This window comes from Streptomyces sp. iso_384 (assembly GCF_056172905.1).
Genome location: NZ_JBWBTT010000001.1, coordinates 7,428,230 through 7,533,713, shown reverse-complemented (window position 1 = coordinate 7,533,713; position 105,484 = coordinate 7,428,230). Strand labels below are relative to the sequence as shown.

Sequence of the window (105,484 nt, the reverse complement as noted above, 5' to 3'; positions counted from 1 at the left end):
GAGTTCCTGGACCGGCGCGGCCTGGTGCTGCGCTCGGACCTGCTGGGCGCCTGGGCGCGCTGGATCACCCCGGAGTTCGAGCCGCGCCGCTACGACACCTGGTTCTTCGTCGCCGCGCTCCCCGAGGGGCAGCGCACCCGGGACGTCTCCACCGAGGCCGACCGCACGGTGTGGATCGCCCCCGCCGACGCGGCCCGCCGCTACGACGCGGGCGAGCTGCTGATGATGCCGCCCACCGTGACCACGCTGCGGGCCCTCGCGCCGTACAGGACGGCCGCGGAGGCCCTGGAGGCCGCCGACGTGCAGGACATGGCCCCGGTGCTCGCGCAGGCCCGCCTGGAGGGCGACGAGCTGGTGCTGAGCTGGCCGGGGCACCACGAGTTCACCAAACACGTGCCCACGGCGGGCGACGGGGGCGGTGCCGCGTGAGCGACGCAGCCGCCCTGCCCGGACAGCCGCGCGGAACCGTGGTCTCCGGACCCTCGACCGCCCGTACGGTCAACGTCCTCGCGCCCAACCCGTCCGCGATGACGCTCGACGGCACCAACACCTGGATCGTGGCCGAGCCCGGCTCCGACCTCGCGGTCGTCATCGATCCCGGGCCGCTCGACGACGTACACCTGCGGGCCGTGATCGAGGCGGTGGAGCGGTCCGGACGGCGCGTGGGCCTGACGCTGCTCACTCATGGGCACCCCGACCACGCGGAGGGCGCGGGCCGGTTCGCGGAGCTGACGCGGACGAAGGTACGGGCCCTGGACGCGGCGCTGCGGCTGGGCGACGAGGGTCTCGGGGCGGGCGACGTGATCACCACCGGCGGCCTGGAGCTGCGCGTGGTGCCGACGCCGGGGCACACCGCGGACTCGCTCTCGTTCCATCTGCCCGCCGACCGGGCGGTGCTGACGGGCGACACGATCCTCGGCCGCGGTACGACGGTGGTCGCGTATCCGGACGGGCGGCTCGGCGACTACCTCGACTCGCTCAGGCGGCTGCGGTCGCTGACGGTCGACGACGGCGTCCACACGGTGCTGCCGGGCCACGGTCCGGTGCTGGAGGACGCGCAGGGGGCGGTGGAGTTCTACCTCGCCCATCGCGCGCACCGGCTCGCCCAGGTGGAGACGGCGGTGGAGGCCGGGCACCGTACGCCGTCGGAGGTGGTGGCGAAGGTGTACGCCGACGTGGACCGCTCCCTGTGGCCGGCCGCCGAGCTGTCGGTGCGGGCGCAGCTGGAATACCTCACCGGGCACGGGCTGATCTAGCACGTGTCCGGCGCATCGTGACCGGGAAGGCCCCGCCGACCGGTACGCACACCGGTCGGCGGGGCCCTTCACACCACGTCGGGCGGGACATCGGTCCCGTACGGGGCGGGGTCAGCGCGAGCGCTTCGCCAGCCGCTCGACGTCCAGCAGGATGACCGCACGGGCCTCCAGGCGCAGCCAGCCGCGGCCCGCGAAGTCCGCGAGCGCCTTGTTGACCGTCTCGCGGGAGGCGCCGACCAGCTGGGCCAGCTCCTCCTGGGTGAGGTCGTGCACGACGTGGATGCCTTCCTCGGACTGGACGCCGAAGCGGCGCGACAGGTCCAGGAGGGCGCGGGCGACACGGCCCGGCACATCGGAGAAGACCAGGTCGGACATCTGGTCGTTGGTCTTGCGCAGCCGTCGGGCGACCGCGCGCAGCAGCGCGGTGGCCACCTCGGGCCGGGCGTTCAGCCAGGGCTGCAGGTCGCCGTGGCCGAGGCCGAGGAGCTTGACCTCGGTCAGCGCGGAGGCGGTCGCCGTACGCGGGCCCGGGTCGAAGAGCGAGAGCTCACCGATCAGCTCGCCGGGGCCGAGCACGGCCAGCATGTTCTCGCGCCCGTCGGGCGAGGTGCGGTGGAGCTTCACCTTGCCCTCGGTGACCACGTACAGGCGGTCACCCTGGTCGCCCTCGTGGAACAGCGCGTCTCCGCGCGCGAGGGTCACCTCACTCATCGAGGCGCGGAGCTCCGCGGCCTGCTCATCATCGAGCGCCGCGAAAAGCGGGGCGCGCCGCAGAACGTCGTCCACGAGTTCTCTCCTTGTCGGCCTGTTCAGGGAACCGTGGTCCCCATCATGCCGGACGGTAAAACAGTGCGATCAATCACAAACCAGTTTGACGCACGGGCGTGCCGGACCCTACGGCAGGGGGCCGATCGGGGGTGGATATGCCGTGACAGGGGTGGTTGTCGGTGCCTGGCTCTAGGCTGGCCGGGTGTCCAGAACGCCGGGGAGAGCACAGGCCAAGGGGGCCGACGGGGCGCTGAAGGGCGGCGATTCCGCTGTGGGCGAACAACCCCGGCCGCGCCCGAGGATTGCCGCGAACGGCTCCCTCGGAGGGGCACACGGTTCGCCCGGAGAGCCGGGGAAGCCGCTCCGGAAGTCGGCCAGGAGGTCCGCAGTGTCATCGTCCACGCCCGCCGAGCCCGCGAAATCCGCGAAACCCGTCAAGCGAGCCACATCGCCCGCACCGTCCAAGGCGGCCAAGGCGCCGAAGCCGGAGTCGCATCTGGCGATGGTCCGCCGGGCGCGCCGGATCAACCGCGAGCTCGCCGAGGTCTATCCGTACGCCCACCCCGAGCTCGACTTCCGTAACCCCTTCGAGCTCCTCGTGGCCACGGTCCTCTCCGCCCAGACCACCGACCTGAGGGTGAACCAGACCACCCCCGCGCTCTTCGCCGCCTACCCCACCCCCGAGGACATGGCGGCGGCCGTGCCGGAGGAGATGGAGGAGATCATCCGGCCGACCGGGTTCTTCCGGGCCAAGACCAAGTCGCTGATAGGCCTCTCCGCCGCCCTGCGGGACGAGTTCGGCGGCGAGGTCCCGGGGCGCCTGGAAGACCTCGTGAAGCTGCCCGGGGTCGGCCGCAAGACCGCCAACGTCGTCCTGGGCAACGCGTTCGGGGTTCCCGGCATCACCGTCGACACGCACTTCGGGCGGCTGGTGCGGCGCTGGAAGTGGACCGACGAGGAGGATCCGGTGAAGGTCGAGGCGGTGGTGGCCGGGATCTTCCCGAAGAGCGAGTGGACGATGCTCTCGCACCGTGTGGTGTTCCACGGCCGCCGGATCTGTCACGCCCGCAAGCCCGCCTGCGGGGCCTGCCCGATCGCCCCGCTCTGCCCTTCGTACGGGGAGGGCGAGACCGACCCGGAGAAGGCCAGGAAGCTCCTGAAGTACGAGATGGGCGGCTATCCGGGCCAGCGGCTCAGCCCGCCCGCCGACTACCCGGGCAAGCCCGCACCCGCGCTGGGGGCCGGGTGAGGGCAGCCCTCGGTACGGTGCGGCCCCGTACGACCGGCTCGGTACGGCCGGAAGCGGAACGGCCGGGAACGGACCCGTCAGGAACGAATCGGCCGACGACAGGCGTTGTGAAACGACGGGGGTGCCCATGATGCACGCGCACACACACGGCACGACGCACACGCACGCCAGGAACGACCCCGCCGAAGGGCCGTCGCACACCGGCGGTGATGGCGGCCGCGTTCCCGACCCGGCCGTCGTCGTCACCACCGACGGCCTGCCCGCATGGCTCGACCCGGTCGCCCGCGCCGCGCGCAGCGTCCAGCCGCAGCAGCTCAGCCGCTTCCTGCCGCCCGAGAGCGGGGCGGGCCGGCAGTCGGCCGTCCTGGTCCTGTTCGGCGAGGGGGAGCGCGGGCCCGAGCTGCTGCTGATGGAGCGCGCCGGAACGCTGCGCTCCCACGCCGGGCAGCCGTCCTTCCCCGGCGGAGCACTGGATCCCGAGGACGGCGACCAGGCCACCACCGGGCCCCTGCGCGCGGCGCTGCGCGAGGCCGAGGAGGAGACCGGCCTCGACCCCGGGGGCGTACAGCTCTTCGGCGTACTGCCCCGGCTCTACATCCCGGTCAGCAGCTTCGTCGTGACGCCGGTGCTCGGCTGGTGGCGCGCGCCCAGTCCGGTCGGGGTGGTCGATCCGGGCGAGACGGCCCGGGTCTTCACGGTTCCCGTGGCGGATCTCACGGATCCCGCCAACCGGGCCACGGCCGTCCACCCGAGTGGGCACGCCGGCCCGGCATTTCTGGTCGAATCGGCTCTGGTCTGGGGCTTCACGGCCGGAGTGATCGACCGGATTGTGCACTACGCGGGATGGGAACGCCCCTGGGACAGGGCCAGACAGGTGCCGCTCGACTGGCGCGCATGACACGCTGGCCCTCCTGCTGCGCTGCTCCGGGTCCGGCCCGGACCCCGTCACCACCGACGGGCCAGGTGACGAAACTGCGAGGCTATAGACGGTGAACGTGCTCGACATCCTGCTGCTGCTCGCCGCCGTGTGGTTCGCGGTCATCGGCTACCGCCAGGGTTTCGTCGTCGGCATCCTGTCGGTGATCGGCTTCCTCGGGGGCGGGCTCGTCGCCGTCTACCTGCTGCCGGTCATCTGGGACCGGGTGACCGAGGATGCCGAGGTCTCCACCGCGGTCGCCATCGGCGCGGTCGTCATCGTGATCATCTGCGCCTCGATCGGCCAGGCCTTCACCACCCACCTGGGCAACAAACTCCGCCGGTACATCACGTGGTCGCCCGCGCGCGCCCTGGACGCCACCGGCGGCGCCCTGGTCAATGTGGTGGCCATGCTGCTGGTGGCCTGGATGATCGGCCTGCTGCTGGCGGGCACCTCGCTGCCGACGCTCGGCAAGGAGGTCCGTAACTCCTCGGTCCTGCTCGGCGTCGACCGGGTGATGCCCGAGCAGGCGCCCAGCTGGTTCCAGGACTTCTCCTCCGTCCTCGCGCAGAACGGCTTCCCGCAGGTCTTCAGCCCGTTCGCCAACGAACCGATCACCGAGGTCAAGGCGCCGGATCCGGCCCTGGTGGGCAGCCCGGTCGCCGCCCGCGCCAAGAAGTCGATCGTCAAGGTCGTGGGGACGGCCCCGAGCTGCGGCAAGGTCCTCGAAGGGACCGGCTTCGTCTTCGCCGAGCGCCGGGTGATGACCAACGCCCATGTGGTCGGCGGCGTGGACGAGCCCACCGTCCAGATCGGCGGCGAGGGCCGGCTGTACGACGCGAAGGTCGTCCTCTACGACTGGCAGCGCGACATCGCGGTCCTGGACGTCCCCGATCTCCGGGCCACGCCGCTGCGGTTCACCGGCCCGGACGACGACGCGCGGACCGGCGACAGCGCGATCGTCGCGGGCTTCCCCGAGAACGGCGCGTACGACGTCCGCTCGGCCCGCGTCCGCGCCCGGATCAACCCCGACGGCCCGGACATCTACCACCGGGGCACGGTGCGCCGCGATGTGTACTCGCTCTACGCGACGGTCCGTCAGGGCAACTCGGGCGGCCCGCTGCTCACCCCGGACGGAAAGGTGTACGGAGTGGTGTTCGCCAAGTCGCTCGACGACCCGGACACCGGCTACGCGCTGACGGCCGACGAGATCCGCGAGGACATCGAGATCGGCCGCACGGCCAACCAGCAGGTCGACAGCCAGGGCTGCGCCCTCTAGCGGGCCTTGCGGCGCGCCCTCCAGGGGAGCGCCGGAAGGGTCGGTCGAGGGTCAGTTACGGGGATGGCGGAGCCGCGCCGAGACCCAGCGTGCCCGACGGCGGAGGATACGCGGAATCCCGAGACGGGAACGGTGAAGGTCATGCACTTCGTGCACCCGGCCGCGAGGGCCGCCCCCCTCATGAGTGCTCACACCGGTTGACGCGGTGGAGCGGCGGTTGCGTGCTTCGTCAGTGAAGTCGTGCGTCCAGCCCATACCCCGACGTCTGCCCGTGACCCATGGTCGGTAACCGTCGGCGAGTCAGCCAATTGGCCTATGCGGAAGGCAATTGGCTGTTCGTCGGACAGCTGTGCGCGAACGGGTGACCGGCCTACCGGTCGGGCTCGGGGTCCTTGAGCCAGTTGATGAGTTCGGTGGAGAAGCCGATCGGATCCTCCTCCTGCGGGAAGTGCCCGACACCGTCGAAAAGTCGCCACCGGTAGGGCGCCTCGACGTACTCGCCCGACCCGGCCGAACTCCGCGTACGGACCGCCGGATCGAGCGAACCGTGCAGGTGCAGCGTGGGCACCCGGACCGGACGCTTCATCCGCCGGTTGAACTGGATGCCGTCCGGACGCGCCATCGAGCGGACCATCCAGCGGTACGGCTCGATCGAGCAGTGGGCGGTGGAGGGGATGCTCATGGCCCGGCGGTAGACGTCCAGGGTCTCCTCGTCGGGGAAGTCCGGGGTGCGCGGGCCCGCCCAGTCCTGGATGAGGCCCCCCACCAGGGCGGAGTCGTCCGCGAGGAGCTGCCGCTCCGGCAGCCACGGGCGCTGGAAGCCCCAGACGTACGAACCGGCCCGCGACTGGGCGAAGTCGGAGAGCATCGAGGAGCGCCAGCGGCGCGGGTGCGGCATGGAGGAGACGACGAGCCGGCGGACCAGCTTGGGCCGCATCACGGCGGCCGTCCAGGCGAGGTAGCCGCCGAGGTCGTGGCCGACCAGGGCCGCGTCGGGCTCGCCGAGGGAGCGGATCACGCCGGTGACGTCGAGGGCCAGGTTGGCGGGGTCGTAACCGCGGGGTGTGCGGTCGCTGCCGCCCACCCCGCGCAGGTCCATCGCGACCGCCCGGAAGCCCGCGTCGGCGAGCGCGGGCAGCTGGTGACGCCAGGTCCACCAGAACTGCGGGAAGCCGTGCAGCAGGAGCACCAGCGGCCCCTCGCCCATCTCCGCGATGTGGAACCGCGCACCGTTGGCCGCCACGTCGCGGTGGGTCCAGGGGCCGTCGAGGCGCACCGGCCCCCCGGTGGCGGCGGTCCGGCCCGCCGGGGCCGGCGGGGCGGCCGAACCCTCCGGGTCCACCGGACCCGCCGGGCCGAATGCGCTGGAATCGGGAACCGTCATGTGGACGAGCGTGCCACAGCGGCGGCCTCGTCCTTACCGGAGCCGACACCGGAGCCGCCCTCGACGCTCTTCTTCGCCAGGCTGCTGCCGGAGCGCTCGATGATCGCGTCGGCCGCGATGGACGCGCGCGGGTGCGGCTTGGCGTTCTGCAGAACGGCGGCGGTCTGCTTGGCGGAGGCGATGGACTTCTCCGGCGGCTTGACCTTCTTGAACTTCCGGATGCCCAGGAACGCCAGCAGCAGGCCCAGCGCGATGAACGCCCCGCCCACGATCAGGAACGACCAGGCCAGCCCCAGGCCCAGGTTGTGGATGCCGTACGCCGCGGCGAAGCTCAGCACCGGGATCGAGAAGAGCACCAGCACGCCCGCGACGACGAACGCGATGCTGCCGATCACCCCGCGCTTGACGTCCTGCCGCACCTCCGCCTTGGCCAGGGCGATCTCGTCGTGCACCAGTGCGGACATCTCGGCCGTCGCCGAGGCGACCAGCTGCCCGATGCTGCGGTCCGCACTGCCCACGTAGTTGCCGGGGTCGCTCATCCCTGACTCCCTCTCCGTCTTCGACACATCCGATGTCAGATCATGCCGGACTGTTCGGCTCGTTGCGCGCTGCCCCCGCCCGCTCTTCGGCGATACGGCGGTGTTCGGCCGCCTTGTTCTCGTGGATGGCGGCCATCCGCAGGTGATACTCCGGATCGTCCTGCTCGTAGATGTCGGGTACCCCGGATCCGTCCTCGTCCAGCTCCTCGGCCTCGTACAACTCCTTGTACTTGCGTACCCGGAGCTTGAGCAGGACGCAGGCAAGCAGGGCAGCCGTCAGTGAGCCGAGCAGCACGGCGGCCTTGATCTCGTTGATCATTTCCGGATCGCCCTCGAAGGCGAGCTCGCCGATGAGCAGTGAGACGGTGAACCCGATACCGGCGAGCGAGGCGAGTGCCAGGACATCGGCCCAGGCCAGATCCTTGTTCAGCTCCGCCTTCGTGAAGCGGGCGGCGAGGTAGGTGCCGCCGAAGATGCCGACGGTCTTGCCGACGACGAGGCCGAGGACGACGCCGAGCGTCTCGGGCCGGGTGAAGACGCCGGCCAGCGCCTCCCCGTTCAGTGCGACCCCGGCCGAGAACAGGGCGAACAGCGGTACGGCGACCCCGGCCGAAAGCGGGCGGACCAGGTGCTCGATGTGCTCGCCGGGGGAGTGCTTCTCGCCCTCGCGCCGGGTGCAGCGCAGCATCAGGCCCATCGTGACACCGGCGATGGTGGCGTGGATGCCGCTGTTGTACATCAGGCCCCAGATGACCAGGGCGAGCGGAACGTAGATGTACCAGCCCCGGACGTCGAAGCGGAGCAGCAGGTAGAAGACGGCGAGACCGATGACGGCTCCGCCGAGCGCCGGGAAGTTGAGGTCCGAGGTGAAGAACACCGCGATGATCAGGATCGCGAAAAGGTCGTCGACGACGGCCAGGGTGAGCAGGAAGGCCCGCAGCGCGGAGGGCAGCGAGGTGCCGATCACCGCGAGGACGGCGAGCGCGAAGGCGATGTCGGTGGCCGTCGGGACCGCCCAGCCGTCCGTCGAGCCGCCGCCGACGACCACGGTGAGGTAGTAGACGAGGGCGGGCACGGCCATGCCGCACAGGGCTGCCACCACGGGGAGGGCCGCGGCCTTCGGATCGCGGAGTTCGCCCGCGACCAGTTCGCGCTTGAGTTCGACACCGGCGACGAAGAAGAAGACGGCGAGCAGTCCGTCAGCCGCCCAGTGCGCGACGGAGAGGTCCAGGCCGAGGGCGCCAGGGCCGAAGTGGAAGTGGCTGACCGTCTCGTACGAGCCGCCGAAGGTGTTGGCCCAGACGAGTGCGGCGACCGCCGCCACCAGCAGGAGCACACCGCCGACCGTCTCGGTACGGAGCGCCTCCGCCACGTAGTTCCGCTCGGGGAGCGAGAGCCTGCCGAGCAGTGGGCGGCGCGGCGGGGTGGGGGTGGGCGTGTTGGGCGGTGCCACGAGAGGGACCTCCAGGTCGGGGCGGCGTGAGGGCATGACTGACCGATGTGCCGACCAGACTTCCCGGCGCCCCTGTGGAGATGTCCTCTGGAGTTGTTGATGAGGCTCCTACTCTACCGGGGGCATGAAGAGCGGGATCTTAATAGGTGATCTTCAGACTAAATGTCCGATGGGCATCCGGCGCGTTGCCGGATGCCCATCGGAGCCGTACTCATGCGTCTGTTCTGTGCTGTCGGCCCTCGCCGCGGTCCGTCCTCGTAACCGTCAGTCCTCGGACGAGGAGGACGGCAGCTGGGTGGTGATCAGGTCCATCACCGAGGAGTCGGTCAGCGTCGTGACATCGCCCAGCTCGCGGTTCTCGGCGACATCGCGCAGCAGCCGGCGCATGATCTTGCCGGAGCGGGTCTTCGGCAGCTCGGCGACCGGCAGCACCCGCTTGGGCTTCGCGATCGGGCCGAGCGTCGCGCCGACGTGGTTGCGCAGCTCCGCGACCAGCTCGTCGGAGGCGGTCGCCGTACCGCGCAGGATCACGAACGCCACGATGGCCTGGCCGGTCGTCTCGTCGGTGGCGCCGACCACGGCGGCCTCGGCGACCGACGGGTGGGAGACGAGGGCGGACTCGACCTCGGTGGTCGAGATGTTGTGCCCGGAGACGAGCATGACGTCGTCGACCCGGCCGAGCAGCCAGATGTCGCCTTCCTCGTCCTTCTTGGCGCCGTCGCCCGCGAAGTACTTGCCCTCGAAGCGCGACCAGTAGGTGTCGATGAAGCGCTGGTCGTCGCCCCAGACGGTGCGGAGCATGGACGGCCACGGCTCGGTGAGGACGAGGTAGCCGCCCCCGCCGTCCGGCACCTCGTTGGCCTCGTCGTCCACGACGGTGGCGGAGATGCCCGGCAGTGCGCGCTGGGCGCTTCCCGGCTTCGTCTCCGTCACACCGGGCAGCGGCGAGATCATCATCGCGCCGGTCTCGGTCTGCCACCAGGTGTCCACGATCGGGCACTTGTCGGCGCCGATGTTCTTCCGATACCACATCCACGCCTCGGGGTTGATCGGCTCACCGACCGAACCGAGGACCCGGAGGCTGCTCAGGTCGAACTTCGCGGGGATGTCGTCGCCCCACTTCATGAACGTACGGATCGCCGTCGGCGCGGTGTAGAGGATCGTGACGCCGTACTTCTGCACGATCTCCCAGAACCGGCCCTGGTGCGGGGTGTCGGGCGTGCCCTCGTACATGACCTGCGTCGCGCCGTTGGCCAGCGGCCCGTAGACGATGTACGAGTGCCCGGTCACCCAGCCGATGTCGGCGGTGCACCAGTAGACGTCGGTCTCCGGTTTGAGGTCGAAGACCGCGTGGTGCGTGTACGAGGCCTGCGTGAGGTAGCCGCCGGAGGTGTGCAGGATGCCCTTCGGCTTACCCGTGGTGCCCGAGGTGTAGAGGATGAAGAGCGGCTGCTCCGCCTCGAAGGCCTCGGGGGTGTGCTCGGCCGACTGGCGGGCGGTGATCTCGTGCCACCAGACGTCGCGGCCCTCGGTCCACGCGGTGTCCTGACCCGTGCGGCGGACGACGAGGACGTGCTCGACGTTCTCGAAGCGGGAGACGGCGTCGTCGACGGCGGGCTTGAGCGCGGACGGCTTGCCGCGGCGGTAGCCGCCGTCGGCCGTGATGACGACCTTGGCGTCCGCGTCCTTGATCCGGGCGGCGATGGCGTCGGCCGAGAAGCCGCCGAAGACCACGGAGTGCGCGGCGCCGATCCGGGCGCAGGCCAGCATCGCGACGGCGGCCTCGGGGATCATCGGCAGGTAGACGGCGACCCGGTCGCCCTTGCCGACGCCCAGCTCGGTCAGCGCGTTGGCGGCCCGGGAGACCTCGTCCTTCAGCTCCGCGTAGGTGATGGCCCGGCTGTCGCCCGGCTCGCCCTCGAAGTGGATGGCGACCCGGTCGCCGTTGCCCGCCTCGACGTGGCGGTCCACGCAGTTGTACGCGACGTTCAGCTTGCCGTCCGCGAACCACTTCGCGAAGGGCGGGTTGCTCCAGTCGAGGGTCTCGGTCGGCTCGGTGGCCCACGTCAGGCGGCGGGCCTGCTCGGCCCAGAAGCCCAGCCGGTCCGTCGCGGCCTGCTCGTACGCCTCTGCGGTGACGTTGGCGTTGGCGGCCAGCTCGGCGGGCGGAGCGAATTTCCGCTCTTCCCGAAGCAGGTTGGCCAGGCTCTCGTTGCTCACGACTTCTCCCAGTCCCAGGGTGTCCGTTGTGTCCCGGGGCATAGCTCATCAGGCGCGAGGCCGGGTGACAAGTGTCTGCCGGGAATTGGTTTAGACCTGTGTCTTCGTGTATGGAGCCATGATCGCGTTCCGCGGTCGAGGGCCGCCGTACGACGCGTGGCGCACGGCAGTTGCGTCCCCGCGGTGCGTGCCGGGGCGCGATGCGGAACGGGGTCACCTTGTTGCACGGGCCCGGGGCTCGCCCGGTTCAGGCCGGAGTCGTTCGGGTCGTTCGGGTCGTTCGGGCTAATTGATAACTCTTATCGGTGAATAAAAAGCTTTTCATTCGGTATGTCGCCCTTTCCTGTGCGGGACCGCGTGCGAATTTGGCCGCGCCGTGTCGGCACTTCAACGCAAATAACCTGCAAGGAAGAGGGTGGGCGGATGATGGCCGCCACGAAGAGGATCGCCTTGGGCGTCATGACCACGGCCTTGGTCGCCGTTCTCGCGGGCTGTTCCGGAGCCGGCTCCGGCTCCGGAGGTGCCGCCGCGTCCGGGGGGCCGGGAGCCGACGCGGAGAAGGGCGCCCACGGCGCCAAGGAGAACCCTCCGGCCGCCGCCCCGAAGAACGCGGTCAAGCTCATCGGGGACGGATCCACCGCCTTCACCGGGGCCCAGCCGAAGATCCCGGCCGCCAAGCGACTTGCGCCCGGCGAGAAGCCGCCGCAGTTCGTGGTGTTCTCCTGGGACGGCGCCGGAGAGGACAGCCAGAAGCTCTTCTCGCACTTCCGCGGTGTGGCCAAGAAGTACAACGCCAACATGACGTACTTCCTCAGCGGCGTGTACCTGCTGCCGGAGGACAAGAAGGACCTCTACAACCCGCCCCAGCATGCGCCGGGCCGTTCCGACATCGGCTTCAACGACACCGAGGGCATCCGCGACACCCTCGCCGAGGTTCGTGCCGCCTGGCAGGACGGCAACGAGATCGGCACCCACTTCAACGGCCACTTCTGCGGCGCGGACGGCGGCGTCGGGACCTGGTCCGTCGATGAGTGGAAGAGCGAGATCAGCCAGGCGAAAGCTTTCGTCAAGAGCTGGAAGACCAACACCCCGGAGTTGAAGGACGAGGCCCCGCTGCCCTTCGACTACGACAAGGAACTGATCGGCGCCCGCACCCCCTGCCTCGAAGGCCAGAAGAACATGGTCGCCGCCGCCCGGACCATGGGCTTCCGTTACGACTCCAGCGGCGTCGGCAACCAGGTCTGGCCCCAGAAGAAGGACGGGGTCTGGGACATTCCGCTCCAGCTCGTCCCGATGCCCGGCCGCGCCTTCGAGACGCTCTCGATGGACTACAACTTCATGGTCAACCAGTCCGGCACGGCCACCCAGGGCGACCCCTCCCAGCACGAGTACTGGGGCAACCAGATGCGGGACGGGCTGCTTCAGGCTTTCGACCGCTCGTACAACGGCAACCGGGCGCCGCTGATCATCGGCAACCACTTCGAGTCCTGGAACGGCGGCACCTATATGCGCGCCATCGAGGAGACCATCGCGAAGGTGTGCCCCCAGGAGGGCGTGCGCTGCGTGTCGTTCCGGCAGCTCGCCGACTGGCTGGACGCACAGGACCCGAAGACGCTGGCCAAGCTGACCACGCTCGGCGTCGGCGAGGCGCCCAAGACGGGCTGGTCCTCCTACCTCGGCACCCAGGCGGCCGCCGCCCCGCCCGCGGGCAAGGGCACGGACAATGGCACGGACAAGGACACGGGCAAGGGCACGGACTAGGACGCCGCAGGTTCGGGTCCGGCGGGAGCCGCCGGCCCGAACAACGGCTGAATCACGCCCCAGCGTTCGCCGGCCACTTTCCTCAGTGGCCGGCGAACGCGTCGAACCGAGCACCGAACCCGGAGGCCGGTCGAACGGCGGCCGGTCGAACGGCGGCCGAGGAGCACGAGCCTGCCGAGCGCGGGGCGGTGCACGGGAGGCAGTGGACGAGGGCGGTGAGTGAGGGGCGGTGAACGAGGGGCGCTGATCCGGGTGGTCCCCGCGTGACGTGTCAGGCGGGTGCCGTGACGCCCGCTCCCGCGTATCGCTCGTCGAGCACGAAGGCCGGGTCGACCTGGGCGGCCAGGTCGGCGCCGGTCTTCTCGTTGCCCCAGCTCTCGGCGTTCTTCAGGTGGAAGTGCACCATCTGGCGCGTGTAGCGCTCCCAGTCGCGCAGCCCGTACGAGTCCTCGGCGGCGTCCTGCAGCGCCTGCAGGGCCATCCGGTTGTCGGCCTCCAGCAGCTCGAACCTGGACGGCCGGCCCTTCTCCATCGACCGGACCCAGTCGGAGTGACCGACCCCGATCAACAGGTCGTCGCCGACCTCCGCACGCAGGAACTCCAGGTCGTCCGGGCCCTGCACCTTGTTCCCGACGACCTTCAGGGTGACGCCGAAGTCGCGCGCGTACTCCTTGTACTGGCGGTACACCGACACCCCCTTACGGGTCGGCTCCGCGACCAGGAACGTCATGTCGAAGCGCGTGAACATGCCCGACGCGAACGAGTCCGAGCCTGCCGTCATATCGACCACGACGTAGTCGTCGGGACCGTCGACCAGGTGGTTGAGGCAGAGCTCCACGGCCCCGACCTTGGAGTGGTAGCAGGCCACACCGAGATCGGACTCGGTGAAGGGGCCCGTCGCCATCAGCCGGACATGCCCGTCGTCGAGCCGCACCATACGCGCGCAGGCCTCGAAGATCGGGTTGTCCTCGTGGACCCGCAGCAGCCGGGAGCCGTCGCCGGGCGGAGTCGTCTTGATCATCGTCTCGGCGGAAGCGATACGAGGGTTGGAGCCCCGCAGATAGTCCTTGATGAGCGGGAGGTGCGCGCCCATGGCGGGCAGCGCGGCGGCCTCCGCTTCGTCCAGGCCGAGAGCGGCCCCCAGATGCTGGTTGATATCGGCGTCCACGGCGATGACGTGGGCTTCGTTGGCGGCGAGGTGGCGGATGAAGAGCGAGGACAGCGTGGTCTTTCCGCTGCCGCCCTTCCCGACGAAAGCGATCTTCATGTTCACCTAGGGTAGCGGTTCCGTTGCGGTGTGCTGTCATCGTTCGTGAAGAAGGCCACTTGAGGGTGGACCGGGTGGGGTGGGCGCGTAGCCTCGCTACTTATGAGTACGACTGCCTCAGACCCGCTTGCCGCGCTCGGTTCCCTGCCCGGCGTGCCCGATGCCGTGGACTCCGTGCGGAAGGCCGTCGACCGGGTCTACGGTCACCGCGTCATGCGACGCCGGAGCAATGAGGTCACGGCCGAGGCCGCACTGCGGGGTTCCCGTGGTTCGGCCGCACTGGCCGGTGCCGACTGGAACCTCGAAGAGGTGCGTCGGCGCACCGACTTCAGTGGCGAGGACGAGGCGCGCGTGGTCGGCGCCGCGCTGCGCCTCACCGCGGAGGCGGGGCAACTCCTTTCCATCTGGCGGCAGTCGCCGCTGCGGGTGCTGGCTCGGTTGCATCTGGTGGCGGCCGGTGGGGCCGCCCCCGACGACACGGTGGGGCGTCCGCGCCTGGCGGGTGAATCCGTCGACGAGCCGCTGATCGAGGCGCCGCTGCCCGGGGCCGAGGAGGCCGCCGGGCGACTCGAAGGGCTCTCGCAGCTGATCATCGCGGGTGGCAGTGCCCCCGCCCTGGTCACGGCGGCCGTGGTGCACGGTGAACTGCTGGCACTGCGCCCGTTCGGTTCGCACAACGGTCTGGTGGCCCGGACCGCCGAGCGCATCGTGCTGATCGGCAGCGGACTGGATCCGAAGTCGATCTGCCCGGCCGAGGTGGGGCACGCGGAACAGGGCCGGGCGGCCTATGTCGCGGCGTTCGAGGGCTACACGGCCGGAACCCCGGAGGGCATGGCCGCCTGGATCGCCCACTGCGGGCGCTCGGTCGAACTGGGTGTGCGCGAATCGACCGCGGTGTGCGAGGCGCTCCAGCGCGGCGCGGCCTGAGGGCGCGAAGCGGCGCGGGACAGGGCGGGCGTCGCGGGAAGTCGATTCCCGGGCGGTCGGCATGGCCGACGAGTGAAAGCCCGGAGCAAGGGTTGCGGCGGTATCGGTGTGCGATACCGCCGCTGGCACGTCCGCCCAGTTACCAAGCGTCCTCGTAAATTGCCCATCAGGTCGGGTGCTTTGCCCGTCACCTGGTGCGGCTGGCCCGTAATCGACGGGTCGACGTCGCGTGGGTGCTCGACTTTCGTGCGCGGTCCGTGGGGCCGTACTGCGTTACAGGTCATCCTCACGGATGTCCTTGGTCTCGCGGGCCGTTAACCCCTTTGTACTCCAGGTCCAGGGGAAGGGAAAGCCCTGGCCTCGCTTCTTTACTTTTAGGTTCAATCACGGGCGAATCGGGTGCCCGGTGCGAGTACCTGGTTCAGGCACCTGGTGCGGGTGCCTGAACCGGTCCAGGTGATTGGTCGAGGGAATCCAGGAAGGGACCGGTCGGGGTGCTCGGTCGATGGGATCGGCCGAGGCCGCCCCGGTGGGAGCGTCTTGCTCCACCGGGCCCTGCTCCACCCTGGTCTGGCCCACCCCGATCGGGTTCACCCCGGCAGAGCGGCGCCGGCGGTGGTGCGCCGACGGCTGGCGTACCAGACCAGCCCCGCGGTGACGGCTGCCGCGCCGACCGCGGCCGCCGCCACGAGGGCGGGGCGGGGCGGCATCGAGAATGCGGGCAGGCGCTGCTTGAGTCGGACCGGGCGGTTGAAGACGAGAATCGGCCACTCGCGAAGGGTCGCTTCGCGGCGCAGCGCGCGGTCGGGGTTGACCGCGTGCGGGTGGCCGACCGACTCCAGCATCGGTACATCGGTCGCCGAGTCGCTGTAGGCGTAGCAGCGCGAAAGGTCGTACCCCTCCGAGACCGCGAGCGCCTTCACGGCCTCGGCCTTGGTCGGTCCGTAGGCGTAGTACTCGACCTCGCCCGTGAAGCAGCCGTCGTCGCCGACGACCATGCGCGTGGCGACGACACGGTCGGCTCCCAGCAACTCGCCGATGGGTTCGACTACTTCGGCGCCCGAGGTCGAGACGATGACCACATCGCGACCTGCTGCGTGGTGTTCTTCGATGAGGGTGGCGGCCTCGTCGTAGATGATCGGGTCGATCAGGTCGTGCAGGGTCTCGGCGACGATCTCCTTGACCTGCTGGACGTTCCACCCCTTGCAGAGGGCGGAGAGATATTCACGCATCCGCTCCATCTGGTCGTGATCGGCGCCCCCGGCGAGGAACACGAACTGTGCGTACGCAGTGCGCAGTACAGCGCGGCGGTTGATCAGTCCGCCTTGGTAGAAGGACTTGCTGAAGGTCAGCGTCGAAGACTTCGCAATGACCGTCTTGTCCAGGTCAAAGAAGGCTGCTGTGCGCGGCGAGAAGCAGTTTTCCACAACGCTGAGCATAGGGGCCCACCATTCGGCGTAAACTCCGGCGCGTGGGTTTGCCTGAGAAGGCCCTCGGGTACACCATGGAAGTCACGGATCGTTCGCGACCGTGCTAACCCGGTCCGACTCCTCCCCCCCCCGAGTCGGCCGTGGGGACGACCCCCGCTCTCCCCCCCGGCGGGGGTCGTCGCATGTCCGGACGCGTTATAGGGGCGGCAATCACCTGAGTCTCCTGTCTGGCCGGCATCGGCCCGATCGTGCGAGCCGGGTGTCGCGCGACTCGTCTCGTCACAGTGTGTAGCCAAGGGGCTGCACTCCGGAAGTCGCTGGTTTGGGTTACGGAGTTATTCACAACCCCGGGGTTGTCCACAGCTTTCCACCAAGATCCACATGTTTTTCCGCGGTGCTGCACGTTGATTCCACCCGCGAAGTCCGCGGGTGCCGGAATCGCGCATCTCGGAAACGCTCCGAGAACGCCGCGAACCGCACTGAAGGGGCAGTGGGAAGGGGGCGGAGATCGTGACTGGATCCCTCGCAGGAGAAGGAGCGGCAGTCACCGAGGGGCGGCGGGGAGGCCCGCTGATCGTGACGGAGGACGTGGAGCTGCTCGACGATCTGCTGCGGCTGTGCGCGGCGGCCGGAGCCGAGCCGGAGGTTCATCACGGGCCGCCCGGACGTCGTGGCGGCTGGGAGCGAGCTCCGATGGTGCTGGTGGGAGATGACGCCGCCGCGCGATGTCGGGGCGCCGGCCGCAGGAAGGGGGTGATGCTGGTCGGTCGGGACCAGGACGACCCTGACGTGTGGCGCCGGGCGGTGGAGATCGGGGCCGAATATGTGCTGCGACTGCCCGATTCCGAAGGCTGGCTCGTCGATCAGATCGCCAACGCGGCCGAAGGCGTGGGGCGGCCCGCGCTCACCGTCGGCGTGATGGGCGGACGGGGCGGCTCCGGCGCATCGACGCTGGCCTGTGCCCTCGCCGTGAGTGCGGCGAGGTCCGGTCGACGGACGATGCTGATCGACGCCGACCCCTTGGGCGGTGGGATCGACGTCCTGCTCGGCGGTGAACGGGCCGAAGGCATGCGGTGGCCGGATTTCGCGCAGTCGAAAGGGCGACTCGGCGGCGGAGCCCTTGAGGACTCGCTGCCCGCGCTTCACGGGCTGCGAGTGCTGAGCTGGGGGCGGGACGACGAAGTGGTGATCCCGCCGCAGGCGATGCGAGCCGTGCTCGCCGCCGCGCGCCGACTCGGCGGAGTGGTGGTCGTGGACCTCCCACGCCGGGTCGACGAGGGGGTTGCGGAGGCCTTGGCCCAACTCGACCTCGGCCTGCTCGTGGTGCCGGGTGAACTGCGCGCGGTCGCGGCGGCCAAGCGCGTCGCGTCCACGGCCGGAATGGTCCTGGACGACCTGCGGGTGGTGCCCCGGGGCCCGTATGCGTCAGGTCTGGACGGGCAGTGGGTGGCCCAGGCCATCGGCCTCCCGCTCGTCGGTGAACTCCCTTGGGAATCAGGCCTTCTGGTCTCCCAGGACGACGGCACTCCGCCCGGCGGCAGTGCCCGGGGCCCGCTGGCCCGGTTCTGTTCGGCCTTCTGGGAACAGGTGGCTGCGGTCGGCGGAACGAGCCCCCTGGCTGGCCCGCCCGGGGGAGGCACGGCATGACGGACGAGCTGCTCGACGCCGTACGCCAGCGGCTGGCACGCAGTGGCGTTGCTCCCACCCCGGCCGGAGTGGCCGCCGCTCTACGGGCCCAGGGGCGTCTGCTGGGGGACGCCGAGGTGCTCGGAGCCGCGGCAGAGCTGCGGGGTGAACTCGTCGGCACGGGAGTGCTGGAGCCGTTGCTCGCGGATCCGGAGGTGACCGATGTGCTGGTGTCCGCACCGGACCGCGTGTGGGTGGACCGGGGCGGTGGCCTCCAGCTGACCGGCGTCACCTTCTCGGACGCGGCGGCGATCCGGCGGCTGGCCCAGCGTCTCGCCGCGGTGGCCGGCAGAAGGCTGGACGACGCACGGCCATGGGTGGACGCCCGACTGCCCGACGGCACCCGGATGCACGCCGTGCTGCCCCCGGTGGCGGTCGGCTCGACCTGTCTCTCCCTTCGTGTGGTGCGACCACGGGCCTTCTCGCTGGCGGAGTTGGTGGACGCGGGCACGGTGCCGCCCGGCGGTGACCGGATCCTGCGGGCCCTCGTGGAAGCGCGGATCTCCTATGTGATCAGTGGCGGCACGGGGGCGGGCAACCCGGAACATGGGGTAAGACACCGCTACTGGAAACCGTGCCGAGATGGACGGGCGAGACGCGCTTTCATCGCTCTGACCTGCATGTTTGTGGCTCTGATTGCAGCCCCTCGTGCGCGCCTTCGATTCCAAGGTTGGGGTACGAAGCGGACACGAAGCAGCCCCCGCCTCGGGTGAGGCAGGGGCTGCGGTTCCGCCGTGGGCTACCCCTGGGCGCGAACGAGCAGGGTGCCGATCTTCCTCGGCCCAGGCGGGGCGGGGATCACGCGGGCGGACACGTCGGTGAAGCCGTGCTCCTCAAGGAGGCCAGCCCACCGGTCAGGCTCGTAGTCCCACCGCTTCACGACCAAGGGGTCCTCATCCTCGGACCGGGTGATGTACGAGGCCTGACACCCGTAGCAGCCCTCGACCGGCGGGCGCTGCGAGAACGCGAACACCCCGCCAGGGCGCAGCCGGCCGCGCACGGCGGGGAGGAGGGCGGCCGGGTCGGTGAACCAGGCGGCGCCGAACACGGAGAACACCGCGTCGAACTGCTCCTCGCCCTCGGTGAGGAAGCGGGTGGCCTCCGCCTGGTGCAGCTCCAGCTTGACGTCGGGCCAGCGGGCCTCGGCAGCCTTGATCTGGGCCATGGACATGTCGACGCCGACGGGGCGCGCGCCAAGCGTGGCGACGTGGGCGAGGTTGCCGCCCTTACCGCACCCCAGGTCGAGGACGTTGGCGCCCGGGGTGATGCTCAGGACTTCCGCGCCGGGCCCGTGGTCGGGGTACTGCGTCCAGTTGAACCAGGTTGTCTCACCCGCCGCGTTCACCGGGCGTCGCTCCGGCTTCTGCTTCGAGTACGTGTCCCACGCCGCGGTCTCGGTCACTGATGCTCCGTTCCTGGGGCCGGCCGCCCGGGGGTCCGGGCGGCCGGCTGAGGGGGTTGCTACTTCTTGCCGCTGTTCGGGCTGTCTGTGCAGCCCGCGTGGCACTGGCTGCAGTCACCCATCTTGGCGGCGTCGGGCCACAGTTCGTGGTCGATTCGGTATCCCGCCGCGGTGATCGCGTCGAGGGTGCGCTGCCGGGCGGCGCCGCTGTCCTCTCCGGTCTGGTTTTCCTCGGTGGGGACGTGGTGGATGAACCGGCCGGCGACGCGCTCGCAGAACTCGGCGTAGTCGACGGTGTGGAGGATGAAGGTGTGCCAGCCGACGTCGACCGCCTTGCTCGGGGAGAGCTCGGCCCCGGGCAGTGCGGCACTGGCGGCGAGGAACGCGGCGGCCTGGCCGATGATGCGGCGCGCGGTGGGCAGGTCAGTGTCGGGGTGGTCCTTGGTGATACGGGCGGCGAGCCGCTCCATCACCTCGGGGGTGACGAGGGTCGCCGGGTCGGTGGTGCCCACGGGTCGCTCTAACGCGATGGTCATGTGCTTCCTCCTGTGGTGGACGGGTGCCCTGTGTGAGGGCGGGCCCGCCCCGGTCGAACGGGGTCCGTGCCGGGGCGGGAGTCTGTGGTGCCGGGCAGGCAGTGGCCGTCGTCGTGGACGACGATCCGTATGTCGGGCATCGTCATGCGGGGGATCCACTGGACGGGGCCGTCGTCGACGACGTGGGAGCACGCCGCGCAGATGCCGCTGCCGCGCGCCGGCTCGTCGTCCCACATGGGGCTCACCGGCATCGGGGGCAGGTGCAGGGCGGGAAGATGTGCGTCTTCTCGACGGTGGTGCTGGGGACGGTCTCGTACTGTTTGACCGGTGTGCGGGTGCCGGTCTCGGTGTCAACGCGGTAGACGTTGATGGTGAGCCCGGGCCGTGGGGTGCCGCTGCCTGTGGTGGTCACGGATTCAAGATGCGCCCGCCACGGAGAGTCGCGCGGCGTCTGTGCAGGTGTCAAACCGGCGTCATACGGGGTGTCATTTCGGTGTCATCCAGCGCGGGTTGGGGCTACCGTGCAGATATGGCCACACCGAACAGCACACTTCGGGCCGTCCGACTCGGCCTGCTCATGTCCCTCGACGACTTCGCCCGCGCGATCCGCGACGCCGGAACCCGCGCAGGCCAGCCCAACGAAGCGAACAAGCGGCTCATCCAGCGGTGGGAATCCGGCGAGACCGCCGCACCCCGCCCCGTGTACGCCCGCGCCCTGGAATCCGTGACCGGGCTGCCCATCGAATCCCTCGGCTTCAACTCGGTGCCCGTCGCCCGGATCTCCGGGGACGGCCACGGCGGGCACGACATGCAGCCCACCGCGTCCCTCGTCCCCGCAGCCCCGCAGAGCGAGCCGCAGCCCGGCCGGCGCAACCACTCGGGGGTGTGGCTGTCCCGCTACGAGTACTTCTCCAGCGGGCGCGACAGCGCGTTCGTCGGGCAGCACTACGTAGTGATCCTCCAGCACGGCAACCGGCTCACCGCCCGTTCCCTGCCCGGCTCGTCAGACAGCCCGCTCACGATGGACCTGGAGATAGACAGTCACGTCGCGACGGGCACCTGGACCGAGCAGACCGCCACCGACGGCTACTACCGGGGCGCCCGCTACCACGGGGCGATCCAGCTCCTCGTTGAGCCGACCGGGCGGCGCATGACCGGCAAATGGGTGGGCTTCGGGAAGGAGTTCGACGTGAACACCGGGCCATGGCAGCTCGTGTTCCAGGACGCGTCGACGAACAAGTCCACCCTGGCCGCGTACAACAAGCGGCCCGGGGCATGACGAAAGGCCCCCACCGCCGAAGCAGTGGGGGCCGAGGTCGTTCATGGGTACTGGCGGCGGGTCGGATCCAGCGCCACCGCGAGCGGACTCGATCCCGCCGGGTCCTCCGGCTGTGACGGTGCGGTCCGCCGGCACATCAGCCCGTCGGGGTCTCCCGGCGGCGGCTGGAGGCTGTACCCGTCGGGGCAGGCGGGGCCCGGCGCACCGTCGCGCCCGTCAGCCCCGTCCTTCCCATTCGCCCCGTCCTTGCCCGCGGGCCCGGCCGGTCCGGCAGGGCCCTGTGGCCCGGCTGGTCCTTGCGGTCCGGGGACGGTGGAGTCCGCGCCCGCGCGCCCGGCAGCACCGGCCGGGCCGGGAGACGGTGTTGCCGCCGCCCCGTCCTCTCCGGCAGGGCCCTGCTCGCCGCGGGCGCCGGGCGGCCCCGGCGGACCGGGGATCGGCACGGGGACTTCAGCCCGGGCGGGCAGATCATCGACCGCTTGCGCCGGGTCCGGGGCGGCCGGGGTCTCGCCGCGCGCCCGGATCTGGGCGCGCAGGGTACGGACGTCCCCGGCCAGCGTGCTGACCGCGTCGCCGCGCCGATCCGCCTCCGTGGCCAGGACCCCGGCCCGGTCCTCGGCCTGGTCGATCTGAAGGAACGCGATCGCGAGGCCGCCGCCGAGCGCGAGGAGCGCCGCCGTAATCCATAGCAGGTACCGGCGCCGGTAGAAGAGGTGCTGTGTCCGTGTCACGGCGTCCCCCCGAGCTGGGTCACCAGCAGCCGCAGCCGCGCGACTTCCAGCTCCAGGGTCGCCGCCCGTGCTTCAGCGGTGGCTTGGTCGGCCTCGGCCTTGTCCCGCTCGGCTGCGAGCCGCGCGGTGAGCGTGTCGTAGCCGGTCATCAAGGTGCCCTCCCGGGACGCTCGTGTGGCGCCCCGGGATCCGTAGATGGCGGCTGCGGCTGCCACCGGCGAGGCCAGCAGTGCACCCAGCGCGGTGAGCATCGCAGCATCCACACGGTCCTCCAGGACGTTCGACGGGCAGGTCAGAGCCCTTGGCCGGGGGTGACCCGGTCAGGCTCGGACGGCCGGTTCGGTACGGCGTAGGTGACACCGAGGGCGCCGAGGACGGCGAGCACCGTGGTGACGGTCTCCCCAGCGGTGAACGTCCCGTCCTGCACGGCGGTGGCCGCGACGCTCGCACCCGCGGCGAGACCGGCGACGAACGCCTTGGCGGCGCTGCTGATCTTCATGGTTACTCCGTTTCCAGGCGCACGGTGACGCCCTCGATGGCGGCCGTGATCCGGGCGATCAGGGCCTCGACGTCGACCGCGTCATCCCGCGAGGCGAGTGCCTGGGCCAGGGTGCGGACCGTCGCGTTGGTCGCGTCGAGCGAGGCCTGCACGGCGCGGATGCGGGCGTGGATGTCGCGGACGTAGCTGTCCGCGGTCCAGTGGGTGTTGCCCTTCGCGGCCGTGGACGGGGACGGCAGGATGCCGTCGGTGGTCCAGATCTTCTTGACGTCGTCGGTGCTCAGCGGCACGTCGGCCTCCTTCGGTGGGTTGGTCTTGCCGGTGGCGCGGGCGACGATCCCCGGGAACACCACCTCGCGGAACTGCTTGATCCGGGCCGGGCCAGGGCACGCGGTGCCCGACGTCGACCACGCGGCGAACATGCTGTGGTAGCCGAACCCGGGGTCACCCGACGTCCGGCAAATCCGCAGCGGGATGCCGTGGTGCCGGTGCGCCCACACTCCGAGCTCGATCAGCTCCTCGACCTGCGACGCGTTCCACGGGTCCGACGCCTTCGAGTTCGACGCGGTCTCCACGGAGATCGCCCCGGTGCCGTCCGACCGCCGGTTCGCCTGCGCGTTGGCGTCGGCCCGTGTCTCGGTGCCGATGTACTGGGCGATGTCCCGCGCCCCGTACCCGATCCCGAAGTGCGATTCGAGGTTGGTGGAGTCGCGCCAGAACTCATAGGTCCTGCGCGCGGTCCAGTTCGCGACGATGCTGTGGACGATGAGCTGCGTCGGCCGGATCGCCTGCTGCTGATCCGACTCGGGTTGCAGCTCCAGTTTCTTGGCACCGGAGTACCAGGCCATCGGACCTCCAGACATGACGAAGCCCCGGCCAGACGGCGCGGGGCGGTGGTGGGTGAGCGGGGTCAGGTGGGCGGCAACTCCAGGAACCCAGTGATCCACAGATTCCCCGACGAGGCCACCAGCGTCGCCGGGTCTACCGGGGTGGTCGACGGGCCGGAGTACAGGTAGATCCGGCTGAGCGCGAGCCCGACCGACGCACCACACCGCAGCCCGGCAGCGGCGTAGTACTCGTCCGGTGTGACCTGCATGCTCGACACCTTCACCGCACCGACCGGGTGCTTGATCTCTAGGTGATCCGGGTGCTGCACCACGGCCGTCACCCCGGAGGGCTCGTGCGCGCTGTCGGCGATCAACTCCCAGCCCGCGCCCTTGTTCCGGATGGCGCAGGAGATCAGCGCCAGCCGGGCACCTGCCGGAGTGAGGACGTGCGTTGCCATTCAGACCACCTCGTGGACGGTTGCGACCAGCGACGTGTACGCGCCGATCAGGTTCATGTTCGTGGGCACCGTCGCGACGAGCTTGAGTGTGTGGGACCCGGCGGCTCCGAGGACAACCCGGTAGTTCTGCCCGGCCGTGACACGGTCAGCGCTGGACCCCGGCCCCTGCTGGAACAGGGCGTACCTGCTCTCGCCGACGCCGTCGACGTTCAGGCGGCCGGACCCCAGCGTGGTCGTGCCCCCGCTGAAATCGAAGTCGAACGACGTCTCGACCACGACGGTGGCGCCCGCCGTCTCGGTCGTGATCGTGATCGTCGCGCCGGGGACGTCGACGTCCGCGGTCCCGGCCCCGATGATGTTGCCGGTGCCGGCCACGTCGTAGGTCTTGGGCTGGAGCCGGTTGAGCTGCCCGGCCGTGACGACCTGGCCCGCGAGGATCGGCATGGTGCCCCCTTTCTAGAGTGCGGCGCGCATCGGGTAGGTGAGGGACAGCGGCGTCCCGGCCGCGTGGCCCTTGGTGATGCCGTTGACAGACCGGGTCACGGTCATGACCTGCGGGGAGAGCACGACGAAGTTGTCGTACCTGATGCTGGGGTTGACGTTGGTGTTGCCGCCGATGCTGATCGACCGGCATCCGATCGACGCAGCCCCCGCCAGGTCGCTGTCGGTGGCCGTGGCCTGCCAACTGGGGGGCTCCGCACCGGCCGGGGCCCACGCGCGCGCCCGCAAGTTGCTGCCCGCCACCTGGAACCGCAACCGCAGACTGGTGCCCGCCACGTGCGTCAGGCTCGTCCGGAACGACGCCAGGCCCGTCTCCGTGCCCGCAACGCGTTTCCGGATCTCCACGTCCACCGTCTGGTCCACGTTGAACGACAGCCTGGCCAGGTACAGATTGTTGCCGTCTCCGTACCGGGCCATCAGAGCCCCAGTCAGCGCAGCTCCGGTCGCCAGGGCCGACGTCTGAATGTCGACCTGGACGTCCACGTCGACCAAGCCGACGTCGATCGACGACCGGCGGGACGACGCGGCAGCAGCGATGAGGTGCACGCCCCGGCCGGACGCCACGCTGTAGTCGGACGAAGAGCCGCCCTCGTTCAGCCAGGTCTGCCCGGTGTCCGCCGACCCCCACCCGGACGCCACCGTCCGCCCGAACTGGTCCTCAACCAGGCCGGTGATCGCGGTCACCGTGGCCTGCTCCCCGCCGGCCGTCACATCGAACGGGAACTCGGACGGGTGGGTGGCGGTGGTAATCCAGTGCGGGCCGCCCGTCACCGCGACCGGCCACGACGTCGCCGACGAACTCACCGTGTCCGCCAACTCAGTGCCGTCCGTGTCCGCCCGGCCCAGCACCGGATCCTCCACCACACCCACCTGCCACGGGCCGGCCGGGGCGCAGTTCATCGCCAGGGCCCAGTCGTACAGGCCGAGACGCTCGGTGTAGCCGTGCATGTGCTGGTCGATCACCCCGGGCGGCAGCCACGGCGGCGGGTTGGCGATGGTGAGCCGGTCCCCGATGTCCATGCCGAGGACGGCGTCGACGAGGTGCGGGGCGGCGTGGAGCCACACGGTGATCGTCGGGTAGCGGGCTTCGTCCCACGTGCCGAGGTGGAGCCGCCACTGGGCGATCCGGGCGGGCTGGTCGTCGGTCGCCAGGCTCAGCGTCACCGACTCGTCATAGATCCCGACCCCGTCCGGAGGCGGCAGTACGGACAGCGGCCCCGTCTCGGCGACCGCACGCCCCGACGACCCGCCGGACCTCGTCACCGTGACGTCGTTGCGCAGGCGCTGGTCGTCCTCGATCGGCTCCAGTGGCGGCGGCACCTCCCCGCGCGCCGTGTAGTCGAGCGCCAGGGCGACGGGCTGGTTGTACAGGGAGGCCCGGTCCCGGTAGACGAGGCCGAGCCGGTCGGCCGGCTCGTACAGGATCCCGCCGTCAGTGTCCGCGGCCTCCTGGATCAGGGACAGAAGCGTGTCCGGGCGCTGCGGGCCGAGCCGCTCAGTGTCCGCAGCGGTGTCACCGTCGATCCACGACAGGTCGATCTGCGCAGCCTCCTCGTTCGCGAGACGCCGCATCCTCGCGATCGCCGACTCCCCGGAGAACCCATGATCCGCACTGGTGTAGGCGGCGGTCGACGCCACCGGCATGACCGCGATGTGCCCGACCTTCAGCCCGGTGATTGACGCACCGAACTGCGTCTCGATCATGGAGACCCGCCCGGTCGTCCCGCTGTACGTGGAGCCGATGCCGCCAGCCGCGCCGCCGATGTTGTACCAGTCGAGCCGCCACGTGACCGTGCCCCCGGACTGGGACACCCAGAAGTAGAACCGCTGCCACCCCTCGAACACGTCGTCACCGATGACCACGCCCTGGTCGACGATGAGGTCACCGGCCGAGTTGTAACCCTGGATGTCGGCGTGGTCCTCACGCTGAACGATGCGCCACCGGCGCACCGTGCCGGTGGTCCGCCACGACAGGAACACCCCGTCCGTCGCGGGCGGGGAGTCGACGGCGTACACCATGTGCACCGACCACTGGGAGGACGACACGGCCGGGGCTGGCACCACGCCGACCATGCGGCCGCCGCCCTCCACCGCCGGGAGCGCGGACGACCCGGCCAGGGTGCTGTCCTGCCCGAACCGAAACCCCGTCACCGTGAGCGGGCCGACCCCCTCGATTGGGGAGTACGCCTGCGTCGCCCCGTCCTCGTCCTCGCACGGCCAGTACGCCAACGGGGAGAACGCCGGGATCCGCCGCCGCAGCGTGGACGACAGGGCTTTCTGCCCCTGGCCGAGGCGGCGGCGGATCCCCGCAGCCTCGATCGGCACCCACACGTCCGCCCCGGACACATCCCACCGGGACGGCCAGGCGCTGATCTCCCCGGTGAACCGGACCTGCCGGTCGGTGATGGCCGCGTCGGGCCCGAGCGTCCACGTGCGGCCCACGGAGTCCACCCACCCGGTGGTCCCCTCCGGCAGGTTGCGCACGTCAAGGTCCGCGACCACGGTCCCGTCGATACCGTCACGTACCTCGGCACGATGGACCCGGCCCTCCACGGGCAGCCACGGCGGGGTGGCCGTGAAAGCGGTGGGTGCCAGGCTCAGCGGAGCTGTGCTGTTGAAGATAGCGATGGGCCCGTCGGCGTCGTAGGAGAACGGGTCCATCATCGGAGTCCACGGCCCGTCCAGGGACTCGGCCCAGTACATGGTCACGGTCCAGCCGCCGGCCCCGTTGTCCACGTCGATCGTGGCCCGGACGGCGGCCCGCCTGGGCAGCGACGGCAGGAGCGCGTTGACGTTGTACCCGTAGACGCCGTCAACGGTGACCTGGAGCTGCAGCCGCCCGTTGATGAGGGTCAGCATGTAGCTGCGCTGGGCGATGGACGAGTCCCACTTCCCCAGCAGGATCTGCGGGGCGACCGTCCACCAGTCGGTGGTCACCTCCACCCGCAGATCCAGGTCCCCCGTGATGTCCAGCGGATCCGCATCCGGGGTGGAAACGTAGGACGAGGTGATGCCCTCCAGCCGGAGGTACGACTCCGGGCCCTGGACGCTGACCCTGATCGGGGTGTTGCGGCCGATCAGCCCGAAGTACGGCGACATCGGATTCCGCGGGGAGTACTTGCCGTGCCGGTTGTTGAGCCTCAGGGTGCACTTGGACGGGCCGGCCTTCGCCGCCTCGTTCTTCGCACCCCGCTCGATCGTGATGGGCTCGCTCTCCCGGACGTCGCCGGTGACGTCGGTCCACGTGCCGCCGATCTGGAACTCTGTGCGCCGGTCCAGAGGGAACACGTGGGTCTCCTTACTGGCCGAAGGCCTCTTGGACGTCGCCGCCCGCCTCGATGCGGACGAGCTCCTGGAGCGCGGTGCGCAGGGCCGAGCTGCCACCGGTGGCGTCGTAGCTGATGCGCACGTGGGCGGCGGCGCCGCTGGTCTTGCTGACGGACGGGGCGCGCACGTCCTGCTGGGTGTTGAGCATCTGTTCCAGGCGGGACAGGGGCAGGACGACTTCGTCCTCCGGGCCTTCGCCGATCATCGCCAGGGTGGCCCCGGTGGTGATGCCCCCGTCGGCGAGCATCGGGATGTTCGGTGTGGACAGGGTCAGCGACGGGATGGAGACGCCCATGATGGAGCCGCCGCCGATGGTGAAGGACAGGTTGTTCCAGCCGCTGATCAGGGAGTTGACCATGCTGCGGAACGACGAGCTGATGCCGTCCCACATGCCCGACGCGGCGGACCGGATCTTCCCCGGGAGGCCACCGATCCAGGACACGACCTGACCGAACCACCCGGCCACCCGGCCAGGAATCGCAGCCAGCCAGCCCACGATTCCCATGACGTCCGAGATGGCCTTGCTGATGTCGGCGACGATCCAGTCCCACGCTGCGGTGGTCTTCTGCACCACCCAGTTCCACACCGCGGCGACAGCGTCTTTGATCCACTGCCAGGCGGCGCCGAGCTTGCCCACAATCCAGTCCCACGCGGCGGCGGTCGCGGCGGCGACCTCGTCCCACTTGAGGATGATCAGGACGATCACGGCAATCAGAGCGATGATCCCGAGGACGATCCACGTCACCGGCGAGGCGAGCATGGCCATGTTCGCGATCCAGACGGCGGCCGCGAACACGCCGAGGGCGAGCGCCAGGCCGAGAACCACGGGGACCAGGAATTCCATCAGCCCCTTGTTCTCCTTCATGAACTCGCTGGCTTTCAGCAGGAGTGGGAGAAGAGCCTCCCCCAGCCCCATGGACAGGGTCCGCATCGCCTGGTCGAGCTGCTGGGCCGGGTCATCCTCCATCGCGCCCTTCAGCGCCTTGGACGAGCCCGCCGCTTTGTCCAGCCCGGACGCTGCTGCGGCTGACGCGGGATCGAGCGCGAACAATGCCTCGCCCATGACGTTCGCCGGATCGCCGAACAGGGCCGCGGCCGCGTTCAGCTTGGTCTGCTCGTCGGATGTGCCGCGCAGGGCGTCCATCGTCATCTGGAGCGCTTCTTCGGCCGAGGCGCCGCCCTTGCCGATCTTCTTGGCGATGGTGTCGGCGGACAGGCCGATGCTGTCGAACGCCTCCTCTACCGGTTTTCCGCCGGCCAGGGCCCGCTCACCGAACTGGCCGATCGCGTCGGCGACCTGGTCCAGGTCCCGGGCGCCTGCGGCGACTGCCTGGCTGATGAGCCCGAAGGATGTCGCACCGTCCAGGCCCACCCGGCGGAACTGGGTGGAGTACTCCTGCACCGTGGGCAGCAGGTCGTCCCGCAGTTCCTTCGGCACGGTACTCATGGCCTTGGTGACGAGGTCGAAGCCTTCAGTGGCATCGGCCACCAGACCGGTCTTGATGAACTTGCCGACGGCGCCGGCCGCGTCGGCGACATCGACGTCGAACCGTTTCGCCAGCGCCAGGGCCGACTTCGACATCTCCTGGACCTCGGTGTCGGTGAGGTCGCCGAGGTCGCTGATGGAGGAGCCCACCGCGGCGACCGAGTCGGTGACGTCCTCCAGCGACCCGCCGAATCCGGCGGCGTAGACGTCCCCGGCAAGGTCACCGGCACGTTCTGCCTCGCCCGCGGTCAGCCCGAGCTGGTCGCGCAGACTGCTGCGGGCTTCACTGATGTCCATGGCGGCGCTCAGCCCCAGGGCCAGAGCACCCCCGGCGGCGGCCCCGGCCAGGGCTGCTGGGCCCTGCATCTTGCCGAGCCGGGACTCAACTTGGCTGGCGCCCTCGTCGACAGCCGAGGCGTCCATACCGATGCGCACGAGGAGCTCGTCAAGGATCGTCACCGCTGCCCGCCCTTCGTCTCGAATCCGGCCTGCAGGCCCTTGACCATTTCCAGGAGCTCACGCCCCGTCTTGCGGGAGCGGGACCACTGGACGAGGTGGTCCTTCAGGCGGGGCAGGCGCCCCTTCTTCATGTGCGGGGCGGCGATGTCCATCCCGAGCCGGGCCGCGAGGACGTCCAACCTGCGGGGCCCGACGGGACCGTAGAGGTTCTGGTAGGCCACCACGCGGATCATCTCCTCGTTGGTGAACCGGTCCAGAACCTCGGCGGGGGTGATGCGCCAGGCCACGGCCAGGTCGTACTGAAGCCTCAGCTCTGGCCGCCGCCGAAATCCTCCTCGGCCGCCTTCACCTTCTGCGTGAAGTCCCGGTCCTCGTCGGACAGATGGCGGACCAGGACGAACAGGCCGCCGACGATCCCGGCCGACCGCTTGGACAGGATCGCGATGCCCTCACGCAGGTCCGGGAAGACGAGCTCGCCGCTGTCCTGGTCGCGCAGGGCCTTGGCGACGATCTCCGCCTTGCGGGAGCGGATCGTCATCTCCACGCCGGACGTCTCGTCCCGGCGGGTCATCTTGGAGAGCTTGTTGTGGTAGTCCTCCCAGTCGCCGGACGGGAGGCCGGTGACGCGGAAGCGGACGCCGGGTGCCCACTCGGGGATTTCCACATCGTCCTGGGCCCGGACGTCGGAGGCCTGCCGGATGAGGTCCTTGAGTGATGCCATGTGCTGGGTCTCCTTGTCAGCCGGTCGCGGTGAGGACGGGCATGCCGCTGATCTTGAAAGTGACGGTGCGCTCGATCTTGTCGTCGGTGGGGTAGGCGTCACCGATCGCGGTGATCAGCGCGGAGAACGCCCAGGTGTGCTCGTCCGCCTCGCCCGGCAGGATGACCAGCTGGTAGTCCCGGAGGTCGTCCTCCTCGAAGTCGGCGTCCAGGGCCTGATGGCTGGTGTTGCCGGGGTCGAAGTTGATGGTGGCCTCGACCTCGCCGCCGTCCTTCAGGCCCTTGATGAACTCCCGGTATTTGTTCGGGGAGTCGTGGGTGGTGACCTCGATGGCCTCCCGTGCGCGGGACGGTCCGCTGAGGTCGGACACGTTCGCGACGACGGCGAAGCTGCCGGCCCCGGTGGTATCCCGCAGCAGCTGCGTACCGAAAGCGTCTTTACCTGGCATGTCAGGCTCCCAGCTTGAGGACGGCGACGGTCACATCGGTGACAGCGTCGTAGGTGATGGAGGCCCGCCCGGTCGCCCCCCTGAAGAGGTTCGTGAGCGGGATGATCCCGGTGTCCCCGGCGGCGACGGTGAGCGTGGCGTCCGCGATGGCGTGCCCGCTGACCGTGCCCGGGGTGGCGATGGTCGCCGTGTGCGGGGAGGCGTCGGCGTTGATGACGGCCAGGAACATTCCGGGGCCGACCGGGGCGGTGTCGCCCCCGCCGGCAGCGGCGGTGGCTTCTGCTGCGAGGTCGGCGATCCCGCCGACGGTGGTGACGGCTGTCTCGGCGAGCGCTGCCATCGGGTGCTCCTTCTGCTGGGGCCGGTCAGGCCGGGGGCTGGGTGGTGACGACGCGGAACCGGATCACGACGTGGCGGATGGTGCCCGGGGGTTCCGGGTCGGTGAGCGTCTGGGAGAACTCGAAGCGGGTGACGATGTGGTCCAGGCCGTCGATCGTGAGGGGCTGGTGGTCCAGCAACGCGACGATCCGGGCCCCGACCTGCTGGGCCCTGGAGTAGCCGCGGTACTGGTCCCACACGTGAAGGGTCACCACGGTCTGCCGCCCGTACCGGTCGTGGGAGTTGTCCGGTACCTCGGTCGCTTCACCGATCACGACGAACGGGTAGGGGACGTCCTCGGGCAGGTAGTCGTAGACCCCGGCGATCAGATCCCCGAGGGGCTCATCGCCGTTCAGCACCGCGTACATGGCCCGCTGGACGGGGCCCATGGTCTCCGGGGCCGTGGTCATCGCATTGCCCTGCGTACGGCTTCGGTCAGCCGCCCCCGGTAGCGGGCACGCTCCGCTTCCAGGGCCGGGCCGAGTGCGGGCTGCGCCGGGGTGCGGCGGGTGCCGACCTCGAGGAACCGGGCGTAGTAGTCCTCCGGGTCGTGCCAGCCCACCAGGGCGTTGAACCCGTCGTTCGCGGGGCGGGAGGCGACTTTCCGCTCGAGGTTGCGGGTGTCCTTCGCGACGTCGCGCCGGGTGTCGGCGGCGACCGCTTCACCGGATTCCTCCACGGCCCTCTTCAGTTCCCGGACGACGTCCTGCGAGAGGTCCTCCAGGCGGGCGCGCAGCCGGGACGCCCCCACGATCTCCACCGTCATGCCAGAGCGGGCCACATCCTCACCTCTTCCGGAGCAGCGTGCGGATCTCGTGGAGCTCCCCGGCCACGGCGAGCACCGCCCAGACCAGGCGGTCCGAGACGCTCTCGCCCGGGTTGCCGGTGTCCTCGGCGCGCAGCCGGCATTCCTCCGGGGCGGTGGGGCGCGGCGGGCGGCGTTCGGGTGTGGCGTCCATCAGGTGCCTTTCTGCCGTTGGACCAGCTCGCAGTCGGCGCGCAGGTAACGGGGGCCCGACGGCTGGAGGGTGGCGTGAACGGTGAGGGTCTGGCCGCCGCCGCGCAGCTCGTCGCGGCGCTGCACGTCGGCCCCGTCGGCGAGGTAGATGGTGTGGGTGTGCTTGCTGCCTGCCTGCTGGGCGAGCATCCGGTCCGCGGCCGACGGCTGGTCGACCTTGGCCCGGACCTCCCCGACCTGCACCCACGTCGATGTCTGCCCACCGGCCCCGTCCGGTTCGGTGGTCTCGCGCCAGACCTCCAGGACCCGGTTGAGCCACCGGGCGATGCTCACGTCCGGGCCCGGTACAGGCCGAGCGTTTTGGCGTCGGCCGGGGTCAGCTCGATCCCGAGCGCATCGGCAGCCCACGCCTTGGAGTGGTCCCCCAGCGACTCGGACGTGAGCCTCTCGAAGTTGCTCCAGCCGCCGGCCGCCAGGCGCAGGCACAGGCGTTTCACTCCGGCGGGGACGGGGGCGTATCCGGCGGTGTAGGTGACCTCGATCGCCCGGTCGTGGGTGGGCCAGTCACCACCGCGGCGGTGCAGGATCCCGTCCCGGGACCAGGTGAAGTCGGCGTCCTTCCCGAAGGTGAGGTCCTCCCCGCCGCCCTCGTCGTCGGTGAGGGTGACGGAGGCGACGGCGGTGACGGGCCACCTGGGGAGGATCAGGCGCCGGGAGGCGGTGTGCCCCTGGTAGCGGTTGTCGTCCCGGGTGGGCCCGTCCAGGGTGACGGTGTCCTCGGACAGCTCCAGCGGCTGCCCGGTCTCCTCATCGATGACGCCCTGGGCGAGCTCGATGAGGAGCTCGGCCGTCGCCGTATCGTCCTCCGAGAACGACGGCTGCCGCAGGAGGAGGCGGAGGTTCTCGGCGGTGGCGTACGGCATCAGTCGTCGTCCGCGTCGCGGCGCCGCTCGAGCTCGGCGAGGACCAGGGCGCGGATGTCGTCCTTGCGGGTGGCGTCACCGAGGTCGATCTCCTCGGCCGCGGCATAGGTCTTGAGCTGGTCCACGGTCATCTTCTCGACCGGGACGTCATCGCCCTGCCCGCCGGTGACCGGCTCCTGCTCGGCGGGGCCGGCCGCACGGCGGGGCCGCTCGGCGGCCTCGCCGGTGACGGGCTTGCAGTCTCCGGCGGCGATCCGCCGGCGGGCCTCGGCGGCTGAAATGTCGATGATCTGCCCCGGCTGGACGGTTCCGAGGCGGGGGTTGGCCATGAGGCGTTGCATCTCTACGAGCATGGTGCTCCTCCTGCTCTGGTCGGGAAACGCCGCGGGCGCCCAACTGGTGGGCGCCCGGGCGGCGTTACTGGGTGGGGCAGGGTCAGGGCTTGACGCGGCCCTTGCCGCGGATGACGCTCACGCCGAAGGAGGCGTCGCCGGTTCCGGCGTCGGTGGCCACCGCGCGGATGTACCGCTTGATGCCGTGGTAGCCGATGACCGTGACCGTGGTCGCGGTGAGGGTGGCGGGCTCGGTGCCGTCCAGGTCCTCGCTCGCGACCGCGGTGTAGCCGGAGCCGGAGACGTCGGACTCCTGGATCTCGATGCTGAAGGCGGCGTTGGCGACGGCGCCGGTGGTGATGACCACCGCGGCGGCGTCGTAGTTCGCCAGGTCGACCGCCGTCCCCGTCGCCGTGTCCGTACGGGCGGCTGGGGCCAGGGTGGACACGACGCTCAGGCTGTTCTTGATGTCGGTGCGCATGGGTGCTGCTCCGTTCTCTGTGAGGCCTGCGCGGGGCGCGGGTCAGGCGACGACGTCGTTGGACTGCAGGCGGACGAAAGCCTCGGCCAGGACCGGCATGGCGTCGGCCTCCTGGCGGCCGATGAACCCGACCTGGTTCTTCTCGGCGTACAGCTCGTTCAGGCGCTGCACCTCGAAGGAGAGCGCCTCGGCGATCCAGTAGTAGGAGAAGTCGCCGAGCATCCCGACGTAGTCGCCGTCGCCGAACGTGGCCGGGGCGAAGTCGGACATGACGAACGGGAGGTCCAGGATCTTGTCGCCCTGGTCGTCGCTGATCCCGGCCTTCCAGATGTAGTTGCCGTCGCCGTCCTTCAGCTTGCGGACGGAGGCGATCATCATCTTGTTGAACAGCCACCGGGCGTTGCGGTGGTAGCCGCCCTTGAGGGTGTACTTCGCGGTGATCAGGTCGTCCGCCGAGCTTCCCCCGGCACCGTTGACGAAACCGGTTCCCGAGGTGGAGATGTCGAGGTCCCGCGACGTGGGGATGCCGGACGGGGACGGGGTGAAAAGACCCAGCGGCTTCTGGTTGCCGTCGCCGGTCATGTAGGCCTTCTCGGCGGTGACCCCGAACTTGTACTCCATGCGCTGCCGCACGAGCGTCTCGGGGTTGAGGACCGCCGCGCGCAGGAGCTTGCGGCTGAGCTTGACCCGCTTGGCCAGCGGGTGCGGGCGCAGCTCCCGCTTCCCGAACCGGATCCCGTCGTCCTGCGTGCCGGTCTCCAGCTCGCTCGTCCAGTCGGCGTCGTCCAGGTCGGAATCCATCGTCGGGACCCCGAGGGACTCGGCCGTCTTCAGCTGGTGCACGGTCGCCAGGCCGCGCAGGACGACCATGTCGTCCATGCCCTTGAGGAGGTCCTGGACGAACTGCTGCGGGGCGACGAGGAATCCGCCCTCGGGGTCGTGCCCGGCGTTCAGCGCCCGGGCCTGCGCCTCGCTGAGGGCGGACCGGCCGCCGAGCACGTAGGTGCGCAGGGCGCCCATGGCGGCGTCGCCGCCGCGGCCGCCGTTCGGCTTGTCGTCGTCCTCGATGTCGTCGTTGCGGTCGTCGTCCTCGAGGCGCTCGGCCCGCTCGATGGTCTTGTCGACTCCGTCGCGCTCGTCCATCAGCTTGTCGAACTTGGTCTCTTCCTCCGGCGTCATGGAGCGGCCCGCGTCCTCGGCCTCCTGCATGATCGCGCGGGCGTCGGCGCCCAGCTTGGTGCGCTTGGTGCGCAGCTCCCGAATCTTCACGGGTGTCTCCGTTCGATGTGTGGTGCCCCGCGCGGCTGCGCGGCGCGGGGGGTCAGATACCGGCGAGCCGCAGCAGCCGGGCGTTGTCGACGGCGGGCGCCTGGCGCTCGTCGTCCTCGTCGTCACTTCCGCCGGCGCCGTCCAGGAGTTCCTGCAGGGCGTCGCGTGCGTTCGTGACGAGGGTCTTGTTCTTCTTGGACAGGACCGCCCCGGCCCGGGCGCCGACGGCGTCGAGTTCGGCGAGCTTGGACATGACGGCCTGCGCGAACTCGTCCGGCGTCTGCCGCACGTCCAGGCCGCGGATCAGGTCCAGGGCGGAGCGCCCGGATTCCACGATGGCGTTGGGGTCCATCGGCAGCGGGACGGCGGAGACCTCGAAGAGTTCCCAGCCTTCGGGCACTCCGGCGTCGTTGATGTTCCAGACGTCGAACCCGATGCTGAAGGCGTTCAGGAACCGGCCGTGGTATTTGCCCTCCACCTTGACCGCGAAATCGTCGGCCTGGTCGAAGACCACGTTCATCTTCAGCTGGTCGCCGTCGATCCACGTTTTGTCGGATCGGCCGATCGGCAGGCCGTCCCGGCCCCAGTACGAATGCCCGTAGCCGACAACGGGGTTGGACTGGAACCGGCCGAGGTCGGCGCCCTTCATCTGCAGGTCCAGGCCGTCGCCCTTGCGGCCTGCCGTCGCGGCGATGATCCCCAGCGGATCACCCGGCTTCCACGCGCCGTCGGCCCGCTCGACATATCCGCGAGTCCAGTGCTGGGTGCGCTTCATCGGTCCCTCCTGGGTTCGTTGATCTGCCGGTCACGGGGCGGCCCGCCCTGCTGTCGGTCGCGCGGCGGGGCGCTCTGCCGGCGCTGCCCGTCGGGCGGGTCGTCCCTGAGATCGGAGCCCGCCGCCGCGTCGGCGAGGCCTTCGCCGTAGCCGTCGCGCCAGCCGCGCAGGTACTCCACGGATGGGTTGCTCATAGCGGGATCACCTGGCACTGGCAGCCGGCATGCACCGGCGGGTGGAACGTGTCGCGTTTCGCCACGAGCTTCTCTCCGTCCTCGTCGCCGTCGATCTCGTCGCCCTTGGCCACGAACGGGTCCTCGATCTCCCTGATGGAGCCGTCCAGCTTTGTGCAGTACGGGCAGTTTTCTGACCCCCGCGCCACCCACTGGATCCGTGTGACCCCTGCGTCCTTCCACGTCTCCCTGGCCGCGGCGTTCGGGAGCTGGGTCGTCTCCCAGCGGGTGACCTTGTCCGGCTTCTCGTCCTCCCACTTCGCGAGGCGGGCCAGGACGTCGGAGACGATCGCCTCCGGGGTGTCCGCCGACTGGGCTGCGCTGCGCAGCTGCCCGTACGAGGAGGCGACCTGGTAGGCGACGTGGGCCAGGGCGTACGCGCGGGCCCACACGGTGAGGTCGATGTCCTCGTCCTCGGCCCCGACTTCCTCGGCCGCGTCCGCCGCGACGTCGGCAGCGAACACCGTGAACAGCGGGACCCACAGCTCGCCCAGCATCTCGGCCACCGGCCCGTCGGTGGCGTACAGGGCGCTGAGCGCGGTGAGGAATCCGGACAGCGACCGCGTCCGCAGCCTGCCCCGGTCCGGCTCGAGATGCTGGGCCACCAGCGCGGTGACCTTGTCCACCTCGAACGCCACCAGCTCGGCCACGCTGTCGCGGATCTTCGGCCCGTACGCGTCGGCCAGCTTGTCCCGCACCGTGCTGGCCCGCCCGCGCATCAGGCGCGCGCGCCGCATCGCGTTCGACTCCAGCGCCCCGCGCTCCCCGCCGGCGGGGACCATGTTGAGCGGGACCAGGTAGGCGTCGCCGCCCTTCACCGGGTTCATGTTCTCCCGCTCGCGGACGTCGTTCGCGGACAGCCAGCCCCACTGGCGGCCGACTGCGTAGGCGGCGTACCGGGCGGCGGTGTCGCCGCGCAGCAGGGAGTCGACCAGGAACTCGGCGTAGAACGTGGTCCGCTCCTCGGGCAGGAGCAGCTGGGTGAGGACCGCCTGTTCCCATCGCACGAACCAGATGTTCAACGCGCCCTGGATGTAGTCGAGTTGCTGCTGCTCGATGTTGGAGAACGTGGCCCGGTCCAGGTCGCCGATCTTGTGCGGGGGCAGGCGCAGCCACCTCGCCATCTCGGTGACCTGCAACTTCCTCGTCTCGAGGAACTGGGCGTCGTCGTTGGAGATGCCGACCTGCTGGAAGGTCACGCCCTCCTCGAGGATCGCCACCCGGTGCGCCCGGTCGATGCCCTTGTGGATGTTCTCCCAGTCGTCCGCCATCCGGTGGCGTGCCTCCGGGGAGAGGTGCCCCGGATGGGACAGGGCGCCGCCCGGCGCGGCTCCGTTGCTGAAAACCTTCGCGCCGTGGTGCTCGGTGGCGAGGCCGAGGCCGATGGCGTTCGCGGCGAGCGTGACCACCGAGTAGCCGCTCACCCCGTCGAAGCCGAGACCGGCGATGTGGAAAACCTCGTGCGGCAGGAGCGTCACGTGGATGCCGTTGACGTCGTCGTCGTACCGGTAGCGGCGCTCGAACTGGCCGGGACCGGTGCGCTTCACGCCGATGGTGAGGCGGTCGGGGCGCAGCGGCCACATCTCCTCGATGACGCCGGTGCGCTTGTTGCTGACGACGTACGCGACGCCGTTGCCCCACGTGATCGCGTGGCCCATGAGCGTCTCTTTGAACTGGACCGCCGACATCATCGGGTTGGGCTGGTCGTGCAGCAGCGCGTACAGCGGGTGCCCGGTGGCCCGCTGCTTGCCGCGCGGTTCCAGGCGCTCGTAGAGGAACATCGGCAGGGCGCCGAGATCCTCGGCCAGGACCCGCACCCCGGCGAAGAACGGGCTGTAGGTGAGGGCGGTGTCCTGGTCGACGCGGATGCCGGCGGAGTTGTTCGACCCGCCGCGCATCCAGTCCTCCACCCACTTCTCCGGGGTCGCGATCCCGGAGAGCGCGCTGCGCATGAGACCCATCTCAGGCTCCCTTCTGCAGCTGCTGGTCCGGGGTCCTGGCCGCTCTGTTCGCGCCGTGCGCACCGGCGGCGCTGACGGCCAGGAGCGCCGCCCCGGTGACGGTGATGCCGAGCCACGGCGCGAGGAGGAACAGGCCGAGGCCGATGAGGGTGACGCCGAGCAGGGCCAGGACGTCCCAGCGGTCCACGGGGTCCACGGGTCTCCCTTCGGATTACCCGGTCATGCCCCGGGTTTCGTAGATGGACGGGGGTGGCAGGCCGCGCATCCCGCCGTCGATGGCGAACAGCAGGCTCGGCATGCCGTCGATGCGTTTGCCGGTCTTCCCGCGGTCGGGCTTCACCGGCCGGATGCGGTCCGGGTCGTCTCGAGGGCTCTTGCACTCGAGGTTGTCGGCCATCCACCGGGCGACCGGGTTGCCGTAGTGGGCGTACTCCCGGGCCTTCAGCCCACGCATGAACTCCGCCATCGGCGGCGTCATCTTCGTGTACGTGGTGTCGGACTCGATCATCTTCAGCCGAGTCCGCTTGACGATCTCCTGGCGGACCGGTTCACCGCACCATTTGTCGTACGTGACGTCCACGATCGAGTAGAGGTGGTGGTCGGTTTCGACGTCGTCGTAGATCGTGTCGTAGTCGATCGTGTCGCCGTCGGTGAGCGTGATCCACCCGTCGGCAGCCCACTCGGAGAACTTCCCGCCGGTGTAGTCGTCCAGCTGGTCGGCGGTGGACTCCGGTGCCCAGAACCGCCACGTCATCGACCCATCGGGGAAGAGCAGCGACCAGGCGGTGAGGTCCAGTTTCGAGGAGAGGTCCAGTCCTCCCCAGCAGCGCTGGCCCTCGAGTCGGCTCGTGATCCACCCCGGGGCCGGGGCGATCTCCCTCGCGTTCATGTCCCACAGGTCCATCGGGATCCAGCGGGTGATCTGGGAGACCCGCTGGTTGAGACGGAACTGCCTGAAACCGTTCTCCGCGGAGTGGTTCTGGCGGGCCTCTTCGGCCTCCTCGCGCAGCGACTGGATGGACAGGAAGCTCCCCAACGCTGGGTTGGCCCAGTGCCAGTTCGCCTCGTCCCACGGGTCGATGCTGACCGGGAGCTCCGGCCGCGCGGGGAACAGCCGCCAGAGCCGCTCGAGCTCATCGACCGTGCGCGGCATCTTCCGCACGTAGGCGAAGTGGTGCGGCGCCCGGGCCGGGTCCTCCATGACCCGGTCGGCCTCGTCAATGAACTCCGCACCGAAGCTGACCTGATCGGACGTCTCGGTGGTGATGGCGATCATCAGCGGCTGCGTGCGCGCGCCGGCCGCCGTACGCATCGCCTTCCACAGGCTGTCGTCCGGCTGTGAGAGGACCTCGTCCAGGATGAAGCAGTGCGGGCTGTGACCGAGCTCGTTGTCCGCGTCGGCGGGGATGACCTCGTAGTGCGACCCGGTCTGCTCGTCCACCAGGCGCCGCTGGTTCTTGATGTGGTCCAGCCGCGCCGCGAGGATCGGCGACTTCCGCACCATCTTGGTGCAGGGCTCGAACACCTTCCCGGCCTGGCGGGTGTTGGCGGCCGCGCCGTAGATTTCGGCGGACTCCTCGCCGTCCCCGACCAGCATGTACAGCGCGATGCCGGAGAGCAGGGCGGACTTGCCGTTCTTGCGGGCCATGACGATCGTGGCCCGGGTGTAGCGGCGGACGTACCGCCCCCACTGCCCCGACCAGTGAACCTCTCCGAAGAGGGGCCGGATGATCTCGTGTTCCTGCCACGGCGACAGCTCGAACCGTGTGTTGGCGAGCGCGCCGGCGGGGTGGACGAGGAGCTCGGCGAAGAACCGGACGACCCGGGTGGCGCGCGGCTCGCAGTAGTGCGCGCCGACCCGCTCGCAGGTGAGGCCGTCCAGGGTGTAGCCGCAGCGCCCGCCCTTGCGCGAGCGCGGCCGCCACCGCTTGGTGTGGTCGATCCGCAGCGCCCGCGCCCGCCGGCGGCCGGGCGGGCGCGTCGCAGCCTTCGACCTCGAGGGCCTGGCCGTGGTCCGCGCAGCCATGACCACCCCCGGACGGTCAGGACAGCAGCCGCTCCGCCCCGCCCGCGTTCTTCGGTGGGGCGATCTTCAGCTGGCTGCGGTCGGACGGAGTGAGACCGAACCGGGCCCCGTACCGCTGGACCTGAGCGTCGGCGGCGTCCAGCGCCAGGAGCCACGGGTTCTTGCCCTGGCGGTGGCCCGTCAGCTCGCCGTTCTTGTTGAACACCGGGAGCTCCACCACCGCGCCCTCCTCGGCGATGTGCTCGGCGGCGTCGCGCCGGCGGACCACCGCGTCGCACCAGTTCGCGTAGGCCTCGGTGTCCCACGCGGTCAGGACACCCTTGCCGATCAGGTCGTCGGCGAGCTGCTCCCAGACCTGGACCGCGTCTTCGCTCAGCCACTCCGGGGGTTCGATGTCCAGCTCGGAGGGCTGCGGCTCGTCGGTGTTGATCCGGTCCTTGCGGTCGCCGTGCAGTACCCGCAGGGCGGTCGGCTTCCCGGCCGGTCCACGCTGCCCCATGATCACCTCCGGTCACGATCGGTTACGGCGGGGGCCCCGGTACGGCGGATCCGAAAACCTGTCAGCGCGAGAGAGGGCTCCCCCCCGCGTTCCGCGGGTCCCCGGGCCAGGGATTTGAGCCCCCCTCCCCGGTGACGCTCAGTATTCCGGGCCGGGGCGATTCCATCCGCCTGGCTGATGCTTCGCGGTCTCGGAGGAGTGGCACGAGTGGCACAGGCCGCGGCCGCGCCTCGGGTCGTGCTCGTCCAGGTCGCGCGCCACCAGCTCGCGCTTCGACAGCGGCCAGTGGTCCGCGTGCACCGCCGGCACCTTCCGGCAGAGCACGCACGTGGTGTCGCGCTCCAGCACACCAGCACGGAACCGCTGCTCGTGCTCGCGTCCGTAGCCCTGCGCAGAGGCGGAGGGGCGGGGCCGGGGGCGGGCGCACCGGGGGCACTTGGCCGATCCAGGGGTGGGGGTGCCGGAGCAGCCCCCCGTGGTGCACCTCTTGGGTGCTCGGCTCGGCATGCTCGCCTCCCGCATCAGTCGAACGGGATGCTGACCACGGTGGTGGCTGCGTCTTCTCCGTAACGGATCTTGTGGCCGTCGGGGCTCTTCAGGTAGAGCGTGGCGGTCATCTCGGCGATCCCCAGGCTGATGTCCCTGACGTCGCGGGGGTCGAGGCCAAGGAGGCGGCAGATGTCCCGCAGGGTGTCCCGGGTGATGTGGTCGGGCACGGGCGGGAGTTGCACGCTGATGGACGTGGCCATGGGTGCCTCCTGGCGTGCCGAGGCCCGGCGGCACGGTGTGCGCGGCCGGGCCTGGTGGTGTGTGGTCAGCGGCAGTCGTCGTACACGAGGTAGTCGTCGCCTTCGCAGAGGCTGTCGCTGTATCCGGGATCCCTGATGGTGGGAACGGTAGGGGCGGGTGTGTCCTCGGCGTCGTCAGAACTGCTGGCGCAGCTCCCGATGATGACGAGGATCAGCAGGAGGAACAGCGGGATGGCGCAGCACGGGTAGGTCTTCTGTGGCTCGCTCATGTTCGCCTCAGAAGTCGGGGCAGAGGTTCTGGTGTACGGCGGCCAGGATCTCGGCGCCGGTCTCCGGGTTGGCGATCTCCGGGAGGCGTGTGTCGATGGTGAAGCGGCTGAGGGTTTGCTTCACCAGCTCTACCTGCTTGTCCTCGTTGCCGCTGGCTCCCTTGATGGAGCTGCACTGGTTGAGGCCTCGGCTTACGGCCTTGTCTTCCTTGCCGTCCACGATGCGCCGGTCGATGGCGTCTAGGGCTTCGAGGAACTTGTAACGGTCCGTGGCGTTGGGCTCGGGTGCAAGGCCGGCGGCTGCGCGGGCGCTGGCGCGCTGCTCCTCGGTGAGTGATGGTGGGGCGCTGGGCATGGCGGTGGTGTCGTCCTCGCCGCAGGCGGTGAGTGTCAGGAGCAGGCCGGCCGCAATGAGTGCGGCAGTGGTGGTTCTGGTGCGCATGGTCCCCCCAGGGATGAACGTGATGAGGGGGACATCATCGGGCAGGAGCGGTGCTCGTGTCCGGGATACGACAAAGCCTTCGGGGCCGGTGGGCTTTGCGGGGGCATGGGTCACTCTGGGCTTTCAGCGTGGCGGCGAGGGGGCTGTGGGGGCGCCCGTTGCGCGGGTTGCCGGCAACGGGCGCTCACCTCCTGTGATCAGGGTGTGCGGTCGTTGGTGACGTCCTTGATGGCTTGATCCATTTCGGCGTCGGTGAGGTCGCCGCAGACGTCCACGCCGCCGGCTGCGTCGATGGCGCCGGAGCTGACGAGCTCGGTTTCGATCCAGGCCCGGCAGTCAGCTGAGGGCTGTCCGGCGACGTCCTCGGTGGTGTCCTCGGGGGTGTCGCCGAAGAACTCTGCTGTCTTGTCCTTGGTGATCTCGCCAGCGAGGCGCTCAAGCGTCTTGTCGTCGACTCCGTCGCATGCGGCGGGCCGTTTGCCGTCCACGGCTTCTTCGCCGGCGGCCATGGCTTGGTCGACCTGCTTGACCATGGCGGTCTTGCAGGCGGCGATGTCGGGCTTCGGGTCGGGTTCGCTGCTGCACCCGGTGAGGGCGAGCAGGGCGGCCACCGTGGCGGTGGTGAGGGTGGTTCTGGTGCGCATGGTCCCCCCAGGACTTTGCGTGGCGTGAGGGGCCATCATCGGGCACTGGGGGTGCCGCTGCCCGGGGTTTAGGCCGTGGGGCTCACCTCCGGACACGGCGAAGCCCCCGGGACCGGTGGCCGCTGCGGGGGCTTGTGGGCATGCGTGTTGTGCTCAAATCGTGGCGCATGGAAGGCCGCAGGTCAAGCGGCCTTGACGGTGCGCTGGTTGTTGCGTGTGGGCTTGGCGGCGTATCGGGCTGCTTCGACGTCGGTCAGGCGGTAGATCGGGCGCTTGGGGCTGCCGCCGCAGCGGGTGAGGAGGCCGCGGCGTACCCAGTCGCGGATGGTGGCGGGCTGGACGCCGGCGGAGAGAGCGGCGAGGCGGGTGGTGAGGGTGCCGATGGGCGGGCGCTGGTACTCCATGAGCCCAGTGTGCCGGGTTGACCATGTTGCGCATCTCCGCAACATGGTCGGGCCCCGGTCGTCGTGGTGACGGCCGGGGCCCGGGTGTAGCTACACCTCCAGGAGCTGGAGGACCTTACAGACCTTCGGGTTGAGGGTCAGTGGCCGTGGGGCGGGTACCACCAGCCGCAGACCGCGCAGTAGACGTCGTTGCGGAGGGTGGCGAGGAGCGTCCGGAGCATCAGAGGGCCTTCTCTCGGGTGGGCTCTTCGGTGGAAGAGGGGGCCCTCTCCGGCTGCTCTTCGGGGGTAGAGCAGGCGGTCTCACCTGCGTCTTCGCCCTTGGAGAGGGGTTGGTCTTCCCGAGAGGGGAGGGGGGCGGCCAGGTCGGCGAGGCGGATACCGGAGCGGCCCTTAACTTCGCCGATGGTGAGGCTGCGGGTGATGGGAATGTCGAGCTCTGTGAGCGCCCCGCGGAGGGCGGTGTCGTCGTGGTGGCCCATGCCGGGGAGGAGGCGCATCGTGGGGTACAGCTCGTAGAGGTGGATGCCGGGGCGGTCGCCGATGGTCTCGGTGAGCCACTGGACGATGGACGCGCGGGGGTCGGCCGGGGGCTCGGCGAGGGCGGGGGCAGAGGGCTTCGGGGCAGCCCGCCAGGCGGCGGCGATCCAGGCGACGGCGAGGATCCACAGAACGGCGGGGCTGCGGTCGATGGTCTGCCACAGGACGTAGCCGGCGGCGGCGAGGACCGCGGACCGGGCGGCGGTCGACTTCGCCTCGCCCTTCTCGCTGACCCAGCCGACGAGGTGGGCGGCCTGGCGGCGGTGCCCGGTGACGAGACGGCGCGCTGCGCGCTGGAGCGGGGTCATCAGAGGATCCCGAGGAGGTTGTTCCCGGCCTCGTTGACGAGGGGGATGAGGGCGATGGCGACGCTTCCGGCGATGCCGGGGCTCATGCCGAGGGTGGCTCCGGCGACGCCGCCGAAGGCGAGGGGCTTTCGGCTGGTGTCCTTGATCTTCTTCCAGAGGGCGAAGAGGGACACGAACGCGGCGAGGACGATGATCGCGCCGCCGGGTGTGAGGGCGGGGACTCCTGCGGTGCCGACGGTCTGGGTGGCGGCTCCGGTGGCTCCGGTGATGACTTTGTCGCCTGCCATGTTGCTGAGGTTGCGGACCCATCCGGCGACGGTGCCGAGGAGTCCGCCGGCGCAGGACGCGGCGAGGATGCCGAGGGCGATGCCGGAGGCGAGGGGGCTGAGGCTGCGCCAGTCTTTGCCGGTCTTGACCGCCTTCTGGGCGTTCCACCAGCGGAGCAGGTACCAGACGAGGACGGCGAGGCCGATGGCGAGGCCGCCGACGGACAGTGCGGTGTTCACGTGGTCGCTCCAGTCATGAGGCGCAGGACGGTGTTGAGCCAGGGGAGGGTGAGGATCGATCCGGCGATGGCGGCGAAGAGGAGGACCCGGCTGACCCAGGTGTCGCGGGTGTGGTTGATGTACGCGGTGGTGGCGAGGACGGCGATGTCGATGGTCCAGGCGCCGCTGGGGTGGCCGGTGTTGACCATGTCGGTGAGGAGGGTTCCGGCGCCGGTGGCGAGGCTGTAGCCCTCGTAGAGGGGGGCGAGCGCGGCCCCGACGGCGGTGAGGTTCCACACGGGCCGGGCGTTGGTGAACCACCGGGTCTTGGCCGAGGCGTGCTCGGCGGCGGGGTGGGTCTGCTCGTAGACAGGGGGCGGTGCGTAGGCGGGCGGGTAGTTCGGCGGCGGCACGTACTGGGGGCTGGTCATGACCGGCCCCCGTCGACGACGTGGCGGCGGAGCTCGGTGGCGTCGCGGCGAGACAGCCCGTACTCGTCGCGGAGCCGCTCGATGGTCACCGGGCGGCCGGTGTCCCTGACCAGCTCCCGGTTGAGCGCGCGGGCTTGTTTTCGCAGTTCGGACGGGGTGATGGTGACCGGGACGGTGACCACTTGCCGCACCTCGTCGGCGGGTACGGCGGCGGTCATCTTGCGGACCGCGACGGTGGCACCGGGGCCCCCGGCGGTGGGCCAGGCGATGGGGCGGAAGGCCTCGACGGTGACCGGCCGGGTGACCACCTGCCCGGCGGCGGCGAGTCGTTCGAGGGTGACCGTCGGCGGCTCGGCCGGTACGGGTGGTGCCTCGGGGGTGGTCACCTTGGTGGAGACGATCGGGAGCGGTCGAATCCCTGCGGGCACCACCTCGGGCGCCGGCCGGGCGGCCGGCACAGCGGGCGGCGGGGTGGTCACCGTGACCGGCTCGGCCGCCGGTTCGCTGAGCCGGTGGACCCGCCACAGGACGAGCGGGGCGATGGCGGACACGGCGACGACGAGCGGCCAGTCGACGGGCAGCAGCCCGGCGGACACGAGGTGGCTGGCCGCGTTCACCGCGACGAGGGCGGCCACGACGATCAGGACGTCGCGCTTGGCCCGCAGCGCGCGGATGGCGTAGATGTCGAGGGCTGCCGGGACGCCGGCGGCCACGTACTTCCCGAACCCGCAGGCGCGGGCCAGGTCGTACTCGGCGGACGCGAGGACCACCAGGACGGCGGCGAGGGCGCCCCAGACGAGCGGGTCCTTTTTCACTGGCCCTCACCGGCCTTGAGGATGTGGAGCCAGTCGGCGAGGCGTCGCAGCTGCGCGGCCGCAGTCTCGTAGTCGGCGGCCAGCTCGCGCACGGCGCCGGGGTCGAGGGTGATGGCGAGCGCGGTCTGCTCGACGAACAGGCCGGTCTCGCGCGGCCCGTTGCCGTGCGGGTACTGGGAGACGAGGGCGATGCCAACGGGGTCGCCGGGCTGGCCGAGCGGGTGCTCGACGCTGCGGTGGCCGAGGTCGACCAGGGCGTCGACCGGCTGCCCGGCGTGGCCGACACACCACGAGGGCTCTTCGACGGTGACCGGGCCGCGGTCGGAGGTGGGCACCGTGACGGTGCGCGGGGTGCTCATCGGCTGGCCTCCTGGTCGAGGGCGGCGACGAGCTGGCGGAGGCGCATCTCCAGGCCGACGGCGGCGCGGATCATTTCGTCGTGGTCGTGGATGTTCGCGTTGGCCTTCTCCGCGAGGACCCGGCGGGCCTGAGCGAGGGCCGCGTCGAGGGACGGCACCCACGGGAGGTCGTCGGCCGGGTCGAACAGCGGGGCGTGCAGCGCGCTGGTGTCGACGCTCATCCGGCGCTCACCCCGCGGGCGACGAGGCGGAGGAGCGCGGCGTACCCGGCCCTGGTCTGGCCGTGGCGGACGCGGGGGGCGGCGGCGAGGAGGTCCTGCTCGGCGGCGAACGCCTTCTCGGTGGGGCCGTGCAGCTGCTCGGCGAAGACCAGGGCGCGGGCCAGGCGGATCTCTTCGCGCATCTCGGCGTCGGGCCGCTGGGTGTCGAGGGTGTCGGCGAACTGGCCGAGGAGGAGCACGGTGTCGTCGCTGAGGACGAGGGGCGTGGTCATCGGGCGCCGCCGGTGGGGCGGATGGTGCCGGTGACGCCGGCCTCGGTGGCGCGCACCGTGGTGGTGCGGCCGCCGTGGCGGCTGATGGTGCCGACGGCGATCAGACGCCGGTCGGGCGGGGTGCCACCCACCCCGCTGCCGTATGGCAATGCAATACGATCGACGGTGTCCATGACGAGGCCTTATCTCGTTCGTGGGAAGTGCCGGGGCGCTGATACGCCTCGGTGCGTCAGGGAGTCGGTCGACGCGCGCGCCCCTCCGGTGTTCGAGCACCGGGGGGAGCTGTTGGCCGGCTCCCGCTCTGCGTTATGGGGTTGTGGTGGGGCCCTTTCGAGTGGGCCCGTTCTTCTTGATCGCCTGGTCGACGGTGGTCCAGCCCTTGCCGAGGTCCTTGGCGACTGCGTAGACGCTTCCGAGTTCGGCGACGCCCTCGGCGAGAGCTGCCGCCCTTCGTTTGGCTGCGGCGTTCACCTTGGTCTGGAGCTGTTCGAGCAGCTCTTCCTCCAGGCGAACCCGTTCCCGCCAGGGTTTCGCTTCCATCCCCCGGACCGTATCACTGGGGGGCAGTGATAGTCCAGCTTCAGGCCGCATCGCGGGCCTTCGTGTCCTCGTCGATCCACGTCTTCAACTGCGCCCACACGTAGGGCGGGTAGCAGTTACCGCACCACTCGCACCGCACCGCCTTCTCCCCAGGCTTCAGGCGCAGCGCTGCCCCGCACAGGGCGCCGGACGGGTCGACCGCCGGGCAGTTCCCGATGCGCTCGCCGCGCTCGGGCGCGGGCGGCCGGATCATCGACGAGACCGAGCGGGCAAGGTCCCGGATCTCCCCGGCGAACTCGCCGGCCTCCGGCCACGACACGGCGATCCACGGCATGTGGCCGAGCAGCTCGCCGCACGCCCGGTCGACACGGCCCTCGGGGCTCCCGGTGTGCGCGGGCTCGGGCCGGCCGCGGTCGTGGCGGACGGCGTCGACCCAGGACTCCAGTAGCCCGGCCATGCCGCCGGGGCCACGGACGTCGAGGACGTCGAGCGAGACGGGGATCGGCGCGGGGCCGCCCTTGCCGGAGCGGCCCTGGCCGACGCCGCCGGCCGGGGCGAGGAGCGCGCCGAGGCCGCGGTACAGGACGGGCAGACCCTCCAGGCGGACGCGGGTGGCCTTGGTGCAGCCGGGGCAGAGGTAGCTGCCGGTCTCGTCGGGCTGCTCGCACAGCAGGCAGGTGGTGGGCATCGCTCGTCTCCTCGATCAGAACGGGGGTTCGTCCGAGTAGCCCGGGGCGGGCGCCTCCGGGGCGGCAGCTGCGGCGGGCGGCGGGCTGCTGGCCCACCCGCCGCCGGTCTGCTGCTGCTCGGCGGGCTTGGCCCCCGCCCACGCGTCGCCCTGCGCCTGGCCGCCGTTGCCCGACGGGTTCTTCGTCACGGCGGCCGACGCGCGCAGCAGCGACGGGCCGACCTCTTCGACGTCGATCTCGTACACGGTGCGCTTCACCTGCTCCCGGTCCTCGTAGGAGCGCTGCTTCAGCCGGCCCTGGACGATGACCCGCATGCCGCGGGCCAGGGTGGCGGCGGCGTTCTCGGCCTGCTGCCGCCATACGGAGCAGGTGAGGAAGAGGCCTTCGCCGTCCTTCCACTCGTTGGTCTGCCGGTCGAAGATGCGGGGGGTGGAGGCGACGCGGAACTTCGCGACGGCGGCACCAGCCGGGGTGAAGCGGAGCTCGGGGTCGTCGACCAGATTTCCGACGATCGTGATGGTGGTCTCGCCTGCCATCAGGAGTTCTCCTTCTTGGTCTTGATCAAGCAGTGGGCGTGCGCGTGGACGTGGACGCGGGATGTGGACGTGGACAACGTGGACGGCGTCCACATGGGCCCGTCTCGCGTCGCGGGAGTGAAATAATTCATTGTTATGTCCCTTTATGTACTAGTTAGGGGCGTGGCGGATTGAGGGACGGGACGACGTGGACAACCGTCCACGCGTCCACATGTCCACATCGCTCACCCCGTCTGAACGCAGACCCGATCGCCCTCCACGAACACCCAGTCGCGGGTCTCCGCGACCTCGACGGACCGCCGCAGGAACGGCCTGTCGCTGCTCCTGAGCCGACGGTTCAGCTCGCCGAACGTGATCCCGCCAACGGCCGACGAGTGCTTCTTCACGAGGCGGGCGATGCGCTCCAGGCTGCGGTCCGTGTCGTTCTTCGCCTGGTGCGAGCGGAGTTCCTGCGCGACCTTGGCGTCCTCCTCGCGCCGCCGGGCAGCCTCGGCCTCGCGGGCAGCTCGCTGGATCAGCGCGGCACGGACGGTGCACGAGGACTTCCAGACGATCTCGGCGAGTTCCCAGTCCTGCTCGGTCGCTTCGACGCGGCCGCCGTCGAGCAGCGCCAGGAGGGCAGTGATCTTCACCTTCATCAGGTTGGCGTGGCCGTCGAGCTCGTCGATCTCCAGCTCGCCGCGGTTCCGTGCGACGTGCTCGGTCCAGAGCATCCGCCGGATGCGCTCGGGGAGCACGATGTTGAGGTCCTCCATCGGCTGGACGGAGGCGGGGTTGACCGGCAGCGGGCCGGGCGAGGCGGGCGGCTCGTCGGGGATCGACGGGTCGGCGGCCCAGGCCCAGAGGAATCGCTGCGGGGTGCCGGTGCTGGCGTCGGCGATGACCGGCATGGCGGTCGACGGCTGGAAGCCGACGACCATGCCGAGGCTGTAGGAGCCCGCCGCCACGTACCGGGTGCGTTCCTCGGAGGCGTTGGTCTGGCCGAGGGTCTCGCCGATCGCGGCACGGCGCAGCGTCTCGCCCAGCACGCTGCCGGCGCGTTCTGCGAGGCTCGCCAGGGTCTGGCCCTCGTCGACGTAGAAGTAGGCGTTGTGCCGTACCTGCTTGCGGACCTTCCGTGTGACGGGGTCGCCCTTGAGCGGGCCCTTGGCGTGGATCTCGCCCGTTTCCTCGTCGACCGTGCCCATGAACGCCTCGGCGATGCCCTCCCCGGATCCGATCGGGAGCCCGTCGCGGAACTCCGGATCGACCGGGGGGAGCAGCGCCCGGGCGACCTTCGTGCCGATCGACTTGCCGCCGCCTGACGCGGCCACGACCGCGACGAACATGTTCAGCGATGCGCGGCCGCCGATGCCCGACACGGCGGCGATGCGGTGCGACACCATCGCCGACATGCGTGCGAGCAGCGAGAAGAACAGCACATCGCCGCTGGACCCTTCGGCGTGGGCGGCCAGGCGGATGTGCTGGAACACGGGGCGCGCGTTCCAGAACTCCTCGGGCAGGAGACCGGGGTGTGCCTTCGGCTCCGGCTGGTCGCCACCCGGGCGGTCGTGCTCGGGCTCCGGCTCGGTCAGGTGGCCCGGCCCCCAGAGGTCGGCGGGCGGCGGCGGGCTGGGGTGTTCGGTGCGCGGCGGGCGGCACTGCTGCTTCACCCGTGCCAGGGCCGGTGAGGGCAGGGACCGGGCGGGCGCCGCGCACGGCTGGTCGTAGGCCGCGCGCAGCACGTCCCGCGCAGCCTCGCGCTCGTCGCCGTTGTAGTGCAGATGCGCCCACAGGGTGGGGACGGTCAGCTTCCGCCCGGACGGCTGCTGCCCGACCGGAAGCCCGGACCGCTCCGACCAGTTCACCGCGACGTGGTCGTCGCACATGAGGCTGTGCTCGCTCTCGGCCGCGCCCTCCGAGCTGGCCGGGCGCAGCCACTTCTCGCGGCCGCCGGACGTACCGCGGTACGTCCACCCGGCGGGCTCCAGGATGTCCCGGAAGGTGAGCATGGACGCGAGGATGTCGAAGACGCCGCTGCCGCCCGTGCTCGTCGCGCGGGCGCGCGGCGGCGGGACAGCGGGCCGCCCGTTCCGGGCGTCCTGGCGGGCGCGCTTCTCTACGACAGCCTTCTCTAGTGCCGCGCGGGCCGCGGGCTCCAGGGCGGCGACCTGCTCGTGCATCAGCTGCAACGGCACGGGCTGTCCGCTGCCGGGCACGCTGCCCGTCGGCCGGGCCTGCCCGCCCTTCCTGTTGACCGTGCCGGGCACGCGCATCAGCCGGTCGAGGTTGCCGACCTGGGTGTCCCAGGTGCAGCCGTGCCCGTAGGCGGCGGCGCCGAGGATGGTCTGCACCGAGGCGGTCATGGCCTCGACGCGGGCACGTTCGTCGGCGGTCTCCATGACGTACGGGGTTTCGAGCATCCAGACGGGGTTGAGGCCGCCGCCGGACAGCACCCAGCCAGTGGGCTCGGGGAGTCCGGACGACGCCACGATCTGGCGGACGTGGTCGGCGTCGTCGGGGTGGGGCATCTCGTCGGGTCCGGGCTTGTGGCCCAGGCCGCCGAAGTCTCCATCCGCCCAGATGAAGGTGACGGCGTGCGCGAGGTCCTTCCCGCCGCGCCCCTTCTCGGGGTGCTCTCGCAGGGTGGTGACCTGCGCGTAAATTCCCTTCGGGTCGCGGGTGTCGAGCTGGAGGACGTAGTCGACGGCGGCGGTGATGCCCGCCTCGTCGGTGGTGAAGCGGCGACCGGTCCAGTCGGCGTCGCTGCAGATGCTGAGCAGCCCGGGGACGTTCTGGTACTGGAAGGCCAGGGACCGGTGGACCAGATCCTTGTCGACGACGGCCGGGGCGGGGAGCGGTTCGGTCACTGCTGCACCGCCGGGAAGTAGTAGCTGCCGGTCGGGCGGCCGACGCACCGGGACCGCCGGGGGCAGGTGCGTGGCGCCGAAGCGGGGCCGGCGGGGTGGATGTGCTGGCAGTCGCAGAACGGGCAGGCCACGACGAGGTGCGCCCGGAGCTCGCCGGTGTGGGCGTCCCGGTAGGCGACGAGGCGGGCCGCGGCGGCGGCCATGCCGAGCCGGGCCGTCGGTGGCCGGGGCTCGGTGTCCTTCCCGAAGATAGGGAGGGTGGTGGTGCTGGTCACGAACGTGCTCTCTTCTACGAGCGGGGCCGGTGGTGTTCGTGAGGCGCGTGCCGCCCGGGCCGCAGATACGGCCCGGGCGGCGGTGCGCTCCTGGGGTCAGCCGCCGGGCGTCCGCATGGAGTTGAGCATCCGTGCGTGGTCCGCGGTCATGTTGCGGAGGTGCTGTTGTACGTCGCTGACGATGAACGCCCACCGGGTTCCGGCCGGGACGTGCACCTCGATGTGCTTCGCGGAGAGGTAGAAGTGGGAGGCGATGGCCTGCCCGAGGCCGAACCCGATGCGCAGGGCCTCCTCGCCAAGGCGGACGACCGCGGTGTGGCAGTCCGTGGAGTGGCGGGTCTGCTCGTACAGGTCCGCTGTGACGTCGCTGCTCCGGTCGTAGCGGCCGGTGAGGTCGACGGTGACGACGAGCCGCACCTCGGGGACCGGCACCACGACGGGCGGCGCCACCGGCGCGGGCTCCGTGGCCGGGGCCGGAACGGAGGCGAGGCGGACGGGCTGCTTGACCGGCCACTGGCCGACGGTGTGGTCGCTCATGCTGCCTTCTCCTTCGGCGTGGCCGGCTGGCTGAGTGCGGCGCGGATCGTCGCGCGCTGCTGGTTGGACAGGGGCGGGGCGGTGGCGACGATGCGCCGGACACGCGCCCAGTAAGCGGCGTCCCCGTGGGCGACACCGGCCGGGCGGCCGGGGACGGTGAGGTCCCCGGCCGTGCCGGTGGTCTGCTTCTCGGTCACGGGCGGGCCTCGCTGCCCATCTGGCCGCGCATGGTCCGCAGCGCGCTGGTGAGGGTGTCGAGCTGGCCGATGAGCTGGTCGACCCCGGCGGGGTCGAAGGCGAGCGCGTTGAGGTCGCCGACGTTGACGTACACCTGGGTTCCGCTGGTGAGGGCCTCGTCGTTGCCGAGAGCGGCGGTGATGGCGATGGCGTCCTCGGGGTATCCGCCGTCGGCCAGGGTGACCGTGGTCTCGTGCCCGGCGTGCTCGACGTAGCTGCCGCCGCCGTCGCGCTCGTCGTACCGGTGGGTGATGCACGCCGCGGTGTTGCACCACGGGAAGTGGCCCGGGGTGGGGTCAGCGCTGTTTACGGCCTCGCCAGGGGTACGCACCGCCTGGGGGTGTACCAGGTTGGTACACCCTTGGGCTGCGGTGACCGGGACACTGTGCCGGTCACCCTCATTGCTGGTGAGGGTGGCGAGGTGGTTGCGCTGGGCGCGGAGCCGGGGGAGGTACTGCTCCAGGTCGGCGACGAGCTGGTCGGCACCGGCGACGTCCAGGTCGTCGTCCGCCTCGGGCTGCCCGAACACCGCGATCCGGGCGGCGGGCTCGCCGGGCTGGGGGTCGTCGAGGTGGTAGATCTCCGAGCTGATGAGGGCTCCGCTCGCGCCGGCGGCGGTGACGGAGTACGTCTCGGTGCCGGGCTCCAGCGGGGCCTGGCCGGCGACGATGTTGGCGAGCGCGGCCACGGTGTCGAGGTGCCGGTGGAGCTCGGAGACCCGGGCCCGGGTCTGCTCGGCGGTGAGGTTGAGGTCGAGCCATCCGACGCTGATGTCGACGCCGTCGGGGCCGTCCTCGGCCATGACGTTTGCGGGGAGGACGCAGTCGCCGTATCCGTCGGGGGTGGGGGCCTCGGTGTAGGCGGAGACGTGCAGTGTGTGCTGGCCAGTCTCGGCGCACCAGGGGTAGACCGTGCACTGGGCGGCGGCCGGTTCCGGCTGGCCGAGGTTCGTCTGTGCGCTGTTGGTGGCCTTCGGTAGAGTAGTCATGAGTGTTCCGATCTGCTTAGCCGTGGTTTCGAACTGCTCGACAAACAGCGCTTGGGTAGCCGCCCGGGCGCTGTTGTCGTTTGCGGCGCTGCTCGCCGCTGTGCTGGTCACGGTGTCTTCTGGCCGTCTGCGAGTGAGGTCTGCGCACGGAGAGCAGAGATCAGCTCTCCGTATGCGATCGCGCCGCCGCCATGTGGGCGGCGCATCCCCTTCTCCCAGCGCCAGACCGTGGATTGATCCACGCCGCACGCTGCTGCGACCTCACCGATCGTGAGGTGGGCAGACCTGCGGACTCTCTCGGCATCTCCGTTGGCCACGTCGGCTCGCACGCGGGCCAGGATCAAGGCTTTGGTTCCGGTCACATCTGCATCATAGCCATACCCTTGCCATAGACAAGCCGTACTTCCTAGCCGGAAGCGCTCGGAGGTTCTCGGCGGCTCTCGGGAGTTCTCGGCGTTTTCGGTTGCCTGGTTGGGGCTCTGCTCGTCGGCGAGTCCCGCCAAAGTGCCTGTGTCCTATGGGTATGCGACAAAAATCCCCTGGCTCTAGCGCTGGCGTGGGTCGCCTCAAGGGGCTGTTTCGGGTGAACTGCCGAGGCTGCTGAGTGGCAAGGTTGCGGCAAGGGTTGCGGCGTCAGAACGTGTCGTGACGTGTCATGGCGTCTCGTGGCGTGACAGAGCGGCTTGCCGCTTCAGGGTTGAGCTTGCCAATGCCTTGCCAGTCGGGCAGGGTGGGCCTGTGAGTACACAGACAGAGTTGCCACCCCACTGGCATGCCTCGGTGTGGCCCGACGGGTGGAATTTCGACGAGGGTCGATACCCTGAGCCCGAAATGAAGCGGTATGGCTATGTCCTGTTGCCGGCGCGATTTCAGATGGTGCTGCACTGGCCCGAACTCCTGGATGGAGCCAGCGAATTCGGCGGGGCGCTGATCATCTCTTTTGAGGTCCTGAATGATGGCCTTGAAGTGCGCGAGGTATTCGGCGTGGACATGGACCTCGGCAAGTGGGTTGGGTACCTCGTGAAAGAGTTTCCCCCCGAAAGGTGGAAACCCTTTGCGGTAGCCGAGATGACGCGATTCCTGGCTGTAGAGGAGGAGCGTGAATCGTCTTCCGCCGGCTCGGCTGCCTACCAAGCGGCGGTCGCAGCTCGTACAGGGGTTGACCTGTACAAGAGGGCGCCTGCTGAGAGCGCAACGCCGGAGGCGAGGAAGCGCTATCGGATCACCGATGAGCACCTTCGCGAAGTGGTTAGGGTTTACACCGAATCGGCCGAGGAGGGGGAGCCGCCAACGAAGGCCGTTGCGGAATCTTTCGGGGTGGCGCACTCGACCGCGGCGAAATGGGTTGGTGCCGCCCGCCGGAAAGGGTTCCTCTCGCCCGCAGGTGGAACGGCTGATCAATCGGCGAAGTATCAGAGGCCAGTCGCAGGCGTGGGCAGGTCCTTTGCGCAGGAAGAGATGGATCGGCAGCCAATTCCGCGCGATGTGTGATTTACCGCTTCCACTTAGTCTCGATGGCGTCGTAGTCGAAGTAGCCGCCATCCGGCATACGGCCCGGGCGCGGCGGATGCAGAACCACGTCCAGCAGGGCCCGCAGCACCGTGCGCTGCCGCCCGAGGTCGCACGCCTCCCACGCCGCCCGCACATCAGGCACCCCGACCAGGCCGACAAGCGGGTCCTTCACCGCGGCCCGGGCCAACTGCGCCGTCACGCCCTCCAGCTGGGCGCGCGCGATGTCGGAGCCCTCGGTGAACTGGGCCATGGAGATCTGCCCGGACCCGAACATGCCCGCCAGGTCGGTCAGCCGCCGGCGGATCGTCTCGCTCTCCAGCTGGAGGGCGCCCGCGTTGATGCCGTTCGGGGCGGGTTCCAGCAGGTCGACCGCGTCCGGCTTCGACAGCCGCTCGACGATCAGATCCTGGATGTACGCGTCGAGGATCGCAGCGTTCCGCCCGCCGCCGTGGTTGTCCTGGCACCGGTAGCTGGGCTGCTTCGCCCCGCCGACCTTCGTGCACCTGGCGGTCGCCGTGCACCCGGGCCGGCCGCACCGGTAGATCAGCGACCCGAACCACTTCACCTCCGACCCGGTGGTCGACACCCGGGCCGGGTTCGTGAGGATCGCGACGACCGCCCGGAACTTCGGCTCGGACACCGCGGGCTCCCACAGGCCGCGCCCGATCTCCTCGCCCTGGTACACGGCGATGCCCGCGTTCCTCGGCCGCAGCAGCAGGTCCCGTGCCGCGCCGTGCGCGATGGGCTTGCCCACAGTGGACGTCAGCCCCTTGTTGGCGAGCCACCGCACCCAGCCCTTCACCGACCCGCCGGCCAGGATCATGTCCGTCCCGGTGTCGAGCGCTGCCGCTTCCTCAGGGACCAGCTTGTTCATGTCGAGGACGGGCACGTCGATCTCCTCGTCGGTGCCCTTCACCGGCTTCTTGCGGGTCTCCCCGGTGGGCACACCCCACCCGAACGGGCGAAGGCCGCCGCCGAACTTTCCGGCCTTGGCCTTCTGGAGGCGGGCGCGGGCGACACGCTCGGCCTTGTGCTCGGACTCGTGCCGGGCGACGGCCCCGTGGATGCGAGCGGTCATCCGCCCCGACGAGGTGGAGAGGTCGAGCTCGCCGGCCTGGCAGGTGTGGGTGTCGACGCCGCGCCGCTGGCTGAGGTCGATGTACTCCTCCAGCTCGGTGGGGGAGCGGTGGAGCCGGTCAGTGTGCCAGGCGATGACGACGGTGGCGGTGCCGAGTTCGAGGTCGGCGAGCATCCGCCGGTAGTCCTTGCGCGGCTTCCCGCTGTACGCGGAGAGGTCGTTGTCGACGTAGACCTCGACGACTTCCCAGCCGCGCGCGGCGGCGAGCGCTTCGCAGTCCTCGCGCTGCCGGTCGACGCCGAGGTGCGCCCCGGTGCGGTCCTGGCTGATGCGGACGTAGATGACGGCGCGGGACGGGCCGGTGTGCCGGGCGCGAGTGGTCTTCATCTCCCGAGTGTCCATCAGTAGAGGTGTCTCTGTCACGGTTTCGGGAAGACGACGCTCCTCGCCAGCCTGCTGGGCGCGGTCGGCGCGAACGAACGGATCGTGCTCGCCGAGGACTCCGCCGAACTGCGGCCGGACCACCCGCATGTGGTCCGCCTGGAGTCCCGCCCGGCCAATCAGGAGGGCGCGGGCCGGGTGACGTTGCGAGATCTGGTGCGGCAGGCGCTGCGCATGCGGCCCGACCGGCTGGTGGTCGGAGAGGTGCGAGGCGCCGAAGTCACTCAGCTGACTGGTTTGAAAACACCAATACTGACACTCAGCGATCTTCCCTGGTCAGCGCCCCTTCAGCATGACTGAACCCCGGTGCCGTCGCACCGGGGTTCAGCAGCCGCTCCCCGCCCTGCCGGGGGAGGAAGAGGGGGAGGGCTGATCAGGGGGTGACTCCATCACAAGGGGTGCCCGGTAGCCCCGTCGAGAGGCTGCCTCCGTCTTCACTCGAACGAGTGAGCGAATATGGATGGCTTCACCGTACAGGCAGCGTGCTTGATCGCTCGATTTAAGGTCAACCCTAAAGACAAATGATCATGGTGCCCGGTGTGGTGAGCGGGTGTACCACGAGCCGCTGTCCCCCGAGCGCGTCCGCGCCCGGCGCCTGCAGATCGCGGACAAGATCCGCGCAGCCCGCGTCTACACGGGCTACACCCAGGAGGAGGCCAGTATCCGGGCAGGCATTTCGCTCGACAGCTACAACCGCATCGAGCAGGGGCACGCGTCCCCCAGGCTCGACACACTGATCAAGATTGCGGACGCGATCGGCGTGGAGCTCGAGGAGTTCGTACGCAGGTAGGCCCCCGGCCACTGCTCGGCCGGGGGCCTGCCTGCACCTACGACCTGCTGGGCTGGACGACCAGGTGCGGGTCGCGCAGCCAGACCTGATGGCCCCGGGGCGTCACGGTCAGACCGAACTGGGCGACGTTGGGGCGGCCGGCCTCGTCGTACTCCCGCCAGGCCTGCTCGATCTCCTCCCACAGGAAGCCGGGCCCGTACTGCAGCACCTCCTCGCCCGTGGCGGCCATGACTCCCGCCCCGTCCACGCTGCTCACCCAGACCCGGGCACCGTCGGCGGTCTCGTGGCCGGATACTCGGACGCCGGGCAGCCTCGCCCCGGCGTACAGAGCGAACCCGAGGTCGAGAACGCGCGCGGGGTCCAGGCCTGCGGCCCGGGCCCGGCCACTGCCCGTGATCTCGTGGTGGACGGGGCGGTGCGAACGCATCGGCATGTACATCGCCGACCCGCAGAACGGGCCGACCGCGGTCCCGTCGCCCTGGACGTGGAGCTGGACCAGGGCACCGGACCAGAAGTCCCGGGCGAGCGGGGCCACGATGACCCCGCCGGGCCGGACCTGCCCGACCAGCGCGTACGGGATGTATCGCAGCGCGCACGTGGCGATCACCCGGTCGACCGGGCCCATGCCGGGGATCGGTTCCGCGCCGTCGCCGACGTGGAGGTGCGGCCGGTATCCGGCTCCGGCGATGGCGTCGGCGGCCTGCTGTGCCAGCACGGGGTCCACCTCAACGCTGTGGACCTGCTCGTCGCCGAGCCGTTCGCTGAGCAGCGCGGCGACGTACCCGGTGCCGGTGCCGATCTCGAGGACCCGGTGACCGTCCTCGACTCCGAGGAGCCCGAGCATCCGGGCCACCATCGAGGGCATCGAGTTCGATGACGTCGCGATGCCGGGCCCGTCCACGGCTCCGTCGTCGAGCTGAGTGACGACCGGCTCGTCGCTGTTCACCAGGGCGAGCCAGTCGCCCGTCCCTACCACCGGCTCGCACCGGTCGGGGAGCTGCCGCCAGATTTCCGGCGGGACGAACTGGCTACGGGGTACGGCCTCCCACACCTGCCGCCAGCGGGTATCGAGCAGCCCGCGGTCGGCGAGGTCCTGGACCAGCGCCGGGTACGTGCCGGTCTCCTGCGCCGTGCTCACGACTGCGGGGTGTGCGACTGAGGGCGGCTGCCGTCCGGCGAGGGAGCGGGCTGCGGGTCCGGCGTCCAGGGCTTGTCCGACGGGGCGCCGCCGTGCTTGCCGTCGCTGGCCTGCTGGGGGGTCGGGGTGTTGGTCATCGGTCTGCCCTTCGTCCAGGACCGCCGGAGCTGGCGGCCGTGTGATCCGCAGGGGCGCCGCTGCGCCGGGCCTCACGCCACGCCAGGCCGAGCTTGGAGGCGGTGGTGCACGGTGCCCCTGCTCGGCATCCGGCGCAGGTCCTGGTGTGGGCCAGCCACGTCCTGTACGCCACGTCGCCCGGTGCGGCCTGTAAGGTCTCGGCGCTCATGCTCGCCCCCTGCGGGATGGGATGCGGCACCGGTCGGTCCTGGCGGGGGGACCGGTGCCGCCGTTGTGGGCATCACGCTAGGTGTCTGCGTGATCACAACCCAGGGGCGAACCACACCACTCTAGGCGGCCGGACCCCACCGAGGTAGGGCGCTACGTCCTACCTCACAGGGCCGGGTCGACGCCGAGCCGCGACGCGAGGCCGCGCAGTGTGCTGTTCCGCCGGCGCTCGGCCTCGAGCATCTCCCGCACCGTCGCCGCAGCTCCGGCCTGCACCCGGATCCATTCGGGCTGGTCGGCCTCCACCTCCAGGAGGAGCTCCAGCGCGCCCGCGTTGTCGCCGGTCTGATACATGGCCTGTGCCACGTCGACCCGGTAGGACGCTGAGTGCACCGGTCGGCTGATCGCCCCCAGGTCGACCTCGCGGGCGGCAGACAGCGCCTCGGCGGGGCGGCCCTCCGTCCCGGCAAGCGACACGTTCACCTTCTGAGTACGGACGTCAACCACGCTGAACGCGCTCCCGTAGGCCCTCGTGGGGCCGGACTGCACCGCGGCCCCCTCGGCCAGCGTAAGCAGGTGCAGCGCGTCATCGTGCTGATCAGCCCGGGCGGCTGGCGTCGCGGCGGCGATCAGCAGATTCCCGTAGACGGCGAGCTCGTCCGGCGTCGCCCCGCGACGGCGGGGCTCGAGCGCGTCGGCCTTCCGTTCGGCAAGCGACCGCGCGTGCTCCCATCGGCCCTGCCGCAGGAGCACCCACGAGAGGGTGGACACCCCCATGCCCTCCAGTAGCGGATCCGACGCCCGGGCGGCGGCCGCCAACTGGCGTTCAACGGCGGTGTACGCCCAGTCGGGGTGACCGGACTGGGTAGAGAGGGACGCGGCCAGCTGGTAGGCAAGGGCAAGGTCTCGCCATACACCCTCGGTATCGTGCTGCCGCGCGGTCGCTCGGCCGTCACGGAGCAGACCGGGGAGCGTGGATGCCAGGCTGGAGTAGCCGCCAGTCCAGTACGTCTCCGTAGCCGCCTGGACCTGCTCTGCCCATTCGGCCGGGCTGGGCGGGTCCTCGAGGTCGTCGTCACTCAGGACGCCGGGCAGCGAGCCGGGGTCCTGGATGGCGTCGCGCAAGGCCAGGAGGCCGCCGTCTTCAGTGAGTTGCTGGGTCACGGTGGGCTGTCCTACGAGGCGCTCGAGCTGGACATCCAGCGCTCGGGCCAAGGCGCGCAGCGTGCCGATGCGCGCGCTCTCTCGTACGCCTTGCTCCAGCTTCCTGATGGTGTCGACGGACACCCCGGATCGCTGGGCTAGCTGGTCCTGGGTGATGTCGCGGAATTCCCTGAGCGCCCGAATGCGGTCGCCAATGCTGATGTTCATGTTGGACCCCCGCCAGAAGGTTGGATCCACGGTACTCCGAAACGCAGAAATGCCCCCACCGCCGAGGCGGTGGGGGCACGGTCATGGGTACTGGCGGCGGGTTGGATCGAGCGCGAGAGCGAGCGGGCTCGGCGTGCTGGCCGGTTCTTCCGGTTCGGTCGGGGCGGTCCGCCGGCACATCAGCCCGTCCGGATCACCCGGCGGTGGCTGGAGGCTGTACCCGTCGGGGCAGGCCGGCCCGGGCGGGCCTGCAGGCCCACGTTCACCGGTCGCTCCGACGTCGCCCTTCTCGCCCCTCTCTCCTTGGGGGCCTTGCGCGCCGTCGGTTCCGTCGGCGCCGTTCGTTCCATCGCGGCCAGGAGCGCCGGTGACGGCAGGACCGGGTGACCCGTCCGCCCCAGGCTCGCCGTCCTGGCCGTCCTCGCCCGGCGTGCCGTCCTTCCCGGCCCGCCCGGCCGGTCCCGGCGGGCCGGGGATCGGCACCGGGACCTCTACCCGGTCGGGCAGATCGTCGACCGCGGCCGCCGGGTCGGGCGCGGCAGGGGTGCCGCCCTCGGCCTGGATCTGCGCCCGTAGCGTGCGCACATCTCCGGCCAGCGTCGACACGGCATCACCTCGCCGGTCCGCCTCCGCGGCGACGTTCGCGGTGCGTTGCGCCTCGGAGTCGATGCGCAGCCACACCAGGATCACAGCCCCGGACAGCACCAGCAGAACAGCGGCCAGGGCCAGGGACCGCCACTGGCGGGCCAGGACGTTCGGTCTGCTGTGCGTCACGACGGGGTTCCTCCCAGCTCGGCTATGCGCGCGTGCAGTCGGGCGTTCTCAGTGGTCAGCTCGGTGATCTGTCTGAGCAACTCGGCTTTCCCAGCGCGCTCGCCCTCGAGTTCCGCGTACGCCGCTGCGAGGCGCGTCTCGTTCTCGGTGAGCTGCGACCGGACCTTGTCCCGCTCTTCCTGCAGGTTGTCGACGAGCGAGCTGAACCCGCCGATCATGTTCTCCCCGCGCTTGCCGATCCATGCGCCCGTGGCCGTTGCGAGCCCGACGACGATGACACCGATTGCGCCGAGCGTCGCAGCGTCCACGTGCATGCCTCCTGGTGCGAGGGTTGGTCAGACGACCGAGGTGTGCGACGCCGGGTCCTTGGCGGCCGGCAGCGTGGAGGCGGTGCCCTTGCGGCCGAGCCGCCCAGCCACCCACGACTTCGCGGACGCGGCGAGCAGCGCGATCGGCGCAGCCCACCACACAGGTATGTCCGCGAGCTCGGTGGCGGCCAGGCCGAGGGCGGCCTGAGCTCCGGTCCACGCGGACCGCTCGGCCAGGTCCAGCAGAAGTCTCTGCATGATCAATCTCCTAGGGGTTGGTGAAGCTGGGTTGGCGAGGTCAGACGTTGGGGACCTTGAGCCGATCCCACGAGGCCTTGCCGGGGATACCGTCGGCGGCCGCGCCGCTGTACCCGCACTTGCGCTGCCACGCGGCGTACGACTGCCGGTCGGCCTCGGACCACCGTGGGCCCGGGCCGACGGTGTACCGGGCGCAGCCCTCGGCGACGAGGCGCTTGCCCATCGCCGTGACGATCGCGCTGTTGCGGCCGACCTTGAAGAACGCCGCCCCGGGAAACGGCTCGTACCGCGGCTTCGTCGGCTTCGGCTTGGGCTTCGCAGCCGGCGGAGTCGGCTTGCTGCCGAGGCGCTTCCCGATCCGGCCCCGCATCGAGTCCATCGTGAAGCCGCGCGGGTCGACCTTGCCGGGCTGCCACTCCAGGTGGCCGAACACCGACTTCTCGGACCAGCCGTGCGCCCGGCAGACGGCGGCGGCCGCGCGCTCGATCGCGAGCAGCTGCGCGGCGGGCCACGGGTCCTTGCCGTCGCCGAGGTTCACGGCCTCGAACCCGTAGAAGTGCCGGTTGCCGTCGGTGTTGGCCTCGTTGTCCGGCGGGAGATCCCGCTCGGCGATGACGGCCCGGAGGACGTCGTCGTCGCCGGACCCGGCGTGGTTGGCCCGCCCGTTCCCGACGAGGTAGACGGTGCCGTCCTTGGCGATGACGCCGTGGCAGAGCGGTCCGGGCAGGGCGGAGTGGCCGTTGTAGCAGAGGTCCACCGAGGAGGCGGTGCCCGAGGTGACGGTGTGGTGGATCATCACGCCGTGCGTCGGACCCCACGGCCCCTTGTGGTTCCGGTTGTTCGTGCGCCAGCTCCGGTGTTCGACGACGTGGAGGCCTTCGTCTCTGAGCGCTTTCAGTAGCCGGTCGGCGGACAGTGGTGTGGCCATGTGGCAGGCCCTCCAGACATGACGATGCCCCGGCCTGGTGGCGCGGGGCGGGGTGGGTGAGCGGGTGGGTTACGCGGGTTCGAACAGGACCCAGGCAACCGTTGATGTGTCGGTTCCGGACGAGGAGTCGATGGTGAAGCCGACGCCCGGGTCGACGGTGGTGGAGAGGTGGCCGAGGGTGCCGCCCGCCGCCTGGCGGAACACGGCGATCCTGGTCGTAGCGGTGATCGAGGTGTTGGCCACGGTGACGGTGCCGCCGACCAGCGTGCTCACGCCCATGCGGGCGTTGGCGCCCTCGGCGATAGCGATGCCGCCGCCCGCGCTGCCGATGTTGAGGGCCTGGGGGCTGGCGTCCCAGATGTTCCACACACCGCCGGACTGGCCGGACGCGGCGGCAAGGTAGCCGCCGACATCGAGGTTCCCAGCGACGTCGGTCGGGCCGGCGAACGCGTCGACGGGCGCCGCTGTGGTGCCGGTCCGCTCGGCGATGTTGAGCCCGCGGCGCAGGACGCCGTTCCCGCCGCCGTCCGACCAACCGGCGGTGTCAGCGTGCAGGAACCCGCTCGCGACGGACACGTACGCCGAATCCTCGACGCGCACGCCGTACTGCGGCGAGTTAGCCTGTGTGCCGTCGTCGTCGGTGCCGGGGTAGCAGGTGACCATGCCGACGAGCACGGGCACGCCTGCGGTGTCGACCTTGAGCCCGGCGTACCCGCCGCCGCCCGCGCCGAGGTTGCGGCCGTCGCGGCGAGTCAGCAGGTTCTCGATCTGCAGTGGCGGGTTCCCGGTCGCGTCGATCAGCACGCCGCTATGCCCGTTGCGGTCCGTCGAGCAGCCCGACAGCAGCATCCCGCCCGAGCCGGTGCCGGTCGCCCAATCGCCGGTGAGGTGATAGCCGTTGTTGTCGTTCCACTCGGCTCGACAGCCGATGGCCTGCGAGTTCGCCGCGTTGTTGATCTCGAACCCGTTCGCGCCGTTGCCGATTGCCTGGCAGTCGATCAGGGTGAGGTCGGTCATTACCTGCATGGCGTATCCGTGCCACCCGCAGTTGTCGACCATGACGCGATGGCACCGCCAGCTGTACGGGTGGTACCCGGCGTTTGCCTGGGTGTTGATGCCCGCACCGGTGACCCGGCGAATCGTCAGGTCTCTCAGCGCGACGTTCTGGATGTTGCCCGCAGCCCCGATCCCGTCGATGCCCGGGTCCACAAGATCCGTCCCGTCGATCATCAGGTTGATGATGCGGTGCTCGGCGCTGATGGTGTTGTAGCCGCCGACGATCTCGTCCAGGAGCTGGATCACCGCAGCACCCGCGAACGTCGCCAAGGGCTTGATGTAGCAGGGCGGGTCGGTCAGGTTGACCACGGTCATCAGGTTCGTGTGAGTGCCCATGAGGGTGACCGCGGGCGGGATCGTCAGCGGGGCACTGGTGCGGTACGCGCCGGCGGGCAGATAGACGATGCCGCCCATGGGGCAGGCGGACAAGGCGGCCTGGATCGCCGCGGTGTCGTCGGCCACGTTGTCGCCGAGCGCCCCGTACTCCTTGACGTTCAGCCAGTCCTGGACGGATCCGGGCGGGCTCTCGCTGCTGCCGGTGAGGCTGTGTGCGTCCATCCACGCCCGTGTCTCACCCCCGGCGTCGGCCCACATGCCGGTGACGCCGTCGGGGCCGTAGAGGCGGGGCAGGGCCCCGTGGGCGTCGCTGGTGACCGAGGTGATCGCGGCCGACGTCGCGTCGAGGAGGTCGGTGTACTGGACGCCTTCCGTCATCTCGTCCCAGAACGTGATCACGGTCTCAGCGCCGACGGTCCACTGCCCGTCCATCGGGGCCACCACGAAATCCGCGACGCCTGCACCGAACTCATGTCGTGCCATCAGGGGGCTCCTAGTTCAGCAGGTAGGTCATGGTCAGAGAGACCGTGTGGTTGACGGTGACGTTGCCGGAGAGCATCCGCACCCAGACGCTGCCGTCGGTGCGAACCTCGACCCGGCCGGTCACTCCGTTGGAGAACACACAGGCGAAGTACTGGTTCCGGCTGGTGTTTCGCAGCGAGGCCGGGACGGTGGCGAGCTTGGACCCGTCCTCGTCGGTCTGGTTGAAGGTGGTGCCTACCCGGCGCTTGCTGATCCGGAGGGACACCACACCCCCGCTGCGCTGGCCGACCGCCTCACCCTGGTCCGCCCAGGTGGAGTACCCGGCGCCCAGGGCGGCCTCCGCCGGGGCGTTCTCATAGACGGTCTTCAGTGACGCCCCGTCGTACACGAGCAGCCGCCCCGTGTTCGTCTCCCAGCGCAGTTCGCCGAGGACGGGGTTCGGGTCGGTGAGTGAGGCGCTGGTGCAGGGGCGGACCCGCGTGCCCACGTACCGCTCGCCGCGGGTCACGGTCACCGACGATGCGCCGGCCTGAACGTGGATGTTCGCGAGGAGGATCTCGTAGACCCCGGTGTCGCCGGTCTGCTGGGTCAGCGTCGGCACCCCGCTCCCGGGGGTGCCCTGCTTGATGACGGCGCGGACCGTCCAGTCGGATCGGTCCAGGCGGAGGATGGCCCGGTCGGTGCGGGTGGACCCGGACGGGTTGGCCGCCACCGCCAGCGTCACGGTCGATGTGCCCGAGGTCCAGGCGTGGCCGCGCACGGACGCGTCCACGTTCGGGCGGATGTCCACGTTGAGCCCGATGCCGGCCGACACGACCGCGGTGTCGGTCGGGTCGCCGTAGACCCCGTTGTCGGAGTACCGGGCGGCCATTGCCTCGTACTCGGCGTCGGTGACGGCTCTGCCGTTGTGGGCTGGGCTGGGCCAGGAGTCCTGTGCCACGTCTACCTCCCTCTCGATTCGATCTGTCCGAGCCGGTACGCCAGCCGGCGCACCGTGCCGACCAGTGATGCACCGGTCGTGGTGTCGCCGTTGCCGATCACGGCGGTGACTTTCTCGCCGGTGTCCGGGTCCTCGGCGGCGAGCTGGATACTGCGGACGATGTCCAGGACCGTGAGCCCGGTGGGCAGGACGACGGCGACCTTGTCGCCGAGCTGGTAGTCCCGGCCGGCCTGCAGGTCCTCCGTGTCGACGGTCTCCGTCGCCAGGGAGGCCTGCGGGTTGTCGTTGCCGAGGGCCAGGACGCCGTCCTGCGTGAGCTCCCCGTCCGTGTTTGTTTTGCCGCTGGACTGCACCAGCTTCTCCACCCGGTACCAGGTGGCCTGGGCCCCCGAGGTCACCTCGGTGTAGGCGCGGGTGTTGGCGGGCTCTCCGGACCCGACCTGCTGGGCCGGGTCGTCGCCGCCCATGACGAGCTCCGACGTCGCCGTGGGCGCCGACAGGCTGAACCGCACCTTTCTCAGGTTGCCGAGGCCGGCGGAGAACCGGGCGGTGCCGGTCAGGTCGCGCGGCTGGTAGACGCCGAAGAGGATCTGCCCGCCGACCTGCCGGGCGCGGAAGCCGACGCCGTCCGGGACGGCGACTGTCCGGCAGGCGTCCAGGAGCGGTTCCATCCGGGTGGACAGGGTGCGGGTACTGCCGACCCCGGCCGCGGTGTCGAGGACGAGCTGCGGGATGCGCCGGGTGGCGAGCGCGCCCGGGCCACAGTTCTCGTTGACGAGGGTCCGGATGATCGTCTCGCTGGTGTTGGTCAGCTTGCGCACCAGGTCGGCGGTGGTCGTCTGGTTCTGCCAGGTCTTCGCGGGCTCCGGATAGGTGAGGTATCCGGCGACCCGGGCCAGGTCGTCGCTGAAGTTCACGGTGACCTCGCCCGGGTCGGCGGCCGCTCCGAGGTCCCACTCGTAGTCCTGCGGGACCTCGAGCGGCCCCGCCATCCACACGGTCCGGTCGCGGATGACGACGATCCGGTTGCCGGGCTGCAGCTGCGCCATCACCTCCGGGTACGCGGTGAGTTTCACGGACCCGGCCCCGGGCTCGTTGTACCGCTGCTCTGCCGTCAGGGCCCGCCACCCGGCGAGCGGGTCACCCTGGACGGCCAGGGCGCTGTTCGTGACCAGGAGCTCGATCGCCACCGCCCGCCCCCCTTTCTCATGCTGTCTCGTGCCGGGGGTAGAACAGGAGGTCGACCGCTGAGCCGGGGCCGCTGCCGTCGAGCTGGAACGTCACGTCGTTGAGGCCGGGCTCCAAGCCCCACAGGACCGCGTCGGGCCAGTTCAGCGCGGCCGACCAGTTCACCCCGTCCGGGGACCCGTCCTGGAAGCGGACCTGCGCCGGGTCGGTCCGGACGGTGACCGTTTCGCCGGGGGCGAGGGCTCCGTGCCCGACCTCCGCCGGGTCCAGGGCGAAGGCCTCGCCCGTCGTGGTGTTCGTGAACGTGATCAGGGAGGCGGGGCCGGTGATCGTCCAGGTCGGCCAGACCACGGCGTCCCCGGGGTTGGCCACCGTGGTGTCTCCCAGGACCTGCGAGGAGGACACCGAGGGGAACGGGTCCAGGAAGTCGGCCAGCTCCCCGGTTTCCCGGTGCACCGGGACCGGCACCCCGGCTTTCCAGTAGGGGTCCTCGCACCACAGGGCGAGCGCCACCGCGTCGGAGACGATGCCGGAGCCGCGCTTGCCCTGCCCCTCGAACCCGGCCTGGTAGAACACCTCCACGCTGCGGCTGGTGCCGTCCGGGCGGACGATCGTCAACGTCCCCGGTGTACGGCGCCCGTCCCGGCCCCGCCGCAGCGTCCGCGTGAACGCCGTCGACAGCTGCCGCCACCGCTCCAGGTACTGCAGGTGGGTGTTGCCGTAGACGTACAGCGGCCAGACGATCGTCCGCGGCTGTGGCTGTGCGTGCCGCAGCCGCGCTCCTCCTCTCGGCTGCGCGTCGGTGGTGAGGGTGTACGAGGCGGCCCCGAGCCCGGACACCCCATCGGCCAACGTGAACCAGCCGGCCCCCGACTGGGACAGCGGCCACACCGTCCCGGCCGGGTCGGTGTAGAACGCGGTGGCGTTGCCCACCTCGGGCAGCGGGATCGGGGTCCCGCCGCCCGGGGTGCCGGGGTCCGGCGTTAGGACCGGTGCTGTGATCAGGGGCATCTACTTCGGCCTCCCTGCCCGGTCCAGGGCGTCCTTGCGGCGCTGCAGCACGTCCAGGTCGCTGACGGTCATGTCCAAGGTGCGGGGATAGAAGTTGTACGTGTCCCCGCCCCGGTCCTGCGGGGCCTGCCCGCGCGGCGCAGCAACCACCGTGCGGCGTGGTGTTGTGGGCGCCTGGGAGGCCAGGGGCCGGGTCATGCCCGCCACCCTGCCCGCGCCGACCTGGGCGGCGATCCGCATGGAAGTGGCGTGGTCGATGATCTGGCTGTTGCCGTCGAACACGCGGAGCTCGGGGCCGTCCTCGCCGACCCACCCGATCTCGCCCCGCCGGGGCCGGCCGCCGTCGGCGTACCCCTTCACCTTGAGCCCATACCGGTGGGTGAACAGGGACGACTTGTAGGACCGGGCGCTGCCGCCGACGATCACACCGTCCCCGCCGCGCGACTCCACGTTGACCCCGTTCAGGGTGCCCGCGGTGTGCCCCACACCGGAGTTGGTGATGCCGATCTGGAACGGGGAGCGGGCGCCCAGGACCCAGCCGGCCGGCGCGGTGGCTCCGGAGAACGCGCCGGTCGCCCAACGGCGGTGGGGCTTCTGCCCGCGGATGACGGACTCGATCGCCGACATGAACCCCGAGCAGTCCCACGACGGGTTGCCGTTGCCTCCCCACTGGTACGGCAGGCCGTTCTGCGTACGCGCCCAGGACAGCGCGCCCTTGAAGCCCTTGCCGCCGATGCCGGAGGCCTCGAGCTTGCTGTCCGCCTTGCCGGAGTAGCCGACGATCTCTTTGATCATCCGCTTCGGGATGCCGGTGATCATGTCCCGGTAGAGAGAGGCGCTGCCGCTGATCTTGTTGAGCAGGGGCTTCACCACGGCGTTGAGCCCGGCAACCGCGCTGGCCTTCATCCCGTCCTTGAGCCAGCTCACACCCGACTTGGCGAGGTCGACGCCCTTGGACGCGGTGCTCTTCACCCAGTCGAAGATCCCGCCCCGGGCGAACCCCTGCTGGAACGGACGCAGCGACTTCCCGTGCATCGCCGCGGCGTTGACGGCCAGGAGGCGCTTGCGCTCGTACGGGTCGCGCATCGCCTCCGACACGGCGATGCCCTCACCCCGGCGCAGGGGAACGAGCTGGTCGTCACCGTCGCGGTAGGACGACTGCCCGGCCAGCACACCGCCCCGGGCGAACCCGGGGAACTTGTCCAGCTTCGGGGCGCCGAACGCGCCGGCGACTTCGTTCCAGACCCCGCGGATGCCCTTGTTGTACACGGTGTCGATCACGAACGCGACCGGCTTTTTGGCCTTGTCCTTGATCGAGTTCATGGCATCGCCGACCACGTCGGCCCCGGCCTCGAATGCCGCCCCCAGGCTCTTGGCCAGGGACTTGGCCTTGTCGATGGGCGGCTTGATGGCCTTGTCGTAGAGCCAGGACGCCCCGCCCCCGATCGCCTTGAACGCGGGCTGCAGGGCGTTCTTCCACAACCATGTCCCGGTAGCGCCGAGCGCCCGCAGCGTGGTCATGCCCGCGTCGATGGGCGGCTTGATCCCGTTGCGGTACAGCCACATGGCCCCGGAGCCGATGCCCTGGAACGCGGGCTGCAGGGCGTTCTTCCACAGCCACGTCCCGCCCGCCCCGAGCGCCTTGAAGATCGCGATACCGGCGGTTCCGGCGGGCTTGATGCCGTTGTCGTAGAGCCACATGGCCCCGGCCCCGATGCCCCGGAAAGCGGGGCCGAGAGCCGAATCCCACAGCCACGACCCGATCGCGCCGAGGGCCTTGAACGCCAGGACGGCCGGGAGGACCAGGGCGACCGTGATGATCGTGGCGAGGATCCGGGCGGCCATGCCGATGCCCGAGAACACCGGGGACAGCACCGTCGACCACAGCCACGACGCGGCCGTGCCGATCGCGTCCAGCCCGACCATGAACGCGTCGACGCCGGGCTCGAGGAACGACCACAGTGCGGCCCAGCCGGTCTTGATCGCCGACCAGGCGCCGTTGACGATGTTGCGGAACGTCTCGGACTTCTTGTAGGCGACGACCAGGGCGGCACCGAGCGCCACCACGCCGATGACGATCAGCGTGATGGGGTTGAGAGCCATGACCCCGTTCAGGAGCGCCTGAGCGGCCGCCCAGCCGCGCGTCACGGCGATGATGCCGCGTGACATCAGCGAGTAGGCGGACATCACCCCCATGGTGATGCCGGTCGCGATGGACGACGCGGTCATGGCCAGGGTGACGCCGCCGATCGCGACCGCGAGCGGCGCGAACCACAGGCCGTATTCCTTCACCCACCGCACCCCGGACATGAACGCTGTGCCGATGCCCTTGACGGCGGGCACGACGCGGGTGTCCACGAAGACGCCGAAGTCCTTCACCTTGGGCAGGACGTCGGAGTGCAGGAACGTGCCGAAGTCCATCAGGCGCGGCAGGACGTACGTGCTCAGCCCGTCGCCGATCGCCATCAGCGACTTCCGTTTGAACGTCTCGAAGCTGGTTCCGACGTCGGAGCGCAGGGCGTCGCCGGCCTTCTTCGCGGAGCCCGCGAAGTTCCCGATCTTCTTGCCCGCGGTGTCGACGTTCAGGGAGAAGAGAGCGGCCCCGAGGTCCTCGCCGGGGCCGCCGAACAGGTCCTGCACCGCCCGGGCCTTGGTCGTCTCGTCGGGGACCTGGCGCAGCCCGTCCAGGATCTGATCGAGGGCCTTGCGGGCGCCGGGGCCGCCGTCGGCGATGGCTTTCATGACGCCGCTGCCGCCGAGGCCGATCGACTTCAGCGCGTCCTTCACCGCGTCGTCGCCGCCGGTGATCCGCAGATACAGCTCCTTGAAGCTGTCGCCGATCTTGTCGGTGTCCCACGCTCCGGCGTCCAGGCCCTGCGACATGAGGCCGAGTGCGTCCTTGGTGTCCAGGCCGAAGTTCTTCATGAACGGGCTGTACTCGTTGAACGTCTCGGCCAGGTCCTCCGCCTTGACGCCGAGCTTCTGGAACCCGTACGTCATGGCGTCGACGGCCTCGGTGCCGTCCTTCGCGAACCCGGACTTCACCATGGACGCTGCGGCCTTGGCGGCCATGGTGACGTCCTGGTCGAACAGGGTCGCCAGGTCGGACACGGCGGTGGAGATCTTCCCGATCTCCTTGGTCGAGGCCTTGGAGTCGACCAGGCCCGTGCCCAGGACCAGCTTGACGGCCTCGGCTCCCTCTTCCACCGACTCGGTGACCGAGTTCGCCCACAGCTCGCCCGCGACCTGCCCGGCCTTCTTCGCGTCCGCGGCCGGGATGGACAGCTGCCCGGTAAGGGTGGCTGCGGCCTTGCCCTTGGCCAGGGAGGTCTCCAGGCCCTTGATGGCCAGCGTCCCGAAGACGGCGCCCACCGCGACGGCCCCGGCCGCCACCTTCGCCTTTATTCCGGAGACGAGGCTCTCGCCGCCCTCGGCGCCCGCGCGCGCGGACGCCTGGGCGACGGGCTCCTCGAGGTTGCGGCGCAGCTCGCGCCGGAACTGGCTCATGGACGGCATGACGTCCAGCCACACGGAAGCGGCGCGGGGCATGGGATCACCCCTTCTCTGCGTGCCTGGGTGTCGCCAGGGCGACGATCCTCAGATAGCCGGTACGGGCCTCGGCGGCCTCGCGGCGGGCCTTCTTGGCCCGCTTCTTCTTGACGGCGGGCTTCTCCGGCCGCCACACCCGGTCCGGGTACGGCTGCGCAGGGGAGTCTTCCGCCCGGTTGGCGTTGCGGAAGTCGGTCACCAGCAGGCCCACGGCGTCGACCGCGTCGGCCAGCATGAAGTCCCGGTGCTCCCAGTGATGGCCGGCCATCCTCCGGGCCAGCGCCCCGGTCGGGGGCAGGCCCTCCACCATCACGCGCAGCTTGCGCAGGGTGATCTCCCCGCGCCAGAACTCGGCGATCGGGTCGCGGGGGGCGTAGTGGTGGAGGAGGTCGGCCTCGACGGCCTCGGGGTGGGGCCCGAGGACGTCGACTACCGTGTAGGGCGCTTCTTGAGCTGCGCCTGTGAGTCCTGCTGGACGGCCATGAACAGCAGCCCGAGGTCGTTGTCGCTGTTCCCGGCGGCCCGGTACTTGTCGTACTGCTCATCGCCCAGCATCGCGCGGGCCTTCTCCGACGCGGTCTCGGCGGCGTCGACCTTCTCGGCCCATTCCTCATCGGCGAAGACGGGGTGGGGGAAGGCGAACGGTCCGCCCTCGGCGTCGAACTCGACCTGCTCGCCGCCGACTGCCTCGGCGAACTGGGCGTGTACGTCGGCAAGGTTGTAGCGCTTGCGGTTGACCTTGGGTGCCATCGTGTTCTCTCGTTTCTGGGTGGCCGGTGGGTGAGCCGGTGGGGGCACCGCGACGGCAGGGCTCACCCTGGTCCGCCGCCGCGGTGCCGGTGTGCGGGCCGGACCAGTCATCAGGGTCCGGCCGGGACGAAGTCGCGCCAGCCCGGCCCGTCGATCCACGTGATGGAGTCCGTGCCGGCGGCGTCGTCGATGTAGGCCTGGTAGGTGACGCCGCGGGCGATCTCCGCCGTGCGGGTCCACTGCTGGTTCTCGCGGCCCGAGCGCAGCGCGCTGGGGAAGTGGCGGACGATGTAGATCTCCTGGCCGGTGTCCTTGTTGAGGTCCTCGGCGATGAACACCAGCCTGCGGTAGAGGGTCGGCGGTGTCTTCGGCCTCGACCAGGTCCACGTCGCCGTCCCGAGGTCCGGCAGGGACCCTGCCCCGGACAGCGGGAGGTTCTCGTAGAGGGCGACCGCCGCGGCGTTCGTCTCCTGCGGTACCCACTGGGCGGTGACGGTGTCCGACTCGACGTCGGAGCGGGTCGGGGAGGAGGCCTGCCCGGACTGCACGTCCGAGGTGGACAGGTCGCCCGAGAACGTGACGCCGTCGGTGGTGGTGTAGCCGACGGGCAGGTACCCGGCGGGGAGTTCCTGGAGGATGCCCGCGGCGTCGAACGGTGCGGTGACCGCGTCGACGTCCGGGTCGGCGGCGAAGATGGCGTAGCGCAGGGCTTTGCGGATCAGGCCCTGCTTCAGTTCCGCGATCTCTGTGAAGTCGGCGGCGACCATGCCGCCCCCCTTTCATGGGTTGGGTGCGCGGGTCAGGCGGGCGCCTGGGCGCGGCTGGTGAGCGCGTAGGTGGCGACCGCCCGGCGGATCGCGGGGTTGCCGTAGGAGACCGGGGCCGGGCGTGAGGTGGTCTCCACTGTGTCGATGACGACCCGGGCGCCGGGCACGTGTGTGCCGGCGGCGGCCAGGAGCACGGCCCGCACGTCGCGGGCCAGGTCCCACATGGCGGTGCGGGTCGCGGCGAAGGTGTCGACGTCGACCAGGGCGGTGTCGGTGATCCGGTCGTCGCCGCCGCCGGGCAGGATCTGCACCTGGACCAGGGGGAGTTTCTTCTCCAGGTCGGCGGGCAGTTCGTTGACGACCCGCATGCCGGGCATGGCCGTGCGCACGATGAGGGCGGCGGCGTGCTCGATGTCGCCCCAGATGTGGTCCTCGGGGGTCACTGCGGGACGTCCCCGCGGTTGGGGAGGACGGTCTGCGGGGTGACGCCTGCGGCCCGTCCCAGAACCCGGCGCCGTGCGGTGTTCGTCGACCCCCACTCCTGTGCGGCCGCGTCTTGCCGGGTCGCCTCCACCTTCGCGGTGGGCCGCCCGGAGGGCCGGATCTCCTCGGAGACGTGGATCTCGCCGGCGAACCCGTCGTCGATCTCGGACGAAGCGATTCCCCTGGCCCGCTGGGCGATCTTCTCGGCCCGCGCCTTGAGCGCCTCCCGGACCTTGGGGTGTTTCATGATCTCGGTCAGGCCGCGCTCGTCGAACACGAACCGGGGTCGGCTGCTCATCCGGTGTACTCCTTCAGGATCGCCGTGGTGTGGGTGAGGAACGCCGAGACCGACGGGGCCACGCTGGGTTTCCCGTCGACCTCGTACGTGTCCGCGCCCACCTGGATGAGGTCGGTGTGGGCCAGGCCCATGCCGGGCGGGCCGAAGAACTGCCAGCGGGAGACGGTCCGGTCGGCGGCCGCGCTGAGGTACTCCACCGAGTCGAGCGGCTGCACCGAGCAGTGCTCCACGTCGACGGGGTCGTCCTCGATCCACGTCTCGTTGCCGCGGTCGTCCTCGCCGTAGTGGCGGGGAATGTGCGCGACGGTCTGGTCCATCAGGACGGAACGCCCGAACATCAGCGCCCCCACCGTGCAACAGGCCTCTGGTCCCGGTAGCGGGCCAGCTTGTCCTTCTCGACCTGGGCCAGGGACATCGCCAGGGTCTCCGTCGCGAAGGTCACCGACCGTTGCCCGGTGGACTCCTGACGCAGGCTGAGCGGGTTCACGCAGCCGCGTGAGGCGACGTCCAGGGTGATGCCCAGGACGTCGTCGGGGACGGTCTCGAACCCGTGGGTCAGGGTGACGACCGCCCGCCGCCGCGGGTCGCGGGGCGGGGAGACCACCCACAGGTCCTCGCCCTCCCGCCACCAGCCGGACGCCTCAAGGGTCTGTCCGGCGACCTGGACGGAGGAGACGGAGACGACCGGTCCGGGCAGGCGTACCTGCCCGTCCACGACCCGCAGCGCGATGGTGTCCGTGCGCCGGGTGAACGTGGTGCGGGCCTCCGCCCGGACCAGCGCGGACGCCACCCGCAGCGCCAGGTCGCAGGTGTTGGCGGGGGCGCTGCCGCGCGGGACCTGGAGCCAGTCCTCCAGCTGTTCGATGGTGGCCAGCGGCGGCAGCGCAGCCACGTCAGCCGTCCTTGACCGACGACGCGCCGGTCTCGATGTTCCGCACGACCGTGACCTCCACACCGTCCGGGCGCAGCGCTGTGTAGGTCTCGGTGCGGTCCTTGGCCGTCGACCTCTTCGCCGCGGTCTTCTTCGGCACCGGCACCACGGCGTTGACGGTGCCGTGCCCGGCCTGGGCGGCCGCGGCCTTGTCGGGGGTCGCCGAGGAGGCCCGCTCGTCCGGGTCGGTGGTGTCGGCCGGCCCGTCCCCGGGGGCGGTCGTGGACGGGGCGTCCACGTGTGCGTCCAGCCGGGTCTCCTCCGGCGGGGTGCTGTTCTTGCTCGTAGCCATGAGGCTGGTGTCCCTTCAGGGTTCAGGAGGCGAGGACGCCACGGAGGCGGGCGGCGGCCTTGCCGGAGAACACGGCGAGACCGGTGTAGAACTCGATGCGCGTGCGGTAGGCGGGCTTCTCCTGCAGCTCGCCGAGGTCGTAGACCTGCACGCCGCCGTTGGTCAGCCCGGTGACGCCCTTGTCGCCCTCGTCCTGGCCGAACTTCACGGCGTAGATGCTGGAGGCCGTGGTGGCCGAGCCCTGCGTCTCGGTGGCCGGCAGGATGTCCGCACCGGCCGCCGTCTGGCCCGGGTCCAGGAGCGGGATCCCGTTGTAGGTGGCGATCATCTTCTGGGTCAGGGCCTCGCGGATCATCTCCACACCGCCGAGCCGCCGGGCCGAGGACTTGACCTTCGCGATGGCCGAGGCGTTCGCGTACAGGGCGCCGTTGGAGCCGTTGAGTCCGGGCACGCTGGCGATCAGGGAGTCCAGGGCGTCGAAGAAGTCGTGGCCGCCGGCGACCGGGCCCATGCCGTTGGTGTCGGCGTCGATGACCTGCGCGCCGACCAGGCGCTTCTTCAGCCCGTCGAACCCCTTCGGCTCGACTGCCACGTCACCGTTGAAGAACGCGTCCTGGAACTTGTACGCGTTCGCCTTGACCTTCAGGCGGGTCTGCACTGCGCGCTGGTCGTTGAGGTTGGAGCGGGTGCGCTGGATGAACTTGTCGACGTCCGCGTCGCCGCCGAGGATCACCAGAGACTCCGACTTCTGGTTCACCGTGCCGGTCGACTCGGTGTACGCCTCGTTTACGGCTCGGAACGCGACACCCGGCAGGGTCGCCTCCTCGTCGTAGGCGTAGGCGTTGCCCTCGATCGTCATGAACGGAATCCGGTCCAGGACCGGCGACTCCTGGACGAACGTCTCGATGACACCGCGCTGGAGCTGGGTGGTCGACAGCTTGGCTGCCTCGACCAGGGTTACGGCCACGGCGGGCCCCTTTCGTCAGTGAGGCCCGCACGCGGGCCGGTTACTTGGTCTTGATCTCGGTGTTGTAGGCGTGGCGCAGCCGGTCCATGCCGGGCTGCACGTCCGCCGGGGGTGTGTCGTGGCCGCCGCCGCCGACGTCGCCCCACGGCTGCTTGCCCGCCAGATACGGGCGCTCCTTGAGAAGGTCCTCGATCGCCTTCTTGATCTGCTTGGCGTCGGGCTCCCCGTCGTCACCGACCTTGATCTTCGCCAGGTCGATGAACCGCGGGGCGTCGGCCGGGTCGGCGAGCTTGCCCGCGGCCGCCGCCTTCACCTCGGCCCGGACGATCCGGGCGTTGGACTCGGCGGTGAGCTCCTCGCGCAGCTCCTTCTTGATGGCCTCGGCGTCCGCGGGCGTCGCGCCCTGGTCGCCCTTGCCGTCGCCGTTGTCCCCCGGCTTCGCGCCGGTGTCCTTCGGCTTGCGGGTGAGCTTGGCTTCCAGCTCCTTGACGCGGGTCTCAGCCTTCGTGCGGGCGTCGCGCTCCGCCTGCAGGGCCTTCTTCCCGCCCTCACCGAGCTTGTCTTCGTCGCCGTCGCCGCCCTTGACGCCGTTGTCGGAGCCGCCCCCGTCACCGCCGTCGCCGCCGGATCCGGAGCCGCCTGCGTCCCCTCCGTCGGCGTACAGGAACGGAGAGAAAGGGTCGTGCCCATACGGGTGCGCCCAGCCGCCGCCGGTCGCGCGCAGGGTCTTCTTCCGGGTGTGGAGCATCGCGCTCCCCCTTCGTGCATGGGTGTCCGCGCGGCATCGCGCCGCGCGCCCGCCCGGGCCTCGCGCCCGGGAAGTCTGAGTTCAGCGCAGCGCGGAGACGACCGCCGCGAAGAGGCTGTCCTTGCGCAGCTGCTCGTTGGGCAGCTCGTCGTAGGGCACGAGGCACGGATGGGTTCGTGCCTGCTCGTCCTTCACCGCGCCGTGCTGCCAGCCGTCGGCCCGCTTCGCGTCGCACCAGGACTGATGCAGCTGCTCGGGACTCGCCCCGTTCAGGGCGTGCCGCACGCCGTCGATGGCGCTGTCCCGCTGCCAGGCCGGGGCTTCGTCCCACGGAGGTGAGGGGGCGGGGTCGCCGGTGATCTGCTGCCAGGCGCGGTTTGCTTCGTGGCAGACCTTGGCGATTTCTTCGGGGGTGGTCACAGGTGCTCCTCTGGGGGTCAGTAGATGTAGCCGTGCTTCTTCAACAGCCGCAGCTGGTGCTCGCGGTCGTCGGCCAGGCGCAGGATCTCCTCGGGCATCAGGCGCGGGGTCGTCGCGACCCGGTACCGCTGGCCGGGGATCTTCACGGCCTTGGAGTCCCGGGCCAGCTGCTTCCCGGCGAGACCGCGCACCGTGGCGCCCTCGGTCGTCGCCTGCACCGTGCGCCCGTGAACGGTCATGGTCTGCATGCCGCGGCGGGCGTTGATCACCTGGTTCAGGTCTGCGCCCTTGGCGAGCGCGTCCACGGCGGCCGCGCCGAGCCGCTTGCGCTGCTCCTGGGGCGACATCTGCTCCACGAGGGCCTTCGGGCTGGGGACGTCGTCCCACCGCTCGATGTCGATCGGGTCCATCCCGCAGTCGCACATCGGGTGCCGCTTGAAACCGGTGCTGTAGGAATACTGGCGCCCGGCGAGGATGATGCACCGGCCGCACGCCGGGAGCTTCACGACCCGTACGTAGGCGATGCACCGGCGGTGCGTGGCCATCGACACCATCGTCGCCGAGCGGGACGCGTCGGTGATCTGCGTCGACACCATCCGGGCCATCTGGTTCATGCCCGCCAGCGCAGCCGCCTCCGCCCCCATGCCGGCCGCGTAGGCGGTGTAGGTGGTGATCGCGGGCATGTACAGCAGCGAGGTGAGCGGGCGCCCGTCGGAGGCGACCCCGGCGAACGCCTCCGGGGCCAGGGCGGCCAGGACGGGGGCGGCCGCGTTGCGGGCGGCCATCGCCATCATGACGAACTGCTGGGCGCCCTCGGCGGCGGTGAGCTGCCCGGCGACGACCGCCTGCAGGATCGCCGCCCCCTGGTCGCCCTGCAGAGAGGCCAGAATGTTCGCCGGGTCCAGGCCCGACCAGATCGACCGGACCTGCGCGACGACGGCCTGGGCGAGGGACTGGACCTGGGTGTAGCGGGCGTCGGCCGCGTCGCTCACGCTGCCTCCTCGTCCTCCTGGCCCTCGTCGGCGTCCTCATCGGTGCCGTCCTTCGGGCCGAACGCGGACAGGGCAGCCGAGGCGGCCTGGGCGGCGGCCTGGGCCTGGGCGTCGCGCATCCGGATCCACTCGGTCACCTGCTCCTCGGTGACGCCGGGGATCATCCGCCACAGGGCCTCGTCGGGTACGCCGATCGCCTTGTACTTCGTCAGGGCGTCCGCGTACTGGGCGACGGACCGGTACTGCGGGTCGCGCCACACGGTGCGGCCCATCGCCAGCGACGCCGCCCGGGCGGGCTCCCCGGCGGCCAGGGCCTCCAGGCGCATGACCTCCAGGAGGTCCTCGCCGAAGTACGTCTGCTTGTCGGAGGCCTTCGCGACGAGCCCGGACTCGGCAGCCTCCAGCGCGTCGGCGGCGATGTTCGCCATCTCGCCGAGGAGGTACTGCGGCGGTGTGCGGGTCTGCGCGGCGATGTGCCGCACCGCCTGCGAGATGACCTCCAGGTACGCCTTGAGGTCGGCCGGGGAGAACTGGCCGATGGACGCGCCCTGCCTGGACAGCCACAGCAGGCGGTCCTTGGAGTACTGCCCGAGCGGGATGTCCTCCTCGGCAACAATGTTGTCGTCGGCGTCACGGATGTCGCGGGTCGGCTTGTCCATCCCCATCACGACGCGCTGCGGCAGGGCGGCGAAGTCGGCGGCGGTGAACAGGTGCGCCCACAGGGTGTTGATGCCGTCCTGCAGCGGGGCCACGGGGTCCAGTTCGGACTCGGGGTCGCCGTGCAGGCGGGACCGGTTCGCGATTTCTACGAGGGGGATCTCGTTGCCCATCGGGTTCACGAAGTCGACCTGCTCCGAGCGGCGCAGCCCGACCGTGCGGGTCGCCCACTCACCCCCGTTCAGCATGCGCTGCCGGCGGTAGACCATCGGCGGCCGCCCGGCCCAGGCCCGCGTGAACAGCGTCGCGAACTCATGCGTTCCGTCCGACCAGACACGCAGCCCCGTACGCCGCAGGTTGCGGGTGCCGGGCGCGTAGTCGACGACGGCCTCCCCGGCCGGGATGAACGTGATGTCGGTCAGCTCGCCGGACGGGTTCCACACCAGGGCGTGCGAGCGGGCGACGACCAGGGCGTCCAGGATCGCGAGGTTCACATCGACCCGGGCGCGCGTGCGCTTCCACGCGCGCTTGGCCTCCTGGTCCGTCGTCCCGTCCTCGCCCTCGAACGAGACGACCTCCAGGCGCTCGCGCAGGGTGTCGGGGACGGTCTTGCACCAGTTGTCGGAGAACCCCTCGAACAGGCCGCCGGCCTGCTCGCTGAACTCCGGGGACGCGAACTTCAGCGGCCGTTCCCCGCCGTACAGACTGTTCCGCTCGTCAACGCCCGCCTTCCGCGCGTCGATCCGCGCCTTGAGCGTGCGGATCTTGTCCTCGGGCCGGTCGTCGTCGGTGAGCACCTTGCCGGTCTCCAGGAGCACAGCCGCACCTCCTTACGCGCTGAGCGCCTCGTCCTTGACCGCCTTGCGGCGCAGGTAGCCGTCGACCGCGCCGACCAGGGCGTGGACCCCGTCGATACGCGCCGAGCTCTTGTCCCGGTCCGGCTTGACCGGGCGGATGTTGTCGTTGCCGTCGCGGATGATCTGCACGCAGTCCGCGTTCCAGCGGAGCACCGGGTGCCCGGCGTGCAGGAGCGCCTTCTCCATCAGCAGGCGCTCGAGCTCCTTGGCGGCCGGGCTCATGCCCAGGTACGTCTGCGCGATCGGCACGACTTCGCCGATGCGCTGGTTGGCCTCCAGGCGCTGGATGGACCCGCCGGTGAACATCCGGTCGTAGCTGATCCGCTTGATGCGGAAGCGCCTCGAGTCCTGCAGGATCTGCGTCTCGATCGCCGCGTAGTCGATCGCGTCGCCCTCGGTCAGGGTCAGGAACCCGGCGTCCGCCCACTCTTTGAGCGGTACCTGCAGCTGGTGTTCCAGGTCTCTCACCCGGCCCTCGGGCACCCACAGCCGCGGCACGATCTCCAGCTCGATGCCCGGCCGCCGCGACTTCACCACCAGCACCCAGGCCGACAGGTCGGAGACGGCGGACAGGTCCAGGCCGCCCCAGGCGTCCTGCAGCTTGAGCGCCTTGTCCGGCGACAGGTCGCCCTTGCCCTCGTCCCACAGCGGCATCGGCAGCCACTTGGACTGCATCGACATGCGCCGGTTGAGGTACAGCCGGCAGAACCCGGGGAACGCCGACGGCGTGGTCTTCGCCTTCGTCGCCGCGTCCCGGATCGACTTGATCGACGGGAACCCGTACCGCAGCCCGGGGTTGGCCTTGTGCCACGTCGCCTCGGCGAACGGGTCATCGTCCTCGGAGGCCGCCCAGATCACGCCGTAGTGCGACGGGAAGGTGATCACGTTCTCGGCGATCCGCTTCGTGAACGTGTGCTTCTCGTCGTAGATCGTGAACTCGGAACCGTCGTCCGCCGTCGTGATGTACACGATCAGCGGCTGGTCGCGGGCGCCCGTCCCGGTCTCGATCGCCTCGATCAGGTCCCGGGACTTGTGGACGTGGACCTCGTCGACCACACCGCCGTGGACGTTCAGCCCGTGCGCGGCCTCGGCGATCCGGGACAGCGCCCGCAGGATCCCGCCGTTGCGCCGGCCGACCAGGACCGCGGCCTTCGCGTCGACCGCCTGGCGGCCCTTGCGGGACGAGAGCGCCATCTGCTTCGCGTCGTTGAATACACGGGAGGCCTGCTCACGGTCGATGCCCGCGGTGTAGACCTCGGGGCCGTGCTCCCGGTCGGCCAGGAGCAGCGTCAGCGCGATCCCCGACGACAGGGTCGACTTGCCGTTCTTACGGGGAACCTCGATCCACGCGGACCGGATGACCCGGACGTCGCGCTGCAGCTCCTCGTCGTAGAACAGCCACCCGAAGATCGGGGCGATGACCCAGACGACCTGCCAGGGGGCGAGCAGCAGCGGAGTGCCGCCCCACCGGGCCTTGGTGTGCTTGAAGCTCTCGATGGCCCGCTTGGCGCGGGACGCGGCCGCCACGGAGAACCAGGCACCGTCCTGGCGGTCGGCGTGGAACGCGACGGTCAGCGGCCGCGACTCGAGGGCCTCGTCGATCTGCTCGTCGGACAGGCCGAGCTCGAGGAGCGCGGAGCGCGGCACGGGAAGGCCGGCGGACAGGTCCTCGAGAGAGAGCTGCTCAGTCGAAGACGCCGCTGTCGTCGTCATCGTCTCCGCCTTCCGGCGGCGGGATCCGGCCGCGAGCCGACGGCGACAGCCCGAGCTCGCCGATGTACGCCTTGAGCTGGGTGCGGTACTGCGACGCCACCGTGGTGAGCGGGTTCCGGCACGGGCCGCGCTGTCCCATCGTGATGAGCCCTTCCACCGACAGGCGGTACTCGCACCACTCCAGCCGGGCCACGCACACGCAGTAGTCCACGATCACGGAGCGGTCGACCGCGCCGAGCCCGGTGCCGACGACGAGCTGCGGCACGACACGCGACCACTCACGCGCGGCCGCCTCACGGCCGGCCTCGGCCGCCTCGGCCGCGAGCTTCAGCCGCATCCACGCCGCGACCTCGTCCCTGTACTCGCGCAGCTGCTCCTCGTCCGCGCCGCGCGGTGCCCGCGGCTTCCGGCCGGGCTTGATGTCCGGGAAGAACGCCGTCCAGGGCGGTTCGAGCAGCTCGGACGGCGGGAGCTTCGCACCCTCCCGTACGGGCCGGTGTCCGGGGTTGCCCTCGCGGACGACCTGCAGGGGAGGCTTCGGCTTGCGTCCGGGGACGGCCACGGCCCACCACCCCCCTCCCGCACGGAACGCCCCACATGTCCGCTATGGGGGCGCTGATCAGAACCCTGCGATACGCGGCCACACGAGTCGCCCTCCCCGGCGGGCTGCCGGAGGCAGCCGGGGGAGTCACCCCCCAGGGGAGGGCGGGACGAGGGCGAAGTCGTCGGGGTTCGATCCGTTCGCCCGGAGGATGCCGCGGGCGAAGTCGATGAGGAGGCGGGCCACTTCGGTGACACCCTCGTCCGGCGTGGTGACGTGGACCGTGTCGATGAGCGCCTCATCGGCGTGGCCGACGCGCAGGTAGACGGGCATCGGCGCAGGTTCAGGCTGGGTCATCGCGCGTTCCATCCTCCTGGTTGATGCTTGGCTGTCTCGCTGCTGTGGCATGGCACGCACAGTGGACGCAGATGCTTGTCCGCATCAGGGTCGGCCTCGCCCCGTCGCACCAGCTCCTTGCGTGACAAGGGATGGTGGTCTGCTGCTCGAGCTGGGCGACCACAGAGCACGCACCACGGATGTGTGTAGAGGTAGGCGGCTCGGCGTCTGGCCCATCGGGTGTCGTAACCGCGTTCACTGCTGCTGCCTCTGAGGGCCTCGGCCTGGGTGGTGTGGGTGGGGCACCGGCCCTGGGTGACGAGGTGGGGGCATCCGGGGATTGGGCAGGGCCTACGGGGCCGGGAGGGCATGGGGCCTCCCTGGGGTCACGTCTCGAGGAGGTGGTCAAGCGGGCCTCTTGCGGCGGGCTTGCCGAGGTCGATGAACGCCTGCCACGCCGCCTTGTCGGCCTCTGGAGCGTCCAGGTAGGCACCCAAGGCGGCCTTGGCGGCCTGACGCAGGGCGCGCAGCTCGTCGGGGGTGAGGTGCAGGGTGTGGCGGATGACCTTCTCGGTGCTGAGCTCGGGCATGGATGGCCTCCTGGCGTGATGAGGCCCGGCGGCGCGGTGTGCGCGGCCGGGCCTGGGTGGCGCTACTGGCTGAGGATGCGGGCCTTCTGCGCCTCGAACTCTGCGGGCGTCAGGACACCCGCGTCACGGAGGCCTGCGAGTTTCGCCAGCTCGTCAGCGACAGATGACGGTGCAGCTGCTGGCGCTGCGTGCCGAGTGGAGTGCTGGGCAAGGACCGCAGCGTCGAGCTCGGCGCGGAGTTTCTCGAAGGCTGGCATCTGCTGCTTGGTGAAGACGACTGAGTTCTCGTCCTTGGCTGCGTTTGAGGTCTGCGAGCCGAGGCGGCCGCGGACCTCGTTGCCGCCGGGGACGGTGAACTGGATAAAGCCGTTGACCATGGCACCGGCGGGCTTCCACTGGATCGCTGAGATCTGGCTGATGTGTAGTCGCTTCTCACCCTTGCCGTGGGTGGCGCGGGCTAGGAAGCCCTTGCGTGTGATGGTGACGTATTGGCCGTCGAACTCGATCTGTCCGCCCTGGCCTGACACTTCGGTCATAGCTGCCCCCTTGCTCTTGGTGGGGGAAGAGTGTCACAGGCGTGAAGGCGGCGTGATGGCTTCGGGTATGCCGACGAGGCGTAGGGCGCGGGCACGGGTGGCGAGTTCGGCGCGGGCGACGTCGGCGAGGTCGTAGAGGGGGTGGCCGTGTTCGGTGAGTCCGGTGCGGGTGAGGTGGCCGCGTGATGCCCAGTCGCGGATGGTGGTGGGGCGGACGGCGGCTGCGCCGGCGGAGAAGAACCGGCGGGCCTGGGTGGCGTGGGCGGCGGCCTGGGCGGTGGTGAGGAGCTCGGTGTCCATGGGCCTCCTCCGGGACGCAAGGGAGCCCCTGGCCGATGGTCAGGGGCTCTGTAGACACACGTGTGGTGGTGGCATCAGTGTCGCGCCAAAGGTGGATCTTGTCCAGCGGCGTTCTGTGGGGCGTGGCGACGCCCCCGCCGGTACGGGTCGGCGGGGGCGTCTGGCCGGGCGCTACCCGGCGTGCAAGGGCCAGTGTGTCAGGGCTTCTTGGAGGCCTTCTCCTGGTCGCGCTGCTGCTTGCTCGCCTCGTTCTTCTTCTTCAGGTCGCCGATGCTGATGCTCTTGGGGAGCTTGGACGGTGCCATGGGTCAGGCCCTCTCGTGGTGGACGTGGTGGCGGACGGGGTTGACGGGGTCGGGGGTGATCCGGAAGGGGCTGGAGGGGGCGTTGCCGACGTTGTTGTTGTTGGGCTGACCTGGGACAACAACGCCAACAACGGGGGGCTCAGAAGGGGTTGGGGGGAGGGGTGGAAAGTCCTCTCGGTGGACCCCCTCACGCCCACCCACCGGGGGCACCCGTACGCCGGGCCGTACGCGCACCCCGTGGCGGGTGAGGAGGGCGCGCACGTGGCCGGTCTTCCAGGGGGTGGCGGGGAGACCCATCAGAGGGGTGCGGGAGAGGCGCTCGGCAAGGTGGGCGAGGTGCACCCCGGAGCCCTCCGTGTAGGCGTCGGCGAGGATGACGGCGACGTACCCGAGGGGGAGCAGCTCGGAGGGGTGCTGCTCGGGCTCCGAGGCCTCCTCGGCCTCCTCCTCGGGCTGCTCCTGGTCGCCGTCGGCGGGCTGCTCCTGCTCGGTGCCTGGCGCGGGCGGGAGTGCGAGGTAGCCGAGGGCGAGCGCGGTGACCACCCAGGCCGCGGCCGCGATGATGACGGCGACGGTGGTGTACGGGGTGGCCTTCGTGACGCCGAGGACGATGGCGAGCCCGACCCAGCGGAGCCCCACGGACCCCTCGGCGTCCGCGGGCTGCCGCTTCGCCGGCGCTTTCGCGGCCACCTTCTTCGGCTGCTCGGGCTGCTCCCCCGGAGCTTCCTCGGGCTTCCCCTCGGCGTCGTCCGGAGCGTCCCCGGGCTGCTCCTTGGCGGGCTCCTGGGGTGCGCTCGGCGGCTTGGGGGTGGCGTTGCACAGCCAGTCGACGGTGCGGCGGGTGAGCTTCTCAGAGCCGAGCCAGAGGGCGGTCCAGAAGCGAATCCAGGCCTCCATGTCAGGCCCCGACCATCATCGACAGGGCGGCGAAGAACTGGCCGGGCACGGCCCAGATCGACCCGGTTCCGGCCATGGGCCAGGTGAACGCGGCGACCAGGGAGAGCACGGCGGCCCGGGCGGGGTTGAGCGGGGCGAAGACCATGATGACGACCAGGAGGCCGCAGGCTGCGCCGATCCCGACGTCTCCAAGGGGTCCGGCGGCCCCGCCGACGCCGAGGCCGGTCCAGCCCTGCTCGACAACCTGCTGGGGCGAGGCCCAGATCTTCCCTGCGGCGATGTAGGCGGATCCTGCGACGAACGCGGTGATGCCTGCCCAGAGGGTGCTGAGCTTGCGGGAGCCCTTGCCGATGACGCCGAAGATGAGGACGGCCGTGGCGATCAGGGCGAGGCCTCCGGCGCCGACGTAGTCGAAGGTGCCGCTGGTGGCGGACGCTGCAAGGTGCATGACGGAGGTCTCCTAGACGGTGCCGGGCGCGTAGAGGGCCAGGGCGAGGGCGGCGGAGCTGACGGGGATACGGGCGGCCCAGACGAGGGCGGGGCGCAGCGCCGGGGGCATGTACGCGAGGCCGGGCAGGTAGGAGGCGACGATCCAGCCGACGAAGCCCATGGCGACACCGACGCCGGCCCCCTGCTGTCCGGCGTCGACCAGGACGTCGTGCATGACGCCGACGAGCCCGAAGGCCCACCCGGCTCCGGCTGCGGCGAGGTGGTAGGCGGCCCAGACTCGGAGGCGGTGGAGCCGTTCGGCGGCGCGTTCGGCGGCCGGGTCGGGGGCGAGCCACGGCGGTGCGATGGGCGCGGGCTGGTTCACGGTGACGTGGATGCCGGGCGCGGCCTCGATCGGCTGCGCGGCCGGGGGCTCGGGCTCTGCGGGGTGGCCGCCGAAGGGGCCGGGGCGTACGTCCCACCACGGGCGCTTCGGCTCCGGCTCGGCGTCGGGCTCCTGCTCCTGGTCGTCCTCGTCGGCCCGGTCCGGGGCCGGGACGATGTGGACCTGGACGAGCGGGGGCTGCTCCGGCTCGGCGACGACCGGGCCGTCGATGCGGTCGCGGAGCCAGCCCCGGAGCCGGTGCTCGCCGTCCTCCTTCGCGGCGCTCATGCGGCGAGCTCGCGGTTGAGGATCCGAACGACGGTCTTCTCCAGGACAGCAGCCCCGTGGATGCCCCGGACGTAGGACAGGACCTTGTCCTTGTCCTGCATACCGATGGACAGGGCTGTCCTGATGCTGTCCGTGATGGTCTGCCCTGGCGGGGCAATGGGGCTCGGCCCCGGCCCTGACCTGCTGTCTCGGTTGTCCTGCTCGTTGTCCAGGACAGTGCGGACAGCTGTCTCGTCGTAGTCCAGGCCGAGCTGATCAAGGTGAGTGAGAACGTCATCGTGGGACACGCTGGGGAGGGTGGCCAGGACAGCGCGGACAGCGGACAGGACAGTCGGGGACAGCTGTCCCGGCGTGTCCTGGCCGGTGTCCTGCGGGAGGGCGGCTGGGGCGGTGGGGGCGTAGACGGCGGCCTGGCCCTCGATCCGGGCGAGGTGCCGCTTCTGTGCGCCGAGCGCGAGGCGGGCTGCGATCTCGGCCGCTTCGTCCTGGAGCCACCGGGCGGTTCGGGCGGGCAGGGGCCGGGACTGGTGGCGCATCACGGTGGACCACATCTTCTTCGCGACGGCGGAGACGGCGGCCCCGGCGAGACCCACGTACAGGGCCTCTTCGACGTAGCCGTGGGTGGCGACGACGGCCATGTCGACGGCCAGGGCCCAGTTGCCGGCCTTGCGGGGCCCAGTGGCGCGGGCGGCGTCGTACCGGGCGAGCCATTCCAGGGCCATGCAGGTGACCCAGGCGAGTGCGAACGCGGTGGCGGCGAGGTAGGCGATGGGGGCGACGACGGCGCGGGCGAGGAGGTCGCCGATGCTCGCGACAGACCAGACGACGGCGACGGTCACTAGGAGCGCGGCGGCCGCCGTGACGGCGGTGGTGACGGCCTGGTCCCAGTCCCGGGGCGGGACGGGCACCATGACGTCGTAGTCCTCTTCGACCATGCGGGTCTTGCCGTCCACGGTGTGCGGGACGAGGCGCTGCCGGGTCTCGGTGCGGTAGTCGACGCCGGGCAGAGGGTGCCCGGGGAGGTGCTGGGGCAGGGCGGACTCGCTGTCCTTGCGGGTCATGGAGTACTCCGGGAGCGTGGGCCGGCCGGGCGCGCTGGTGCGCCCGGCCGGGCGGTTCAGCGGGTGGAGGCGGCGGCGGCGCCGTGCGCGCGGGCGAAGGCCAGCGCGTTACGGGCGTCGACCTCGCGGTCGATACGTCCGGCGTAGTCGGCGGCGGCCTGGCGCTGCAGCTCGGCGACGCGCAGGCGGGCGGCGTACTCGGCGCGGGTACCGGCGAGGGGCACGTCGCGGATCGCGGAGAGGGCGGCGGTGATGTCCCGGCCGACGGCGACGTTGTTGTAGACGCCGTGGTGGTCCCAGACGCTGATCTGGATCTCGAGGTGCCGGGCGTGGGCGCTCATGGCGGCCTGCGGGGTCATCTGCTCGAGGCGGTCGGCGGCCGCGGTGAGGATCGCGGGGAGCCGGTGGGCCAGGGTGCGGGGGCTCGCGACGGCGAGTGCGGTAGCCATCAGACGGTTCCGGCCGCGGCGTTCAGGCACAGGGCCCAGTCGCCTCGGGTGCGGGAGGTGGTCCACATGGCGGGGTCCAGGGCGGCCATGGCGCGCTGGCCGGCGTTCTGGGCGACGGCCGGCGGGTAGCCCGAGAGGATCCGGGCGTCGGCGCGGGCGAGGGCGCGGCCCCATCCGGCGAGGGTGAGGGGCTCGGTGGGGCGGATCGTCGTCAGGTGCTCGGCGGCGTGCTGCAGGAGCTGTGCGGAGAGGCTGGGGCGGGCGAGGAGCTCGCGCAGCTGCTCAGCGAAGGGGCCGGGCTGGGGGTTGCGGGCTGCCGGTACACCGCGCCCACGGTTACGATCGCGCATGGTCATCCTCCTGGTGGTTCAGGCGGTTGGCTGGCCCCGGCCATATGGCGTTGCGACCGCCCGGCCGGGGCCTCTTGTTGAGCGATGGGAGCGGGCTCCCGTTCGTTGTGTGGGGACTCTACACAGTGTAGGGTCCCCACACAAGCAGATCGGTAAGCGCGCTCCGGGAAGGAGCGGTATGGCCGACAGAGACCAGGAGGTGCAGCAGGTGCTCGACTCCATCGACGCCCTCGGTACGGCCGAGACCCCTGCAGCGCGGGCGAAGCGGCTGACACAGCTGCTGGACGCCATGCCGGAGAAGCAGGCGAAGGTCCGCGAGATGCGACAGCAGGCCGTGACCGAGATGCGCGACGAGGGCATGTCCCTGCGCGCCATCGCCGCCGAACTCGGCATCTCCTTCGGGCGCGTCCGCGACATCATCGACGGGGTCACGAAGCGGCCACCGAAGAAGCCGGCCCCCGAGGCGTGACCAACGAACGCTGCGCCCCCTGCCTGTGTCAATCAGGCAGGGGGCGCAGTGCTGTTCGGGAACGTACACGGTCAGGCGGCGGGCTGCTGGGCGGTGGCGAGGCGGAGGGCGAGGCTGGCGAGCGCGGGCATGACGGCGGCGCGGTGGGCGTCGTAGTCGTCGGGAGTAAGTCGGGTCAGGCAGATCCGGCACATGATGTGGAGCTCGTCCTCGTGCTCCTCCAGCGTGAACGTGGCGCATTGGGGGCACGGGGCGTCCTTGATCCGCTTGACGGGCCGGGTGTGGGTAAGCCGGCGAACCCGGAGGAGCAGCTGCTCGAGCTGCTCGTAGAGGTCGTCCCACCACGGCCGGGTCGCCGCGTAGTGGAGATAGGCGTCCAGCCATCGGCAGAGGCCGGGAACGTCGCCTCCGCCCCGAATCCAGGGGCCCTCGCAGCGGGAGGTATGGATCGTCCCGTAGCTGTCGCGCCTGGCCACGGGAACGTCGGCGTCGGCGGTGAGGTATCGGGCCCAGCCGTACAGCAGAGGGGTTATGGGGACGCCGCTGGTCTGGTCGCCGTGCGGGTCGTCCAGGAGCAAGACCTGCCCGGGGCCGAGGAGGTCCAGGGCCTCAAGGCGGACGGGGAGCGGTGCGTGGGCACGGCCGATGCCGCCGCGGCGGGCGGGCCCGGTGTCGGGGCACAGCATGTCCTGCAGGAGCACCCACTGGCGGGGGAGCTCCCGGAGCCAGGTGTGGACCTTGTACTCGCAGGCCTCGCAGCCCGTACGCGGGGAGTCGTCGGGCAGGCGGCCGAAGCAGGAGAGGCAGATGTCGTTCATGGTGGCGCTCCGGGTGGTGCGGTGGGTCAGAAAAGAGGGCTGGCGATGTCGTCGACCGGGCGTCCGCCCACGTACGGCGGGAGAGCGGGGCGACGGGTCGCGGGCAGCCGTACGGCGCGGGTCTTGCGTTCGCAGACCGGGCCGGTGCCGCGCGCCCGGGAAACCGGGTCGCGGAGGGTGCGGCCGCACACGGTGCAGCGCCGGGAGTCAGCCACCGTCGGCCTCCGTCGGCTCGCCGTCGTCGGGCCACTCGATACGGCCGTCGGGGTAGCCGGCCAGGAGGAGGTCGACGGTGCGGGCGGTGCTGCCGAGCCCCCACATCGGGTCGTCCATGACGAACGCCCGGCCGTTGGGGAGCTCGGCTCCGTCGAGGACCTGGCCGTGGGGCAGGTGGAGACGGAACCCGCGGGCGAACTGGGCGGTCACGGGCCCACCGCCCGGGTGCAGGTGGCGGGGTGGTGGAGGTCGCCGCGGGTGGCCCAGCCGCGCTCGCAGCACCAGTCCGCCCACGGCTCCACCCAGCCGTCGGGGAACACGTTCGAGAGCTCGCGGGCCTGCTCATCCTGGCGGCGCCCGGCGGTGTGCCGTATCCGGGTGCGGGCGAGGAGGCAGAGGCAGGTGAGCCACAGGGACATCACCGCGCCGATCCAGACGCCCTCCAGCGCCCAGAGGAGCCCGCCGGCGAAGAAGGTGACGGCGAGGAGGGACAAGATGATGAAGCGGAGGCGGGCGGAGATCATGCGGATTCCCTTCGAGGCCGGCGGACCGGGGCCCGGCGGAGGTTGAGTTCCTTGACGAGGAGCGCCACGTGGGCTGCGGCGTCCGGGTCGGGGCGGGGGCAGCGGATCGGATCGGACGGGATGCCGGGGACCAGTCGCACGCCGCCGAACGTGCCGTCGGGCCACTGCTCATCGAGGAGCGCGGACAGGTCCCGGGCGACGGCGACCGCCCGGTTCACCGCTGCCACGGGACCGGCCTCACTCCCTGCACGGCCCGCGGCGAAGGCGCGCTGCTGCGCCCGGGGAGCTGCCGTGCGGGGCAGGTGGCCTGGTGTGGCTTGGCCTGCCACTCGCCGGGCCGGATCTCCGGACGGGCCGCGGTCACGGCGCGGACGTACAGCTTCCCGTCGGCGCCCTGCATGACGGCGACGTTCCCGGTCTCGTCCGGCTCGTAGTTGACCGGCTGCCGCTTCCCGTTGGCCGAGGTGAGGCACCAGACGATCGGGGCGCTGCAGCGGCGGCAGCGGGCGAGGTGGTGGCTGGCGGGCTTCATGCGGTGGTCCCTCCGTCGTGCTGGGCGAGGTGGGGCAGGACGAGGGCCCTGCCGTACAGGCGGATCGCCGCGGGCGCCCCGTGCTCGGCGAGCGCCTGGCGGACGGTCTCGGGGATCGCGGCCGCGCGCAGCTGCTCCCGCTCGGCCGGGGCCGGGAGTTCCGGGCCGGGGTCCGGTGGCGGGGGCATCGGGAGCCACGTCGTCGGCGGCCGCGCCGGGGCGGGCGGTTCGGGTCGGGGTGCGGGGGCGGGCGGCGGCGCGGCGGCTGCGGCCAGGCGCTCGGCCTCGGCGGCGATGTTGGCGCAGAGGTGGCAGCGCTCGCCGGTGGCCCAGGTGGTGCCGGACTCGCAGGAGTCCAGGCGGCACCCGTGGCGGACGAGCCCGGCTCCGAGGAGCCACCGGCCGACGTCGCGGCGGGGGTCCTCGGTGGACGCCCACCGGGCGGTCAGCCGGGCGGTGAGGCGTTCCATGCCGACTCCGGCGGACAGCTGGCGGCCGATCTCCTGGCCGATGCGGCGCAGCACGTACGGGCTGATGCCGGGGAGCTCGTGGCGTACGGGCTCGAGGACCTGCCACACCCGGGGCGACAGCTGCAGTCCCGGCCCGCGGTACGTGGCAGCCTGGCCGTTGGTGCGCTTTTGGTCTTGAGCCGCGCGTTGGAATGTCGGCCCGGCCGAGTTGTCCACAGCCCGGGGCGGGTAACTACCCGAGTCTCGCCTCCGGCGGATCTCAAGATTGCCCGCGCGCCCGTCAGTTGTAAGGGAGTGGTCTTCCCTAGTCGCGAGGGATCCGTCTTGATCGTCCGGACCCACCCCGTCATGGATGTCCGTAGCGGGCGGGGCCAGCAGGTCGGCGAGGGGGAACAGTGCGTCGTCCACATCGTTGTCCACCGCCGGTTCGGTGGGTGCGGGAACGGAGTGCAGGGGGGTGGTGTTGACGGTGACGGCGTGGCGGGCGCGGTGCCCGGCCCGGCGGCCGAGGGTGAGCCACCCGGCGGCCTCCAGGTCGTCCAGGAGGCGGCGGCCGGTCTTCTCGCTCAGCGGCTCGCCTGCGTGCTCTCCGGTGTGGTGGAACAGCTCTCCGGCGAGCTCGGCCGCGGTGACGGGCAGGCCCTTGGCGGTAGCTCGGGCGAGGTGGAGCCAGGCGCGCAGGCGGCGCGGGGTCAGAGCCTCGGCGACCCGTACGGGGACCTCTAGGGCTGCCTGGTCGCGGGGGACGAGACGGGCGTACCGCAGGGCGGAGCGTCCGTCACCGCCCCTGTGCGTGCGCTGCTTCGTCCGGAGCCACGGCTCGCCTTCCGGACCGGGGCGGTTGAGCTGGGTCAGGCCGCGCTCCACAGCGGAGGGCGACATGCCCAGCGTGGCGGCGAGCTCCGCGACCCGGGCGGTGCACGGGTCCTCGTCCGGGTGGGACGCGGGCCAGGTGCGGCGGGCGTCCAGGGCGGTGACCTTGATGTAGACGGCCACCGCCTCGTCGCAGTAGTCGTCGCCCCGGTAGAGGGATTCGGGGATCCAGACGCTCTGCTCGGCGCGCCGGCGGGGCCGGTTGTAGCGCACAGCACTGCTGGCCCCGCCGCGGGTGCGGCGGGGCTCAGCGGTGGCGAGCAGAGCAGCGGACATCAGGCCGACGGCTCCGAGGGACGGTCGGCCTGGGCGGCGGCGTGGGCTTGGGCGAGCTCGGACTCCCGGGCGCGGCGGGGGCCGACCAGGGCGAGGGAGAGGGCGCGCTGGGCGATCAGCCCGTAGGCGAAGCTGGCGTCGCCCATGTGCTCGGCCTCGACGTGGGCGCGGTGGAGTTCGGCGGCCTCGCGGTCGCCGAGCGGCTCCCGGTCGCCGAGCTCCTCGGCGCGCGCGGCCGCCGAGCTGCACCGCAGGACAGCGTCGTACGCGGCGTCCAGGGCCGGGCCGTCCTCCCACGTCTGCAGACCGGGGATTTCCAGGGAGGACGGGGCGGGGTCGCCGTGCCCAGTGGTGTGGAAGGAGACCAGCGGGGGCTGATCGCCGCGCGAGACCGCGCGAACGGCCCAGGCCGCTCCGGATGCGTAGAGGAGGGCGGCCTCCTCGTAGCGTGCCTGCGTCTCCGTCTCGACCGTCCGGTACAGGCGGCTCAGCACATCGAGGGCCTGGCCGTGCGGGACGACGGTCGCGGTACGGCCCCACGCGTTGGTGCTGCCCTCCAGGGCGACACGGCCCTCGTACGTCATGCGGCGGACCTGGTCGACGGTGGTGACCTGGAGCTGCGCGGCCCGGTAGGCGGTGCGGTACTCGTTCGCCGTCTCGTACAGGGCGTACACGCTGTCGGCCAGCGATTCGGTCCAGTGTTGGGTGGGCTTCTCAGGCATCGTTTGTGCTCCGGGTCGTGGTGGTCTGGTGGGCTCGGCGGGTGCGGGCGAGCGCACCCGGGGGAAGGGTGAGGAACAGGTCGGCGTTGTCGATGGGGCCGTCGGCCGGGGACTGGCGGATGAACCCGCGGCTGAGCAGTGCGGCGAGTGCGACGCGCACTTGGCCGACGTGGAGGCCGGTGTCGTGGACGAGGCCGATGACTCGGGGCTGGCGGGCGAAGTACCCGCGGCCGTCGGCGTGCGTGGCCAACGCGATGCCGACGAAGCGGAAGTTGCCGGGCAGGGAGCTGGCGAGGATCGCGCGTTCCCACGGCTTGCGGTGCGCCGGCCGCGGATCGAGGGCCGGGGCTTCGGGGGCGGCCGGGGTGGGGCGGCGGCGCGGCATCTGGGCCGGGGTGGGGCGGGCGGCGGTCGTCATGACGGCGGCTCCAGTTCGTCGGGCGGTGGTTCGGTTCGGTCGGGGTGGTTGAGGTAGGAGCCGGGCGGCCAGCCCGGCCCCGGCGGAGGCTCGGGCAGGCCGCGCAGCGCGTTCGGGGTGTGCCGGTCGCACTTCCAGCCGGTGACGTACCGGCGGGCGTAGACCAGGCCGTGCGGCTGGCCGACGTCGCCGCACGGGCGGACGGACCCGCTCACGGGGCGGGGGTGTTGATCTCGCCGCAGTGGGTGCAGCGCAGGCCCTCGGTGGTGACGTCGTGCGGCCACTGCATGTGGCCGCACTTCGGCCGGTGGCAGGCCACGTAGATGCGGGTCTCGGTGTCCCGGACGGGCGCCGGGGCCACCGCGACACCGCGTCCGGTGGCGAGCGCGGTGGACAGCCACCGCAGGGCGGCGGCCAGGCCGAGGGCCAGGAGTAGGAAGGGGATCTGTTCAGGCATCGGCGAGGACCTCCATGCGGAGCTCGGCGAGGGCCAGGCCGTAGACGGCGCAGAGGCCCGAGCACCAGAAGCGGACGGGGTCGGTGGAGTCGATGACCTGGGTGCGGATCCACCCGGACATGTCGACCGCCGAGGCGTTGGCCGTGCCGCACTCCTGCTGCTGGCAGGTGCCCGGGCCGCCGACCGCGCGGCGGGTCGGGTGGGCCAGGGCGTAGGAGGCGCACTGGCTCGAGCACCAGGCCCGGGCCGACGGGCGCCGCCCGAGGACCTGCACCCGCGCCCACCCGGCCGGGGCCGGTTCGGGGTGAGAGGTCCCGCATGCCGGGGTCCTGCATGTGCCGGGCAGGTCGGTCGGCAGCGGCACCCGGGGAATCCCGAACGCCGCGAGCGCCTCGCTCTTGGCGTTCGCCGGTCGGCGTGCCCTCGTCGGCGCGTCGTTGAACCCGCGGGTCATCATGGCGCTCCCCCTTCACGGGACGTGCGGTGGTTGGTGGTGATGCGGCGGTCGGCGACCCAGGCCACGGCGATCAGTGCGCCGGTGGCCAGACCGAGACCGATCACGGCGTAGAGGAGCCATAGGTCGCCGGGCACGGCGTCACTCGGCGTCGGAGTCGTACGCGGCCGCGACGGTCAGCGGGACGACGACGTACCCGGTGGGCTCCTCGTCGCCGCCGTCGACCTGGACGACGAGTTCACTCGGCTCCTCCGGGTCGTCCTCGTCGCCGATCCAGTCGAATACCAGGGCCCGGCCCGCAGGGTGCTCGTCGCTGATCAGCGCCTCGCAGTGCCGCCGTGCCTCGGCCTCGGTGGTGTAGTGGCCGACGTGGATGCCCTCGTGCTCGGCCCGGTAGTCCGTGTGGGCGGACGCGGGGTGCCCGGCGGTGACTCCGAGGTCGTCGTCGATGTGGGCCAGGCTGGCGAGTGCGTCCGCCCACGCGGCGACCTCGCCGAGGTCCTCGCAGACGACGGCTTCGCCGAGCTCGTCCAGGCCGTCGAGGAGCCGGGCGCCGGTGGGCTGCTCGCGCAGGGCGCGGGCGATCGAGACGAGGATGGTCGTGCGGGCGTCGCGGGCGGAGATCGTCGGGGTGGACTCGCCCTCGCGGGTGTCCTTCCCCATCGGCCCGGCGCAGCGGCAGGTGTGCGGGCACCGGTCGCAGTCCTCGCAGACCTCGTGCGGGCAGTGACCGCAGTCGAGTCGACGGGTCGGCGGCAGGGTGCATGCGTGCGACGTGCTGGCCGCAGCAACGCCCCGGCGGTAGCCCTCGTTCTGCGCCTCTCCGCAGACGAACGAGAGGATCTCGCGGGCCTGACGGTCGGGGTAGCCACCATTGATCAGTGACTGAACGGCGTTCTCGTAGGCGCTCATTCCGACACCGCCGGGGCGTCGATGAGGGTGTATGCCTCGAACCGGACGCCCGACTCGGTGGTGCCGATAGTCTCAACGCGGATCGAGCTTTCGCCGTGGGGCTGCTCGCTGACCTCGGTGCCGACGTGCGCGGCGAATGCGTGGACCTGGTCGACGCGCTGGTGGAAGGTGATGACCAGGGTCGGCCCGTCGTTCCACTCGGCGAGGCGGACGTCGACATGCACCGGCAGGACCGGGGTGGTGCTGAGGATGTGCTCGGCGGCGGCCAGGGCCGTCAGGTACCCGTCCCGGCGGGCGAGCTCCTGGACGATCTCGGCGCGCGAGGCCTCGGCTCGGATCGTCGGCTCGGTCTTGCCGGTGAACTCCCAAACCTCGGGATTCCGCGCCCTGCAGATCGCCTGCCGGACGTCGGCGTGCGTCATCGGGGGGCGGGTGAGGAGGAGACGCCAGGGCGTCTCGCCCTCGGGCTGGGGCGCGGCCGCGAGAGCGGCGGCGATCCTGTCCTCGGTAAGGTGGTTGGACACGGTTACCTCTCAGTGGGATTGAGATGTGCCGATGGAGGGGTCGCCATGGACCAGGCCCGGTCCCGGCGGCCCCGACGTACGTCAGGCGGCGCGTGGCGCGGGCGTGGCGGGGTCGGTGGTGGTGAGGTGCCGGTACAGGACGGCGAGCGAGGAGAGCTCGCTCGGGGTCAGGCGGCAGGTCGGGCAGTCAGCGGGCGGAAGGCCGTGGTCGCAGTCGTCCGCCATGCCGGCGGCGAGCGCCTCGGCGGCGGTGCGGCAGATCACGGGGCGGCCGCAATGTGCGACGGCAGGTCGTCCTCGGCCGGAACCGAGCGGCCTACGGGGGCCCACAGGACGGGGTGGTCTACGCCGATCGTGTCGGATATGGCGTAGGCGACCTGCGCGGGCTGGGTCTTGACCGTGCCCGACAGCAGGTGGTCGATGGTGCCGTGAGGAACGTCGGCCGCGGCTGCCAGGGCGCGGCCACTGATGCTGCACCCGGAGCCGGTGCGTTCCATCAGCATTCGCAGCCGAAGGGGGTTGACCAGGCGAAATCGTTTGGGCTCAGATTCCATGCGGGTTCCTTGGGTGCCGTGCCTAAAAAGTTGGGCAGCGTCAACGTAGCGCCATCTGGGCAGGTTGCCCAGTTTCTTGGGCAGTGGAGGTGTGGGGATTTCGGTCAACATCCCGAGGCGGGGTGGCGGTGACTGCCCAGAATCTTGGACACTATGGCCAGGGGGGCGGAATCCTCATGCGCTTGAGCTGGGAATATGAGGCGTACGCATCTCTAGCCACTTGGGCACCCGGACGCCCCACGCACCCCCGGAGGATAGACATGGAGACTGCACCGGATCCCAGATGGGACCTGGCTGACCTGGTGAATCAGAGGAAAGGCGAGATCGGCCTGTCCTTCCGGAAGATCGCCGAGGCTGCAGTCGACCCTGTCGACCCGGAGAGTGGATCGCTGTGGACGCGGGGCACCCTCGAGAACCTCGCCAAGCGGGAGCCAGTCAAGGCCCCATCGGCGCCCATGCTGCGGGCGCTCGCGACTGGGCTGCAGGTGCCGCTGCGACTCGTTCAGGAGGCGGCTGCGGCTCAATGGTTCGGCGTGGAGACGGTCTACGACGACGAGGCCGACCCTGAAACCCGGCTCCTCGTGCGGCGCTACCAGCAGATGAGCCCCGAGGACCGGCGGCGGCTGCAGATCATCGCCGAGACGTATGACCTGTCCTGACTGTTACCGAGGCAGATAATCGTAACGTTCAGCGAGTTCCTGTAACCCCCTGGTCGGATTCTGATCGTCGTTGCATGATGAACGTCCTGCCGGGGGGCGGAACGCGTGACTCCATTCGTCATGCCTCGCAGGATCGAACTGATGTGCGGTCCTCGGGGTGGAGTCGTTACGGGGAGGTAGGCGCACATGAGCAAGACGATCAGCGGCAGCAGGGCGCCCGTTCAAATCGCTTTCGAGATCGTCCCAATAGACGCGTTGCCGCCGGGCAGGGTGGTCGCCCTGGACGAGGTTGACGGGTTGATCACCGCCCGCATTGGCGAGGGTCACATCACGTCCGAGCTCCGCGCAGAGATCGAGGAGCTCCACCGAACGGTGACTCAACAGGAACGGTGGGTGCAGACGTCGCCGGAGCTGGACCCGCATCGTCTCGAACAGCCGGCGGAGGGGCTGGGTATCGCGCACGTGGCATGGGAGCGGGTTGCTGCCGGGGTGCTTCCGCGCGGCGTCCTCGCCGCACCGGTGGAACGCGACCGCATGCTGGTGTGGCTCCTTCACGAGGATCACGCCTCGGCGCAGCTCTGCGCGGAGGTGTCCGAGTACGGGCGCCGGATCGCGGGCGACGGGCTCTGGGAGCAGCGATGGCCTTCCTAGCCTTACCCGCCCCCGGCTGCCGGGGGAGTGTCCGTACGGGCCCGGATGACGCGGATTGCATTCGTGTCGAATCCGGGCCCGCGTCGTTGTGTCGGCAGGATGATGACCCCGAAGAGGATCCGCACGGTAGTGGCCCGGATGCTGATGGGTGTGGCCTCCCACTGCTCCGGGGTGATTCCGACCATGCGGCCCAGGAGGCGTCGCTCTGCGGTCGCCCCGATCTCGGCGCGAGTCGCCTTGATCTTCTTCTCCAGACTCGCGAGGCCGACCAGGGCGAGGGCGGCGTCAACCTCCGGGTTGTCGGCCAGTGACTCGATCTGCTGACGCACTGTGTCCCGGCGTCGCTCGAGCTCGGTCAGCTCGTCGGCCAGGGCGGGGTTCTCGGCCCGGGCTGAGAGCTCGGCCAGGAGTTCCGGGCTGTTCAGCAGGCGTATCGCCCGACCGCTGACGTAGGCCTCGGTGTGCTCGAGGTTCCGTCCGACCTTGCGGCAGGTGTCGCAGTAGTAGATGCGGGCGCTCTTCCTGTTCCTGCCGCCGACCGGCTTGGTCGACATCCACGACCCGCAGTTCCAGCACTGGGCGCCGCCGACCCCGGACAGCAGGTACCTCCGTTCCCGCCCAGGGTGGGGGCGCAGCTCCGCGCCGGCCTGGTAGTAGCGGCGGAGACTCTCCCACATCTCCCGCGGGAAGATCCCGTCCCAGGCCGCCTCGTAGAGCTGACCGTCTCGCTCGATCAGCCCGGCGGACCGCGGGGCCAAGAACAGGTTGCGCAAGGTCTTGGTGAGCCAAGGGTTGCCCTCGGTCGTGGTGCACAGAGTGTTCATCCACCGGATGACACCGGCCTGCGGCTGCCCGGCGAGCACCCGCTCCCCGGCCTCGTGCAGGATGCGGGCCTCCTCGGGCACTTGCTGGCTCATGTCATAGACAGGCACCTCGGCCTCGACACCGTCGACCACCTTGGTTCGCGTGCCGATCTGTACGCCGTACCCGAAGGCGCGGTGACCGCCGCTCTGCGTGAGGCCTGCCTCCAGTCGGGCGTCCAAGGCGCGCTTCACCCGGCGGCTGATGTTGTCCGACTCCCGGCACGCCTGGGCCGCCTCGATACGCAGGATGAACCGGTCGTCGGGGGAATCGAGGTCGCGCGTGCCGGACGGGCTGGCGATCCGCATGCCACGGCTGTCAGAGATCCCGATCAGCGTCTCGAGGTCGAATGGCTGCCTGATCAGCCGGTCGCCGTGGTAGACGATCACGGCGTCGATCTCGCCCGCCTCGATGCAGCGCAGCATGCGGTCCCACTGCGGCCGTGAACGGTTCCTCTGCCAGGCGCTGCGGCTGTTGTCCGGGAAGATGTGCGCCTCGCTGACGCCCCAGCCCAAACGGTCCGCCAGAGCCCGGCAGTCGGCCTCCTGGCGCTCCACCTTCTCAAGCGATCCGTCCGGCGCGTACGACAGTCGGCAGTAGATGCCGGCCCTTTGAGGCAGGCGCAGAGTCCGCATGCGCAGAGCCTAGGGGATGTGGGTGCTTTACGGGTAGACAGCCAGTTGCTGGCCGCGTTGAACACCGGACACGAAGGGGGGTGCGGCACCGTCCACGCGAACGCCGCTGAGCATGTCCCCGCCCGACTGGAGGCGCTGGGTACTGCGGCCGGTCTTGACCGGGTCGCCCTGCACAGTCAGTTGGCTGCCGCGCTCTCGGTGGTCGTGCACCTCGTGCGGGATCGTGCGGGGCAACGGCGGGTCGCCGAGGTGCATGTCCTGGAGCGGGACGCGGCAGGTCTGGTCCTCACGGTTCCGGCCCTGAGCTGGGGCGTCGGTGGATTCGTGCCGGAGCGCGGCTGGGAACGGCTGCGGTCGCTGATCGGAGGTGCCCTGTGACGGGAGGAACGTCCGCGTACGCGGCCCACGCGATGGCTCTCTGCGTGGGTTCGGCGGTGTGGCTCGCCATGGTGCGGGATCCAGGGGTGCGGCGGGCGCGGGTGCTGTTCGTGGCCGCCCAGCCCGCGTCACGCCGGACGTGGGGCCGGTGGCCAGGGCTGCGGAAGACCCTGGGGTGCGTGACGGAGTCGGCCCGGGGGCATCGGGAGTGGTGGTGCGTACCGGTCGCGGTGCTGCTCGCGGTGGTGGGCGGCTCGGTTCTGCCGCTGGTCGCGGGAGCCGTGGCGGTCCCGGTGATACGCCGTTGGCTGCGGAGGCGGGCCGGGGCACGGGAGGCGGAGAAGGCTGCGGCCGCGGTGGCAGCGTTGTGCGGGGCGGTGGTCGGGGAGCTGCGGGCCGGCCGTGAGCCGGGGCAGGCGCTGCTCTTCGCACTGCGTGAGGGCCTGGCGGAGGACAGCCCATCGGCGGCGGCTTCCGGCGGCCGGCTGGGAGAGGCGGAGGCAGCGGTGCTGGCGGCGGCGCGGTTCGGCGGCGACGTGCCGGCAGCGCTCCGCCAGGCGGCGGCGGGCCCGGGCCTGGCGGGCCTGTCCGGGATGGCCGCGTGCTGGCGGGTGGCCGTGGACGGAGGGGCCGGGCTGGCGACCGGGCTGGAGCGTCTGGAGGCCGCGTTGCGCGAGGACCGGCGCAGACGGGAGGAGTTGCGCGCCCAACTTGCCGGTGCATGGTCGACGGTCGTGGTCCTGGCCCTGCTCCCGGTCGCGGGTCTGGGGCTGGGAGCGGCCCTCGGAGCCGACCCCCTGCGCGTACTGCTGCACACCCCGGGCGGTCTGGTCTGTCTGGCAGCGGGGGCGTTTCTGGAGGCGGCCGGCCTGTTCTGGGCCTGCCGGATCGTGCGCGGTGGGGAGGGGGCGTGAACACGGTGGACGGAGAAGTTCTTCACAGCCTGGGGATGTCGGTATCCGTGCTGGGCCTGGCGGTGCAGCTGGCGGCCGTGACCGTCGCCAGGTGTCGGAAGCGAGCGGTTCGCGGGCGGGGCGCGCTGCTGTTGGACACGGTCGCGGCGGCACGGCCCGGCAGGTGGAGCCGGATGACCGCGCTGTTCCGGTCGAGCGGTGGTTCGGGTCTCTCCGAGGCCGCTCGGCCGTGGGCGGCCCCGGCCGGAGTCTGGCTCACCGGATGGGTTCTGATCGGCGGTGCGGTGGGCTGTGCCGTCGGTGCGGCCGCGGCGTACGGGACATGGCGGTGGCAGCGGACCCGGCCCCGGCCTGTTCCCGGCAGTGCCCATCCGGATCGGGCCGCGATCGCCGGGCAGCTTCCGCTGGCCGCGGATCTGCTCGCCGCCTGTATCGCGGTCGGGGCAGGACCCCGGGAAGCGGCCGAGGAGGTGGGCGAATCCATCGGCGGCCCGGTCGGCGACCGGCTCGCCCGAACCGCCGCCGAGATCCGCCTCGGCGGCGAACCGGCCGAGGCTTGGGGCCGGTTGGCGGAGATACCGGGCGCAGGTCCGCTGGCCCGCTGCCTGCACCGGGCAGGCTCGACAGGAGCCCCGGCCGCGGAGCCGGTCGCCAGACTGGCCGAGGCGATGCGCGCCGAGCGAGCCGGTGCGGCGGTGGCGCGGGCGCAACGGGCCGGGGTGCTGATCACCGCGCCGGTCGGCCTCTGCTTCCTCCCCGCCTTCCTGGCGGTCGGGGTGGCGCCGGTGATCATCGGCCTGGCCGGCGAACTGCTCGCGACCGGCCGTCCGGGCCGGTGAGACGGCGCGCGTCGCGCGACCGGCAGTGACCCTCTGGTCATTTGATTTCGCTCTCACTCACGGGTGTTCCGTTCGGGCACCCGCTCGTCATCGATGCTCATCGGGGGATGAAATGGAAAAGAAGCTCTGGGACCGGACCGTCGGCGCACTGCGCGGGGGCCGGCTGTCCACAAGGGTGCTGGGCCTGCCGACGAAGTGGTCCGCACGGTGGGCCGGGCGGCTCGGCCGGTCCGATCGAGGAATGACCACATCCGAGTACGCGGTGGGCACCATTGCGGCGTGCGCCTTCGCGGCGGTGCTCTACAAGGTGGTGAACAGCGGGCCGGTGCTGTCGGCGCTGCAGTCACTGGTCGAGGACGCGCTCGATGCGAATTTCTGATACCCCGTCGGTGCCGAGCCCGGAGAGGGGGCCTGTGGCCTCGAACGGCGGCCTTTTCCTGGGACGGCACCAAGGTCGGACCGCGAGCGGCTACGGGTGTGGCGACCGGGGCGCGGTGACCGCGGAGGCGGCTGTGGTGATCCCGGTGCTGGTGGCCTTCGTCATGGCGCTGCTGTGGGCGCTGATGGCGGTCTCGGACCAGATCCGTTGCGTGGACGCGGCCCGGGCGGGGGCACGGGCCGCGGCTCGCTCGGAGCCGGAGGCAGCGGTGCTGGAAGTCGCGCGTGACGCGGCGCCACATGGCGCCCGGGTCGAGATCGGTCGGGCGGGAGACCTGTGGCGAGTCCGGGTGGAGGCGCCGACCCCGGGGCCGGGCGTGCTGGCCCTGACGCTCAGCGCCGAGGCGGCTGCCCTGGCGGAGGACACGGTGGGGGAAGCGACGGGGCGGAGGGTGGGGGAAGCGGTTCCGGAAATGGTGGGAGGTGCCGGGTTATGAGGGCGCGCGGGGGCGAGGGCCGGGGGCCGAAAGGGGGTCGTCGCCGGGACGTGCCCGGATGGTGGGCCTGGGCCTGGGGCTGGGGCTGGGGCTGGAGGCAGGGCGTTGGCGTGGGCCGAGCCTTGGGCAGGGGCAGGGGCAGGGGCAGGGGCAGGGGCAGGGGCAGGGGCCGAGGTGTGGAGTGGATCGTGGGCCGGGCCGCGGGGCGGGGTGCGGATCGGGGAGTGGCCACGGTGTGGGCGGCTGTCACCGCGGCCGTTCTGTGCACCGTGTTCGCCGTGGTGCTCGCGCTGGGGCAGGCCGTGGCTGCTCGTCACCGGGCAGGCGGAGCCGCGGATCTGGCGGCCCTCGCAGCAGCGGACCGGGCGCTGGAAGGGGCGTCGGTGGCGTGCGAGGCGGCTCGGCGGGTAGCCCTGGCTCAGGGTGCCGTGCTCGTTCGCTGCGCGGTGCACGGGGAGATCGCCGATGTGACCGCCCGTTCGAGGTTCGGGCCCTACGAACCCGCCGTCAGATCTCGGGCAGGACCCCCGACCGTGCCCCGCGCCACGGTGGCCGGTGAGGCCGGCGAGGCCGCCCGCACCGTCCGGACCGGGTGCTTCGCGGTGGGCACCTGCGCCGGCCCGGGGCCCCGGTGGCATCATCGACGAACGTGAGGACGCCACGGACCTCGGCCTCGATGGAACATCCTGCTGGCAGCGCTGGCGGGATGCTTGCCCTCGCCCTCGCCCTCGCCCTCGCCCTCGCCCTCGCCCTCGCCCTCGCCCTCGCCCCCGCCCGCGGACGGTGCCGGCGGGCCCGCGCCGATGAAGTGCCCGGGCGGACCGGGTGGAAATGCCGGAGATGGCGGGGGAACGCGTCGACGGCGACGGGCGGTTCAGCCTGAAGGCGCTGCGGGGCAGGGGCGTCGTGGTCAACGCGTGGGCGTCGTGGTGCGGCCCATGCCGCGCGGAGGCCCCCGGGCTCTCCCGGGTGCACGAGGAACTGCAGGGCAAGGGGCTGCGGGTGGTGGGGGTCGACACAGATGTGTCGGTCGGCAAGGCTCGTGCCTTCGAGAAGGATCTCGTGCCTTCGAGAAGGACGCGGAGCTCCTGTATCCGAGCCTGCACGACCCGCAGGGCCGACAGCTCCTTCAGCTTCCGGAGGGCGTGGTGAACACCGCCGGATACCCGTTCACGATCATTGTCGACCCGGAGGGGCGGATCGCTGCGGCACGGATTGGAGCGATCGACGAGACGGAGCTGAAGCGGTTGGTCGTACCGCTGTTGCCTGTCTGACAGCGACTCCTAACTCCTCGTTCCATCCGGCTCCGGAGGTGCGGCCTTGAGGAGTTCGGTGAGCAGCCGTACGGCTCCGCCTTTGTGCAGGGGCTCGTTGCCGTTGCCGCACTTGGGGGACTGGATGCAGGAGGGGCAGCCCGCCTCGCACTCGCAGGACGCGATGGCCTCCCGGGTCGCCGTCAGCCACGTACGGGCGGTGTGGAAGGCCCGCTCGGCGAATCCGGCGCCTCCTGGGTGGCCGTCGTACACGAAGACGGTCGGCAGCAGGGTGTCCGGGTGCAGCGGTACGGACACGCCGCCGATGTCCCAGCGGTCGCAGGTGGCGAAGAGGGGCAGGAGCCCGATCGAGGCGTGTTCGGCGGCGTGGAGCGCGCCGCCGAGGATCTCCGGGTTGATCCGGGCCGCGTCGAGCTGGTCCTCGGTGACCGTCCACCAGACGGCTCGGGTGCGCAGGGTGCGGGGCGGCAGGTCGAGCTTCGTCTCGCCCAGGACCTCCCCGGTGATCAGTTTCCGGCGGAGGAAGGAGACGACCTGGTTGGTGACCTCGACGGAGCCGTAGCAGAGCCGTCCCTGGCCCCAGGGGATCTCGGTGTCGGTCTCCAGGACGGTGATGGCCGTGGTGTCGCGGGCGACCGTCGAATACGGCGGGTCGGCCTGCTCGACCAGGGCCACGGAGTCCTCCAGGTCCAGTTTCCGGACCAGGTGGGTGCGGCCTTGGTGGAGATGGACGGCCCCCTCGTGGACGGCCGTGTGGGCGGCGGCCGCGTCGACGGTGCCCAGCAGGCGGCCGGTGCCCTCCTCGACGATCTGGACGGGGCGGCCGCCCCCACCCCGGATGTCGGCGAGGTCGGCGGCCCGTTCGCGCCGGGTCCAGTGCCAGCCCGAGGCTCGCTTGCGCAGCAGTTTCGCCGCCTCCAGCTGCGGCAGCAGTTCGGGCACGGCAGGACCGAAGAGTGCCATGTCGGGCTCGGTGAGGGGCAGCTCGGCGGCCGCGGCGCAGAGATGGGGGGTCAGGACGTAGGGGTTGTCCGGGTCCAGCACGGTCGACTCGACGGGCTGCCGGAACAGCGCCTCGGGGTGGTGCACCAGATAGGTGTCCAGCGGGTCGTCCCGAGCCACGAGAACGGCCAGGGCGCCCTGTCCCGAGCGGCCGGCGCGGCCCGCCTGCTGCCAGAGGGACGCCCGGGTGCCCGGGTAGCCGCAGATGACGACCGAGTCGAGGCCGGAGACGTCGATGCCGAGTTCCAGGGCGGTGGTGGCCGCCAGACCGAGCAGTTCGCCGGAGTGCAGTGCCCGCTCCAGGGCCCGGCGTTCCTCGGGAAGGTAGCCCCCGCGATAGGCGGCGACCCGCTTCGGCAGCGAGCGGTCGACCTCCGCGAGGCGTTCCTTGGCGATCACCGAGATCAGCTCCGCGCCGCGCCGGGAGCGTACGAAGGCGACCGAGCGGACGCCCTGGAGCGTCAGGTCGGTGAGTAGGTCGGCGGTCTCGGCCGTCGCGGTACGGCGTACGGGGGCGCCCTTCTCGCCGTGCAGATCGGTCAACGGGGGCTCCCACAGGGCGAAGAGCAGCTCGCCGCGCGGGGAGGCGTCGTCGGACACCTCCCGGACCGGCAGGCCCGTCAGACGCCCGGCTGCGACCGCGGGATCCGCGGCGGTGGCCGAGGCCAGCAGGAAGACCGGATCGGCCCCGTAGCGGGCGCACAGGCGGCGCAGACGGCGTAGCACCTGGGCGACGTGGGAGCCGAAGACGCCGCGGTAGGTGTGGCACTCGTCGATCACGACGAACCGCAGGGCGCGCAGGAAGGACGCCCAGCGGGGATGGGAGGGCAGTATTCCGCGGTGCAGCATGTCGGGGTTGGTCAGGACGTAGTTCGCGTACTGCCGAACCCATTCGCGTTCCTCGACCGGGGTGTCGCCGTCGTAGACCGCGGGCCTGACGGCGTTGCCGAGCGGGACCGCCAGCGCCTTCACCGAGCGCCGCTGGTCGGCTGCCAGGGCTTTGGTGGGGGCGAGGTAGAGGGCGGTGGCCCCGCGGCCGTTCGGGGCCTCGGAGCCGTCCAGCAAGGTGCTGAGGACCGGCGCGAGGTACGCGAGCGACTTTCCGGAGGCCGTGCCGGTGGCGATCACAACGGATTCGCCGTCCAGCGCGTGCTCGGCGGCGGCCGCCTGATGTGCCCACGGATGGTCGATCCCGGCTTTTTCGATCGCCGAGATCACTTCTGGCCGGATGCGATCCGGCCAGATGGCATGGGTTCCCGATCGCGGGGGCAAGTGCTCCGTATGAGTGATGCGCGCGGCCCGGCCCGCCCCTGTGGCGAGCCGGTCGAGGATCATGGCGGGAGAGGGGCGCGAGCCCCTGCTCTCGGGTGGTCGTCCGGGACGGTGATTCTTGGCCATCGACACCGAGTGTGTCACTGGCGTGACGGACAATGGTCCCAAGGCGTCGTGCATGGCTGCTGGTAAGTGATTGAATGCCATCGCGGCTGGCGATCCGTCCCCTGGCCTCCGTCGGGGAGAGCGAGGGGCGACCGCTCGATAGCAAGGTGCTGGAGGATCCGTGGACCTGTCCCTGTCGACTCGCAATGTGTCCGGCCCTGGTGGCGACCGTACGGTCGTCGAGGTCGGTGGCGAGATTGATGTGTATACCGCGCCCAAGCTGCGCGAGCAGTTGGTCGAGTTGGTGAATGACGGCAGCTACCACCTGGTTGTCGACATGGAAGGCGTCGACTTCCTCGACTCCACCGGCCTCGGCGTGCTCGTGGGCGGCTTGAAGCGTGTCCGGGCCCATGAGGGCTCGTTGCGCCTGGTCTGCAACCAGGAGCGCATTCTCAAGATCTTCCGGATCACAGGTCTGACCAAGGTGTTCCCGATTCACACCACGGTCGACGAGGCTGTCGCCGCCACCGACTGAGGTCGGAGCGGGCCGGCCCTCGGGCCGGCCGGCAGGCAGTGAACAGGCCGGCAGCGGCAGCGGCAGCGCATGGGCCGTGACGGGCAGGCGGTCGACCTCAGGGTCGGCTGTCGGCTTTGTCGGCTTCCGGAGGAGAAGAGCAGGGGTGCCGGGCGACACGCCCGGGGCCCCTGAGGCGTACGCC

Annotated in this window: 139 protein-coding genes and 3 pseudogenes (1 of these 142 only partly in view); 25 read left to right on the top strand and 117 right to left on the bottom strand. The window is 71.0% G+C overall.

The genetic code is table 11. From position 1 onward, the window contains the following. Together AC0VY3_RS34080 and AC0VY3_RS34075 are read left to right on the top strand one after the other, a co-directional pair. On the top strand, nt 1-429 hold the 3' portion of the coding sequence (locus AC0VY3_RS34080) for an NUDIX hydrolase (protein WP_475551423.1). Its footprint begins 468 nt before the window's first position; only the last 429 of its 897 coding nucleotides appear in the window; the start codon falls outside the window, past its left edge; the stop codon is at nt 427-429. Then, nucleotides 426-1,256 carry an MBL fold metallo-hydrolase gene (locus AC0VY3_RS34075; RefSeq protein ID WP_103508430.1) on the top strand — a complete coding sequence of 277 codons (831 nt, stop codon included), beginning with the start codon at nt 426-428 and terminating at the stop codon, nt 1,254-1,256. Before AC0VY3_RS34080 ends, AC0VY3_RS34075 begins: the two co-directional genes overlap by 4 nt. Before the next feature lie 111 nt (nt 1,257-1,367). Here AC0VY3_RS34075 and AC0VY3_RS34070 read toward each other — a convergent pair whose 3' ends face one another. After that, entirely contained in the window at nt 1,368-2,042 is a 675-nt protein-coding gene (locus AC0VY3_RS34070) for a Crp/Fnr family transcriptional regulator (protein ID WP_003967450.1), read from the bottom strand. Between the two features lie 370 nt (nt 2,043-2,412). Between AC0VY3_RS34070 and nth the strand changes: the two genes are divergently transcribed. From nth to AC0VY3_RS34055, 3 genes are all read left to right on the top strand, one after another. Next, nucleotides 2,413-3,273: an endonuclease III gene (gene nth / locus AC0VY3_RS34065; RefSeq protein ID WP_242735497.1), complete on the top strand. Its 861-nt coding sequence runs from the start codon at nt 2,413-2,415 to the stop codon at nt 3,271-3,273. Nucleotides 3,274-3,400: 127 nt separating this feature from the next. Further along, on the top strand, nt 3,401-4,171 hold the full coding sequence (locus AC0VY3_RS34060) for an NUDIX hydrolase (RefSeq protein ID WP_475551422.1): 771 nt from the start codon (nt 3,401-3,403) through the stop codon (nt 4,169-4,171). Between the two features lie 91 nt (nt 4,172-4,262). Next, complete coding sequence (locus tag AC0VY3_RS34055; protein WP_103508427.1) at nt 4,263-5,468, top strand: MarP family serine protease; 1,206 nt, start codon at nt 4,263-4,265, stop codon at nt 5,466-5,468. 51 nt (nt 5,469-5,519) lie between these two features. On the opposite strand, the gene AC0VY3_RS34050 is transcribed toward AC0VY3_RS34055, so the two are convergent. The 5 genes from AC0VY3_RS34050 to acs form a co-directional block, all read right to left on the bottom strand. Next, on the bottom strand, nt 5,520-5,723 hold the full coding sequence (locus AC0VY3_RS34050) for a hypothetical protein (RefSeq protein WP_103508426.1): 204 nt from the start codon (nt 5,721-5,723) through the stop codon (nt 5,520-5,522). 115 nt (nt 5,724-5,838) lie between these two features. Beyond that, nucleotides 5,839-6,852, bottom strand: a complete 1,014-nt coding sequence (locus AC0VY3_RS34045; protein WP_103508425.1) for an alpha/beta fold hydrolase — start codon at nt 6,850-6,852, stop codon at nt 5,839-5,841. Then, a complete protein-coding gene (locus AC0VY3_RS34040; RefSeq protein ID WP_103508424.1) occupies nt 6,849-7,391 on the bottom strand; it encodes a phage holin family protein in 543 nt (180 codons plus the stop codon). Before AC0VY3_RS34040 ends, AC0VY3_RS34045 begins: the two co-directional genes overlap by 4 nt. Before the next feature lie 40 nt (nt 7,392-7,431). Further along, nucleotides 7,432-8,844 carry a Na+/H+ antiporter NhaA gene (gene nhaA / locus AC0VY3_RS34035; RefSeq protein ID WP_103508436.1) on the bottom strand — a complete coding sequence of 471 codons (1,413 nt, stop codon included), beginning with the start codon at nt 8,842-8,844 and terminating at the stop codon, nt 7,432-7,434. 264 nt (nt 8,845-9,108) lie between these two features. After that, nucleotides 9,109-11,106: an acetate--CoA ligase gene (gene acs, locus AC0VY3_RS34030; RefSeq protein WP_103508423.1), complete on the bottom strand. Its 1,998-nt coding sequence runs from the start codon at nt 11,104-11,106 to the stop codon at nt 9,109-9,111. A gap of 381 nt (nt 11,107-11,487) precedes the next feature. Between acs and AC0VY3_RS34025 the strand changes: the two genes are divergently transcribed. Next, nucleotides 11,488-12,825, top strand: coding sequence for a polysaccharide deacetylase family protein (locus tag AC0VY3_RS34025; RefSeq protein WP_475551421.1), 1,338 nt, complete (start codon nt 11,488-11,490; stop codon nt 12,823-12,825). 271 nt (nt 12,826-13,096) lie between these two features. Here the strand turns inward: AC0VY3_RS34025 and AC0VY3_RS34020 are convergent, their stop codons facing one another. Continuing rightward, nucleotides 13,097-14,092 (bottom strand): ATP-binding protein, encoded by a 996-nt coding sequence (locus AC0VY3_RS34020; protein WP_103508608.1) that lies wholly within the window; start codon nt 14,090-14,092, stop codon nt 13,097-13,099. Nucleotides 14,093-14,194: 102 nt separating this feature from the next. Between AC0VY3_RS34020 and AC0VY3_RS34015 the strand changes: the two genes are divergently transcribed. Further along, a complete protein-coding gene (locus AC0VY3_RS34015; protein ID WP_475551420.1) occupies nt 14,195-15,019 on the top strand; it encodes a Fic family protein in 825 nt (274 codons plus the stop codon). 590 nt (nt 15,020-15,609) lie between these two features. Here the strand turns inward: AC0VY3_RS34015 and AC0VY3_RS34010 are convergent. Further along, nucleotides 15,610-16,458, bottom strand: a complete 849-nt coding sequence (locus AC0VY3_RS34010) for an HAD family hydrolase (protein ID WP_475551419.1) — start codon at nt 16,456-16,458, stop codon at nt 15,610-15,612. A 501-nt stretch (nt 16,459-16,959) separates the two neighbouring features. Here AC0VY3_RS34010 and ssd point away from each other — a divergent pair. Both ssd and AC0VY3_RS34000 read left to right on the top strand, forming a co-directional pair. After that, nucleotides 16,960-18,096, top strand: a complete 1,137-nt coding sequence (gene ssd / locus AC0VY3_RS34005) for a septum site-determining protein Ssd (RefSeq protein WP_475551418.1) — start codon at nt 16,960-16,962, stop codon at nt 18,094-18,096. Continuing rightward, nucleotides 18,093-18,671, top strand: a pseudogene (locus AC0VY3_RS34000) (ATPase, T2SS/T4P/T4SS family); the annotation flags it as partial. The gene ssd and the pseudogene AC0VY3_RS34000, both read left to right, overlap by 4 nt. 203 nt (nt 18,672-18,874) lie before the next feature. On the opposite strand, the gene AC0VY3_RS33995 reads toward AC0VY3_RS34000, so the two are convergent. From AC0VY3_RS33995 to AC0VY3_RS33985, 3 genes are all read right to left on the bottom strand, one after another. After that, entirely contained in the window at nt 18,875-19,537 is a 663-nt protein-coding gene (locus AC0VY3_RS33995; protein WP_475551417.1) for a class I SAM-dependent methyltransferase, read from the bottom strand. 59 nt (nt 19,538-19,596) lie between these two features. Further along, entirely contained in the window at nt 19,597-20,073 is a 477-nt protein-coding gene (locus AC0VY3_RS33990) for a glycine-rich domain-containing protein (protein WP_475551416.1), read from the bottom strand. Between the two features lie 241 nt (nt 20,074-20,314). Further along, nucleotides 20,315-20,485, bottom strand: a complete 171-nt coding sequence (locus AC0VY3_RS33985; protein WP_475551415.1) for a hypothetical protein — start codon at nt 20,483-20,485, stop codon at nt 20,315-20,317. A 117-nt stretch (nt 20,486-20,602) separates the two neighbouring features. On the opposite strand from AC0VY3_RS33985, the gene AC0VY3_RS33980 reads away from it, so the two are divergent. Beyond that, nucleotides 20,603-21,352, top strand: a complete 750-nt coding sequence (locus AC0VY3_RS33980; RefSeq protein WP_475551414.1) for an XRE family transcriptional regulator — start codon at nt 20,603-20,605, stop codon at nt 21,350-21,352. Between the two features lie 41 nt (nt 21,353-21,393). Here the strand turns inward: AC0VY3_RS33980 and AC0VY3_RS33975 are convergent, their stop codons facing one another. From AC0VY3_RS33975 to AC0VY3_RS33735, 49 genes are all read right to left on the bottom strand, one after another. Continuing rightward, the gene (locus tag AC0VY3_RS33975) at nt 21,394-22,083 is read right to left on the bottom strand and encodes a collagen-like domain-containing protein (protein WP_475551413.1); all 690 of its coding nucleotides are present in this window, start codon (nt 22,081-22,083) and stop codon (nt 21,394-21,396) included. After that, complete coding sequence (locus tag AC0VY3_RS33970) at nt 22,080-22,346, bottom strand: hypothetical protein (RefSeq protein WP_475551412.1); 267 nt, start codon at nt 22,344-22,346, stop codon at nt 22,080-22,082. Before AC0VY3_RS33970 ends, AC0VY3_RS33975 begins: the two co-directional genes overlap by 4 nt. Before the next feature lie 29 nt (nt 22,347-22,375). Further along, complete coding sequence (locus AC0VY3_RS33965; protein ID WP_475551411.1) at nt 22,376-22,582, bottom strand: hypothetical protein; 207 nt, start codon at nt 22,580-22,582, stop codon at nt 22,376-22,378. Nucleotides 22,583-22,584: 2 nt separating this feature from the next. Further along, on the bottom strand, nt 22,585-23,430 hold the full coding sequence (locus AC0VY3_RS33960) for a peptidoglycan recognition protein family protein (RefSeq protein ID WP_475551410.1): 846 nt from the start codon (nt 23,428-23,430) through the stop codon (nt 22,585-22,587). A gap of 62 nt (nt 23,431-23,492) precedes the next feature. After that, nucleotides 23,493-23,867 (bottom strand): hypothetical protein, encoded by a 375-nt coding sequence (locus AC0VY3_RS33955; protein WP_475551409.1) that lies wholly within the window; start codon nt 23,865-23,867, stop codon nt 23,493-23,495. After that, nucleotides 23,868-24,311 carry a hypothetical protein gene (locus tag AC0VY3_RS33950; RefSeq protein WP_475551408.1) on the bottom strand — a complete coding sequence of 148 codons (444 nt, stop codon included), beginning with the start codon at nt 24,309-24,311 and terminating at the stop codon, nt 23,868-23,870. 12 nt (nt 24,312-24,323) lie between these two features. Further along, nucleotides 24,324-27,656: a hypothetical protein gene (locus AC0VY3_RS33945; RefSeq protein WP_475551407.1), complete on the bottom strand. Its 3,333-nt coding sequence runs from the start codon at nt 27,654-27,656 to the stop codon at nt 24,324-24,326. 10 nt (nt 27,657-27,666) lie between these two features. Next, nucleotides 27,667-29,640 carry a phage tail tape measure protein gene (locus tag AC0VY3_RS33940; protein WP_475551406.1) on the bottom strand — a complete coding sequence of 658 codons (1,974 nt, stop codon included), beginning with the start codon at nt 29,638-29,640 and terminating at the stop codon, nt 27,667-27,669. Further along, the gene (locus AC0VY3_RS33935; RefSeq protein WP_475551405.1) at nt 29,637-29,927 is read right to left on the bottom strand and encodes a phage tail assembly protein T; all 291 of its coding nucleotides are present in this window, start codon (nt 29,925-29,927) and stop codon (nt 29,637-29,639) included. The genes AC0VY3_RS33940 and AC0VY3_RS33935 overlap by 4 nt, the downstream gene beginning before the upstream one ends. 20 nt (nt 29,928-29,947) lie before the next feature. Then, nucleotides 29,948-30,361, bottom strand: a complete 414-nt coding sequence (locus AC0VY3_RS33930; protein ID WP_475551404.1) for a hypothetical protein — start codon at nt 30,359-30,361, stop codon at nt 29,948-29,950. A gap of 16 nt (nt 30,362-30,377) precedes the next feature. Next, nucleotides 30,378-30,809 carry a phage tail tube protein gene (locus AC0VY3_RS33925; protein WP_475551403.1) on the bottom strand — a complete coding sequence of 144 codons (432 nt, stop codon included), beginning with the start codon at nt 30,807-30,809 and terminating at the stop codon, nt 30,378-30,380. A gap of 1 nt (nt 30,810) precedes the next feature. After that, complete coding sequence (locus AC0VY3_RS33920) at nt 30,811-31,149, bottom strand: hypothetical protein (RefSeq protein ID WP_475551402.1); 339 nt, start codon at nt 31,147-31,149, stop codon at nt 30,811-30,813. A gap of 25 nt (nt 31,150-31,174) precedes the next feature. Then, entirely contained in the window at nt 31,175-31,597 is a 423-nt protein-coding gene (locus AC0VY3_RS33915) for a DUF3168 domain-containing protein (protein WP_475551401.1), read from the bottom strand. Then, nucleotides 31,594-31,968, bottom strand: a complete 375-nt coding sequence (locus AC0VY3_RS33910; protein WP_475551400.1) for an HK97-gp10 family putative phage morphogenesis protein — start codon at nt 31,966-31,968, stop codon at nt 31,594-31,596. Before AC0VY3_RS33910 ends, AC0VY3_RS33915 begins: the two co-directional genes overlap by 4 nt. 4 nt (nt 31,969-31,972) lie before the next feature. Beyond that, entirely contained in the window at nt 31,973-32,146 is a 174-nt protein-coding gene (locus AC0VY3_RS33905) for a hypothetical protein (RefSeq protein ID WP_475551399.1), read from the bottom strand. Beyond that, nucleotides 32,146-32,478, bottom strand: a complete 333-nt coding sequence (locus AC0VY3_RS33900) for a phage head closure protein (RefSeq protein WP_475551398.1) — start codon at nt 32,476-32,478, stop codon at nt 32,146-32,148. Before AC0VY3_RS33900 ends, AC0VY3_RS33905 begins: the two co-directional genes overlap by 1 nt. Then, the gene (locus AC0VY3_RS33895) at nt 32,475-33,068 is read right to left on the bottom strand and encodes a hypothetical protein (RefSeq protein ID WP_475551397.1); all 594 of its coding nucleotides are present in this window, start codon (nt 33,066-33,068) and stop codon (nt 32,475-32,477) included. Before AC0VY3_RS33895 ends, AC0VY3_RS33900 begins: the two co-directional genes overlap by 4 nt. Next, nucleotides 33,068-33,421 (bottom strand): hypothetical protein, encoded by a 354-nt coding sequence (locus tag AC0VY3_RS33890; protein WP_475551396.1) that lies wholly within the window; start codon nt 33,419-33,421, stop codon nt 33,068-33,070. Before AC0VY3_RS33890 ends, AC0VY3_RS33895 begins: the two co-directional genes overlap by 1 nt. Before the next feature lie 82 nt (nt 33,422-33,503). Continuing rightward, nucleotides 33,504-33,881 carry a hypothetical protein gene (locus AC0VY3_RS33885; protein ID WP_475551395.1) on the bottom strand — a complete coding sequence of 126 codons (378 nt, stop codon included), beginning with the start codon at nt 33,879-33,881 and terminating at the stop codon, nt 33,504-33,506. A 42-nt stretch (nt 33,882-33,923) separates the two neighbouring features. Next, nucleotides 33,924-35,150 carry a phage major capsid protein gene (locus tag AC0VY3_RS33880; protein ID WP_475551394.1) on the bottom strand — a complete coding sequence of 409 codons (1,227 nt, stop codon included), beginning with the start codon at nt 35,148-35,150 and terminating at the stop codon, nt 33,924-33,926. A gap of 52 nt (nt 35,151-35,202) precedes the next feature. Further along, nucleotides 35,203-35,925, bottom strand: coding sequence for an HK97 family phage prohead protease (locus AC0VY3_RS33875; protein WP_201106598.1), 723 nt, complete (start codon nt 35,923-35,925; stop codon nt 35,203-35,205). Beyond that, nucleotides 35,922-36,119: a hypothetical protein gene (locus AC0VY3_RS33870; protein WP_475551393.1), complete on the bottom strand. Its 198-nt coding sequence runs from the start codon at nt 36,117-36,119 to the stop codon at nt 35,922-35,924. The genes AC0VY3_RS33875 and AC0VY3_RS33870 overlap by 4 nt, the downstream gene beginning before the upstream one ends. Continuing rightward, nucleotides 36,116-38,119, bottom strand: coding sequence for a phage portal protein (locus AC0VY3_RS33865; RefSeq protein WP_475551392.1), 2,004 nt, complete (start codon nt 38,117-38,119; stop codon nt 36,116-36,118). Before AC0VY3_RS33865 ends, AC0VY3_RS33870 begins: the two co-directional genes overlap by 4 nt. A 1-nt stretch (nt 38,120) precedes the next feature. After that, complete coding sequence (locus tag AC0VY3_RS33860; RefSeq protein WP_475551391.1) at nt 38,121-38,315, bottom strand: hypothetical protein; 195 nt, start codon at nt 38,313-38,315, stop codon at nt 38,121-38,123. 15 nt (nt 38,316-38,330) lie between these two features. After that, nucleotides 38,331-40,145 (bottom strand): terminase large subunit, encoded by a 1,815-nt coding sequence (locus AC0VY3_RS33855; RefSeq protein ID WP_475551390.1) that lies wholly within the window; start codon nt 40,143-40,145, stop codon nt 38,331-38,333. Nucleotides 40,146-40,161: 16 nt separating this feature from the next. Then, the gene (locus AC0VY3_RS33850; RefSeq protein ID WP_475551389.1) at nt 40,162-40,644 is read right to left on the bottom strand and encodes a phage terminase small subunit P27 family; all 483 of its coding nucleotides are present in this window, start codon (nt 40,642-40,644) and stop codon (nt 40,162-40,164) included. A gap of 138 nt (nt 40,645-40,782) precedes the next feature. Further along, a complete protein-coding gene (locus AC0VY3_RS33845) occupies nt 40,783-40,992 on the bottom strand; it encodes a hypothetical protein (protein ID WP_475551388.1) in 210 nt (69 codons plus the stop codon). Between the two features lie 173 nt (nt 40,993-41,165). Then, nucleotides 41,166-41,393 carry a hypothetical protein gene (locus AC0VY3_RS33840; RefSeq protein WP_475551387.1) on the bottom strand — a complete coding sequence of 76 codons (228 nt, stop codon included), beginning with the start codon at nt 41,391-41,393 and terminating at the stop codon, nt 41,166-41,168. A 65-nt stretch (nt 41,394-41,458) separates the two neighbouring features. Further along, entirely contained in the window at nt 41,459-41,662 is a 204-nt protein-coding gene (locus AC0VY3_RS33835; protein WP_475551386.1) for a hypothetical protein, read from the bottom strand. A gap of 7 nt (nt 41,663-41,669) precedes the next feature. Next, on the bottom strand, nt 41,670-42,104 hold the full coding sequence (locus AC0VY3_RS33830; RefSeq protein WP_475551385.1) for a hypothetical protein: 435 nt from the start codon (nt 42,102-42,104) through the stop codon (nt 41,670-41,672). Nucleotides 42,105-42,301: 197 nt separating this feature from the next. Beyond that, nucleotides 42,302-42,748 (bottom strand): hypothetical protein, encoded by a 447-nt coding sequence (locus tag AC0VY3_RS33825; protein WP_475551384.1) that lies wholly within the window; start codon nt 42,746-42,748, stop codon nt 42,302-42,304. 182 nt (nt 42,749-42,930) lie between these two features. After that, on the bottom strand, nt 42,931-43,152 hold the full coding sequence (locus AC0VY3_RS33820; protein ID WP_475551383.1) for a hypothetical protein: 222 nt from the start codon (nt 43,150-43,152) through the stop codon (nt 42,931-42,933). A 220-nt stretch (nt 43,153-43,372) separates the two neighbouring features. Beyond that, on the bottom strand, nt 43,373-43,999 hold the full coding sequence (locus tag AC0VY3_RS33815; protein ID WP_475551382.1) for a hypothetical protein: 627 nt from the start codon (nt 43,997-43,999) through the stop codon (nt 43,373-43,375). Beyond that, nucleotides 43,999-44,505 (bottom strand): hypothetical protein, encoded by a 507-nt coding sequence (locus tag AC0VY3_RS33810; protein ID WP_475551381.1) that lies wholly within the window; start codon nt 44,503-44,505, stop codon nt 43,999-44,001. Before AC0VY3_RS33810 ends, AC0VY3_RS33815 begins: the two co-directional genes overlap by 1 nt. Further along, the gene (locus AC0VY3_RS33805) at nt 44,502-44,915 is read right to left on the bottom strand and encodes a hypothetical protein (RefSeq protein ID WP_475551380.1); all 414 of its coding nucleotides are present in this window, start codon (nt 44,913-44,915) and stop codon (nt 44,502-44,504) included. Before AC0VY3_RS33805 ends, AC0VY3_RS33810 begins: the two co-directional genes overlap by 4 nt. Next, a complete protein-coding gene (locus tag AC0VY3_RS33800) occupies nt 44,912-45,730 on the bottom strand; it encodes a DUF2637 domain-containing protein (protein WP_475551379.1) in 819 nt (272 codons plus the stop codon). Before AC0VY3_RS33800 ends, AC0VY3_RS33805 begins: the two co-directional genes overlap by 4 nt. Then, nucleotides 45,727-46,089, bottom strand: a complete 363-nt coding sequence (locus AC0VY3_RS33795; RefSeq protein ID WP_475551378.1) for a DUF6907 domain-containing protein — start codon at nt 46,087-46,089, stop codon at nt 45,727-45,729. The genes AC0VY3_RS33800 and AC0VY3_RS33795 overlap by 4 nt, the downstream gene beginning before the upstream one ends. Next, nucleotides 46,086-46,310, bottom strand: a complete 225-nt coding sequence (locus AC0VY3_RS33790; protein WP_475551377.1) for a hypothetical protein — start codon at nt 46,308-46,310, stop codon at nt 46,086-46,088. The genes AC0VY3_RS33795 and AC0VY3_RS33790 overlap by 4 nt, the downstream gene beginning before the upstream one ends. Further along, the gene (locus AC0VY3_RS33785; RefSeq protein ID WP_475551376.1) at nt 46,307-46,582 is read right to left on the bottom strand and encodes a hypothetical protein; all 276 of its coding nucleotides are present in this window, start codon (nt 46,580-46,582) and stop codon (nt 46,307-46,309) included. The genes AC0VY3_RS33790 and AC0VY3_RS33785 overlap by 4 nt, the downstream gene beginning before the upstream one ends. Continuing rightward, nucleotides 46,579-46,755: a hypothetical protein gene (locus AC0VY3_RS33780; protein ID WP_475551375.1), complete on the bottom strand. Its 177-nt coding sequence runs from the start codon at nt 46,753-46,755 to the stop codon at nt 46,579-46,581. The genes AC0VY3_RS33785 and AC0VY3_RS33780 overlap by 4 nt, the downstream gene beginning before the upstream one ends. Before the next feature lie 133 nt (nt 46,756-46,888). Then, nucleotides 46,889-47,122 carry a hypothetical protein gene (locus AC0VY3_RS33775; RefSeq protein ID WP_248584684.1) on the bottom strand — a complete coding sequence of 78 codons (234 nt, stop codon included), beginning with the start codon at nt 47,120-47,122 and terminating at the stop codon, nt 46,889-46,891. A 40-nt stretch (nt 47,123-47,162) separates the two neighbouring features. Then, nucleotides 47,163-47,810: a hypothetical protein gene (locus tag AC0VY3_RS33770; protein WP_475551374.1), complete on the bottom strand. Its 648-nt coding sequence runs from the start codon at nt 47,808-47,810 to the stop codon at nt 47,163-47,165. Between the two features lie 15 nt (nt 47,811-47,825). Further along, on the bottom strand, nt 47,826-48,347 hold the full coding sequence (locus tag AC0VY3_RS33765) for a single-stranded DNA-binding protein (RefSeq protein ID WP_475551373.1): 522 nt from the start codon (nt 48,345-48,347) through the stop codon (nt 47,826-47,828). Between the two features lie 224 nt (nt 48,348-48,571). Continuing rightward, nucleotides 48,572-51,196 carry a hypothetical protein gene (locus tag AC0VY3_RS33760; RefSeq protein WP_475551372.1) on the bottom strand — a complete coding sequence of 875 codons (2,625 nt, stop codon included), beginning with the start codon at nt 51,194-51,196 and terminating at the stop codon, nt 48,572-48,574. Continuing rightward, entirely contained in the window at nt 51,193-51,471 is a 279-nt protein-coding gene (locus AC0VY3_RS33755) for a hypothetical protein (protein WP_475551371.1), read from the bottom strand. Before AC0VY3_RS33755 ends, AC0VY3_RS33760 begins: the two co-directional genes overlap by 4 nt. 96 nt (nt 51,472-51,567) lie before the next feature. Next, nucleotides 51,568-52,008 carry a hypothetical protein gene (locus tag AC0VY3_RS33750; RefSeq protein ID WP_475551370.1) on the bottom strand — a complete coding sequence of 147 codons (441 nt, stop codon included), beginning with the start codon at nt 52,006-52,008 and terminating at the stop codon, nt 51,568-51,570. Continuing rightward, a complete protein-coding gene (locus AC0VY3_RS33745; protein WP_475551369.1) occupies nt 52,005-52,205 on the bottom strand; it encodes a hypothetical protein in 201 nt (66 codons plus the stop codon). The genes AC0VY3_RS33750 and AC0VY3_RS33745 overlap by 4 nt, the downstream gene beginning before the upstream one ends. Beyond that, nucleotides 52,202-53,233 carry a DUF6907 domain-containing protein gene (locus AC0VY3_RS33740; protein WP_475551368.1) on the bottom strand — a complete coding sequence of 344 codons (1,032 nt, stop codon included), beginning with the start codon at nt 53,231-53,233 and terminating at the stop codon, nt 52,202-52,204. The genes AC0VY3_RS33745 and AC0VY3_RS33740 overlap by 4 nt, the downstream gene beginning before the upstream one ends. A gap of 107 nt (nt 53,234-53,340) precedes the next feature. Continuing rightward, nucleotides 53,341-53,595 carry a helix-turn-helix domain-containing protein gene (locus AC0VY3_RS33735; protein WP_475551367.1) on the bottom strand — a complete coding sequence of 85 codons (255 nt, stop codon included), beginning with the start codon at nt 53,593-53,595 and terminating at the stop codon, nt 53,341-53,343. A 469-nt stretch (nt 53,596-54,064) separates the two neighbouring features. On the opposite strand from AC0VY3_RS33735, the gene AC0VY3_RS33730 reads away from it, so the two are divergent. Then, nucleotides 54,065-54,724: a hypothetical protein gene (locus tag AC0VY3_RS33730; RefSeq protein ID WP_475551366.1), complete on the top strand. Its 660-nt coding sequence runs from the start codon at nt 54,065-54,067 to the stop codon at nt 54,722-54,724. Nucleotide 54,725: 1 nt separating this feature from the next. On the opposite strand, the gene AC0VY3_RS33725 is transcribed toward AC0VY3_RS33730, so the two are convergent. Continuing rightward, the gene (locus AC0VY3_RS33725) at nt 54,726-56,210 is read right to left on the bottom strand and encodes a recombinase family protein (protein ID WP_475551365.1); all 1,485 of its coding nucleotides are present in this window, start codon (nt 56,208-56,210) and stop codon (nt 54,726-54,728) included. A 36-nt stretch (nt 56,211-56,246) separates the two neighbouring features. Here AC0VY3_RS33725 and AC0VY3_RS33720 point away from each other — a divergent pair. Both AC0VY3_RS33720 and AC0VY3_RS33715 read left to right on the top strand, forming a co-directional pair. Next, a pseudogene (locus AC0VY3_RS33720) lies at nt 56,247-56,495 on the top strand (ATPase, T2SS/T4P/T4SS family); the annotation flags it as partial. A gap of 319 nt (nt 56,496-56,814) precedes the next feature. Beyond that, nucleotides 56,815-57,054 carry a helix-turn-helix domain-containing protein gene (locus AC0VY3_RS33715; protein ID WP_475551364.1) on the top strand — a complete coding sequence of 80 codons (240 nt, stop codon included), beginning with the start codon at nt 56,815-56,817 and terminating at the stop codon, nt 57,052-57,054. Nucleotides 57,055-57,091: 37 nt separating this feature from the next. Here the strand turns inward: AC0VY3_RS33715 and AC0VY3_RS33710 are convergent, their stop codons facing one another. The 37 genes from AC0VY3_RS33710 to AC0VY3_RS33530 all read right to left on the bottom strand — a co-directional run bounded on the left by AC0VY3_RS33710 (nt 57,092) and on the right by AC0VY3_RS33530 (nt 87,081). Then, complete coding sequence (locus AC0VY3_RS33710; RefSeq protein WP_475551363.1) at nt 57,092-58,192, bottom strand: methyltransferase domain-containing protein; 1,101 nt, start codon at nt 58,190-58,192, stop codon at nt 57,092-57,094. Then, the gene (locus tag AC0VY3_RS33705; protein WP_475551362.1) at nt 58,189-58,329 is read right to left on the bottom strand and encodes a hypothetical protein; all 141 of its coding nucleotides are present in this window, start codon (nt 58,327-58,329) and stop codon (nt 58,189-58,191) included. The genes AC0VY3_RS33710 and AC0VY3_RS33705 overlap by 4 nt, the downstream gene beginning before the upstream one ends. Before the next feature lie 373 nt (nt 58,330-58,702). Then, on the bottom strand, nt 58,703-59,908 hold the full coding sequence (locus tag AC0VY3_RS33700) for a helix-turn-helix domain-containing protein (protein WP_475551361.1): 1,206 nt from the start codon (nt 59,906-59,908) through the stop codon (nt 58,703-58,705). Nucleotides 59,909-59,989: 81 nt separating this feature from the next. After that, the gene (locus tag AC0VY3_RS33695; RefSeq protein WP_475551360.1) at nt 59,990-60,682 is read right to left on the bottom strand and encodes a collagen-like domain-containing protein; all 693 of its coding nucleotides are present in this window, start codon (nt 60,680-60,682) and stop codon (nt 59,990-59,992) included. After that, on the bottom strand, nt 60,679-60,996 hold the full coding sequence (locus AC0VY3_RS33690) for a hypothetical protein (RefSeq protein WP_450254547.1): 318 nt from the start codon (nt 60,994-60,996) through the stop codon (nt 60,679-60,681). The genes AC0VY3_RS33695 and AC0VY3_RS33690 overlap by 4 nt, the downstream gene beginning before the upstream one ends. A 21-nt stretch (nt 60,997-61,017) precedes the next feature. After that, the gene (locus AC0VY3_RS33685; protein WP_475551359.1) at nt 61,018-61,248 is read right to left on the bottom strand and encodes a hypothetical protein; all 231 of its coding nucleotides are present in this window, start codon (nt 61,246-61,248) and stop codon (nt 61,018-61,020) included. A 40-nt stretch (nt 61,249-61,288) separates the two neighbouring features. Further along, nucleotides 61,289-62,176, bottom strand: coding sequence for a peptidoglycan-binding protein (locus AC0VY3_RS33680; RefSeq protein WP_475551358.1), 888 nt, complete (start codon nt 62,174-62,176; stop codon nt 61,289-61,291). 69 nt (nt 62,177-62,245) lie between these two features. After that, complete coding sequence (locus AC0VY3_RS33675; protein ID WP_475551357.1) at nt 62,246-64,051, bottom strand: right-handed parallel beta-helix repeat-containing protein; 1,806 nt, start codon at nt 64,049-64,051, stop codon at nt 62,246-62,248. 10 nt (nt 64,052-64,061) lie between these two features. Further along, complete coding sequence (locus AC0VY3_RS33670) at nt 64,062-64,991, bottom strand: hypothetical protein (RefSeq protein ID WP_475551356.1); 930 nt, start codon at nt 64,989-64,991, stop codon at nt 64,062-64,064. Nucleotides 64,992-64,993: 2 nt separating this feature from the next. Further along, nucleotides 64,994-66,181, bottom strand: a complete 1,188-nt coding sequence (locus tag AC0VY3_RS33665) for a siphovirus ReqiPepy6 Gp37-like family protein (RefSeq protein ID WP_475551355.1) — start codon at nt 66,179-66,181, stop codon at nt 64,994-64,996. Between the two features lie 16 nt (nt 66,182-66,197). After that, entirely contained in the window at nt 66,198-67,190 is a 993-nt protein-coding gene (locus AC0VY3_RS33660; protein ID WP_475551354.1) for a phage tail family protein, read from the bottom strand. Then, nucleotides 67,191-70,739, bottom strand: a complete 3,549-nt coding sequence (locus AC0VY3_RS33655; RefSeq protein WP_475551353.1) for a phage tail tape measure protein — start codon at nt 70,737-70,739, stop codon at nt 67,191-67,193. Nucleotides 70,740-70,743: 4 nt separating this feature from the next. Then, nucleotides 70,744-71,049 carry a hypothetical protein gene (locus AC0VY3_RS33650; RefSeq protein ID WP_475551352.1) on the bottom strand — a complete coding sequence of 102 codons (306 nt, stop codon included), beginning with the start codon at nt 71,047-71,049 and terminating at the stop codon, nt 70,744-70,746. A 119-nt stretch (nt 71,050-71,168) separates the two neighbouring features. Continuing rightward, complete coding sequence (locus tag AC0VY3_RS33645) at nt 71,169-71,489, bottom strand: hypothetical protein (RefSeq protein WP_475551351.1); 321 nt, start codon at nt 71,487-71,489, stop codon at nt 71,169-71,171. A 110-nt stretch (nt 71,490-71,599) separates the two neighbouring features. Beyond that, nucleotides 71,600-72,256: a phage tail tube protein gene (locus tag AC0VY3_RS33640; protein ID WP_475551350.1), complete on the bottom strand. Its 657-nt coding sequence runs from the start codon at nt 72,254-72,256 to the stop codon at nt 71,600-71,602. A 32-nt stretch (nt 72,257-72,288) separates the two neighbouring features. Next, nucleotides 72,289-72,633 carry a hypothetical protein gene (locus AC0VY3_RS33635; RefSeq protein ID WP_475551780.1) on the bottom strand — a complete coding sequence of 115 codons (345 nt, stop codon included), beginning with the start codon at nt 72,631-72,633 and terminating at the stop codon, nt 72,289-72,291. Nucleotides 72,634-72,695: 62 nt separating this feature from the next. Next, the gene (locus AC0VY3_RS33630; protein ID WP_475551349.1) at nt 72,696-73,037 is read right to left on the bottom strand and encodes a hypothetical protein; all 342 of its coding nucleotides are present in this window, start codon (nt 73,035-73,037) and stop codon (nt 72,696-72,698) included. Beyond that, on the bottom strand, nt 73,034-73,375 hold the full coding sequence (locus AC0VY3_RS33625; RefSeq protein WP_475551348.1) for a hypothetical protein: 342 nt from the start codon (nt 73,373-73,375) through the stop codon (nt 73,034-73,036). Before AC0VY3_RS33625 ends, AC0VY3_RS33630 begins: the two co-directional genes overlap by 4 nt. Next, entirely contained in the window at nt 73,375-73,929 is a 555-nt protein-coding gene (locus tag AC0VY3_RS33620; protein WP_475551347.1) for a hypothetical protein, read from the bottom strand. The genes AC0VY3_RS33625 and AC0VY3_RS33620 overlap by 1 nt, the downstream gene beginning before the upstream one ends. Before the next feature lies 1 nt (nt 73,930). Beyond that, entirely contained in the window at nt 73,931-74,260 is a 330-nt protein-coding gene (locus AC0VY3_RS33615; RefSeq protein WP_475551346.1) for a hypothetical protein, read from the bottom strand. Between the two features lie 22 nt (nt 74,261-74,282). Continuing rightward, complete coding sequence (locus tag AC0VY3_RS33610; RefSeq protein WP_475551345.1) at nt 74,283-75,227, bottom strand: major capsid protein; 945 nt, start codon at nt 75,225-75,227, stop codon at nt 74,283-74,285. Nucleotides 75,228-75,267: 40 nt separating this feature from the next. Next, nucleotides 75,268-75,975, bottom strand: a complete 708-nt coding sequence (locus tag AC0VY3_RS33605; protein ID WP_475551344.1) for a hypothetical protein — start codon at nt 75,973-75,975, stop codon at nt 75,268-75,270. An 81-nt stretch (nt 75,976-76,056) separates the two neighbouring features. After that, nucleotides 76,057-76,395 (bottom strand): RyR domain-containing protein, encoded by a 339-nt coding sequence (locus AC0VY3_RS33600; protein WP_475551343.1) that lies wholly within the window; start codon nt 76,393-76,395, stop codon nt 76,057-76,059. A 17-nt stretch (nt 76,396-76,412) separates the two neighbouring features. Further along, entirely contained in the window at nt 76,413-77,387 is a 975-nt protein-coding gene (locus AC0VY3_RS33595; RefSeq protein ID WP_475551342.1) for a VG15 protein, read from the bottom strand. Continuing rightward, complete coding sequence (locus AC0VY3_RS33590; protein ID WP_475551341.1) at nt 77,384-78,862, bottom strand: phage portal protein; 1,479 nt, start codon at nt 78,860-78,862, stop codon at nt 77,384-77,386. The genes AC0VY3_RS33595 and AC0VY3_RS33590 overlap by 4 nt, the downstream gene beginning before the upstream one ends. Nucleotides 78,863-78,874: 12 nt before the next feature. Continuing rightward, nucleotides 78,875-80,614, bottom strand: coding sequence for a terminase large subunit (locus AC0VY3_RS33585; RefSeq protein ID WP_475551340.1), 1,740 nt, complete (start codon nt 80,612-80,614; stop codon nt 78,875-78,877). After that, the gene (locus tag AC0VY3_RS33580) at nt 80,586-81,176 is read right to left on the bottom strand and encodes a P27 family phage terminase small subunit (protein ID WP_475551339.1); all 591 of its coding nucleotides are present in this window, start codon (nt 81,174-81,176) and stop codon (nt 80,586-80,588) included. The genes AC0VY3_RS33585 and AC0VY3_RS33580 overlap by 29 nt, the downstream gene beginning before the upstream one ends. 126 nt (nt 81,177-81,302) lie before the next feature. Then, the gene (locus AC0VY3_RS33575; protein ID WP_475551338.1) at nt 81,303-81,512 is read right to left on the bottom strand and encodes a hypothetical protein; all 210 of its coding nucleotides are present in this window, start codon (nt 81,510-81,512) and stop codon (nt 81,303-81,305) included. 365 nt (nt 81,513-81,877) lie between these two features. After that, nucleotides 81,878-82,081 (bottom strand): hypothetical protein, encoded by a 204-nt coding sequence (locus AC0VY3_RS33570; RefSeq protein ID WP_475551337.1) that lies wholly within the window; start codon nt 82,079-82,081, stop codon nt 81,878-81,880. Nucleotides 82,082-82,143: 62 nt separating this feature from the next. Further along, the gene (locus tag AC0VY3_RS33565; RefSeq protein WP_475551336.1) at nt 82,144-82,617 is read right to left on the bottom strand and encodes a DUF4429 domain-containing protein; all 474 of its coding nucleotides are present in this window, start codon (nt 82,615-82,617) and stop codon (nt 82,144-82,146) included. A 33-nt stretch (nt 82,618-82,650) separates the two neighbouring features. Further along, nucleotides 82,651-82,917, bottom strand: a complete 267-nt coding sequence (locus tag AC0VY3_RS33560; RefSeq protein ID WP_475551335.1) for a MerR family transcriptional regulator — start codon at nt 82,915-82,917, stop codon at nt 82,651-82,653. 308 nt (nt 82,918-83,225) lie between these two features. After that, nucleotides 83,226-84,119, bottom strand: coding sequence for a hypothetical protein (locus tag AC0VY3_RS33555; RefSeq protein ID WP_475551334.1), 894 nt, complete (start codon nt 84,117-84,119; stop codon nt 83,226-83,228). 1 nt (nt 84,120) lies between these two features. Further along, complete coding sequence (locus AC0VY3_RS33550) at nt 84,121-84,567, bottom strand: hypothetical protein (RefSeq protein WP_475551333.1); 447 nt, start codon at nt 84,565-84,567, stop codon at nt 84,121-84,123. Nucleotides 84,568-84,579: 12 nt separating this feature from the next. Further along, the gene (locus AC0VY3_RS33545) at nt 84,580-85,221 is read right to left on the bottom strand and encodes a hypothetical protein (RefSeq protein ID WP_475551332.1); all 642 of its coding nucleotides are present in this window, start codon (nt 85,219-85,221) and stop codon (nt 84,580-84,582) included. Beyond that, nucleotides 85,218-86,282, bottom strand: a complete 1,065-nt coding sequence (locus tag AC0VY3_RS33540; RefSeq protein WP_475551331.1) for a protein transporter Sec31 — start codon at nt 86,280-86,282, stop codon at nt 85,218-85,220. The genes AC0VY3_RS33545 and AC0VY3_RS33540 overlap by 4 nt, the downstream gene beginning before the upstream one ends. Before the next feature lie 56 nt (nt 86,283-86,338). Further along, on the bottom strand, nt 86,339-86,731 hold the full coding sequence (locus AC0VY3_RS33535; protein WP_475551330.1) for a hypothetical protein: 393 nt from the start codon (nt 86,729-86,731) through the stop codon (nt 86,339-86,341). Then, nucleotides 86,731-87,081, bottom strand: coding sequence for a hypothetical protein (locus tag AC0VY3_RS33530; protein WP_475551329.1), 351 nt, complete (start codon nt 87,079-87,081; stop codon nt 86,731-86,733). Before AC0VY3_RS33530 ends, AC0VY3_RS33535 begins: the two co-directional genes overlap by 1 nt. A 178-nt stretch (nt 87,082-87,259) precedes the next feature. Between AC0VY3_RS33530 and AC0VY3_RS33525 the strand changes: the two genes are divergently transcribed. Continuing rightward, nucleotides 87,260-87,550, top strand: coding sequence for a sigma factor-like helix-turn-helix DNA-binding protein (locus AC0VY3_RS33525; RefSeq protein ID WP_475551328.1), 291 nt, complete (start codon nt 87,260-87,262; stop codon nt 87,548-87,550). A gap of 71 nt (nt 87,551-87,621) precedes the next feature. Here the strand turns inward: AC0VY3_RS33525 and AC0VY3_RS33520 are convergent, their stop codons facing one another. The 17 genes from AC0VY3_RS33520 to AC0VY3_RS33440 form a co-directional block, all read right to left on the bottom strand. Then, a complete protein-coding gene (locus AC0VY3_RS33520; RefSeq protein WP_475551327.1) occupies nt 87,622-88,368 on the bottom strand; it encodes a hypothetical protein in 747 nt (248 codons plus the stop codon). A 26-nt stretch (nt 88,369-88,394) separates the two neighbouring features. Then, a complete protein-coding gene (locus tag AC0VY3_RS33515; RefSeq protein ID WP_475551326.1) occupies nt 88,395-88,583 on the bottom strand; it encodes a DUF6011 domain-containing protein in 189 nt (62 codons plus the stop codon). Continuing rightward, the gene (locus AC0VY3_RS33510; RefSeq protein WP_475551325.1) at nt 88,576-88,794 is read right to left on the bottom strand and encodes a hypothetical protein; all 219 of its coding nucleotides are present in this window, start codon (nt 88,792-88,794) and stop codon (nt 88,576-88,578) included. The genes AC0VY3_RS33515 and AC0VY3_RS33510 overlap by 8 nt, the downstream gene beginning before the upstream one ends. Then, nucleotides 88,791-89,108, bottom strand: a complete 318-nt coding sequence (locus AC0VY3_RS33505) for a hypothetical protein (protein WP_475551324.1) — start codon at nt 89,106-89,108, stop codon at nt 88,791-88,793. Before AC0VY3_RS33505 ends, AC0VY3_RS33510 begins: the two co-directional genes overlap by 4 nt. Next, nucleotides 89,105-89,335, bottom strand: a complete 231-nt coding sequence (locus AC0VY3_RS33500; RefSeq protein WP_475551323.1) for a hypothetical protein — start codon at nt 89,333-89,335, stop codon at nt 89,105-89,107. Before AC0VY3_RS33500 ends, AC0VY3_RS33505 begins: the two co-directional genes overlap by 4 nt. Then, on the bottom strand, nt 89,323-89,640 hold the full coding sequence (locus tag AC0VY3_RS33495; protein ID WP_475551322.1) for a hypothetical protein: 318 nt from the start codon (nt 89,638-89,640) through the stop codon (nt 89,323-89,325). Before AC0VY3_RS33495 ends, AC0VY3_RS33500 begins: the two co-directional genes overlap by 13 nt. Continuing rightward, the gene (locus tag AC0VY3_RS33490; protein WP_475551321.1) at nt 89,637-91,259 is read right to left on the bottom strand and encodes a hypothetical protein; all 1,623 of its coding nucleotides are present in this window, start codon (nt 91,257-91,259) and stop codon (nt 89,637-89,639) included. The genes AC0VY3_RS33495 and AC0VY3_RS33490 overlap by 4 nt, the downstream gene beginning before the upstream one ends. Next, nucleotides 91,259-91,981, bottom strand: coding sequence for a hypothetical protein (locus AC0VY3_RS33485; RefSeq protein WP_475551320.1), 723 nt, complete (start codon nt 91,979-91,981; stop codon nt 91,259-91,261). Before AC0VY3_RS33485 ends, AC0VY3_RS33490 begins: the two co-directional genes overlap by 1 nt. Further along, nucleotides 91,974-92,399, bottom strand: coding sequence for a hypothetical protein (locus AC0VY3_RS33480; RefSeq protein ID WP_475551319.1), 426 nt, complete (start codon nt 92,397-92,399; stop codon nt 91,974-91,976). Before AC0VY3_RS33480 ends, AC0VY3_RS33485 begins: the two co-directional genes overlap by 8 nt. Then, entirely contained in the window at nt 92,396-92,614 is a 219-nt protein-coding gene (locus tag AC0VY3_RS33475) for a hypothetical protein (protein WP_475551318.1), read from the bottom strand. The genes AC0VY3_RS33480 and AC0VY3_RS33475 overlap by 4 nt, the downstream gene beginning before the upstream one ends. Beyond that, complete coding sequence (locus AC0VY3_RS33470) at nt 92,611-92,856, bottom strand: hypothetical protein (protein WP_475551317.1); 246 nt, start codon at nt 92,854-92,856, stop codon at nt 92,611-92,613. The genes AC0VY3_RS33475 and AC0VY3_RS33470 overlap by 4 nt, the downstream gene beginning before the upstream one ends. Further along, nucleotides 92,849-93,313 carry a hypothetical protein gene (locus AC0VY3_RS33465; RefSeq protein WP_475551316.1) on the bottom strand — a complete coding sequence of 155 codons (465 nt, stop codon included), beginning with the start codon at nt 93,311-93,313 and terminating at the stop codon, nt 92,849-92,851. Before AC0VY3_RS33465 ends, AC0VY3_RS33470 begins: the two co-directional genes overlap by 8 nt. Next, nucleotides 93,310-93,447 (bottom strand): hypothetical protein, encoded by a 138-nt coding sequence (locus tag AC0VY3_RS33460; protein WP_475551315.1) that lies wholly within the window; start codon nt 93,445-93,447, stop codon nt 93,310-93,312. Before AC0VY3_RS33460 ends, AC0VY3_RS33465 begins: the two co-directional genes overlap by 4 nt. Before the next feature lie 4 nt (nt 93,448-93,451). Continuing rightward, nucleotides 93,452-94,222 carry a hypothetical protein gene (locus AC0VY3_RS33455; protein ID WP_475551314.1) on the bottom strand — a complete coding sequence of 257 codons (771 nt, stop codon included), beginning with the start codon at nt 94,220-94,222 and terminating at the stop codon, nt 93,452-93,454. Further along, nucleotides 94,219-94,746 (bottom strand): hypothetical protein, encoded by a 528-nt coding sequence (locus AC0VY3_RS33450; RefSeq protein WP_475551313.1) that lies wholly within the window; start codon nt 94,744-94,746, stop codon nt 94,219-94,221. The genes AC0VY3_RS33455 and AC0VY3_RS33450 overlap by 4 nt, the downstream gene beginning before the upstream one ends. Nucleotides 94,747-94,827: 81 nt before the next feature. Continuing rightward, nucleotides 94,828-95,010: a hypothetical protein gene (locus AC0VY3_RS33445; protein ID WP_475551312.1), complete on the bottom strand. Its 183-nt coding sequence runs from the start codon at nt 95,008-95,010 to the stop codon at nt 94,828-94,830. Continuing rightward, a complete protein-coding gene (locus AC0VY3_RS33440; protein ID WP_475551311.1) occupies nt 95,007-95,300 on the bottom strand; it encodes a helix-turn-helix domain-containing protein in 294 nt (97 codons plus the stop codon). Before AC0VY3_RS33440 ends, AC0VY3_RS33445 begins: the two co-directional genes overlap by 4 nt. A 260-nt stretch (nt 95,301-95,560) precedes the next feature. Between AC0VY3_RS33440 and AC0VY3_RS33435 the strand changes: the two genes are divergently transcribed. Together AC0VY3_RS33435 and AC0VY3_RS33430 are read left to right on the top strand one after the other, a co-directional pair. After that, nucleotides 95,561-95,959, top strand: coding sequence for an XRE family transcriptional regulator (locus tag AC0VY3_RS33435; protein WP_475551310.1), 399 nt, complete (start codon nt 95,561-95,563; stop codon nt 95,957-95,959). 186 nt (nt 95,960-96,145) lie between these two features. Continuing rightward, nucleotides 96,146-96,610 carry a hypothetical protein gene (locus tag AC0VY3_RS33430; RefSeq protein ID WP_475551309.1) on the top strand — a complete coding sequence of 155 codons (465 nt, stop codon included), beginning with the start codon at nt 96,146-96,148 and terminating at the stop codon, nt 96,608-96,610. A gap of 2 nt (nt 96,611-96,612) precedes the next feature. Here the strand turns inward: AC0VY3_RS33430 and AC0VY3_RS33425 are convergent, their stop codons facing one another. Next, the gene (locus AC0VY3_RS33425; protein ID WP_475551308.1) at nt 96,613-98,028 is read right to left on the bottom strand and encodes a recombinase family protein; all 1,416 of its coding nucleotides are present in this window, start codon (nt 98,026-98,028) and stop codon (nt 96,613-96,615) included. Here AC0VY3_RS33425 and AC0VY3_RS33420 point away from each other — a divergent pair. The 8 genes and pseudogenes from AC0VY3_RS33420 to AC0VY3_RS33385 all read left to right on the top strand — a co-directional run. Further along, nucleotides 97,960-98,484, top strand: a pseudogene (locus AC0VY3_RS33420) (ATPase, T2SS/T4P/T4SS family); the annotation flags it as partial. The gene AC0VY3_RS33425 and the pseudogene AC0VY3_RS33420 overlap by 69 nt on opposite strands. After that, entirely contained in the window at nt 98,481-99,398 is a 918-nt protein-coding gene (locus tag AC0VY3_RS33415) for a type II secretion system F family protein (protein WP_258047113.1), read from the top strand. The pseudogene AC0VY3_RS33420 and the gene AC0VY3_RS33415, both read left to right, overlap by 4 nt. Before the next feature lie 35 nt (nt 99,399-99,433). Then, nucleotides 99,434-100,237, top strand: coding sequence for a type II secretion system F family protein (locus tag AC0VY3_RS33410; RefSeq protein WP_181010808.1), 804 nt, complete (start codon nt 99,434-99,436; stop codon nt 100,235-100,237). Between the two features lie 112 nt (nt 100,238-100,349). Then, nucleotides 100,350-100,616: a DUF4244 domain-containing protein gene (locus AC0VY3_RS33405; RefSeq protein WP_475551307.1), complete on the top strand. Its 267-nt coding sequence runs from the start codon at nt 100,350-100,352 to the stop codon at nt 100,614-100,616. Nucleotides 100,617-100,731: 115 nt separating this feature from the next. Further along, nucleotides 100,732-101,112 carry a TadE family type IV pilus minor pilin gene (locus tag AC0VY3_RS33400; RefSeq protein WP_181010814.1) on the top strand — a complete coding sequence of 127 codons (381 nt, stop codon included), beginning with the start codon at nt 100,732-100,734 and terminating at the stop codon, nt 101,110-101,112. After that, nucleotides 101,109-101,765, top strand: coding sequence for an Rv3654c family TadE-like protein (locus AC0VY3_RS33395; RefSeq protein WP_475551306.1), 657 nt, complete (start codon nt 101,109-101,111; stop codon nt 101,763-101,765). The genes AC0VY3_RS33400 and AC0VY3_RS33395 overlap by 4 nt, the downstream gene beginning before the upstream one ends. Before the next feature lie 178 nt (nt 101,766-101,943). Further along, complete coding sequence (locus tag AC0VY3_RS33390) at nt 101,944-102,264, top strand: TlpA family protein disulfide reductase (RefSeq protein ID WP_475551305.1); 321 nt, start codon at nt 101,944-101,946, stop codon at nt 102,262-102,264. After that, a complete protein-coding gene (locus AC0VY3_RS33385) occupies nt 102,261-102,386 on the top strand; it encodes a TlpA family protein disulfide reductase (RefSeq protein ID WP_278191872.1) in 126 nt (41 codons plus the stop codon). Before AC0VY3_RS33390 ends, AC0VY3_RS33385 begins: the two co-directional genes overlap by 4 nt. Before the next feature lie 9 nt (nt 102,387-102,395). Here AC0VY3_RS33385 and AC0VY3_RS33380 read toward each other — a convergent pair whose 3' ends face one another. Then, nucleotides 102,396-104,867 (bottom strand): DEAD/DEAH box helicase, encoded by a 2,472-nt coding sequence (locus AC0VY3_RS33380; protein WP_475551304.1) that lies wholly within the window; start codon nt 104,865-104,867, stop codon nt 102,396-102,398. A 79-nt stretch (nt 104,868-104,946) separates the two neighbouring features. Here AC0VY3_RS33380 and AC0VY3_RS33375 point away from each other — a divergent pair, with 79 nt between their 5' ends. Continuing rightward, a complete protein-coding gene (locus tag AC0VY3_RS33375; RefSeq protein ID WP_003967428.1) occupies nt 104,947-105,300 on the top strand; it encodes an STAS domain-containing protein in 354 nt (117 codons plus the stop codon). The last annotated feature ends 184 nt before the right edge of the window (nt 105,301-105,484 follow it).

Coding starts and splice junctions, on each gene's coding strand:
- AC0VY3_RS34060 (WP_475551422.1), top strand. CDS start 3,401: ATGATGCACGCGCACACACACGGCACGACGCACACGCACGCCAGGAAC.
- AC0VY3_RS34050 (WP_103508426.1), bottom strand. CDS start 5,723: ATGGGCTGGACGCACGACTTCACTGACGAAGCACGCAACCGCCGCTCC.
- AC0VY3_RS34045 (WP_103508425.1), bottom strand. CDS start 6,852: ATGACGGTTCCCGATTCCAGCGCATTCGGCCCGGCGGGTCCGGTGGAC.
- AC0VY3_RS34040 (WP_103508424.1), bottom strand. CDS start 7,391: ATGAGCGACCCCGGCAACTACGTGGGCAGTGCGGACCGCAGCATCGGG.
- acs (WP_103508423.1), bottom strand. CDS start 11,106: ATGCCCCGGGACACAACGGACACCCTGGGACTGGGAGAAGTCGTGAGC.
- AC0VY3_RS34025 (WP_475551421.1), top strand. CDS start 11,488: ATGATGGCCGCCACGAAGAGGATCGCCTTGGGCGTCATGACCACGGCC.
- AC0VY3_RS34020 (WP_103508608.1), bottom strand. CDS start 14,092: ATGAAGATCGCTTTCGTCGGGAAGGGCGGCAGCGGAAAGACCACGCTG.
- AC0VY3_RS34015 (WP_475551420.1), top strand. CDS start 14,195: ATGAGTACGACTGCCTCAGACCCGCTTGCCGCGCTCGGTTCCCTGCCC.
- AC0VY3_RS34010 (WP_475551419.1), bottom strand. CDS start 16,458: ATGCTCAGCGTTGTGGAAAACTGCTTCTCGCCGCGCACAGCAGCCTTC.
- AC0VY3_RS33990 (WP_475551416.1), bottom strand. CDS start 20,073: ATGACCATCGCGTTAGAGCGACCCGTGGGCACCACCGACCCGGCGACC.
- AC0VY3_RS33980 (WP_475551414.1), top strand. CDS start 20,603: ATGGCCACACCGAACAGCACACTTCGGGCCGTCCGACTCGGCCTGCTC.
- AC0VY3_RS33965 (WP_475551411.1), bottom strand. CDS start 22,582: ATGAAGATCAGCAGCGCCGCCAAGGCGTTCGTCGCCGGTCTCGCCGCG.
- AC0VY3_RS33960 (WP_475551410.1), bottom strand. CDS start 23,430: ATGGCCTGGTACTCCGGTGCCAAGAAACTGGAGCTGCAACCCGAGTCG.
- AC0VY3_RS33955 (WP_475551409.1), bottom strand. CDS start 23,867: ATGGCAACGCACGTCCTCACTCCGGCAGGTGCCCGGCTGGCGCTGATC.
- AC0VY3_RS33950 (WP_475551408.1), bottom strand. CDS start 24,311: ATGCCGATCCTCGCGGGCCAGGTCGTCACGGCCGGGCAGCTCAACCGG.
- AC0VY3_RS33930 (WP_475551404.1), bottom strand. CDS start 30,361: ATGGCATCACTCAAGGACCTCATCCGGCAGGCCTCCGACGTCCGGGCC.
- AC0VY3_RS33925 (WP_475551403.1), bottom strand. CDS start 30,809: ATGCCAGGTAAAGACGCTTTCGGTACGCAGCTGCTGCGGGATACCACC.
- AC0VY3_RS33920 (WP_475551402.1), bottom strand. CDS start 31,149: ATGGCAGCGCTCGCCGAGACAGCCGTCACCACCGTCGGCGGGATCGCC.
- AC0VY3_RS33915 (WP_475551401.1), bottom strand. CDS start 31,597: ATGACCACGGCCCCGGAGACCATGGGCCCCGTCCAGCGGGCCATGTAC.
- AC0VY3_RS33905 (WP_475551399.1), bottom strand. CDS start 32,146: ATGGACGCCACACCCGAACGCCGCCCGCCGCGCCCCACCGCCCCGGAG.
- AC0VY3_RS33895 (WP_475551397.1), bottom strand. CDS start 33,068: ATGCCGTACGCCACCGCCGAGAACCTCCGCCTCCTCCTGCGGCAGCCG.
- AC0VY3_RS33890 (WP_475551396.1), bottom strand. CDS start 33,421: ATGCTCGTAGAGATGCAACGCCTCATGGCCAACCCCCGCCTCGGAACC.
- AC0VY3_RS33885 (WP_475551395.1), bottom strand. CDS start 33,881: ATGCGCACCGACATCAAGAACAGCCTGAGCGTCGTGTCCACCCTGGCC.
- AC0VY3_RS33875 (WP_201106598.1), bottom strand. CDS start 35,925: ATGAAGCGCACCCAGCACTGGACTCGCGGATATGTCGAGCGGGCCGAC.
- AC0VY3_RS33870 (WP_475551393.1), bottom strand. CDS start 36,119: ATGAGCAACCCATCCGTGGAGTACCTGCGCGGCTGGCGCGACGGCTAC.
- AC0VY3_RS33865 (WP_475551392.1), bottom strand. CDS start 38,119: ATGGGTCTCATGCGCAGCGCGCTCTCCGGGATCGCGACCCCGGAGAAG.
- AC0VY3_RS33855 (WP_475551390.1), bottom strand. CDS start 40,145: ATGGCTGCGCGGACCACGGCCAGGCCCTCGAGGTCGAAGGCTGCGACG.
- AC0VY3_RS33850 (WP_475551389.1), bottom strand. CDS start 40,644: ATGGGGCAGCGTGGACCGGCCGGGAAGCCGACCGCCCTGCGGGTACTG.
- AC0VY3_RS33840 (WP_475551387.1), bottom strand. CDS start 41,393: ATGGCCACGTCCATCAGCGTGCAACTCCCGCCCGTGCCCGACCACATC.
- AC0VY3_RS33835 (WP_475551386.1), bottom strand. CDS start 41,662: ATGAGCGAGCCACAGAAGACCTACCCGTGCTGCGCCATCCCGCTGTTC.
- AC0VY3_RS33830 (WP_475551385.1), bottom strand. CDS start 42,104: ATGCGCACCAGAACCACCACTGCCGCACTCATTGCGGCCGGCCTGCTC.
- AC0VY3_RS33825 (WP_475551384.1), bottom strand. CDS start 42,748: ATGCGCACCAGAACCACCCTCACCACCGCCACGGTGGCCGCCCTGCTC.
- AC0VY3_RS33820 (WP_475551383.1), bottom strand. CDS start 43,152: ATGGAGTACCAGCGCCCGCCCATCGGCACCCTCACCACCCGCCTCGCC.
- AC0VY3_RS33815 (WP_475551382.1), bottom strand. CDS start 43,999: ATGACCCCGCTCCAGCGCGCAGCGCGCCGTCTCGTCACCGGGCACCGC.
- AC0VY3_RS33805 (WP_475551380.1), bottom strand. CDS start 44,915: ATGACCAGCCCCCAGTACGTGCCGCCGCCGAACTACCCGCCCGCCTAC.
- AC0VY3_RS33795 (WP_475551378.1), bottom strand. CDS start 46,089: ATGAGCACCCCGCGCACCGTCACGGTGCCCACCTCCGACCGCGGCCCG.
- AC0VY3_RS33790 (WP_475551377.1), bottom strand. CDS start 46,310: ATGAGCGTCGACACCAGCGCGCTGCACGCCCCGCTGTTCGACCCGGCC.
- AC0VY3_RS33785 (WP_475551376.1), bottom strand. CDS start 46,582: ATGACCACGCCCCTCGTCCTCAGCGACGACACCGTGCTCCTCCTCGGC.
- AC0VY3_RS33780 (WP_475551375.1), bottom strand. CDS start 46,755: ATGGACACCGTCGATCGTATTGCATTGCCATACGGCAGCGGGGTGGGT.
- AC0VY3_RS33775 (WP_248584684.1), bottom strand. CDS start 47,122: ATGGAAGCGAAACCCTGGCGGGAACGGGTTCGCCTGGAGGAAGAGCTG.
- AC0VY3_RS33770 (WP_475551374.1), bottom strand. CDS start 47,810: ATGCCCACCACCTGCCTGCTGTGCGAGCAGCCCGACGAGACCGGCAGC.
- AC0VY3_RS33765 (WP_475551373.1), bottom strand. CDS start 48,347: ATGGCAGGCGAGACCACCATCACGATCGTCGGAAATCTGGTCGACGAC.
- AC0VY3_RS33750 (WP_475551370.1), bottom strand. CDS start 52,008: ATGAGCGACCACACCGTCGGCCAGTGGCCGGTCAAGCAGCCCGTCCGC.
- AC0VY3_RS33740 (WP_475551368.1), bottom strand. CDS start 53,233: ATGACTACTCTACCGAAGGCCACCAACAGCGCACAGACGAACCTCGGC.
- AC0VY3_RS33730 (WP_475551366.1), top strand. CDS start 54,065: ATGAAGCGGTATGGCTATGTCCTGTTGCCGGCGCGATTTCAGATGGTG.
- AC0VY3_RS33725 (WP_475551365.1), bottom strand. CDS start 56,210: ATGAAGACCACTCGCGCCCGGCACACCGGCCCGTCCCGCGCCGTCATC.
- AC0VY3_RS33705 (WP_475551362.1), bottom strand. CDS start 58,329: ATGACCAACACCCCGACCCCCCAGCAGGCCAGCGACGGCAAGCACGGC.
- AC0VY3_RS33700 (WP_475551361.1), bottom strand. CDS start 59,908: ATGAACATCAGCATTGGCGACCGCATTCGGGCGCTCAGGGAATTCCGC.
- AC0VY3_RS33690 (WP_450254547.1), bottom strand. CDS start 60,996: ATGCACGTGGACGCTGCGACGCTCGGCGCAATCGGTGTCATCGTCGTC.
- AC0VY3_RS33685 (WP_475551359.1), bottom strand. CDS start 61,248: ATGCAGAGACTTCTGCTGGACCTGGCCGAGCGGTCCGCGTGGACCGGA.
- AC0VY3_RS33680 (WP_475551358.1), bottom strand. CDS start 62,176: ATGGCCACACCACTGTCCGCCGACCGGCTACTGAAAGCGCTCAGAGAC.
- AC0VY3_RS33675 (WP_475551357.1), bottom strand. CDS start 64,051: ATGGCACGACATGAGTTCGGTGCAGGCGTCGCGGATTTCGTGGTGGCC.
- AC0VY3_RS33660 (WP_475551354.1), bottom strand. CDS start 67,190: ATGCCCCTGATCACAGCACCGGTCCTAACGCCGGACCCCGGCACCCCG.
- AC0VY3_RS33655 (WP_475551353.1), bottom strand. CDS start 70,739: ATGCCCCGCGCCGCTTCCGTGTGGCTGGACGTCATGCCGTCCATGAGC.
- AC0VY3_RS33650 (WP_475551352.1), bottom strand. CDS start 71,049: ATGGTGGAGGGCCTGCCCCCGACCGGGGCGCTGGCCCGGAGGATGGCC.
- AC0VY3_RS33645 (WP_475551351.1), bottom strand. CDS start 71,489: ATGGCACCCAAGGTCAACCGCAAGCGCTACAACCTTGCCGACGTACAC.
- AC0VY3_RS33640 (WP_475551350.1), bottom strand. CDS start 72,256: ATGGTCGCCGCCGACTTCACAGAGATCGCGGAACTGAAGCAGGGCCTG.
- AC0VY3_RS33635 (WP_475551780.1), bottom strand. CDS start 72,633: ATGCCCGGCATGCGGGTCGTCAACGAACTGCCCGCCGACCTGGAGAAG.
- AC0VY3_RS33630 (WP_475551349.1), bottom strand. CDS start 73,037: ATGAGCAGCCGACCCCGGTTCGTGTTCGACGAGCGCGGCCTGACCGAG.
- AC0VY3_RS33625 (WP_475551348.1), bottom strand. CDS start 73,375: ATGTTCGGGCGTTCCGTCCTGATGGACCAGACCGTCGCGCACATTCCC.
- AC0VY3_RS33615 (WP_475551346.1), bottom strand. CDS start 74,260: ATGGCTACGAGCAAGAACAGCACCCCGCCGGAGGAGACCCGGCTGGAC.
- AC0VY3_RS33605 (WP_475551344.1), bottom strand. CDS start 75,975: ATGCTCCACACCCGGAAGAAGACCCTGCGCGCGACCGGCGGCGGCTGG.
- AC0VY3_RS33585 (WP_475551340.1), bottom strand. CDS start 80,614: ATGACGACGACAGCGGCGTCTTCGACTGAGCAGCTCTCTCTCGAGGAC.
- AC0VY3_RS33575 (WP_475551338.1), bottom strand. CDS start 81,512: ATGACCCAGCCTGAACCTGCGCCGATGCCCGTCTACCTGCGCGTCGGC.
- AC0VY3_RS33570 (WP_475551337.1), bottom strand. CDS start 82,081: ATGCCCGAGCTCAGCACCGAGAAGGTCATCCGCCACACCCTGCACCTC.
- AC0VY3_RS33565 (WP_475551336.1), bottom strand. CDS start 82,617: ATGACCGAAGTGTCAGGCCAGGGCGGACAGATCGAGTTCGACGGCCAA.
- AC0VY3_RS33560 (WP_475551335.1), bottom strand. CDS start 82,917: ATGGACACCGAGCTCCTCACCACCGCCCAGGCCGCCGCCCACGCCACC.
- AC0VY3_RS33555 (WP_475551334.1), bottom strand. CDS start 84,119: ATGGAGGCCTGGATTCGCTTCTGGACCGCCCTCTGGCTCGGCTCTGAG.
- AC0VY3_RS33550 (WP_475551333.1), bottom strand. CDS start 84,567: ATGCACCTTGCAGCGTCCGCCACCAGCGGCACCTTCGACTACGTCGGC.
- AC0VY3_RS33545 (WP_475551332.1), bottom strand. CDS start 85,221: ATGAGCGCCGCGAAGGAGGACGGCGAGCACCGGCTCCGGGGCTGGCTC.
- AC0VY3_RS33540 (WP_475551331.1), bottom strand. CDS start 86,282: ATGACCCGCAAGGACAGCGAGTCCGCCCTGCCCCAGCACCTCCCCGGG.
- AC0VY3_RS33535 (WP_475551330.1), bottom strand. CDS start 86,731: ATGGCTACCGCACTCGCCGTCGCGAGCCCCCGCACCCTGGCCCACCGG.
- AC0VY3_RS33530 (WP_475551329.1), bottom strand. CDS start 87,081: ATGCGCGATCGTAACCGTGGGCGCGGTGTACCGGCAGCCCGCAACCCC.
- AC0VY3_RS33525 (WP_475551328.1), top strand. CDS start 87,260: ATGGCCGACAGAGACCAGGAGGTGCAGCAGGTGCTCGACTCCATCGAC.
- AC0VY3_RS33520 (WP_475551327.1), bottom strand. CDS start 88,368: ATGAACGACATCTGCCTCTCCTGCTTCGGCCGCCTGCCCGACGACTCC.
- AC0VY3_RS33505 (WP_475551324.1), bottom strand. CDS start 89,108: ATGATCTCCGCCCGCCTCCGCTTCATCATCTTGTCCCTCCTCGCCGTC.
- AC0VY3_RS33495 (WP_475551322.1), bottom strand. CDS start 89,640: ATGAAGCCCGCCAGCCACCACCTCGCCCGCTGCCGCCGCTGCAGCGCC.
- AC0VY3_RS33490 (WP_475551321.1), bottom strand. CDS start 91,259: ATGTCCGCTGCTCTGCTCGCCACCGCTGAGCCCCGCCGCACCCGCGGC.
- AC0VY3_RS33485 (WP_475551320.1), bottom strand. CDS start 91,981: ATGCCTGAGAAGCCCACCCAACACTGGACCGAATCGCTGGCCGACAGC.
- AC0VY3_RS33480 (WP_475551319.1), bottom strand. CDS start 92,399: ATGACGACCGCCGCCCGCCCCACCCCGGCCCAGATGCCGCGCCGCCGC.
- AC0VY3_RS33470 (WP_475551317.1), bottom strand. CDS start 92,856: ATGCCTGAACAGATCCCCTTCCTACTCCTGGCCCTCGGCCTGGCCGCC.
- AC0VY3_RS33465 (WP_475551316.1), bottom strand. CDS start 93,313: ATGATGACCCGCGGGTTCAACGACGCGCCGACGAGGGCACGCCGACCG.
- AC0VY3_RS33455 (WP_475551314.1), bottom strand. CDS start 94,222: ATGAGCGCCTACGAGAACGCCGTTCAGTCACTGATCAATGGTGGCTAC.
- AC0VY3_RS33440 (WP_475551311.1), bottom strand. CDS start 95,300: ATGGAATCTGAGCCCAAACGATTTCGCCTGGTCAACCCCCTTCGGCTG.
- AC0VY3_RS33435 (WP_475551310.1), top strand. CDS start 95,561: ATGGAGACTGCACCGGATCCCAGATGGGACCTGGCTGACCTGGTGAAT.
- AC0VY3_RS33430 (WP_475551309.1), top strand. CDS start 96,146: ATGAGCAAGACGATCAGCGGCAGCAGGGCGCCCGTTCAAATCGCTTTC.
- AC0VY3_RS33410 (WP_181010808.1), top strand. CDS start 99,434: ATGTCGGTATCCGTGCTGGGCCTGGCGGTGCAGCTGGCGGCCGTGACC.
- AC0VY3_RS33405 (WP_475551307.1), top strand. CDS start 100,350: ATGGAAAAGAAGCTCTGGGACCGGACCGTCGGCGCACTGCGCGGGGGC.
- AC0VY3_RS33395 (WP_475551306.1), top strand. CDS start 101,109: ATGAGGGCGCGCGGGGGCGAGGGCCGGGGGCCGAAAGGGGGTCGTCGC.
- AC0VY3_RS33390 (WP_475551305.1), top strand. CDS start 101,944: ATGCCGGAGATGGCGGGGGAACGCGTCGACGGCGACGGGCGGTTCAGC.
- AC0VY3_RS33380 (WP_475551304.1), bottom strand. CDS start 104,867: ATGGCATTCAATCACTTACCAGCAGCCATGCACGACGCCTTGGGACCA.